Genomic DNA, 88,404 nt, shown 5'->3' on the forward strand with positions numbered 1-88,404 from the left:
GACTCCACGAAACTGGGTATCCATCAGAGCCTCCGAAAAACCCGGAACGGTTCACTCGCACGGTTCGCCGACCTATACGACACCGGCCAAATCCCCGAATACCACGACGTGGTGGACAAGATCATCGCCTGGGGCCAAGAAATCTTGGCCTACCACCCCAGCCGACGAGCGACCAACGGACCACTCGAGGGCATCAACAACCTCCTCCAGGTGCTACGACGCGTCGCTCACGGGTTCACCATGCGTGTTTAGATGCGGGTGGTAGGTCCCTGGTGGGGATGGCTCCGCTCACCTTGCCCTTGCCGTTTTGGCGGCTGGTGGCTTCTTAGTTGATTGCCTCCCCACCGGGACTTGCGGCTTGGTGTGTGTCGCTTTATAGGAGCCTGGAGAGGCCACCCATGGTTCTTCCCCAACGCATGGTTGCGCAGCACCGAGCCGACCTACTGGTCGATACCAGCTCTGTAGGAGAGGATAGAAGGATCATGGTGGTTGTAGGGATCGACTCGCATAAGGACACTCTGGCGGGTTGCGCCATCGACGAGGTAGGCCGCCCCCTGGATTACCGGAGCTTCGCCAACACGGCGGCCGGTCACGCCCAGGCGCTGGGTTGGGTTTGCCGACTCGGTGCCGGACGGGTAGCTGTGGAGGGTTCCGGTGGCTACGGGCGGCCGCTGGCTCTGGTACTGGTCGGCGCCGACATCGAGGTTGTGGACGTTCCACCCCAGATGACGGCCCGGGCCCGCAGGGGACAGCGCAGCCGTCACAAGTCCGACCCAGGGGATGCTGTGCTGATAGCGAGGGTCGGAGCGAGAGAGGATGACCTCCCCCGACCGAGACCTAATGGTGTGATCGAAGACCTGCGCAGCCTGGTCCTATACCGCCATGAACAGGTCTTGGCGCTCAACCGCGAAGCCAACCGCCTCCATGCTGACCTGACCCAGATCCGGCCCGGCTACAAACAGAAGATCCGAGGTCGTCTGACGCGGCCCAGCGCTCTCAGCCGGGTCGTGCGCCTGGTTTCGGCCGACCGCAGCGTACGGGCTGACATAGCACGGCGGCGGGTACGCACCACCCAGAGGCTGCTAAAACACATCGCCGAACTCGATGACCAGATTGGCCAGCTGCTCCACGCGGCGGGAGGCGCCGTCCTCACCGACATCTACGGGATAGGAACACAGAGCGCTGCTGAAATACTGGCCCAGGTCGGTGACCCCACACGATATCCGACCAAGGCCCGATTCGCCATGGCGAACGGCACCGCCCCCCTCCAAGCCTCGTCCGGGCGGGTAGTCCGCCACCGGCTCAACCGGGGAGGAAACCGCCGGCTGAACCGGACCATCCACATCGCGGCCATAACCCAGATACGGCGACCAGGAACCGAAGGCCGCCTCTACTACGAACGGCTCCAGGCCCGAGGCAAAACCAAAACAGAAGCCATCCGCATCCTCAAACGCCGCATCTCCGACCGGATATGGACCCACCTCCAACACTTATCCACACCTCCCACAGCCCCCAACTTGACATAGAGCTCAACTACGACAACTACGCCGCCCGCGGACTACTTGTAACATGACCCCGACACCGGCGCCAGAACACCCAAACCCACGAAACCGCGCAGCCTCGGTTTCTTCTCACCCACCAGGTGGGCCGGGGCCGGATACCTCAGGGGAAGCCCAGCGCCGGATAATCGACTAACGGGCTAGCCCGGGTACCCCGGCCCCGGATGGTAACCTGCCCCTCCCGCGTTCCCCACCAGGTTGGTGCCGACCAACTCCGTCTCCAACTCGGCGATCCGCCGACGTGCAGCCTCCGCAGTTCCTCCTTCTCCGAAGAACTCAGGCCAGGCTGCAAGGCCTCAGTCAACAGGCGTCCTAACGACACCAGTTATAGATCCGTCTGATCTGACACACCTAGATCAGCACACAGAGACGCCACCGACCTTCCAGCAGCCAACAAGTCCAGAATCCTTCGGCGGAACTCGGGCGGGTATCGATGTGGCACCAGACCTCCTTCACGGGTCGCCGCATCCGCGAGGCGATCGCCATCAACGCCGCAGGCCTCGTGCTGGACGGCACTGTGGAAGTGGACGAGACCTACATCGGCGGCAAGGAGCGCAACAAGCACGAGCCCAACAAGCTCAGGGCCGGACATGGCACGGTCGGTAAGGCCGCAGTGGTGGGCGCTCGGTCACGGGACGGTAAGGTGACCGCCCGAGTGGTGAACGTTACCGACAGGCCCACCCTCCACGGCTTCATCCACAACCACATAACCGCCGGATCGATCGTCTACACGGACGGAGCGGAAGCGTACCGGGGCCTCGGCCACGAGGCCGTCGAACACTCGGTCGGCGAATACGTGCGCGGCGAGGTTCACACCAACGGAATGGAGAGCTTCTGGTCGGCCCTGAAGCGCGGCTACTACGGCACTACCACAAGATGAGCTACAAGCACCTTCGCCGCTACGTCACCGAGCTCGCCGCCCGCCACTTCGACCCCCTCGACCAGATGACCGCACTCGCCAATGGCATGGAAGGCAAGTGGCTTCGCTACTAAGAACTGACCTCTGACCCCCAGGTCTGCGGGCCGAGACCGGCTACTCTGTAGCCCCGCACGCGTCAGAACCCGGCGGGAACGGGGCTCTCGTCTAATCCTCTGAGAAGGGAAGTGCACTCGTGGCTATCAGACCGCGGCGGCGTGCGCTCACCACCAACCGGCAATCTATCTACCGGCAACTTCGAGCCGACGTTCTCCTACGGGCCGAAGAGGAACACGGATCCGACGTTTACCTAACCGACGAAGCAGAACGGACGCTCCGCAGTATCGCCACTCGACTAGAACGGCTACAGCGCGGGCTTACGCTTCGCATCTAGGTTCTGTGTGGTTGATCGTCGGGCTATCCGTCGGTGTGCTTGGGCGAACATAGACCGAGCCAGATCCTTCGCCAATCTCGGCGGCGGAGGGGCCTTCTACGCTTGGTTCCTTCGATTGCGGGTCGATTACGGCCCTCCTTCCCGCGTCAGATCGCCGCGTGGCCTGTAGGGTTTCGTACTTGATCGGTGAGCCAAATAGTATTCTCTATAGGCAGCACGGCAGAGGTCACAACGGCACCCGTCCCCGTAGTATGCCGCAGTGGTGCCATGAGCAATAGGTCTACTAGCACCAGCAGCAACGCACGCTTCGCAACGACAACCGGCCCTGAAGGTTCGGTAATGACCGTGGCCCACCTCACCCACCCACCGAGCTAATCTACGGCGGCGCTTGTAGAGGGTTTGGGGGTATAGCGCGTCCTGAGGCGTGTAGGCTACTTGGATGGCGCTTTCGCAGACGACATCCAGGACGACTACTTTGCGGATTTCGACCGAGTTGAGGGACCAGATATCCCGTTTGGCCGAGCATCGGGGCACGACGATGGTCGATGTCGTGACCGACGCGGTGCAGCGGCTCGGCCGAGACGAATGGTGGCTGTCGGTTCGCGGCGCGCTCGACGGCCTCGCTGAAGCTGACGCGGTTTCGTACCGGGAAGAGAGCCGCAGGCTGGAGGCGGCGGCCGCGGACGGCCTTGATGGCCGGTGAGGTTCGCCCGCACCGCGGCGAGGTGTGGCTCGTCGATTTCGGCGGCGACCCTCGGGGTCCGGAACAGGCATTCCGTCGCCCGGCGCTTGTCGTGTCCGATGACCGCCTCCACCATCCGAACCTAAGGATGGTGATAGTGGTTCCCGGAACGTCCACGGTCCGCGGGATCCCGCTGCATGTGGTGGTCTCACCCGACCGCGGCAGCGGTCTGGTCACCGACACGGCGTTTCAGGTGGAGCAGGTGCGGGCAGTGTCAACCGGCCGGCTCGTAGACCGGCTCGGCCGGATCGACGCGCCGGCTCTCCATGCCCTTGGTGAGGGTGCTGCGCAGCACCCTCAGCCTCTAACCCCGGCTGTGAACCACCACCGGCCCGAGTATGAGCGATTCTCGATGATCGTCAACAACGGTGCTGACCATGAGTTGGTGTGTTCGCTTGAGGTCCTGCCAAAGACCGGGGGCTGCTGATGTGCGCATGCCTCATGCCGCATCGAAGTGTCCGCCCGAGTTCAGTCGCGAGGTTTATGGATTCGTTGGCTGCTGTCAGGTCGGTGGCGTCTCTGTCCTCTGATCTCGGTGCGTCGACCAGACCATCTATAGGTGCGGCGACGGCTGTCGACCAAGGTGTCGAGGCGGGTCTCACGTCTTGGTAGAAGGAGTGGCCGATAGCCGTTGGTCGCCGAATAGTCGAGTCGGGGAACCCAGCTGGCCGTGACCTGACGAGCCAACGGGCAGCCGGAGACCCCAGACGACGGCGAACCACACTGGTGGATACCCCCAGCGGACCAGCTAGAACACAACTTCGCCCACACAGCAACATCCGAGTACACGCAAAGTGATAACCAAAATACATAAGTAGCTATCTACCAGGTATAATACAACAATCTAGGCGGAGGGAGTGGGATTCGAACCCACGAGACCCGTCGCCGGGCCCATCGGTTTTCAAGACCGACGCCTTCGTCCGCTCGGCCATCCCTCCGTGCCATATCGTAGGTTCCTCGGCCCGCCTTCTGACGCATGGCTCGTTCTGCGCTGTCGACATCCGAGCGGCGATCACTAACCCCCGGCGGAAGGTAGTGTCGCGGGGCGTATGGACATCGACCAGGCACTTGAATTCGTCGCCGCGAACCACCGCGGCATCCTGCTCACCTATCGGTCGGACGGCGGACCGCAGATGTCACCGATCGTGGCCGGAGTCGACTCCGGCGGCCATGTGGCCGTATCGAGCCGGGAAACCGCCTACAAGGTGAAGAACCTGAGACGGGATCCGAGGGCTTCGGTGTGCATGTTCACCGATGGCTTCTACGGTGAGTGGGTTCAGGTCGACGGGATGGCCGAGATCGTCAGCCTGCCCGAGGCGATGGATGCCCTGATCGACTACTACCGGCGGCTCTCGGGCGAGCACCCCGACTGGGACGAATACCGCGCCGCCATGCGCGAGGAGCGCCGCGTCCTCATCCGGATATCCCCCGAGCGAGCCGGTCCGACCAGGTTCGGCTAGCCGACCGGGCCTGAATTCCCGCCCGCCCGGCCCGCGGGGTGTATAGCCTGGCAGTTCAACACTGCGCGCGGAGGTGACGGGTGTCGGGCCTCACGGTCGAGCAACTCGAGCAGTTCGACCAAGACGGGTACCTCGTGGTCGAGGGCGTCCTCGGCGAGGCGGACTTGGCGGCGATCGAGCAGGAGTACCGGGAGATACTCGACCGGGTGACCGCCGGCCTCGTGTCCCAGGGACGGATCCCGCCGCCGAGGGGAACGAACTTCTCCGAGCGCTACATCGAGGCGATTCGCCACATCGACGACATGTACACGCTCTACCAGCACCTCGACATCTGCCTACCGATGGTCAAGGATCTCGACCACAGCCACACCATGAACACCGGACCGGCGGTGTTCGGCCTCCTCACCAACCGGCACCTGCTCGACATCGCGGAGTCGGTCATCGGACCCGAGATCTACTCCAACCCGGTCCAGCACACCCGGATCAAACCGCCCGCCCGCTATTTGCCCGACGCCGTCACCGACTCCAACATCGCCGCCACGACGTGGCACCAGGACAACGGGGTGATCAACCCCGAGGCCGACGACACCGACATGCTCACCGTCTGGGTGGCCGTCACCGACGCCACCGTCGAGAACGGGTGCCTGATCGTGGAGCGCGGCAGCCACCGGGAGGAGCTGACCATGCACTGCCCCGGAACGGCCGCCTCCGCCACCACATACATTCCCGAGGCGATCATCGACCGGGACCGGGTGGTCCCCCTGGAGGTGGGAGCGGGAGGGGTGGTGCTGCTCCACAAGCTGACCGAGCACGCCTCGCTGGAGAACCACAGCGAGGACATTCGCTGGAGCTTCGACCTCCGCTACCAGCCGATCGGCCAACCCACCGGCCGGGCGGTCTTCCCCGGCTTCATCGCCCGTAGCCAAGCTCACCCCGAACAAGCCCTAACCGACCCCGGCGAGTGGGCGAACCTGTGGTGGCAGGCCCGGGACCGCATCGTCAGCGGGGAGGTCCCGTGGCAGTTCAACACCAGGTGGAACGCCAACGCCCGCCTGCCGATCTGCGCCTGAGTCGGATATCGCCCTGAGACTCGTTCTCTGGAGTTCCCGATTCCAAGCGCCCTTGGAACACCCGTGAATGCTCGACGCCCCTAGCCCTGAGGGCAAATGGAGCGCCCGCTATGCAGGTCGCTACGTAGCCCCGCCGGCGCCTGTGGCAATGCCTGATCTATCGCCAGCGTAGACATTATCTATCGCCAGCGTAGACATTATCTATCGCCAGCGTAGACATTCATCTACTCTAAAATCGTTAGAGTAGAGATGAGTAGGCCCTTGCACGACTTGTGCGAGCCGTCTTGGCTGTTTGGTATCGTGTGCAGCGAAAACCCCGGTCTGGTGGCTTCGGCCACCCCCGGGGTTAAGCAATTGGCGGTGGCGCCGTTAGGCGGAGGGGGTGGGATTCGAACCCACGAGGGGGAGTAACCCCCTACGGCATTTCGAGTGCCGCGCACTAGGCCAGACTATGCGACCCCTCCGGAGGGCCTCGGATTGTACCCGCCGACCGACGTTGCTCCCTAGCCCGGCCTGGCCTGATCCGGAGCCGGATGTTCGTCGTCTCCGCCCGCGGCATCCGGGGACCGCGACCGTAGCTGTTCGAAGAAGCCGGCCAGGATGGAGGCGCACTCCTCCTCCAGGACGCCTGCCACCAGATCCATCCGGTGGTTCAACCGCCGGTCCTGGGGGATGTTGTAGAGGCTCCAGGCCGCTCCCGCCTTGAGGTCGGCGGCTCCGTAGACGATCCGCTCCAGCCGGGCCGCGACTGCAGCCCCGGCACACATGGCGCAGGGCTCGAGCGTGACCACCAGCGTGTGCCCGTCCAGCCGCCACCTCCCGGCTCTGCGGGCCGCGGCCGAAAGCACCAGCACTTCGGCGTGGGCGGTGGGATCCTGAAGTTCCTCGCGACGGTTGTGGTCCGCTGCCGCCGGCTGCCCATCCGGGTCCACCAGCACCGCACCCACCGGTACGTCACCGTGGGCAGGGGCCCGAGCGGCCTCGGCCAGAGCCGCCTCCATCCAAGTAATCCAGGAAGACATACACCAACCCCGTCGAAGGCACGCGAAGGACAAAGAGCCGTGCAGCCCGCCGTCGAATGCGGATCCCGAGGCCCCGACCGGTCGCCGGCTCCAGCCCGGCACCCCCACGGCACCCGGAACCACCCGCTTAGGGCTGCTTCCTCCCGGACCTGACCCGGTTCACGAAGGTTCCGCTGCGTAGGACCCGACTTTCGACACCACGTGCCGACCGGCAGCCTCGCCATCTCAACACCCTTCGACGGGCATTCCGCCCCGCGTGTAGAGGGTTTCGGGCTACAGGACACCCCTAGCGTCCCGCGTAGCACGGCGTCCGGCGAGTCTAGCCCTGGCCGTCATGTCCTCGACACGCCGACCTCTAGAATCAGTCGGCCCGGGAGGGATCGCATAGTCTGGCCTAGTGCGCACGCCTGGAAAGCGTGTTGGCGCATACCGCGCCTCGTGGGTTCGAATCCCACTCCCTCCGCAACCTTCGGCGCATCATGGTGCGGCTGCAATGACGTCGGAGTCCCCTCTTCTTGATAGGTGCCAAGGCTCTCAGCCGTCGGCGCGAACGGCTGTCAACATATATTGACGACAAGGCGGTATCCGGATAGGATTGGCACCGTGGACATCGAAGCGAGCGCCCGCAAGCACGGTGTCCCGGATGAGGAAATGTTGCATGCACTACGAACATTCACTGGCGAGCATACGAAACCGACGACCCTGCGGTGACGATGTTCATAGGTCCTTCTACCACGGCAGAACCGTTGGAGGTCGGCGTCGTCGCGGATGACGCAGGGACAGCGATCATCCACGCCATGAGCGCTCGCAGAAAGTTCTTGAAGGGTTGGTGGATCGAATGAGCAGGACAAGGGCCGAACAGGCAAAGGCGCTGGAAAAGTGGGCTGATCGTGTTGACGCATCAGAACTCAGGCAGGCCGACACCGAGACGCTGCGGGAGATCGCCGCGCTTGCCAAGCGTCGCGCCGAGGTGAACGAAGATCTGACCGCAGCAATCCGCTCGGCCAGGCGTGCTCATCGCAGTTGGTCAGAGATCGGGGCGATGCTCGGTGTTTCCAAGCAAGCCGCTCACCGTAAGTACGCCCCGCGGATCTCGACATAGCGCCCGGAGTTAACGGCAACTGGCGATAGGCGGGCCGGTCGTGCCCGCAAGCGCATTGTGCGTGAGGCGGGGCTACTTGGTGAGGATTACGCCGTAGACGTTGCCGAGGGGGCCCATCCGCCACATCCGGTCGACCTGGAGCGGCGTGTCGGCGAAGAGTTGCTCGGGCGGGGGGAGCTTGTCCAGCGAGTGGTGGAGGTACCGGTACTCGTCGACGGCATCGATCAGGGCACCGGCCAGCGGGACCACGATGGCCGTGCCGGCCCGATGAATTGACGCGGCCATCTTTCCCTTGGGCCGGGTGAGGCCCACCACCCCGGCCGATCCGCCCGGACGGAGCACTCGGGCGATCTCGCCCAGGGTGGTCTCCACCGAGTCCAGGTTCCGGAAGACGAACGCCGAGAACACCGCATCGAAGGAGCCGTCCCGGAACGGCAGGCTTTCCCCCTTGCCCATCACCCGTGCCGCGGTGGGGTTGAGGTCCAGCATCTGCGATACCGGATCGAGCGCCACCACCTGCCGGCTGCCGAACAGGCGCACGGCCGCCCCGGTGCCGGCGCCGAGATCCAGCAGCCTTCCCCGGGGCAGGCGCTCGATCACCGACCGGCGCCAGGCCTGGTCCCGCCCTACGGCCAGCAGCCGGTTGATCAGGTCGTAGCGGCGGGCGATCCTGGCGAAGATCGCATCCGTCGGCCGCTCCACCGGCGCGCCCGGAGGCTCAGCCGATGCGGTCGAATCCGGCGTATGCACGTAGGGAGTCCGGCACCGTCACAGAGCCGTCCGCCTGCTGGTGGTTCTCCATCAGGGCGATCAGCAGCCGGCCCACGGCCACCGCCGTCCCGTTCAGCGTATGCACCAACCGGTTACCGCGATCGGTCCGGTACCGGATCCGCATCCTCCGGCTCTGGAAGTCGGTCGTGTTGGAGCAGGACGTGATCTCGCGGTAGCGCCCCTGGGAGGGGATCCAGGCCTCGATGTCGTACTTCTTGGCGGCCGATGAACCAAGGTCTCCAGCCGCCACGTTCACCACCCGGTAGGGGATCTCGAGGCTCTGGACGATCTCCTCCTCGATGCCCAGCAACATCTCGTGCTCGTCCCAGGAGCGCTCCGGATGGCAGAACGAGAACATCTCCACCTTGTCGAACTGGTGTACCCGGAAGATGCCCGCCGTGTCCTTGCCGTGCGCCCCCGCCTCCCGGCGGAAGCAGCTGGAGAAGCCGGCGTAACGGAGCGGCAGGGTGTCCTCGTCGAGCACCTCGCCGGCGTGATAGGCGGCCAGGGACACCTCGGAGGTACCGACCAGGTAGAGGTTGTCGGAGCGCAGTCCGTCGCCGGCATCCACACCCACTTCGTAGACCTGCTGGTCGTCATCCGGGAAGAACCCGGTACCGAAAAGCGCCTCCTCGCGGACCAGCACCGGCGGGACCACCGGGGTGAATCCCTTGCCGCCCAGCAACTCGAGCGCCATCCGCACCAGCGCGAACTCGAGTATCACCGCCGGCCCGGTCAGGTACCCGAAGCGGCTGCCGGACACCTTGGCGGCCCGCTCGATGTCGATCATCCCCAACGCTGCGCCAAGCTCCCGGTGGTCCCTGACAGGGAAGTCGAAGTTCGGAGCCGTCCCCCACCGCTTGATCTCGACCGCGTCCTCCTCGACCAACCCGTCCGCGGCCGACGGATGGGCGGGGTTGGGAACCCTGATCCAGAGCGCCCTGAATTGCTCGTCCAGGTCATCGGCCTCGGCCAGGGTGGCGCGGTACTTCGCCGCCAACTCACCGGCCTTGGCGATGGCCTCTTGCCTGGCCTCGCCCTCCAGTCGGGGGATGCCGCGGCTGAGGCGCTTCTGCTCGGCCCGCATCGACTCGGCCTTCGCTCGGGTCATCCGCCGGTCCTGGTCGATCTGCGCCATCAGGTCGACATCCAGATCCAGGCCGCGGCGGGCGAGAGATGCCTTGAGGGCGTCCGGCTGCTCGCGCAGCAGCGTTATGTCGATCATCCCGTGATGATATCCCGAACCTAGTTGGTAGTTGCTAGTTGCTAGTTGGTAGTTAGTAGTTTTAAATATATGTTGGACTATATGACCGCTGACCATTGACTACCGCCTGCCGACTGAGACCGGGGACGCGGCCCCGGCCCGAACCGGTCGACTATCCGAGCGGATTGATCCGGATGCGCGACTCCCACACGTTGTCCGCGGGGTTGAGATCGTCCTCGACCACAGTCAGTTTGAAGGTCAGCAGGTACTCGGCGCCCGGCTCCACCAACTCGGTCCCGAACAGCACCGACCCGACCTCTCCGGGCGCCAGGTCCAGCGCGTGGCTGTCGACGGTGGTCAGCGACTCCCCGGCCTCCGAGCGAATACTGGCGTTGACGATCAGCCCCTTCTGGTCCACGTTGCCCCTGTTGCCGATCACCGTGCTGAACTGCAGGCGTTCGGTGGCCGGGAACAGGATCTCCCCGTCCTCCCCCAATCCGCCGGCCGGTAGCGGCTCGAACACCACCTGGAGGATGGTCACGTCCCGGCGCACCCCCATGTCGGTGCTGCTCCGGATCGTCCGCGCCAGCCTCTCCCCGTTCAGCAGCGGCCTCTGATCGACGATGAAGGAGACGGCCGGGATCTCGTTGACCACGCCCAGCTCGTCCAGCATGCCGGCCGCCCGAGCCAGGAACCGGGCGTACACGAGATCTCCTACCCGGATCCGGCCTATGGCGCCGCCCAGCTGGTCCACCGGCACCGAACCGGTGGGGTCATCGGTGACCGCGGTGACGGCCACCCGGAACTCGACCAGGCCCGCCGCCCACGAGGCGAACGCCAGGTCGAGCATCTCCCGGGCCGCGAAGACCGACTCGGGCGCCTCCACCGTCTGGAACCTCTCCGCCTGGTTCGCCATCTCCCCGGAGAGCCGGTCCATCAGCACGTCGAAGTCGTCCCGGTTGATGGTCCGCAGCTCGGTGCTCACCAGGCGCCGGAAGCCAGCCGCTATCTGCTCCACCTCCTGGGTGGCGATCCGGGCACTGTCGAAGAAGGCGGTCTCTTGGCGGACTACCACGCCCCGGCTATTGACCAGGACCGCTCCCCCGATGAGGATCAGGAGTATCAGCGCCATCCACCACCAGATCCTGCGGCGCCGCCGGCCGAAGCGGTCCGGCAGCCGATACGGGCTGGTCACGATCCCGGCTTCGTCATCGGGTCAGGTGAGCGGGAACGGAGGTTGGAACCAGGCCGGAACATCGGAAACCGTCACCGAGTCCACCCATTTGACCCACCAGAAGCCGCGCCGGTCCGGGGCCACGATCCGGGCCGGGTAGCCGTGGCCCGCGCTCAGGGGTTGGCCGCCCACCTCGAACGCCAGCCAGATGCTGTCCGCGTCCCTGGCCGGAAAGCGGCGCTCGTATCCGGTGACCGAACGCACGCGGATGCTCACCCCGTCCACCTCTCCGAGAAGCCGATCCAGCCGGACGCCCGTCCACTGCTGGGTCGAATGCCATCCGCCGGTGCAGTCGAGGGTAGCTTCCACCGTCTCCATCGGTAGGGAACTCAGGTCGTCCGGTCCCAACACCCGGCCGCCCACGTCGGCCTGCAGCCGGTCGAGCCGCTGCACCTTGTCGGTGAACCACTGCGTCACGGGCATCCGGGCCGGGTTCCCGCTACCCCGCTCGTGCGACCCGGTGAACCTCCTCTCGGAACCCGGCAGGTCGAGAACGCCCAGGGTGCTCTCCCATCCGGCCAGCGCTATCCCGGCACCTGCGGCCAGGCCGCCGGTTCTCAGCAGGTTCCGCCGGCTCAGGTCCGTGGTGCGCGGCCGGACGGGATGCCGGACGTAGTGCCAACCCACCAGCAGCACCGAGAGAACGGCCGCTCCTATGTGGAGCTGCATGGTGGCGAGCGGGCCGATCCGCGAGGTCGTGCCCATCACCTGGAGCAGGCCGGAACCGATGGTGATCACCACCGTCACCACCAGGGCCACCGACCAGATCGCTCCCTTGCGACGCCTCCGGAACCCGGATCGAGCGATCCCCGACTTCCATGGCACCAGCAGCAGGAAGGACAACCCGAGCACGCCGTGGGCAATCGTCGCGACCCGGGACCACTCCGTGCCGAATCCCTGCGCAAAGAGCCCCGAGGCGATCGCTCCTATCAGGAGAGTGGCCAGGGCCAGATTGGTATAGCGCTTCAGCGTCGCCTCCGAGCCGGATCCGTGCACAGCCTATGAAGGTGCCCGCGGCAACGGGGTCCATCCGATGCCGGTCGCTCCCCGGCGTCTCCGGCGAGTTACGTACATCTGCCGGGGTAAACTGTCCGGCACGCCGGGCGAGTGGCGGAATTGGTAGACGCGCTGGGTTCAGGACCCAGTGGGCATTGCGCTCGTGGAGGTTCGAGTCCTCTCTCGCCCACCGGTGGAGCGGCTCCATGGACTCCCTCCCGTCGGTCCGAATCCCCGACACTCTCTCCGCCCTTCATAGAGGCGCCGAAGCGCTGGCGGCCCGGTAGCAGGCTCGCACTAATCTCAAACGTCCATGAGTCATCGTCCGCCCAGGACCACCCCTATCAAGAACGTCACCGTCGACGCGGCCGATCCCAACCGGCTGGCCGAGTTCTGGGCCTTTGCGCTGGGATACGTTCTCCAGCCCCCGCCAGAAGGCTTCGAGACTTGGGAGGCCTTCGCCGACGCCATGAACCTGTCCACCGAAGACCGGGAGCGATACTCAGCGGTCATCGACCCTCACGGGATCGGATCCCGCATCCTGTTCCAGAAGGTGCCGGAGGGAAAGGCCGGCAAGAACCGCTGGCACCTGGACATCGACGTTGTGGACCCATCCCTTCCCGAGGGCCGGCACGACGACGACCGGGAAGCCAAGATCGCGGCCCTGGTGGAGAGAGGCGCCACCGAGATAGAGCGTTTCGACGAGCCGGTGGGGAGGTGGGTGTTGATGACCGACCCCGAGGACAACGAGTTCTGCGTCCTGGGCCCCTGAGCAGACTTAGGCAAACCTAGGGGTTCTTCACCAGCCACAGGGCAACCGTGTCACCGGTGCTCCAGCCCATGTCTTGGTCGCCCCAGTGCCAGGATCCTCCGTTCGCTCAGGCCCACCGGCTATGCACCGGGAAGCCGAGGTTAGGAGCGTTCCGAGGCGGCCTCGGGCCGTTCTCCCGGGTCGGGTAGTCCCTGTTCGATGGCCCACCGTCTCACGTCACCGAAGGCCTCGGCCCGGTCGTAGGGACCGTGGTCGATCCGCTTCTCGAGCAGGACCTTCAGCACCGCTCCAACTGTCGGGCCGGGGCCGATGCCCAGGTACTCCATGACGTCGAATCCATCGAGGGGTGGCCGGAGGGCGTCCAGTTCCTCCTTGGCGCGAAGGGCCTCGATCCGCTCCTCCAGCTCGTCGATTTGCCGCTGGATCCGGCGGGCCCGGCGGTCGCTACGGGTGGTGACATCGCACCGTGCCAGCTGGTTGAGCCGGGGCAGCAGCTCGCCCGCGTCCCGCACGTAGCGGCGCACCGCCGAATCGGTCCAACCCATCTTGAAGGTATGGGCCCGCATGTGGAGGAACACGAGCTCGGCCACGTCGTTGACGATCTCGTTCGGGTAGCGCAGCTTCCGCAGGCGGCGGCGGGTCATCCGGGCGCCCACCACCTCGTGGTGGTGGAAGGTCACCCTGGGACCCTCGAAGCGGCGGGTGGAGGGCTTCCCTACGTCGTGGAACAGGGCGGCCAGCCGGAGGATGAGGTCGGGTTCCGTCTTGGCCATCACCGCCAGGGAATGGGCCAGCACGTCCTTGTGGCGGTGGTCCGGGTCCTCGGTCATCGCCAGCGCCGGAACCTCGGGAACGAACTCGGCCGCCAGCCCGGACTCGACCATCACCGACACGGCGGGCGCCGCGCCGTCGGCCACCACCAGCTTGGAGAACTCGTCCCGGATCCGCTCCGCACTGATCGTCTGGAGGCGCTCCCGGAGGCGCTCCACCGCCTCGAGCTCCGGCCGGTCGGGATAGAAGCCCAACTGCGCCATGAACCGGAACAGCCGGACCATCCGGAGCGGATCGTCCGAGAACGAGACGTCGGGACCGCTCGGCGTGCGCAATGTCCGGGTGGCCAGGTCGGCCACACCGTTGAACGGGTCCACGAGGGACGGGGTGTCGAGTCCGAGCTGCAGGGCGATGGCGTTGACCGTGAAATCCCTCCGCCCCAGGTCGCCCTCGATCGAGTCGCCGAAGATGACCTCCGGATGGCGGCTTTCAGGCCGGTAGGTCTCGGCGCGGAAGGTAGTTATCTCGCACCGCACCCCGCTGCGGATCAGGCCGATCGTCCCGAACCGCTCGCCCACGGTGAACAGCTGATCCGCCCAGTTCCTGAGGAGCGGCTTCATCTGGTGGGGCCGGGCGCTGGTGGCGAAGTCGAGATCGGTCGACTTCCGGCCCAGCAGGGCATCGCGCACCGAGCCGCCCACGAGGTGGATCTCGTGGCCGGCGGCGGTGAAGAGATCGGCCAGCTCGCGGCTGATGCCGCTGTTAAGCCAGTTCAGGCGCTCGGGAACCATGGTCGGATCAGCCGAGGTCCCACACCTTGGCAGCCTCCGCCCTCACCGCATCCAGGGTTGCGAAGGCGAGCTCGGAGGAGCGGAAGCGGTGCTCCTCGTCGGGGACGACCATGCCGGCCGCGCCCGCCAGGGTGGCGCTGACCGAGGCCGTGATGGCGTCCAGGTCGTACCCGCCCTCCAGGAAGCAGATGGTGCGGCCCGGAGGGGTCAGCGCGGCGAGGGAGCGGGACATGAAGGCATAGTCGGACGGGAGGAGCCGCAGGCTCGCCAGGGGATCGGCCGCGTGGGCGTCGTAGCCGGTGCTCACCAGCAGCCAGTCGGGGCCGAACTGCGAGATCACCGGCAGGATCAACTCCTCGAAGGCCCGGCGGTAGAGGTCGCCGGCGGTTCCGGGCGGCAGGGGCAGGTCCAGGATGGTGGCGGCGCCCCGGTGGGCGGTCATGTCGACGATGCCCCCGGTACCCGGATAGAACGGATACTGGTGCGTCGAGATGTACAGGACGTTCTCTTCGTGCTCGAACATCTCCTCGGTGCCGTTGCCGTGATGGACGTCCCAGTCCATGATCGCCACCCTGCAGCCCCGCTCCACCAGCATGGCGGCCGTGACCGCCGCGCTGTTGAACAGGCAGAACCCCATCGCCGTGGCCGAGCGGGCGTGGTGGCCCGGCGGCCGCACCGCCAGAAAGGCCAGGTCAGCCTCCTCCTCTTCCAGTCGCCGGACCGCCAAGGGGCCCGCTCCGGCAGCCCGGACGGCGGCTTCCCACGAGGCCGGAACCGCCGCCGTATCCGAATCGAACCGACCGCCTCCCGAGGCACAGACCTGTTCGATGTAGTCGACATAGCCGGGGGCATGCACCAGCTCCAGCAACCTCCGGTCGATCTCGGGGGCCAACTCCTCGACCAGCTCGACCGGCGCAGCCCGCACCCCGCGCAGGGCCGCGCCCAGGCGGGCCGGCCGCTCGGGATGGCCCCGCCCGGCATCGTGCTCCTCGAAAACCGGGTGGGAAACAGCCAGCACTCTCATAGTCAGCCAGGCTACCCCGGTACCGGGCGCCGTCGGCCCCAAGACCCGCGAGGTCGCCGCCCGCGACAATCTCAGGACAGGGCACCGTGGGTGACGCCCTGAACCTCAGGAACAGAACACCAAACATGACGCCCTCCGCCTCAAGAACCCCCACCACCACAAACCTCAGGAACAGAACACCATATATGACGCCCTGAACCTGAGGAACAGGGCACCATATCTGACGCCCTCTGCCCAAAGTACGCCCAGGCACCGGAAATCGCGAGAATCCGGTGCCCCGCACCGGGCCCCTCCCCCGCCACCACCCATCCTGTTGGAGCGTGGTCGGCCATGCCCGGCTGGATGCCGGGTGTCGGCTGTTCGCTCCATAAGCCTTGATGTTCCCTCGGACCGGCCGGGCCGATCGGACCAGTGCCATCGGCCGGTATAGGTGCTTGGCGATAGGCAACGTATATCGGATCTGTGACGTTTTCAACCCTTCTTTGGAAGAACGCGAAAAGTTCTTTCCACGTCCCGGTGCAGCGCCGGGCCGGCGGCCGGTCCTGGCGGACGGCCATCCCCGTCCTTTCGTGAACGGTCCGGTTGGTAGATTCGGGGCTGATCGCCCGCAGGCTGGAGGCGGCAGGATGAAAGGCTCACCCTTCCCGGGAAGCGGCAACGGGCGCTTCGCCTCGCCGAACCGATGCCCTACCGTCCTCCGTCCCGTTTACGGCCCTGATCGCTAGCCATGTCTCCGCCGATACCGCGCCGCTACCGGCTGGAGGTGCGCCTCGGGCGCGACGAGGACGTCGAGGAGTGGTTCGCCACCGATCTCGAGTTGGACCGCCCGGTACTGATTCGAGTGATCGGTCCCGAGGCGACCAGGGCGAGAGGCCGGTCGTTCCTGGCCGCCGTCCAGCGTGCCTCCCGCGCCAGCCATACGCATGTGGCCGCGGTGTTCGCGGCCGACAAGGTGCCTGGGTCCACCTATGCGGTCACCGAGTGGGTGGGCGGCACCACGCTGGCCGACCGGGCGGGCGCCGGCGACGGGCCGCCCCTCGCCGAGCTGCTCACCAACGCCTGCGGTCTAGCCGAAGGCCTCTCCGTGCTCCATGGCGCAGGCGTGACCCACGGAGCCATCGACGCCGGGGCGATCCTGTATTCACGAGGGCAGCCGGCCAAGCTGGGCGGCTTCGGTCGGCTACCGCGAGGCACCTCCCCCGAGGACGATGTCCGGGCGCTGGCCGGCACGCTGGAAACAGCCCTCACCGGCCAGCCCCCGGGGGCCATGGCGCCCTCGGAGCTCATCCACTCGCTGTCACCGAGCATCGACGACATCCTCCGCTCCGCCCGCGCCGACGAGATCGATGCCCGGCAACTGGCCGACCGGCTGCGGGCGGTCCCCTACTCCCCTCCCGTCTCGGCCTCCTTCCGGTGGTCCTGGCGCCGCCTGCTTCCGGCTGCCCTGCTCGCACTCGCCGCCGCGGTGCTGGTATGGGCCGGTAGCGCGGTGGACACCAGCCCGACGCCCCCCTTGCAGGTGGCCGCGCTCCCATTGCCCACCCTGGCTGTCCCGCCGGATGAGGAGAGCCCGCCCGCGCCGGCCTCGTCCCCCGGGGAGGAGGCGCCCGAGCAGGTGGTGCCCGCGAACGAGCCGGTGGTCCTGCTGCAGGTGCTCGACTTCGATCCGCTGGGGGACGGCGAGGAGCATCCCGGCCGGCTGACCTTGCTGACCGACGGGGATCCCAACACCGAGTGGCGCACCGAACGCTATTTCGACCCCTTACCTCTGCTGAAGGAGGGGGTGGGCGTAGCCTTCGAGGTGAGCGGTTCGCCGGCACTCCTCGAACTGACGGGGCTGTCCGAGGGCACCGCCTTCCGTCTCATGTGGGCCGAGTCCCTCCTCGGCGTAGACGACCCGGGCTGGGAGGTCATCGCCGAGCAACAGGCCGGCGCCGCCACCGTCCGGCTACCGCTGCCCGAACTTCGCAGCGGGGTCTGGCTGCTCTGGCTGACCGACCTGCCTCCCGAGGGAGACGGATACCGCACCCGGCTGGCCGAAGTGAGTTTTCACAGTTGAGCAGGCGCCACGACTCCGCTACCGCCGACGACTCCGTCCTGATCCGGCGGTATCTGGCCGGAGACGGCCGGGCGTTCGATCAGCTCATGGCCGCTCACGAGGGCCGGGTGTTCGCCATCAGCCTCCGTATCCTGCGGGATCGGGAGGAGGCTCTGGATGCAACTCAGGAGACCTTCATCACGGTGCTCCGCAAGGCCGGCTCCTTCGAGGGACGATCGGCCTTCTCGACCTGGCTGTACCGGGTGGCGGTGAACACCTGCTACACCATGCTCCGCAAGAAGGGCCGGCGACCCACCGCGCCGCTGCCCGACGCCCATGACCCTCCCGACCTGTCGGCAACCGACCGCTTCCGCTCCGCCGAGCTCCGGCCGATGCTCGAGGACGCCCTGGCTACCCTGCCCGAAGAGTTCGGACCGGCGGTGCTGCTCAGCGATCTGGAAGGCCTACCCCTGCAGAGCGTGGCCGAGATCCTCGAGATCCCGCTAGGTACCGTGAAGTCCCGCGTTTTCCGGGGCCGGAAGCTGCTGGCCGAACATCTCGGGAACCTTATGGCCGCCTCCGGGTATCCCAAAGAGGACGAGCAATGAGTGACGAGCGCATCCCCATCGACCAGCTGCTCGATCTGGTGGAAGGCAGGCTTCCCGAGGACGAGGCTGCCCGGCTCGAAGCCACCCTCGACGAGGCTGACCGCCGGGAACTGGCCGTCCAGGCCGCCGTCCGGACGGTGCTGGGAGAACTCCCGGGCCCGGAGCTCTCCGACGATGAGCGCCGGCGGCTACGGGCAGCCGTGCGAGCTGAACTCCGCGTCGAGGAGGCCCGGCCGGAGCCGTCCACGGGCCGGCAGGGGCGGCGGTCCTGGCTGGCTCGCGTCATCCCGTCCGCTGCCGCGGCCGCCACGGTGGTGGCCGTGATCGCGGTCGCCATCAACCTGGTCGGTGGCACCGATTCCTTCCAGGAGGCCTCCCTGACGGAGGCCGCCCCGTCCGCTACCGGCGAGGATGCCCCGTCCGCTACGGCCGCCCCAGCCACCACGGCCGCCGCGGCTCCGGCGGTGGCTGCGGAGGCTGCGGAGGACTCTGCAGATCCGGTCGCCATGGTCGAGCAGACGATGGTGGAGCGGGCTGTCGAAGCGGAGATGGCCGAGGCCGCCGCCGACGAAGCCGCCGAAGCCGAGCCGATGATGGAGGAGGCCATGGCCGAGGCTCCGGCAGCGGAGATGGATGCCGAGGCCCTCGCCGAAGCCGACGAGGCCGCCCTGGTGGCCGTCGAAGCCGCCGCCGCCGAGGCCGCCGAAGCCGCCGCCGAGGCGTCGGAGGCCGCACGCCTCGGGCCCGGCTACGTGGCGTTCGAGGTTGCGACCGACCGGCCCGAGGAGGCCCGCGCCATGCTGGAGATGGTGGAGGAGCTGATCGCGGTCAGCGAAGCGGCGCCCGTGCCCGTCGCGGAACTTGCCGACCGGGCCGGAGAGGAGGATCTGGTCTGCTGGCAGGGAGCGGCGGATCTGGCGGGGGCCGGCGGGGTGATCCTCTGGATGGCCCCCGGGCTCGTGGACGGCGTGGCGGGCGAGGCCTACCTGGTCGTACCTGGCCCGGAGGACCGGCCGGGGACCGGAGTGCTCGCGCTCTTCGTCTACCCGGACTGCCGCGCCGTGGCGCTCCGGGCGGTTTCTGGTCGATAGTTGTTAGTTGCCAGTTTCTAGTTGATAGTTGTCGGTGTCAGTGTAGGTATCTGGTCCACCGGCCTTGGCTTGGAATTGCCCGTCTAGCCCTGGCTACTCGTGGGGCTAACCTGCCCCGTGTGAAGGAGAGCTACGCCGCTCGCTTTGCCGACCTGCTGGAAGGGATCGCCGCCAGAGTCCGTTCGCTGACAGTGGACCGGCTCGACCGCGGGATCACCCTGACCGCCTTCGGCATGGCCGCCGCGGTGCTCGTCGTGGCAGCGCTCGTTCTGCTCGGCGTCGCCCTCTTCCGCCTGCTGGCGATCGCCACCGGCGCCACCGGCGCCTATGCCGCCTTCGGGGGATTATTTCTGGTCGCCGGATGGTTGTCATGGCGGAAGGGAAGGCAAGTACCCGAGGAACCGCCACCTGGAGAGAGTGAATGACCCAGAACCTGGTCATCATCGGATCGGGCCCCGCCGGCCTCACCGCAGCCCTCTACGCGGCGCGGGCGGACCTATCCCCGCTGGTCTTCGAAGGGAGCGCGGCGGGTGGGCAGCTGATGATCACCACCGACGTGGAGAACTACCCGGGATTCCCCGACGGAATCATGGGTCCCGAGCTCATGGAACGCTTCCGCAAGCAGGCCGCGCGCTTCGGCGCCACCCTGATCACCTCCGACGTCACATCGGTCGACTTCTCCCGGCAGCCGTTCGAGGTCGGGGTGGGATCGGACCGTCACCCGGCCCGGGCGGTGATCATCGCCACGGGCGCCACCGCCCGCTTTCTCGGGGTGCCCGGCGAGGAGGCGCTGATCGGCCGTGGCGTATCCGCCTGCGCCACCTGTGACGGCTTCTTCTTCCGGGACAAGGACCTGGTGGTGGTGGGCGGCGGTGACTCTGCGATGGAGGAAGCCCTCTTCCTGACCAAGTTCGCCTCGAGCGTGACCATCGTGCATCGCCGGGACCGGTTCCGGGCCTCCCGGATCATGGCCGGCCGTGCACTGGCCAACGAGAAGATCGACGTCCTGTGGAACACCACCGTGGAGGAGGTCCTGGGCGAGTCGACGGTGACCGGCGTGACGCTGCGGGACGTCATCAGCGGGGAGACCCGTAAGCACCCCATCGAGGGGGTGTTCATCGCCATCGGCCACGTTCCCAACACCGAGCTGTTCCGCGGCCAGATCGACCTGGACGACCAGGGCTACATCCTGCTGCCGGGTCGCAGCACCATGACGAACGTGGAGGGTGTGTTCGCCTCCGGCGACGTGGTGGATAAGGTGTACCGCCAAGCCGTGACCGCCGCCGGGACAGGCTGTGCTGCGGCGATCGACGCGGAGCGCTGGCTCGAGGCCGGGGAATGAGCCCACAGCAGCCAGGACCGTAACTGTGTTTAATGCTAGTAACGTCTGTAGCGCGGTAATCTACAGTAAGTTCAGGCGCCATATATCCGAAGGAGGATCCAGGACATGGCTGATGTCGTAACACTTACCGACGCCGAGTTCGCGCAGGCCGTCGCCGGCGACAAGCCGGTGCTGGTCGACTTCTGGGCGGAGTGGTGCGGTCCGTGCCGCCTGGTAGCACCCCTGCTGGCGGAGATCGCCGCCGACTACGGCGACCGCATCACCATCGCCAAGCTCAATATCGACGAGAACCAGCAGACCCCGTTCCAGTACCAGGTGATGAGCATTCCCACCATGGTGGTGTTCCAGAACGGCGTGGAGAAGAAGCGCATCGTGGGCGCCCGGCCCAAGGCTGCCATCCTCTCCGAACTCGGGGAGTGGGTTAATTAGTTGCTAGTTGCTAGTTGCTTATACTGATCGTTACCACTAGCGGCCGGCCGCTTGGTCAGGCGGGGAAGAACCGCCGGTAGATCTCCTCCAGTTGATCCAGGCCGCTGAATCTGAGAACCACCTGGCCGTCGACCGCGCCGCCCTTGCGTTCCTTGTAGCGGATGTCGACCGAGGTCCCCAGCTGTTCCGCCAAGCGGTTCTCCAGCTCGATGATCACCGCCGGACGGGGTTCGGCCGGGCGGCGCCGCTTCGGTTCCCGGGCCATTCCCTTGCCGAGCCGTACCGCCTCCTCGAGTTGGCGGACCGACCATCCGTCGGCGACCGCTCGATCGGCCAGGTGTCGGGCCAGGGCCTGATCCTCGAGTCCCAGCAGGGCCCGGGCGTGTCCCGCCGACAGATCACGGGAGGCGACCAGGGCCTGGATCGCAGGGGTGAGCTTGAGGAGGCGGAGGGCGTTGGTGACGGCGGCCCGGCTCCGGCCCACCCTCTCCCCGATTTCCGCATGGGTCATGCCGAACTCGTCCTCGAGTTGATGGAAGGCGGCCGCTTCCTCCAGCGGGTTGAGGTCCTCTCGCAGCAGGTTCTCGACCAGGGCCTCCGTGACGGTCCCCACCGCATCCGTGTCCCGGATCAGGGCGGGTAGCTCGGCGAGGCCGGCCTCCCGAGCGGCGCGCCAGCGGCGCTCGCCCGCGATCAGCACGTAGCCGGGACCCTCGGGCCGGACCACCACCGGCTGGAGAACCCCCACTTGGCGGATCGAATCGGCCAGCGTCTCCAGCGCGTCCGCATCGAAACCCCGCCGTGGCTGGTTCGGGTTGGCGCGGATCCGGCTGATGGCGATCTTTCGCAGGTTGCTCCGGCTGGGTGGCGGAATGAGAGCTTCCAGGCCTTTACCGAGGCCTGATCGGCGGGTGGTCATCGTGCTGGCTCCTGTTGTCGGTGTCTCTGGAGGTACTCCCTGGCGACATAGCGATAGGCAACCGCCCCCGGGCTCATCCGGTCGTAGAGCTCGATCGGCTCGCCGTACGAAGGTGCTTCCGACAACCGGATCGATCGCGGGATCACCGTACGAAAGACCCGCTCGCCGAAGTAGTCACGGATCTGGATAGCAACATCGGTGGAGAGTTTGGTACGAGCATCGAACATGGTCAACAACACACTACCTATGTGTAACGCTGGATTGAGGCTGTCCCGTACCAGATCGATGCTGTCCATGAGCTGGCCGAGGCCCTCCAACGCGTAGAACTCACACTGGACGGGAATGAGCAACTCGTGGGCCGCAGCCAATGCATTGATGGTCAACAGGCCCAGGCTCGGCGCGCAGTCGACCAGGATCGTGTCGTAATCACCTGCCACGGGGGCGATAGCGGCCGCGAGGCGGTTCTCCCGACTCATCATGGACACCAATTCCAGCTCGGCGCCCGCCAGGTCGATGCTTGACGGCGCCAGCGCCAGGTTGTCCACCGTGGTCGGCGCCACCACCTCGTCCAGCGCGCTATGCCCTATGAGGACGCTGTACATCGACCGCCCGCCATCGGCTATGCGGACGCCCAGCCCGGTGCTGGCGTTGCCCTGAGGATCCAGGTCCAGGAGAAGGACGCGGTGTCCTTCCAACGCCAGGGAGGCGCCCAGGTTGATGGCGGTGGTCGTCTTCCCGACACCGCCCTTCTGGTTGGCGATCGCCACGACGAGGCCCCGGCGGGCAGGTTCGGGTGGAGTCGCGGACCCTTTGAGCACGCCCTTATCTTAGAAGGCGCCTCCGCCACCCCTCATGGTTTCACGTGAAACATGAAGGTGGCGGGTTGAGGGTTTCTTCTGCCTCCCGGACCCCGTGCCGAACGATCAGTCGAGCGAAATGACCACCGAACGGCGCGGTTCCGTGCCCTCCGAGTAGGAACGGACACCATCGATCCCCGACACCGCGTCGTGCACCACCTTGCGGTCAACTGCGTTCATGGGTTCGAGCATGATCTCTCCCCCCTCGTCCAGCACCTGTTCGGCCAGCTGGCCCGCATAGATGCCGAGAGCCTGCCGACGCTTTTCCCCGTATCCGGCGATGTCGAGCCGTAGCCGGCAACCACGGGCGGTCTTGCGCTGCACGATCGTCCTCGTCAGTTCATGGACGGCGTGCATGATGGAAGCCTTCGGTCCGATGAGCGCCTGGGTCTGTTCGCCCGTTATGTCGGCACGCACCAGCTTCCCGTCGAATCCGGTCTCGACCTCCCCTTCCAGCCCGAACTCCTTCAGAAGGCCGTCCAAGAACTCCCGAACCACCTCGGCCTGCTCGGTGCCCAAGGTCTCGCCATCCTTACCATCACCCGCCACGGCTTTGACCTCTCCTTCTGCCCTTCGGCCTTTACGCGCCTGCTGTTTCCTACCGCGACCCGCCTTGGAGTCGCCCGGCTTGCCGCCTGGCTGCCGGCTCTTCGCTTTGGCGGCTCCCCTGGTCTTGCCACGATCCTTCGGCCGGGCGCCACCATCAGAACCCGGCTTACGTGGTGCCTTCCTCTTCCTCTGCCGGCTACGGCCTGACCGTCCCCGCCGTCCCTTGCTCTTCGGCTTGACCCGTACGATGGCATCCTGCCGCCCGATACCGAGGAATCCCGGCTTCGGTTCCTGCAGCACGTTGACCTCGGCCCGGTCGGCTTCGATCCCGAGCTCCTCGAGAGCGGCCTGGACAGCCAGTTCAACGGATGCGCCTTTGACCTCGACCCACTCGACCATCGATCTACCTTCTCCTCCGTCTGCGTTGTTTCTTAGCCGAGCCCTGCGGGCGGGGCGGCTTCTTACCGTCATCCGGTTCACCGTTATCGGGCTCCTTGGTAGCCGGCTTCCCCCCGTCGGGAGGAGGGCCGGGACGTCCGTCGATCTTGAAGATCAGCAGCTGCTGACCGGTCCGGAAGACGTTGCTGGTGGCGAAATAGAGGTTAAGTCCTGACGGCCAGATATACGAAATGACTCCGAACATCAACGGTAGTATCTTCGTCATACGCTGAACAGCTTCGGCCTGCGGATTGCTGGCACCAGACTGTTTCGGCGGGCTTAACAGCTTCTGTTGCATGTAGCCCGTAAGTATCACGAACCCGACCAGCAGCAGGTAGGGGATCGTCGCCACGGCGAACAGCCCTTCCGTGCCCACCACCTCGGACGGGGCCAGGTCGAGATCCATGGTCAGGAAACGCAGCGTGCCCTCAGATGCCGCCACCAGCAGGCTCGAGTCCGCCGGCAGGCTGTTGGCCGGATTCCGCAGCACCTGGAACAGCGCGAACCAGACCGGCATCTGCACCAGCAAGGGAAGAACGCAACCGAACGGGCTTACACCTCGCTCCCGGTAGAGCTCCATGACCTTCTGGTTCATGGTCTCCTGGTCGCCCTTGAACTCGCGGCGGATCCGCTCCATCTCCGGTTGGATCTCCTGCATCGCCCGGGTCGACCGGACCTGCTTGAGGGTGAGCGGGAACACCAACAGGTTGACAACGATGGTAAGGCATATGATGGCGAATCCATAGTTGGGAACAAGGTCGAAGAAGAAGGAAAGGATATTGCCGAGAATGGCCTGCAGGCCGTTCCAAATCTCGCTCACGGGCTGACCGCCCTTCTGTCAGGAACCGGGTCGTACCCTCCGGGCGACCACGGGTGGCATCGGCCGAGGCGCTTGAGCCCCATCCAGGCACCCCGCCGGAACCCGTGCTCGCCCAACGCCTCGTAGGTGTAGCGGGAGCAGGAGGGGAGGAACCGGCATGAACTCGGGATCATCGGCCCGATGGTGTGTTGCCACACGCGGATGAGGCCCTGACCGGCCATGGCCGGCAGCCTGAGCGCCGCGCCCGCCGGCCTCGACAGCCTCACCTTGCCCTCGCTCGGGGGAGGGTCGACGAGACTGCGTCTCGAATCCACTTGCGTAGCTCTTGGAAGGGGGCCGTGGCCACTGCGGGCGTGGCGATGAGCACGTAGTCGGTCGCCTCCGCGAGCGTTACCTCGCGCAACGCCGCCCGAAGGCGTCGCTTCGCCCGGTTGCGCACTACCGCGCCGCCCACCCGGCGGCCCACCACCAGACCGATCCTCGGCAGACCGCCGTCACGCCGCCGGGCAACCACGGTGATGCCACCCCGCCTGACGCGACGGCCATGCCGCAGCACCGCGTTGAACTCCACGGTGCCGCTCAGGCGCCGGATCCCGCCCCTGGATTCCGGAGAGGACGATCCGGCGGATGCGGCGGAAGCCGTACTCGGCGCGGTCGTCATCGTGCGTCTTCTCCTCTGCCTACAGGCCTTCGCGGTCGGTGTGCCACCCTTGCGGGCTGTACCCAAGGAATGCGTTGGACAGGGCGGCTCCCCCGGCTACCCACTCGTGTCGCGGCGGATCGTCTACCTGCTCAGGCCGAAAGCCGTTGGCGGCCCTTCTGGCGCCGTCTGTTCAGAATGGCGCGGCCCTGGCGCGTTCGGATGCGATGCCGGAACCCGTGCTTGCGCTTTCTGCGGCGATTGTTGGGTTGGTACGTGCGCTTCATTCGGGGTCCCTTGTCGGACAACCCGGGTACGGTGCCCGGTGCGGGGGATACGGCGTGCCCGGCCACGGCCGCGGCCTGCCGACACTTCCTTGAGGTCCCGCAAGATTACGGACATCCGGCCTGTTTTGCAAAGATCGCCCGGTTGCGAAGCGGAACCGGGCGCGGCAGGCGCCTTGCGCGTGGTCCATCCTGCCCACAAGAGAACGCGAAACTTTTTGCACAGAACGCCAAAATCTCTCCCGGTGGACCTCCTCACGCCTGTCAGCACTTCCCCTTACCGCCTGAAATGGTGTTATGGCGCGCGCCACCCTGTCTCCCCGCCTTCCGTGGTTGGATTTCCGCCCGTGCACCGGCGTTGGCACAGACGTAGGATGACCACCGGTCGGGCTCACTCGGTCCCACATCCCCAGGGGGCTTCCGCGTGCAGCGACTGGAGTCCGGCCGCCAGAGCAAGTGGAGTACTGCCGGGCGCGGGATGGAGTGGCGTGGCCAGCCCGTGCTTTGTTATCCACAACTGTGGACAGTGCTGTGGGTAACTGCACCCGCAGAGCCCGCCGGGAGGAGGAAATACTTGTCTAAGCCCGAACTCGCGCAGCATGATCCCGACTTCTCCTCCGCGTTGCGGACCCGGGTTGGGCCGGAGGGCTGGAAGAAGTGGTTCTCCTCCGTACGCCACGAAGTCGTCGAGGAGACCCTCTACCTGGTGGCGCCGTCCGACTTCCACATCCGGTGGCTCCGCAACAATTACCAGACCACGATCGACGAGGTAGCGGCATCCACGTACGGCCCGCAGACCGCGATCGAATACCTCGTCTCCGATCGGCCGGACCTCGGCGTAGAGCCGAACCCGGCGCCTGATCCGGCCGGCGAGCCGGTAGCCGAGGAAGCCCCGCTAACCCGCCCCGACCGGGCGCCGGTCCACGCTCCCAAGTTCCTCAGCAAATACGTCTTCGACACATTCGTCGCAGGCCAGTCCAACCAACTCGCCCTGGCGGCGGCCAAGCGGGTCTCCGAAGGCCCTGGCCAGAACTACAACCCGCTGTTCATCTACGGCGGGGCAGGCCTCGGCAAGACCCACCTCCTCCACGCCATCGGTCACTACATCCGGGCCAGCCGGCCCTCCGCGACCGTCCGCTACATGACCTCCGAGAACTTCTTCAACGAGTTCGTGGACGGCATCCGGACCAAGCGCATGGATTCCTTCAAGCATCGTTACCGGACCGTCGACGTGCTCCTACTCGACGACATCCAGTTCTTCGAGGGCAAGGAACAGGTCCTCGAGGAGGTGTTCCACACCTTCAACACCCTCCACGAGCTCGACCACCAGATGGTCCTGTCCTGCGACCGCCCTCCCAAGGACCTGGGTATCGAGGACCGGCTCCGCTCCCGCTTCCAGTGGGGCCTCCTCACCGATATCGGACCACCCGACCTCGAGACGCGCCTGGCCATCCTGCGCCGCAATGCCCGGGAGTACGCGTCCGCGACCGTGCCGGACGAGGTTCTCGACTTCATCGCCCGCCACGTCACCGACAACATCCGGGAGCTCGAGGGCGCCCTTACCCGGGTTACCGCCTCCGCCGCTCTCACCGAGCAGCAGATCTCGGTCGACCTGGCCCGCTCGGAACTGCGCGGTCTGATACCCGACCCGGCAACCACCCCGCCGACCGGCACCGAGATCCTCGAAGTCACGGCCGCCACATACGGCCACGCCCTCGCCGACCTCCAGGGGCCCAGCCGCGTCCAACCCCTCGCCACCCATCGCCAGGTGGCCATGTACCTCTGCCGGGAACTCACCGACCTGTCGCTTCCCAAGATCGGCAAGGTCCTCGGCGGCCGCGACCACACCACCGTCATGCACGGCATCAACAAGATCAAGAAGACACTCACCAAGGATCCGGAGCTGGCGCGCCAGGTCTCGCACCTGTCCGGAATCCTGTGGAAAAGATGAGGGTCTTCCCCAGCCGTTCGCTCCTGCCGATCCGGCCTGGGTATAACGTCGCGGACAATCCCCCGATCACCTGACCGGCCCGGCCCGATCATGAGCAGTCACCCATCAACGACGCCAGCGCTACGAGGTCGACCGGCTGACCTGGGGTATCAGCCGCCGCGGTCGGTCCGACGCGTGACTTCCCCGGCCGACGCAGCCAGGCCCGGACGGACATCTATCCACATTCCACAGGGCCTACTACCACGACTGGTAGAGAATTCAAGAAACTAGTAGTCGAGAGCGGGAAGGATCTAGCAGTGCATATCCGAGCTGATCGGGATGATCTGGCCGAGGCATTCGGTCGCGCGAACCGTGGCGCTGGAGTCAGGACGGCCCTGCCGGCCCTCCAGAGCGTTCGTTGCCAAGCCGAAGCCGGACAACTGGAAATCACCGGGAGCGATACGGAGGTCACGATCCGGACCTCCGTGAAGGTGGAGGTCATGGAGGCGGGCGCCGTTCTCGTCCCGGGCCGCACGATGACCGACGCCATCCGGAGAATGCCGGAGGGAGCGGTTTCCATCCGGTCCGAGGAGGGGGCGGTGGAGCTGTCCGGCAACGGGCCGACCTTCACAATCCGGGTGCTATCGCTGGAGGACTACCCGAAGCTGCCCGAGCCCGACCTGACCGGAGCTATCGAGATGGACGGGAACCAACTGGTGGAGGCGCTCTCTCAGGTGCTGGTGGCCGCCTCGAACGATGCGTCGCGGCCGATCCTGACCGGTCTCCTGATGGAGAACTACGAGGAGGGCCTGCGGCTGGTGGCGACCGACAGCTACCGCCTGGCGATCCGGAACCTTCCGGGGCTCGAGGTGCGGGAGGGGGCGCTGATACCCGCACGAGGCCTGAAGGAGTTGGCCCGCACCGTGGCCGCCGAGCAGGTCAAGGTCGCGGTCCGCGAGCGGGAGGCCGTGTTCGCCTCGGAACGGGGTTCGTTGAGCATCCGCCTGATCGAAGGCACTTTCCCGAACTACCGGCAGCTGCTCCCGGACGACTACCCGGCCGCGGTGGAGTTCGACAAGGATCGGCTGCTGGAGGCGGTGGGACGCGCCGCCGTGGTCGCGGATGAGCATGTGCCGGTGCGGTTGAAGATCACCCCTGACGCGGTCGAGATGTCCGTGAGCCGTAGCGACCTGGGTGGAGAGGTCGAGATGCTCGAAGCCACCGTGAGTGGCGAGTTGGACGAGCTGACTATCGCCTTCAATGCGCGGTATCTCCAGGACGGCATCACGGCGGTGCCGGGCCCTCGGATCCGTATGGAGGTGAAGGACAGCAACCGTCCCAGCATCATCCGGGCGGACGGGAGCCAGAGCTTCCGCTACCTGTTGATGCCCGTGCGCGTCTGACGGCGCCGTGGCTCGAGGAGGGTACTGAAAAGTGTCCCGGTAGCCCGATGGCCGGAGATGAAACCCCAGGTAGAGGTATCGTGGACCAACCAATCCCCGTCTTTTTCAGCACCCTCCCAGGAGGCGCCAGGGGGTGAGGCTTGCCTGGCTGGAGGTGTCCGACTTCCGTAGCTACCGGCGGATCCGATGGGCGCCGGATCCGAGGATCAACGTGGTGGTGGGCCGGAACGCGTCCGGCAAGACCAACCTCCTGGAAGCAGTGGGTTACCTGGCGTCCCTGCGGTCGTTCCGGGGGATTCCGGACGCCGCTCTGGTGCGAATGGGCGCGGAACGGTCGGTCCTCCGGGGAGAGGTGGTCACCCCGGATCGGACCACGCGGATCGAGGTGGAGCTGCCGAAGGCGGGGCGTCGCCGGGCCCAGGTCAACGGGACCCGGTTGGCGCGCCTGGCGGATCTGGTGGGGGAGGTACGCACGATCACGTTCCTGCCGGACGACCTGGACCTGATCAAGCGGGGGCCCTCCCGCCGGCGAGGGCTGCTCGACTCGGTGGCGGTCCAACTGTGGCCAGGCGCCTACCGAGACCAGCAGGAATACGAGCGAGCGCTCCGGCAGCGGAACATGCTCCTCAAGCAGATGGGTCGCCGGACCGATCCGATCACGCTGGAGGTCTGGGACGAGCGGCTGGGCCGGGCGGGCGCGCGGGTCATGGCTCGCCGGCGGGCCGTGGTGGAAGCCATCGAGGAGCGGGCCGGCGTCGCCTACCGGGCACTGGCGGGCGATGCCACCGGGGTGCGGATCGACTACCGGTCGAAGTGGGGAGCCGCGACCGCCTCGGATCGGTCCGGCTGGGAGGAGGCTCTCAGGAAGGCCCTCGGGGAGGCGCGGCCCGCCGATCTCGAGCGCCGGGTCTCGACGGTGGGGCTCCATCGGGACGATGTGCGGCTGCTCCTCGACGATCGGGACTCGCGGATCCAGGCCAGCCAGGGCGAGCAGCGCACCCTCACCCTTGCCCTTCGCCTGGCGTCCCACCGGGCGGTGGAGCAGTCGGTGGGCCAGCCCCCGTTGCTCCTGCTGGACGACATCTTCTCGGAGCTCGACGAGGAACGCTCGGCGGCGCTGGCCCGGTCCCTACCGGCCGCCCAGACGTTCATCTCGACGGCTCGGGACGAGGAGGTCCCGCTTCCTGCCGGCCGTCGGTGGCGCCTACGCGACGGAATCCTGGGATGACGGAACGCTGGTCGCCGGACCAGGTGGAGGAGGCGCTGGAAGCCTTCGACGGAACCGAGTCCCGGGCCCTGCGCGTCCTCTGGGAGATACAGGAACTCGAGCGGGGCCGTCGGAGGCGGAAGGAGCGCCTGGACGAGGACATGGTGTCCTTCGGAGACATGATCCAGTCCATCCTGGCCGGCCTCGGAGTGGCCGACCTGGATCGGATCCGGGAGCTCGACGAGCGTTGGGAGGAGGTGGCGGGCCCGCAATGGGGTTCCAATTCCGTCCCGGTCGTGGTACGTAACGGGGAACTGTTGGTAGAAGCCTCGGATCCGCGCCTGGTCCGCATGCTCCGGCACGACGCCGAGCGGCTCGTGGTCCGTATCGCGGAGCGCTTCGGTAGGTCATTCGTGACCTCGGTCCGGGTGGTCGGGCCACCGTGGCGCAGGGGGTGGTGAGGAGTGAGAGCGCGAATGGTAGTTGCTTTGTCTAAACCCGCAGGTCAGGACCTATTTCTGAGGGGCGTGAATGTTGGCTTTGCGGCCAGGGTCGGGTACAATCCGGTCACGGTGGAAGAGACCCACCGGCCGGCTTGCGCGGCCCTCCGCCCGACCAAGGACTGCATGTGACCCTGGACCGACCCTCGAGCTATGGCGCGAGCGATATCAAGGTACTGCCCGGTCTCGAGGCGGTACGCCGCCGGCCCGGCATGTACATCGGCACGACCGGCCCCCGGGGCCTTCACCACCTGGTCTGGGAGGTGGTGGACAACTCGGTCGACGAGGCCATGGCTGGCTGGGCCGACAACATCGACGTGGTGCTGGAGGCGGACGGAAGCTGCCGGGTGTCGGATGACGGTCGCGGGATTCCGGTGTTGCGGCATGCCCAGACCCGGAAGTCCGCCCTCACCACGGTCCTCACCACCCTCCACGCCGGAGGCAAGTTCGAGGAGGGCGCCTACACAGTGTCGGGTGGCCTCCACGGGGTGGGCATATCGGTGGTGAACGCGCTCGCCGCCCGGTTCGTGGCCGAAGTGGAGCGGGACGGGTTCCGGTGGTCGCAGTCATTCGAGCGCGGCAAGCCGAGTGGGCCGCTGGTGAAGGAGCGCCCGTCCCGCGAGACCGGTACCACCATCACGTTCTGGCCCGACCCCGAGGTGTTCACCGACACGGTGGACTTCAAGTACGCCACGGTGGCGCAACGGCTCCGGGAACTGGCCTTCCTCAACAAGGGGCTCCGCGTGCGCCTGACGGACAAACGGAACGGCAGCCGCGCGGAGACCTTCCGCTACAAGGGCGGCCTGCGGGACTTCATCCTCCACCTCAACAGCCGCCGCGAGGCCCTGCACGGGCGGATCCTCTACCTGGAGGACGAGGCGCCGGAGGCGGAGCTGCAGGTCGCTCTCCAGTGGACCAACTCGTTCAACGAGAACCTGATCAGCTTTGCCAACAACATCAACACGCACGAGGGCGGCACCCATGAGGAGGGCTTCCGCACCGCCCTCACGAAAGCCGTCAACGAGTTCGCCCGCTCCAAGAACCTCCTCAAGGACAAGGATCCCAACCTGACCGGCGAGGACGTGCGGGAAGGCCTGACCGCGGTGGTGTCCGTGAAGGTGCGCAACCCGCAGTTCGAGGGGCAGACCAAGACCAAGCTCGGCAACACCGAGATCCGTAGCTACGTGCAGAAGTCCCTCAACCGGATGCTGCCGGAGTGGTTGGAGCGCTACTCGCCGGACGCCCGGCGGATCGTGGACAAGGCTCGCCAGGCGCAGCACGCCCGCGAGGCGGCTCGCAAGGCCCGTGACGTGATACGGCGCAAGTCGTTGCTCGCCTCCTCCCGGCTGCCCGGCAAGCTGGTGGACTGTTCATCCGGCAATCCCGAGATCGCCGAGTTGTTCATCGTGGAGGGGGATTCGGCGGCCGGACCGGCGAAGAACGGGCGGGACTCCATGTTCCAGGCGGTGCTTCCCATCCGGGGCAAGATCCTGAACGTGGAGAAGGCCCGGCTGGCAAAGGCCCTCCACAACAAGGAGATACAGGCCCTGATCACCGCGATCGGCACCGGCATCGGGGAGGACTTCGAGATCGGCAAGGCGCGGTACCACAAGGTCATCCTTCTCACGGACGCCGACGTGGACGGCGCCCACATCCGGACCCTGCTGCTGACCTTCTTCTTCCGCCACATGCGGCCCCTGATCGAAGCCGGCTACGTGTACGTCGCCGTGCCGCCCCTCTACCGGGTCAAGGTCGGGCGGCGGGTCAGCTACCTGGCCGACGATGCCGAGCTGGCGGCCTTCAAGGAGTCGCATCCGAAGGCCCGGCCCACCCGGTTCAAGGGCCTAGGCGAGATGAACGACTCCGAGCTGGGAGACACCGCTCTCCATCCCGACACCCGGACCCTCGTCCAGGTGGACATGGCGGACGCGACAGAGGCCGACCACGTCTTCTCGACCCTGATGGGCGGTGACGTGGCCGCTCGCAAGGAGTTCATCCAGCAGAACGCCGGCGATGTCCGGTTCCTGGACATCTGAGCGGGAGGAACGCAGCGTGCCGGAGCTCGAGAGGGGAGGCGCCGCCGCCCGCCTGGCGGTCGACATAAACGACGAGATGTCCAAGTCCTTCGTGGACTACGCCATGTCCGTGATCGTGTCGCGGGCGCTGCCGGACGTGCGGGACGGGCTCAAGCCGGTGCAGAGGCGGATCATCTACGCCATGGACGACATGGGGGTGGGGCCGCGGAGTTCCCATCGCAAGTCGGCCACGGTGGTGGGTGAGGTGATCGGTAAGTACCACCCGCACTCCAACGACGCCATCTATGACGCCCTCGTCAGGATGGGCCAGTCCTTCTCCCTCCGGTACCCGCTCATCCACCCGCAGGGCAACTTCGGCACGACCGACGATCCGCCGGCGGCGATGCGCTACACGGAATGCAGGCTGGCTCAGCTGGCAGGGGTGCTGCTCGACGGCATCGACGAGGACACGGTGGACTTCGCCGACAACTTCGACGGTTCCGAGCAGGAGCCGGTCGTGCTGCCCGCCCGCTTCCCCAACCTGCTGGTCAACGGCTCGCAGGGCATCGCGGTGGGCATGGCCACCAACATCCCGCCCCACAACCTGGGGGAGGTCATCGACGCCTGCCTGTTCGGACTTGACAACCCGGACGCCGGTCCCGAGGAGTACCTGTCGATCGTCAAGGGTCCCGACTTCCCCACCGGCGGCTACGTGATCGGGACCAAGGGAGTGAAGGACGCGCTGGTGTCGGGGCGGGGCTCGGTCCGGATGCGGGCGGTGACCGATGTCGAGCCGATCCGCAAGAACCGCACCGCCATCGTGGTCACCGAGCTGCCCTACCAGGTGAGCCAGGATCGGGTCATGGCGCGGATCGCCACCCTCGTCCAGCAGAAGACGCTGGAGGGTATCTCCGACCTGCGCAACGAGTCCTCCGCCCGCGTGGGCGTGCGGCTGGTCATCGAGCTCAAGAAGGACGTCAACCCCAAGGTGGTGCTGAACAACCTGTTCAAGCACACCAACCTCGAGGAGAACTTCGGCGTCAACGCGGTGGCCCTGGTGGACGGGGTGCCGCGCACCCTCAACATCGCCGAGTTGGTCCAGTACTTCCTCGACCACCAGATGGAGGTCATCGAGCGACGCACCCGCTTCCGCCTGAAGCGGGCGCAGGCCCGCGCCCACATCCTCGAGGGGCTGATCGTGGCGGTGGACAACATCGACGAAGTGATCGCGGTGATCCGGGGGAGTGAGGACGTCGCCTCGGCCCGGGCCGCTCTCATGGACCGGTTCCCGCTGTCGGAGATACAGGCCCGAGCCATCCTCGACATGGCCTTGCGCCGCCTCACCTCGCTGGAGACCGCCAAGCTACGCGACGAACTCGCCGGGCTGGTGAAGTTGATCGCCGAGTTGAGCACCATCCTGGCCGATCCGGTCCGGCGCCGGGCGATCATCGCCGGCGAGCTCCAGGCCACCCGCGAGGCCCACGGAGGCGCTCGCCGCACCCAGGTCATGCCGGCCGAGTCCGAGCTGTCCCTGGAGGATCTCATCGCCGACGAGGAGATCATCGTCACGGTGTCGGCCAAGGGGTACGTCAAGTCGGTGGCGGCCAACGCCTACCGGGCCCAGGGCCGGGGCGGTAAGGGGGTGAAGGCGGCGGCGCTGCGCGGCGACGACTACCTGACCCACGTGATCCATACCACCGCTCACTCCTACCTCCTCTTCTTCACCAACCGGGGACGCGTTTACCGGGTCAGGGCGCACGAGATCCCCCGCAAGGCCCGTACCGCCCGGGGGGTCCTCGCCCACAGCGTGCTACCGCTGGATCCCCAGGAGCGCATTGAGGCGATCGTGGACACCCGCGACTACGAGTCATACCGCTACATGGTGATGGTGACCAGGAAGGGGAAGGTCAAGCGCACCGCCTTCCGGGAGTACGACAGCCGCTACGCCCGGCTGGTGGCGATCCGGCTGGCCGAAGACGACGAGGTGGTGACCGTTCACTCCACCGACGGCAAGAGCGACCTGCTCCTCTTCACCCGCCGGGGGATGGGGATTCGCTTCTCGGAGAACGACGTCCGCGCCCGGGGCAGGGCCACACAGGGCGTTATCGGGATCCGCCTCAATCCGGGGGACGAGGTGGTGGGAGCGGCCGCCACGCTGGAAGGCGACGACATCCTGCTGCTGACCTCCGGAGGTTTCGGGAAGCGCGTGCGGTCGGCGCTGTTCAAGCGCCAGGCCAGGGCCGGCAAGGGCGTCAAGGCCATGAAGCTCACGAAGGTACGAGGGGAGATGGTGGGCGCCCGGGCGGTTACTCCAGGGAGCCAGGTGATGATCGTCTCCACCGGCGGCGTCGCCATACGCACCGCCACCGACTCGATCAGCCGCCAGAGCCGTATCGCCAGCGGCGTGAAGGTGATGAACCTGCCTGACGGCGCCAGTGTCGCCAGCTTCGCTCCCGTTCCCATGGACACAGGCATCGCTACCGGGGCGAAGTGACGGAGGCGCGGTTGGGGGCCTGGTCCGCCCCGCCCACCACGCAACGCCGGGTTCGCCGGATTCTCCGCAAGTTCGATCCGTGGACGGTCATGAAGGTGTCCGCGGTCCTGTCCGCGCTGGCCGCGCTCGGGCTGGTGCTGCTGTCGGTGATGGTCTGGGCGGTGATCTCCCGGCTCGGCCTGGTGTCCGCATTCGACGAGGCCGCCGCCCGGGTGGCGCTGATCGAGCCCGGCGAGTCGCTCTTCAAGACGGGCGGCGAGTACCTGCGCGGCATGATCCTGCTGGCGGCCAGCTGGATGGCCGGGACCACCGCCACGCTGACCGTGGGGGCGGTGCTGTACAACCTGCTGGCGGACCTGGTCGGCGGGATCGAGTTCACGGTGCTGGAGGAGGTGCCGGTGGATACCGCCCGGCACGACCCCGGGGGACGATCACTCGTCGGGGGGATGTGATGGCGACCGTACGGCGGGTGAGGCGCGTGATCCGCAAGTTCGATCCGTGGACGGTGTTCAAGGTGTCGCTCCTCCTGCACGTGGTGTTCGCAGCCGCCACGTTGATCGGCCTGCTCCTCATGTGGTCCCTGGTGGAGAGGGCGGGCATCCCCGCCTCGCTCGACCGGTTCCTGATCACTATCAGCCTGGTTGACGAGGGCTCGGTCTTCTTCGACAACGGGAGCCGGTTCATCCGGGTGGCGATCTTCTTCTCGGTGGTGTTCGGGGCGGCGATGACCCTGCTGACCACGCTGGCGGCGGTGTTCTACAACCTGACGTCCGACGTGGTGGGCGGCGTGGAGGTGGTCATGCTGGAGGAGACATTGCAGGTGCCGGCGGCCCCGGTGCCCAGCCCCCCGGATCCGGACCCGGAGACCCCACCCGAGGGCTCCGCCGAGATGCCCACCCTGGCCGGCGACCGCTGGTGGAGTAGTTTCTAGCTGTACGTCTCTAGTTTCCGTCAACCACCAACCAGGGACTGATCACCTAGGCGGCGGCGAACCGGGCCACCTGCATGCCGGCGTCCTGGGCCAGGCGTACGAAGACCCCTTCCGGATCACCGGGACCGCCGGCGCCGCGCGGGTAGGCGCCGCGCGCGGCGGCCAGGATGGCCGCGCCGAAGCACACCGCGTCGAGGAATCTCGCCTCGTCCGAGACGCCGTGGACCACGGATGCGCTCCCCTCGGCGTCACGGAACTCGAGATCGACCCGGACCGCCTTCCACGCCGAGTCTGTGGGGGCCGGGCAGCATGCCACATCCGGCCAGGGAAGGGGGTTCTCCCCCCAGCCGGCCCACAGCGACCCGACCGGCTCGGGGAATGTGACCGCCCGGCCGGCCCGGAGCGGCCGGCCCGCCACGGTCCACGCCAGGCGGGCGTTGACCGGCTCGGCCGACCGGGGAAGCATCGACAGGGCCAGCGCGGCGGCCAGGCCCGCCCCGCTCCCGGCTCCGCTGACGATCGTGGCGCCGGGGGCTACGGCGAAGCGGGCCGGCAGGTCGGCGGAAACCACCACGGGCAGGCCCAGATCGCACGCCTCCTCGACGAGCGGGAGGCAGGCGGCGGTCACGGCGTCGACAGCGAGCACGTCCCAGCCGGCCACCGAGCCCGGTGGTGCTGCGGAATCCGGGCCGGTCTGCAACCGGCCGATCTCCACACCCGGGTCGGCCTGGAGCACCCGGATCACACGGTTGCTCCGATCGCCGCCCGTGTGGAGAGCGATTCGATGGGTCACCGATGGCCCACGGGATGCCAGGTGCCGGGTGTGGCGGGGGGCTCCGTGTAGGCCGAGGCCCGCAACCTCCACGAGGTCACCGCGGCAGCGGCCGTCGCCAGCAGGGCCAGTGCCAGGAGCGTTCGGAACTTCATGCCGGAGAGTCTACGAGTTTGCCGTTGCCTAGTTGGCGGCGCGGCAGCGCGGCCCTCTCCACCGGAGAGCGGCGGTCGGCTCACGAGATCGGCCAAGGGGGTTGAAAGCGTCACACCCTCACGATACGTTGCTGGTTGCCAAGCACCACTACCGGCCGAAGGCTCTTGCCGATCGGTTCGGCCGGCCTGGAGGGAACATACAGGGCTTCATGGAGCGAGCCGCCGAAACCCGGCATCCGGTCGGGCACGGCCGACCACGCTCCGAGCCACGGTGGCGGCGGCGGGGGAGGGCCCGGTGCGGGACGCGTTTGGGCGATTTTCGCGTTCTTGTCGGGCCGAGGAAACCAGGTCCATCATCCTGAGCGGCGACACCTCCACCCGCAACCCCTAACCCCCCGCCATGCCCCCATCCGCGGTTCCTCAGGATCAGGGCGTCATGGGTGGTGCGGTGTTCCTCAGGTTCGGGGGCTGCAATGTTCTTGAGGCGTGGGGCGTCATGGGTGGTGCGGTGTTCCTGAGGATCGAGGCGTGCCACAATCGCGCCGCATGGATGAATCACTGAGGGCCGATCTAGTGGCCCGCCTTGCCGCCGCCGGCGATCCCGACCGGGCGGAGGGCCAGCAGCGATACATGAAGTCAGAACTCCCCTTTCACGGGGTCCGGGTGCCCGAGGTGCGGCGCCTGGCCGGGGCGGTCGTCAGGGACCATCCGCTGACCGATCCCGATGCCTGGGAGGAGACCGTTGTCGGGATATGGCGGGCGGCCACACACCGGGAGCAGCGCTACGGGGCCATCGAGTTGGCCTACGCCCGGCCCTACCGAGGGTGGCTGCGGCCCGATCGGCTGGCGATGGTGGACGAGATGATCGTTACCGGCGCCTGGTGGGACTACGTGGATCAACTGGCGAGCAAGCACATGGGCCACCTGCTCGGTACGTACCCGGCGGACATCCGTCCGGTACTGCTCTCGTGGGCGGAGGACGACGACATATGGCGGCGCCGGACCGCGATACTGGCCCAACTCCGGTTCAAGGACCGTACCGATCCCGACCTCCTCTTCACCGTGATCGAACCTTCCATCGCCCGCAAGGAGTTCTTCCTGCGCAAGGCGATCGGATGGGCGCTGCGGGCGTACTCCAAGACCTGCCCCGACGCGGTGACCCGCTACGTGGAGGCCAACCGCCGCCGTCTCTCCCCCCTCAGCAGGCGCGAGGCCATGAAGGCGCTGGATTCCTAGTGGCCTGCGGCCACCGATCCGGCGGTAATCGGGGGTGGCGCATCCACCCACCACACGAGATCTCTTAATACCAACACTTGCAAGATGGACTCATAGCAACTTCAATTGAGAAGAAGGCAACGTGAGGACTCCCGGTGCACGAGCCAGCTGAAGAGGCATCGCAGGACCGCCACGACCACCATGACCACGGTCACGGCCATGGTCACGATCACGCGCCGGCTCCAGGACACCACGACGACCATGATCACGGTCACGACCATGACCACAGTCACGGCCATGGTCACGATCACGCGCCGGCTCAAGGAGTGCTCTCCAAGCTGAAACACCTTGTCGTGCCTCACTCCCACGACCACAGCGAGACGATCCAGTCGGCCGACGAGTCGAGCGAAGAGGGGATACGGGCCGCATGGATCGGGCTGGCCGGCATGATGGCGACCGCGGTGGCACAGGTAGTCATCGTTGCTCTGTCGGGTTCGATCGCGTTGCTGGCTGACACCATCCACAACCTTGGCCATGCCGCTACCACGATCCCGTTGATCGTGGCGTTTCGCATGGGCCGCTGGCGAGCTACCAAGCGATACACCTACGGCTTCCGGCGAGCCGAGGACCTTGTCGGGCTGTTCATCGGGTTGATCATCCTGGCAAGCGTGGCGATCATCATTTGGGAGTCCGTCGACGCCTTGATCAACCCGCGAGTGGTGACCAATCTCTGGTGGGTGTTCGCGGCGGGGATCGTGGGTTTTCTCGGAAACGAGATCGTGGCTGTCTATCGGATCCGCGCCGGTCGGCGGATTGGCTCTGCGGCACTCATTGCTGAAGGCCAGCATGCACGAGCGGATGGACTGACATCGATCGCGGTTGCGATCGGCATGGTCGGAGTCTGGCTCGGCTACCCCCGAGCCGACCCGATCGTGGGATTCCTGATCGCGATCGTGATTCTTGGAATCCTCGTATCGTCAATGCGTACCGTTGTGAGGCGGCTGATGGACGGTGTCGACGAGGGGCTGATTGACCACCTCACCGCGACAGTCAAAGAGACACCCGGTGTGGTGGCAGTCGACACGGTGCGCGCCAGGTGGTCGGGCCATCGGATGTCGGGGGAGGTCGCAATCCAGATCGACCCGGCGCAGACTGTGCTCCGAGGCCACCGAATCGCCGAAGAGGTAGAACACGCCGTACTTCATGCCGTGCCCAACACGGATAGCGTTGTCGTCCATTTGCATCCTGCGGTCCCGGCAGATGAGGCGTCGAGTCTGCATGAGCTCTCGGGCCACCACGCCAGTCGCGAGGCCAGGGAGGCGTACAGAGCCCGCCAGGCCTCTCACTAGTTGCTAGTTGCTAGTTTATGTTGGATTATACTGAGCACTGAGCACTGAGCACTGAGCACTAGACCGGGTCGAAGTCGACCGTGAGGCCCTGGTAGATAGGGTCGTAGTAGCCGCCACCGTCCAGATAGTCGGGATTCCATGACTTGGCTCCGGACCCCACCCTCCGGTAGACGAAGGGCGACTGGTGCAACCTCTCCCGGTGGAACCGGCCATCGGGACCGGAGGGGATGTCGGTGCCGTCCCCGTACAGCAGGAGACCCCCGTCGGCGTAGACCTCGTGTTGGGGGTCGATGTCCCGGTACTCGTGGCTGGCGTTGATCAGCTTGTGCCCGAGTTCATGGGCGACGGTCTTCCAGGAGTTGGCCCTCGACAGGTTGGTGAGGGTGATGACGCCCCGCAGATGGCGCGGGATCGTGTCCCGGTGCGAGTAGCCCGGGAAGGACAGGGCGTTGGTGGCAACGGTCTTCAACTGCCAGGTACGTTCGTCGATCCGGTCATGGAAGGACATGAAGACGTCCTCGAGGACCAGGAGATGGATCCGCCGGTCATGCTCCGGTCCCGTGCCGATCACGCTCTCGAACACGGCCAGAGCACCGGGCGACAGCCTGGACGGCCGCCTCTGGCGCTCCCTGTAGAGGTTGGCGTAGCGACCACCGGGCAGTTCCGAGCCCGGCGGCTCGGCATGGAGAACTAGCAGCTCCGGGTCGACCGGCCCGGTCCGGACCGAGACGACGGCCAACTGCACCCCGACCGCGCCGAAGATCCGGCGGGCCTCCGCCACGCCGTCGAGCACCATGTCGAGTTCCACTTTCCGCCGGTGGGCCGGTTCCAGGTTGGCCGGATAGAAGATGCCTATGTCAACGGTGGCTCCTCCGTCCTCCAGGTCGGCGTTGAAGGACTCCAGGTCGATCGGGACCGGGACCCCCCACTCGGTCCGGCCCCCCGTGCCGTTCCCGGTCTGTGTAAGTTGTCCGCCATGAACCGACATGGGTGTCCTGATCGCTGTAGACGAGCGCTTCGGGGCCATCCTACGTCGGGCCGGGCTCTCCGACCGCTGCGAGTGGGCCGGTTACGAGAACCCGTCCCCGAGGGGCGGGAGAGATGACTACGGCAACCGCCGTGGAACGCCACGGGCCGTCGCGGGACGCCACCGCCACCGGTGCGAACCTGCTCGACATCGAGAACCTGGCGGTCCGCTTCGAACTGCCCACCGAGACGATCCGTGCGGTCAGCGGCGTGAGCCTCAAGGTCGCTCCCAGCGAGACCTTCGCGCTGGTCGGGGAGTCCGGTTCCGGCAAGAGCGTTTCCATGCTGTCCGTCATGGGCCTGCTGCCCTCGCCGCCCGCGCTGGTGTCGGGGTCCATCCGGCTGGAGGGTCGCGAGATCGTCGGTATGCCGGCCAGGGAGTTGAAGCGCATCCGCGGCCGGGACGTGGCGATGGTCTTCCAGGAGCCGATGTCCTCGCTGAATCCTGTCCATCGGGTTGGCCGCCAGATCGGCGAGAGCCTCCGCATACATCGGGGCTTCACGAAGGCCGAGGCCCGGCGACGGGCTATCGAGCTTCTCGACCGGGTCGGCATACCGTCCGCCGCATCGCGGGTGGACGACTACCCGCACGAGTTCTCGGGAGGCATGCGCCAGCGCGCCATGATCGCCATGGCCCTGGCGTGCGAGCCCAAGCTGCTCATCGCCGACGAACCGACCACCGCTCTCGACGTGACCGTCCAGGCCCAGATCGTCGACCTGGTGCGCGAGGTCCAGGACGAGTACCGGCTGGCGGTCGTGTGGATCACCCATGACCTGGGCGTCGTGGCCGAGATAGCCGATCGGGTGGCGGTCATGTACGCAGGTCGCATAGCCGAGACCGGTCCCGCCCACGAGATCTACCGTTCGACCCGGCATCCCTACACGTCCGGATTGCTGCGCTCGATCCCGCGGCTGGACCGGCCCGTGACCACCCGCCTCGCCGAGATTCCGGGTTCGCCCCTGCGCGTGGCCGAGGAGTTGAGAGGCTGCCCATTCGACGCGAGGTGTCCCCTCGCTGGGGAGGGGTGCAGCGAGGCGCTTCCCGAATTGGAGGAAGTGGGCCCCGGCCGGCACGGCTCGGCTTGCATACACCATCACCAGATGGGTGATCCTTCCGACCTGTGGTCGGAGGGATCCGTACCCGGGGAGCAGGCGGTTCCAGGGCAGGGTGGGGACGTGGTCGCCTCCGTCCGGCGTCTTCGAGTGCACTTTCCGGTGGTCCGCGGACTCGGCCGATCCCGTTCCGGAGTGATACGGGCGGTGGATGGAGTGGACCTGGACGTGCGCCGCGGCCGGACCCTGGGCGTGGTCGGTGAGAGCGGCTGCGGCAAGACCACGCTGGGCCGGGCCCTCGTAGCCCTTGTCCGACCCACCGCGGGGACGATCGAGATCGACGGGAAGCCGATAGACCCCCGGAGCGGCAGGCACCGGAGAACCGTGCAGATGATCTTCCAGGATCCCTTCTCGGCGATGAACCCGGGTATGCGGGTGGGGGATGTGATTGCGGAGCCGCTGCGCATCCATAGGCTCGGGACACCGGAGGAGATCCGGGAACGAGTGTCCGAACTGCTCACCCAGGTAGGGCTTCCCACCGACGCCGGCCGGAGACACCCGCACGAGTTCAGCGGCGGGCAGAGGCAGCGGATCGCCGTCGCCCGCGCCCTGGCGGCCGATCCCGAGGTGATCGTCTGCGACGAGCCGGTCTCGTCCCTGGACGTCTCGGTCCAGGCCCAGGTCGTGAACCTGCTGGCCGACATACAGGCGGCTACAGGCATGGCGCTCGTCTTCATCGCCCATGACCTGGCGGTGGTGCGCCACGTTTCCCACGAGGTGGCCGTGATGTACCTCGGCGAGATCGTGGAGCGAGCCCCGCGCGACCAGCTCTACCGGGAGCCGCTCCACCCCTACACGAAGGCGCTCCTGGCCGCGGTGCCGGCGCCGGAGCCGGGCGTCTCCCACCCCGGCACACGCACCCGGCTCGTGGGGGACCTACCGAGCCCGGCCGACCCCCCGGCCGGCTGTCGCTTCCACACCCGGTGCCCGGTGGCGGTGGAAGGCCTGTGCTCGACGATCAAACCGGCTCTCACCGAGTCCGCCCCCGGTCGGTGGGTGTCCTGCCACTTGGTGAATCCACCCAGGCAGCAGCGGTCTTAGGCGCCAAGAGGGTTCCTGGCGTCAGGCGCGGACAAGGTGCTCTCCAGCCGACCCTACGGCCAACCGTTTGGGGTACGCTTGGCAGGCTGATGGAAGCCGGGCCGATGACCAGTTGTTCGTCCGGCGCGCTTCCCGCGTGGGGGAGAAAGGGATGACAACAATGCGAAGGTTTGCATCATCGAAGGCGCTGATTCTCGTCCTCGTGCTCGGTCTGATGGCAGCGGCGTGTGGCGGCGAGGACACGTCCGCGGACGAAGTGAGCGCCGCGCAGGCACAGGCGGCGGCCGCCCAGTCCGAAGCCGCGGCCGCCCAGTCCGATGCGGAGTCGGCTCAGGCGGAGGCGGAGTCGGCTCAGGCGGAGGCCGAAGCGGCGGCAGCGGCGCTGGCCCAGGCCCAGGCCGATCTGGAAGCAGCCGAGGCTGCGGCCTCAGAAGCCATGGAGGGGGACGAGGCCTCCCAGTCGGCGTTGGCCGACGCGCAGGCAGCCCTCGAGGAAGCCGAGGAAAGGGCTGCGGCGACGGCTGAAGCCTCCGAGGCGGCGGTGGCCGCCGCGGAGTCCGCCCTTGCTGAGGCCGAGCAGATGCTCGACGAGGCGATGATGGAGCAAGAGGCCGCCGCAGGACCGGTAACGGTACGGGCGGCTATCACCGGCGACGAGGCGACCCTCAACCCGTACACGTACATCAGCGGCTTCCCCGGATGGAACCTGCTGATGCTCCAGTACGACTCGCTCATGCAGCTCGACGCCGACGGCATACCCCAGCCGTGGCTGGCGGACACCGTTTCCGTCAACGCGGACCTGACCGAGTACTCCTTCACGATGGTCGAGGGCGTCACCTGGCACGATGGGCAGCCCTTGACGGCGCACGACGTGGACTTCAGCGTCGACTACTACATCAACAACGTGGAGGCCAGCCGGTTCGCCCGGGACCTCAGGGGGGTCGAGGACCTCGTGGTGACGGGCGACTACAGCGCGACCTTCGTGCTCGGCAGCCCGAAGGCCGGCTTCGAGCTGGCCGCCCTCGCTGACATTCCGATCATCCCGCGCCATGTGTGGGAAGGAGTCGAAGTGCCGTCCGAGCACGACTTCGGCGCTACCAACATCGGGACCGGTCCGTACAAGCTGGTCGAGTACGTCGAGGGCCAGAGCTACCGCTTCGAGGCCAACCCCGACTACTTCCGTGGCGCACCGGCGGTGGAGGAGCTGGTGGTGATCGTCTACGCCGACGACGCCGGCGCCCAGGCCGCCATCCGCACCGGTGAGGTCGATGTGATCTTCGAGCGCATACCTCCGGAGCAAATCCCTCTGCTGGACGCCCAAGATCCGCTGGACATCGCCCTCGGACCCGAGTTCACCACCCAGATGATCAACTACGACGCCTCGAAGCGCCCCTTCGACGACGTGGCTGTCCGCCAGGCCATCAACCTGGCAATGGACCGCCAGGACATCGTCGACACGGTCTTCCTCGGCGCGGCGACGGTGGGGAGCCCGGGCTGGATACATCCCGAGCATCGGTCCTTCAACCCGTCGATGATCCCGGTGCACGACGTGGCCGCGGCCAACGCTCTGCTCGACGAGGCCGGCTATCTCGACAGCGACGGCGACGGCGTGCGGGAGTTCGACGGGCAGCCCATGTCGTTCGAGATCATCACCAACGCCCCTGACTCGCTCCGGCTGCGGATAGCCGAGTTGACCGTGGAGATGCTGGCCGAGATCGGCATCGAGACCTCTGTGGCGGCAGTCGAAACCGGGACATGGGAGCAAGCCGTGTGGCCGGAGTTCAACGTCAACAACGGGCGCAACTACGACATCGCCATGTGGGGCTGGTCGGCGCCCGTGCAGGCGGATCCACTGCGCCTCCCGCAGCTGGTCGCCAGCATTCCGATGGGCGGGTTCCTGAACCTGACCGGTTACGCCAGCGCCGAGATGGATGCGCTCTCGGCGGCGCTACCCGTCGAGTCCACCGAGGCGGGGCGCATCGCCATCCTGCTTCGCATGCAGGAGATAATCGCCGAGGAGTTGCCGTTCGTGTTGCTGCTGTATCCCGACGGGGCATACGTGTACGACTCGAGCGTCTACTCGGACTGGGAGTTCATCGCCGGACAGGGCATCGTCAGCAAGCTGTCTCTGCTGCCGCCATCTGCGCGCCCGTAGCCACGCGCATCAGCGTGCGTGGGGGTGAGTTGACGGGTTGAGACGGCGTCTCGACGTCCGTCGGCTCACCCAGTACGGGGTGGTCGTGGTGGTGGCGGTCACCCTCAACTTCCTGCTGCCCAGGCTCATGCCGGGCAACCCGCTGGTCCTGATCGCCGGGGTGGATGTCGGCCTGCTGAGCCCTGATGAGCGGGCAGAGATCGTGGCGAGGGTGGGCCTGGACGCACCCTTGTGGAAGCAGTACCTCCGCTACTGGGGAGACATACTCACCGGGGACTTCGGGTACTCGTTCCGGTCGAGCCGGCCCATCGTCGACATGATCCTGGACCGGCTTCCGTGGACCTTGCTGATCACGGGGTTGTCGCTGATCGTGTCGGCGGTGGCGGGAGTGATCCTCGGGGCGATCTCGGCGTGGAGGAGGGGGACCAAGGCCGACCTGGGCATGCTCTCGGGGATGATCTCGATCGAGTCGCTGCCTTCCTTCTGGCTCGGCATGCTGCTCATCTCGATCTTCGCCGTCCAGTGGGGCGTGCTGCCGTCGTCCCATGCGGTGACCCCCGCTTCCGGTCTGGTCGGGTGGGCCCACACGTGGGACATCATCAGCCACGCCATCCTGCCGGTGGTCACCCTCTCCATCCTGGCGACGCCCGGTGTGTACATGACGATGCGCTATTCGATGCTGGAAACGCTGGGGGAGGACTACATCCGCACCGCACGGGCCAAGGGCGCCGGCGAGCGGCGGGTGCTGTTCGGGCACGTGGCCCGCAACACGATCGCACCGGTGGTGACCGTTCTCGCCCTCCGTCTCGGGTTCGCCTTCGGAGGCACCGTGATAGTCGAGACGGTGTTCACCTACCCAGGACTGGGACGTCTGGTGTTCGAAGCGGTCTCAGGGCGTGACTATCCGGTGATGCAGGCGGCCTTCCTGGTGTTCACGGCGGCGGTGCTGGCGTGCAACCTTCTGGCCGACCTGCTGTATCCGCTGATCGATCCGAGGACCAGGACCCCATGACGGGCGCCGGCAGCCGAGAGCGGGCGGCGCGGCGCACCGCCCGGCGGCGTTCCCGCATCCCCACCCTGTTCGGGCTGACCGGTGGACTGATCGTGGGGGTCCTCGTGTGCGGAGCGGTGTTCGCCCCCTGGCTAGCGCCCTACGACCCGACCGAGCGAGTGGCCAGACCCTTCCTGTTCCCCAGCTCGGAGCACCTGCTCGGCACGAACGACATCGGCCAGGACCTGCTCTCGGAGATGATCTTCGGGGCACGCGTGTCGTTGACGATTGGGATAGTCGCGGCCGCCGTGGCCCTCCTGATCGGAACCACGGTCGGGGTGGTGGCGGGCTACTACCCGAAACGTCTGGGCTCGGCCATGATGCGAGGCGTCGACGTGATCCTGATCCTGCCGTTCCTGCCCCTGCTGATCGTGCTGGCCGCCTATCTCGGACGGAGCCTTCTCAACACCATCGTGGTGATCGGGGTGCTCATCTGGGCGGAGCCGGCCCGGATCATCCGCTCGCAGGTCCTGTCGCTCAGATCGCGGGAGTACGTGCTGGCGGCCCGGTCGATGGGGGCGCCCGACCGCTGGACGATCCTGCGGCACATCGTTCCCCGGACGGGGCTACTCGCCACGGGATCGTTCGTGCGGGCGGTTTCGAGCGCGATCCTCCTGGAGGCCGCCCTCAGCTTCCTCGGCCTCGGGGATCCCATCCAGAAGAGCTGGGGTTCCACCCTGTTCTGGGCCCAGGCCAGAGGCGCCTTCCTGACCCCTGCCTGGAAATGGTGGGTGCTACCGCCCGGACTCCTGATCATGCTGGCCTCGCTCGGCTTCGCCCTGATCGCCTTCTCCCTAGAGGAACGGATCAACCCGCGGCTGTAGCGGCCGGTAGTTGGTGGATCGGTGGCCATCGGCTCCCTGGCTACCATCAACGCCCGGTATTCAAGGTGTTCGGGTGCCCGCAGCACCCATCTGACAGCTATCCGAAGCAAGGGGGTTCGAGATGGAACGAGTCCTGGCCGGCAGGCCTGGAGCGCACCGGTTGGGGCGGGCCTTCATCGCCCTCACCCTGGTGGCGAGCGTCCTCGCCCTGCCGGGGTCGGGAGCCGTGCTGGGGCAGGAGTCGGCGGACTGCGAGGTCACAGACCTCGGGACGTTGGGCGACAACAGGTTGGAGGCGGCCGGGCACTGGACGACCGAGGACTGCGATTCACGGTTCCGCGCCGGCAGCGACGCCCGCACCTACAGGTTCGAGGTCACTACGGCAGGACGGGTCAGGATCGAGCTGACATCCGCCGGGGCGGACCCCTACCTCTACCTGCTCGCCGAGGACGGTACCCGCATCGTCGGCAACGACGACGGCGGTGCCGGGCTGGACAGCCGCGTCGAGAGAGACCTGCTGCCCGGCGTGTACATGATCGAGGCCACGACGGTAGGGGGCCGGAGCCGGGGACCGGCGGACTTCGCCATCTCGGTCAGTTACGTATCCGGTTGCGAGCCGGTGCACCTCGGGACGCTGGGAGCGGGCGCCGACCTGACCGCATCCGGATCCTGGACTCTCGACACCTGCGGGTCCCGTTTCGTTGTCGAGCATCCGGCTCACGGCTACACGTTCAACCTCGAGCAGGCCGGTCGCGTTCGTATCGACCTGGCGTCGGAGGATGGCGATCCTGTCCTGTCCCTGGCGTCGCTGGCGGGCGGCATAATCGGAGCCAACGACGATGGCGGGGAGAGTCGCAACGCCCGCATCGTCCGATACTTGCAGGCCGGCGTCTACTTCATCGAGGCGACCACCTACCTGGAGCGCGACTACCAACCCCTGCGATCCGATTTCGACCTCACGGTCCACCTAGTGGACGAGCAGGCGGAGCAGGAACGAGCCCGGTTGAAGATCGAGGAGGTGCGGGTCCCGGCGGAGGTGGTGGCGGGCGATCCGTTCCTCGTCGAGTACCGGGCCGGGAACCTCGGCGGCGACCTCGCCCCCGGCGGCTACGCCGTGCTGTACGTGGTAGGCCCCCGCGTGTTCAAGCGCCACAGATCTGTTGCGGGGCATTGGCAAGCCGGAGTCTCGTATCACTCCGGGTCGGATGCGGCTAGCCCGGGCAGCACTTCGATTAGCGAGGTTGCTCCGTTCGAGGTCAGTTTCTTCCGGTCCGGCCCCACCTGGGTGTTCGTGGGGGTCGTCACCTACGACCGCGCGGGCAACGAGATCGGGTTCCACGGTCAGTGGCAGAACCTGTTCGTTCTGAGCGGTCCCACGTTCGAAGCCGTAGACGTGCGTGTAGACGGCGCCAGGTACACGGTGGCCGCGGAAGCCGACAGCGACGGGGAGGTTACGACCGAGGTGAAGTCCGCCACGGACCCGGCCGCAGAGGTTGATGCGGAGGTTCGGCTCAGGGCGATCTATGCGGCCGGGGTGCGAACCCAGTTGCTGGATGGCCTATTCGAGCGGCCGGAGATAGCGGCGCTGCCGGAGGAGGCACACCCGACCGCGGTCACGGTGGCGAACCTGTCGACCAACACGCTCCGTGAGGCGTTCGCGCAGCGATACGCCTCCGTAGTCGGGGCATCGGGGATGATCGACTCGCTGGAAGCCGGAGAAGCGCTCAACCCGATCACGATCGAGGAGTCGGTGCTGCAGGTAGCCGATGCGGCCTCTTCCGAGTTCGCGTGGATGGCGTCCTCGTGGCGCTCGCTCCTCAGGCGGATCGAGAACGGAGCGGCGCTGTCGTTCGAGGATGCGCTGGAGGCTCACTCCCAGGTCGCCTATGCCGAAAGCGTCGTGGCGGCGGCGGTGACGGCGGGAGGGATCGTCACCGCGGCCCGGACCGCCGAAGAGGGATGGAAGGATCCCGGCGTCCGGGAGATGATGGCGGAGGCGCGCTGCCACCCGGGCTCGAAGGCCCTGCGCGACGCGCTCGAAGCGGCTGACATCGCCGACCTCGAAGGGCTAGTAGCTCTCGACGCCGAGATGCGGGCCCTCCGGCCCATCCATGGACTGTCGGTCGACAGCGCGCTGTGCGGGGTGACGACGGCCGGTACAGCGAACCAACGGTTCCTGCGACGCCTGTCGATCTCTCACAGCCCCGAGCTTCGAACGATGCTCGGCCTTCACACGCCTTCCGCTCCGGCGTCGAGTCCGGCTCCCCATCGGCTGCGTATCATCGCCCGGCTGGGCGAGGACGGCAGCTTGGAGCACGGCGTCGAGCTTGCCGGCGGTCGCCAAGTCCTGCCGCCCGAGCGCTTCCTGCGCGAAGACGTACCGACCGGCCGATGGCAGGTCAGCGGTGACGTGGAGGTGCGGGGGGACTCGATCGGGAGGATCCGGGCCCGGCGCGTTGCCGGCGGCCGGACCGAGCTGGGATTCATCGGCACCGATGGGGAGACCATCATCCCCGACATTCGCTACCTGCCGACCGACCTGCCGGTGGGTGTCTGGTTCCGCAGCAGCGAGATCAAGGTACCCGTAGCGACGTCGATGGATCCGGCCCCCTCTACCGAGGAGTCGAAGGAGTAGGCGGTTCGCCGGTCGGTGGCCACGAGCTCCTGGCCACTGCTAGAAGTCGATGCCGCGTATGGCGCGGATTCCCTGGTCGTAGGCATGCTTGACCAGGGTCATCTCGGTGACGGTGTCGGCGATCTCGATCAGGCCGGCGGGAGCGTCGCGGCCCGTTACGACCACGTTGACGTCGGCGGGTCGGTTGGCGATCGTGGAGACCACCTCCTTTTCGTCGATCCAGCCCCAGTTGATGGGGTAGGTGATCTCGTCCAGGACCACGAGGCGGTGCTTGCCCTCCTCGATCCGCATTCTCGCCAGGCGCCAGACATCACGGTTCAGTTCGGCGGAGCGGTCTAGGTCCTCGCTGTCCCAGGAGAAGCCGTCGCCGCCCACGTCCCAGTCGACTCCGAGCCGATGGCCCATCTTCTCCTCGCCCACCTTCCACTTGCCGGACTTGATGAACTGCACCACGGCCACCTGCCAGTTGCGGGCCACCGATCGCATCACCATGCCCATGGCGGCCGTGCTCTTGCCCTTGCCGTCGCCGGTGTTGACGATGACCACCGATGGTGCTCGTCTGGTTTCTGGCCGGCGGGGATCTTCTGTTCGGGGAGCTTCGCTCATCTGGCACCGTTCCTGATCGGGAGGACGGCAACGCCACTGTTGACGCTGACCACCTCGACGTTGGCTTGGTAGAACTCTCTTATGTACTCGGCGGTGAGGACCTGGGCTGCAGGACCGTCAGCGACCACCCGGCCGCCGGCCATGAGCAGGAGGCGGTCGGCGAACTGCCCGGCGAGGGTCAGGTCGTGCATGGCGGTGATGATCGTCATGGGGCGCTCCTCGCGCAGGTAGCCGATCAACTCCAGGGCGTTCTGTCCCTGCCCGATGTCGAGAGCGCCGGTGGGTTCATCCAGCAGCAGGATGTCGGCCTGCTGGGCGATCGCCCTCGCCAGAACCACCCGGCGGCGCTCCCCTCCGCTGAGCGCGGACATGCTGCGGTTGGCGAACGGCTCGAGGTCGAGCAGGGCCAGGGCCGAAGCGGCCACCGTCAGGTCGCCGCGGCCCTCGGTACCGAGGTAGGGGAGGTGGGGCGTCCTGCCCAGCAGGACGTATTCGGTCACCGTCATGCCCGGAGGGATCACCGGCTCCTGGGGAACGAACGCCACGCAGCGGGCCCGGTCGCGGTGGCGGAGCGACCCGGCGTCTACTCCCCGCAGCAGGATGGATCCCGTGTGCTCCACGAGCCCGGCGATCGCCTTGAGCAATGTCGACTTGCCGGCGCCGTTCGGCCCCAGCAGCCCCAGCCACTCGCCTGCGTTCACGTCAAGGCTCAGCTCCCTGAGCACGGGCGCGCCGGGCCGGTAGGAGACCGATAGGCGGTCGATGACCACGCTCATGCCACGTACCGCCGGCTGGTGCGTAGCACGACCATGAAGAACGGAGCTCCGACGAAGGCGGTAATGACCCCGATCGGGAGCTCCGCCGGGCTGGCCACGGTACGGGCGGCCAGGTCGGCAAGGATTAAGAACGCCGCCCCGGCCACGGCCGATATGGGTATCAGGGATCGGTAACTGACGCCTACGAGCAGCCTGATGGTATGGGGGATCACGATGCCTACGAACCCGATCAGCCCGCTCACCGCCACGGCCGCGGCCGTGGCCAGCGTGGCGAGAACCACTACCGTGGTCCTCACCCGTAGGGCTGAGATGCCCAGGCTGTCCACCTCCTCGTCCCCCACGCTCATGACGTCCAGCAACCGCCTGTGCAACACCAGCCCGGCGCCGCAGACGACCGCATACGGGACCAGAACCAGCACCTCACGCCATCCGGTAGTCGCCAGCAGGCCGAGGATCCATGAGTAGACCTGGCGGATTGTGTCGGCGTTGCGCTGCAGGATGTAGGTCTGGACGGCTGTGAAGAAGGCGGCCACCGCCACTCCGGCCAGGATGAGCGAGACCGCGCTCCGCCCTCCCATCGAACGGCCCACCGCATAGGTCAGGGCAACGGCGACCGAGGCGCCGACGAAGGCGGCGAGCGGGAGCAGTGAAGAGCCGGCCCCCGGAACCAGGGCGATCACCACCGTAGCCCCGAGACCGCCGCCGGCGGCTACCCCGAGGAGGTAGGGATCGGCCAGAGGATTCCGGAAGACGCCCTGGTAGGAAGCTCCGGCCAGGGATAGAAGGCCTCCCACGAGGCCCCCGAGAGCCACCCTGGGAAGGCGGATCTCCCAGATGATGGCCTGCTGGATCGACGAGAGCGTCGAGGGCCTCCCGGCCAGGCCGGCGCCGAGCAGCTCGTTGATCACCTGCCCCGGGCCTATTCCGGCGGGTCCGACCGTGATCCCGGCCAGCACCGCGCCCAGGAGCACCGCCAGCATCGTGGCCAGCCACCCCCACCGGAGGCGGACAGGCTCGAGACCGGTAGCCGGTTCGCCCATCGATGCTCAACCCGCCTCGGACAGGGTTTGGAGGGTCTGTCCGATGAGCCTGACGAACTCGATCAACCTCGGTCCCCAACGGCTGGAGATGTCGTCGTCGACCTCGAACAGGTACCCGTTGCGGACTGCCTGCAGCTCGTCCCAGCCGGGCCGTTCGGAGATGGAGTCGGCGCTGGTCCCGCACCAGATCGCGCAGCCGTAGAAGATGATGTCGGGATCCGCCTCGAGGATGTACTCGGCGGACAGCTGCGGGTAGCCGTACCCGTCGGGATCGGCCGCATCCGCGATGTTCTCCAGCCCGAACAGGCCGTAGACGGTGCCGATGAAGGTACTGGAGGTGGCGGAGAAGAAGGTGTCCGAGATCTCGTGGTAGAAGGTGAGGCCGAGGCCGGGGTCGGCGTACCGGTCGACGAGACCGGCGATCTCGTCCTGTATGGAGGCCACGAGTTGCTCGGCCGCGCCGGAGTGTCCCGTGGCCGCCCCCGTCTGGCGCATCTGGCGGTAGGCGTCGTCCAGGCTTAGCGCAGCTTCGTGGATGAGTACCGGGATGCCCAGCGCCTCGAGGCCGGACGCTATCTCCTCGGGGTTCCCGGACATCACCACCAGGTCCGGTCCGTAGGCGGCGATCGCTTCGAGGTTGGGACGGAAACCGCTGAGTTCGGTGACCGGCGCCTCGGGCGGGTAGTTCGAGAACTCGTCCACCGCGATCACCTGGTCTCCGGCCCCGACCGCGAACAGCATCTCGGTCGCCGTGGGCGACAGCGAGACGATGGCTGCCGGCCGCTCCGGAATGACAACTCCTGCGACGGTGACCGGGAAGGCGGGCGCCTCGGTGGTCGATGTGGTCGGAGCCACGGTGGTCGTCGTGGTGGGTGCTTCCGTGGTGGTCGGGGCGGCTGTCGTTGTTGGTTCCGCAGCCGTCGTCGTGGGAGAAGCGGTCGTCGTTGTGGCAGCCGTGGTCGTCGTTGCCTGGGTCGTCGGACTCGTAGGAGCCGCCGTCGTCTCAGGCTGGGTGGTGGTGTCCTGGGTCTCACCGCCGCATGCGCCTGCGACCAGGAGCAGAGCGGCAAGGAGCAGTTGAAGTAGGTGTTTTCCTCGCAAAAAAACATCCTCCTTGAATCAGGGAGGATGAAGAGAGATCGTCGGGTTCCTGGGCGGGAACCTGCACGACCAACCCTTCCTCCGAGAGCTGATACGCGACCATGGGTCAGGCGTCCTGGCTCGTCCTCACCCGGAGGGGGAGGCTTGACAGTTGCGGGACAGCGCCGGACTCACACCGGACTTCGCTGGTCCCCATGGCACCCGGTTGTCTCTCCGGGCCGAGACGTACTATAGCGGTCGGCGGTCCGAGGTGATTCCCTGAAGAGGTTGTGCCCATGAACGACGCTATAGCCCTATCGGAGATCCTCGAGCGGATCGGCCCTGCCGATGCCAAGGCGATGCGAAGCGCCGAGGCGAGGCAGATGAACCTGACCAAGCCCCCCGGCAGCCTCGGCCGGCTGGAGCACGTCTCGGTACAGCTGGCCGGGATCTTCGCCGCGGAACGGCCGGCGATCCGGGGCAAGGCGGTGATAGTTGCGGCCGGCGACCACGGCGTGGTCGCCCAAGGAGTCACGGGTTACCCGCAGGCGGTGACCGTCCAGATGGTTCGGAACTTCCTGGCGGGCGGTGCGGCAATCAGCGTCATGGCGCGCTTGGGGGGCGTGCGCCAGGTAGTCGTGGATGCGGGGATCGCGGCGGCCCGGCTCCCCGACCAGCCCGGACTCCGGAACCTGCGGATCGGGCGTGGAACGGCCGACATGAGCCGGGGGCCGGCCATGTCCAGAGAGCAAGCGGTCCGCTGCCTCGAGGCCGGCGCGGCCCTGGCCAGGGAGGTTGCGGTGTCGGGCGCGGACCTGATAGCGGCCGGGGACATGGGCATCGGCAATACCACCGCTTCCAGCGCCATCACTGCCGCATTGACCGGTAGGCCCGCCTCCGAGACAACGGGGGTAGGCACCGGTCGCAGCCCCGAGGAGCTACGCCATAAGGCGTCCGTGGTCGCGCGGGCGTTGGAGGTCAACGCCCCGGACCCGGGCGACCCGGTCGGCGTGCTTGCCAAGGTGGGCGGGTTCGAGATCGGCGTGCTCGCCGGAGTGGTGCTGGGGGCGGCCTCCGAGCGGCGGGCGGTCGTGCTCGACGGGTTCATCTCGGGAGCGGCCGCTCTCATCGCCTACGGCCTGAGCCCGGCGGTCCGTGACTACCTGATCGCCTCCCACCGCTCCGCCGAGAAGGGCCACGGCGCCGTGCTGGCCCACATGCGACTCGATCCCCTCCTGGACCTGGGGATGCGACTTGGGGAGGGAACCGGCGCGGTCCTGGCCATGGGCATCATCGAAGCCGCCGCGGCCTGCCTAGGCGGGATGGCCACCTTCGGGGAGGCGGGCGTCTCGGACCGCACCGCCGATAATCCGGTGTTGGAAGAGGCAGGGGGATGAAGGGACTACGTGCCGCCATCGGCTTCCTGACCATCCTCCCCGCCGGGGCGCGGACTTCCACGGCCGGGCTGTCGAAGGCGCCGGCCTGGTTCCCGGTCGTGGGCCTCCTGCTGGGGGTGTCCGTCGCGGTGGTGGACGTGTTGTTCCGCCTGGCATATGTGATCCCCTGGTCCCCGACGGGTGTCCCCGAACTCGAGTCCATCCTGACCGGGCTCCGGGGTGCCCCGTTTTTCCTGGAGTTCGAGGCGGGCGGAGCGACGCCGGGTGTCCACGGGCTGGTGGGGTTCCAGGAGATTCCGGTCCTACTGGAGGGGGTGGTGCTCGTAGCCGTCCTGGCGCTACTGACGCGCTGTCTCCACCTGGACGGCTTGATGGACACCTGCGATGCCCTGGCGGGTGGGCACGACCGGGAGCGGCGGCTGGAGATTCTGAGGGATCCCCACGTTGGCGCCTTCGGGGTCGTCGCTGTCGTCCTCCTCCTGTTCGCCAAAGTCTCCGCGCTGGCCGCGCTACCCGGCGAGAGCCGGCTCTGGACGATCGTGCTGGTTCCCTGCCTGTCCCGTTGGGCCATCCTGGTCGTGATGGACCGGTTCCCCTACGTGCGGCAAGAGGGCCTCGGTGCGCCGTTCCTCCGCGGCGGCAGCCGGCGGAGCCTGGTGGTCGGTTCGGCCGTAGCCCTGTTGGCAACCGTGATCCTGACGGGTCCGGTTGGTTTACTGCTGGGGCTGGCGGCGGGCCTCGTCGCCTGGGCGGTCGGAGCGTGGGCGAAGCGACGCATCGGCGGCGTCACGGGTGACATCTACGGCGCAGCATGCGAAACGAGCGAAGCCGTGGTGCTCGCGCTGGCGGTGGTTCTCACCCAGCGAGATTCGGGGGCGCTCGTTTCACCGTTTCTCGCTCTCCTTGGCATGACTGTCTGAGGCCGGGCCGGATGTGGTGGGGCGATTGGCGTATTGAAGCGGTGACCCTGGTCGTCGCGATCCTGGTGGACCTGGTAGCCCGGGAGGCGCCGTCCGCCATCCACCCGGTGGTCTGGATGGGCAAGCTGATCGCGTGGCTCGAACGACTCTCGCCCGGTCCCGATCGCATGTGGCCCTCGCTGGTCGCCGGCGTCGGGATGGCCGTCCTCGTGCCCGCCGTTGCCGGCGGCGTTGCCTGGCTCGCCACCTCTGCCCTACGCCAGTTCGGACCGATCGCCTATGTGTTGGTGGGGTCCGTCCTGCTCAGCACCACGTTCGCGGTCAGGGAACTGGGGCGTGCGGCCAACAGGACCCGCTCGGCCATGGAGTCGGGGGATGGGGAGGGTGCCCGGCGGAGCCTGCGCAGCCTGGTCAGCCGCGATACGCGGGCGCTGGCGCCCCCTCTGGTGGCGATGGCGGCCATCGAGTCCGTGGCGGAGAACACCACGGACAGCTTCGTCGGGCCGTGGCTGGCCTTCGCCCTGTTCGGCCTTCCGGGCGCCTTCGCCTACCGGGCGATCAACACCCTGGACAGCATGATCGGCTACCGGGGCAGGTACGAGTACCTTGGCAAGGCCGCTGCCAGGCTCGACGATCTGGTCAACCTGATCCCGGCCCGGCTGAGCGCTCTGTTGATGCTGGTGGCGGGCAGATTGCTCTGCGGGCTTCCGGCCGCCCGTGGCCGGCAGGTCGCCGTCCGGGACCGTAGGTCGACGGCGAGCCCGAACGCGGGCTGGACGATCGGCGCGGCGGCCGGGCTGCTGGGGGTGGTGCTCGAGAAACCCGGTCACTACCGGATCGGGGATGGGCTGAGGGGTCCCGGTCACTCCGACATCGGCGCCGCTGTACGGCTCGGGTACGCGGTGTCGGCGGCGGCGTTGCCGGTGATGGTTGGCGTGCTCGCCCTCCGCGGATGGGTGTGGGGATAGCGGGTGCCGGACTCCCGCCCGGTCCATGGCGGTCTGGACATCGCCGAACTGGAGGCTCTCGGTCTGCGCCCCGACGAGGTGGTGGACTTCAGCGCCAGCATCAACCCCCTTGGCATCTCCCGGCGGGTGACCGAGGCTATCCGGAGGGTCGACCTGTCCGCCTACCCGGATCCCGAGTGCACCGAACTGCGTGACGCTCTGAGCGCGCATCTCGGAGTTCCACCGGACCGCATCCTGGTGGGAAACGGATCGACGGAACTGATCCACCTCGTCACGAGCGCCCGGCTCCGCCGGGGTGGCCCCGCCGCCGTCTTCGCCCCGACCTTCGGCGAGTACGAGGCGGCCTGCCGCCTCCACCTGGTCGAGCCCCTTCCCATCCGGGCCGCCCCCGGAAGGGAGTTCCGCTGGGACATAGCGGAAGTCACGCATCTCCTTGCTGAGCTGCAGCCCAAGCTGGTCTTCATCTGCAACCCCAACAACCCGACCGGAACGTATCTGGAACGGAACGAGGTCGAGGCCTGTGCCCGGGCGGTGGGTGACAGTGGGCTGCTGGTGCTGGACGAGGCCTACGCGTCCTTCGTGGACGAGCGCTGGGATACGGCGCCCCTGCTGGAGACCGGCAACGTGGCGTTGGTTCGCTCCATGACCAAGCAGCACGGGCTCCCCGGCCTGCGGCTGGGGTACATGGTGGCGCCGGCCCGGATGGTGCGGGAAGTGAGGCGTTTCCAGTACACGTGGAGCGTGAACGCGGTCGCCCAGGCGGCGGGCGTTGCCGCCCTGGACGACCCGGACCACGTGGAGAAGGGCCGATCGGTCGTAAGGGCCGCCCGCGAGTACCTGGTGCGAGAGGTTCGTGGCCTCGGCCTGGCGTGTACGCCCCCGAGTGCCAACTTCCTGCTGGTCGAGGTCGGAAACGCCACGGCCCTCCGCCTTGAGCTACTGAGACGCCACCGCGTCTGCGTCCGCGACTGCACGTCGTTCGGTATGCCCGGCCACATCCGGATAGGCGTGAGAGGGATACAGGACAGCCACCGCCTGATCGATGCCTTGACCGACGTCCTCGGTCGATCGTTGACCTCTGTCCACTGACCGCCGACAGATAACCTGTCCGTCCATGCGCGCCATCATGATCCAGGGGACCGCCTCGAGCGCCGGCAAGTCCCTGATCGTGGCAGGGCTCTGCCGTCTTGCCGTCCGGCGGGGCATGACCGTGTCCCCCTTCAAGCCCCAGAACATGTCCAACAACGCTGCGGCGTGTCCGGGCGGTGGCGAGATCGGCCGCGCCCAGGCCCTACAGGCCCGCGCCGCGGGGGTCCCGGCGCGCCCGGATCTGAACCCGGTCCTGATCAAGCCGCAGTCCGACCGTACGGCCCAGTTGATCGTCCGCGGGGAGCCATACGGTCTCCTCGAACCGGGTGACTACATCGGTGACCGCGGCGGGTTGCTCGACGTGGTCATCGACAGCTTCAACGGGCTGGTCGCCACCCACGACCTCGTGATCGTGGAGGGTGCAGGGAGCCCGGCCGAGACCAACCTCCGCAACCATGACATCGCCAACATGGGCTTCGCCCGCCGGGCCGGCGTGCCGGTCTGCATCGTCGGCGACATCGACCGGGGCGGGGTGATCGCCTCGCTCGTGGGCACCCACGCGGTGCTTGACCCGGCCGATGCGGCGATGGTGGCCGGGTTCGTGGTCAACAAGTTCCGGGGAGCCCGTCGCATTTTCGCACCCGGCGTGGAACTGATCGAGAGGCGCACCGGCTGGAAGTGCTTCGGCGTGGTCCCCTGGATAGCCGCGGCGGCCCGCCTGCCCTCGGAGGACGCGGTGGCCCTGCCCGAATCGGTTGCCTCGGCGACCCGGTCCTCGGGCGATCCGGACCCCCTCCGGGTGGCGGTTCCCCTGCTCGGCCGCATCGCCAACCACGACGACCTCGATCCCCTCCTCTCGGAGCCCGGCGTGGAGTGCCTGCTCATCCGGCCGGGCCGACCGATCCCGAGGGATGTCGACCTCATCCTGCTACCGGGCACCAAGTCGACGATCGGCGATCTGGACTTCTGCAGGGAGCAGGGGTGGGACCACGACATCATCGCCCATGCCCGCGGGGGCGGACGGGTATTCGGCATCTGCGGCGGGATGCAGATGCTGGGGCGGGCGGTCCACGACCCGAACGGTGTGGACGGACCCGCCCGCAGCGTGGCGGGTTTCGGACTGCTCGAAATCGAGACCACCATGGCGGACACCAAGATCGTCCGGGAGGCTGCGGGCCGGTGCGCTCTGTCCGGTGCGTCCGTCCACGGCTACGAGATCCACAACGGGCGGGTCACCGGTCCCGATCTGGACCGGCCGATGCTGCACATTACCCACGGCCCCGACGGCGCGCAGAGCCCGAACGGACGGGTCGGAGGGGTCCATCTCCACGGGCTGTTCAACAGCGACGGATACCGGCGGGCCTGGCTGGCTCGCCTCGGCGCATCCGCCGACCCCGACCTCGAGTTTGCGACGGTGGTGGAGGAAGCCCTCGACGAGGTGGCTTCGGCCCTGGAGGACGCAATCGACGTTGACGCGCTGTTCGGCGCGTCCCTGGTCCCGCGTTAGGCGGCGCCGGTCATTCTGGTCGTTCTGGGGAGAGGGCCGGCGACCTAGCCCGTAGAAAAGTCTGCTGTCTGGACGCGGTGTAGGAAGGTGGCCAATTGCCCGCGGGTGGTGTCGCGGCCGGGACAGAACATCCTGCCGTCGGCGTCGCATCCCTGCGTGATGCCGGACGCCGCGAGCTTGGCCACGTCAGCCGCGTACCAGGCGTCGTCCGCCACATCGGTGAAGCCGGGGGCGGGCCCGTCGGGCAGGCGGTAGGCGCGGGACAGGAACGCTGCTGCCTGCGCCCGGGACACGGTGCGGTCCGGGCAGAACCCGCTCCCGTCGCCGCATCCGGCGGTCACGCCCAGCTCCGCCAGCCGCTCGATGAACCGAGCGTGGAAAACGGGCGGGTCCACGTCGTCGAACCGCGACTGTGTGACCGGCTCGGGATCCTCTCCGTCGAGAACGCGGACCATCCACACCGCCAAGGTCTTGCGGGCTACCGGCGCCGAGGGGCACAACCCCTCCTCGCACAGCGTGCCGCTCAGGACCGCCCCCGCGTGAAGGTTGGCGACCGGTGTCGCGTAATAGGCATCGACCGGCACGTCGCAGAACCTCGCGTCCTGCGGATCGCCCGCTCCGCCGAAACCGCCCCGCAGACACTCCTGGGGCACGGGGCGCACCACGACCTCGCCGGCGCCACCGACAGGCCTCGATACCCGATCGGAGTCCTGGACCACCCCGCGGAGGGCATACTTTCCCGCGGTGTACGGCGCCCGCACCGTGTACCAGAAGGTGACCGACTCGGCCAGGTCGAGGTTCAGCAACAGGAACCTGATCGTTCGGTTCGCGACCGTGACCGCCGGCTCCGGCAGGTTCGAATCCACCAGGGTCCAGCCCTCGGGCAATACCTCGCTGACCCTTCCGTAGCGCCCGAACCCCCGCACCTCGACAGTCACTACCACCTCGCCGCCGGGATCCACCGACGCCACATCCAGGATCCGCACCGCGGTGTGTGCGTCCGCAGCCGCCGGCGCCGGTACCAGAGCCAGGGCGACGACCGCCAGGGCCAGCGCTGCCGGCCCTCTCCTAGCGATGGGCCTTCGCCATGTCCCCCCGGTCACGCGACGCCCGCTGACTCCTCGCCGGCCGGGTGCTCAACCCTCACAGACCATCACCCGGGGGGAGCGAGATCCGGGTTCGCCTCCCTCCAATGGGCCGGACGGCAGGCCCATTCTTGTGGCCATCCGCCCTGGGGACCCAGCGTCGGGTCGTTCAGATAATGCGGGTTGTTTCGCCACGCCGTCTTCCCGGAGCCATCCCTGTGGCGGCCTTCATGACGGGAGACGCAATAGTCACCGCTGGGCCAGTGGTACTCATCCGTCCAGTCACGATAAGTGGGTATCTGGACCAGGGCCCACGTGTTCGTCGCTGTATCGCAGAAGTACATCAGACGCGAGAAGATCATTTCAGGCGTGAGGGGCGGCTGGCGCCTCCCACCGCACGTCTCGAGTATGCCCCTCTGGTCGTACCGGCCCGGGCGAGTGTCATCGCCAAATGGTGACGGTGGCCCACCCCTCGGCTTATCGAGTTCCTCTTCGATTCTCCTGATCAGTTCGGCCGAACTTATCCTTCTGTTGAAGTAGCCGGCTAATGCGTCGTAGACAGCTTCCTCGTCATAGGCAGGCTCCTCCCCCTGGGCATGCGCGACGGTGGCCGGGGCGAGAGGCAGGAGCAGGACGAGCACAACATGGAACCCGATAATGCGTCTCATGACCAGACCTCCTGTCGCGCCGACGATGGACTGTAGCGTGAAGATCGAGTGCACATCGTGGCCCACAGGCTGTATTTCTCTATACAGACCCGTGTGCAGGACCTCGCAAGCTCGTATTCGCTCCGGGGGTGCGCCATGGGCAGGTCGCGACGTGCCCATTGGCGGCAAGGGGTTGGCTCAGAGGCAGTCCGGATGACGCACCGTGCATAGATGGTTCCTCGTGCGCCACGGTGAGACGGAGTGGAACCGGGTGGGGCGGGCACAGGGCCAAGCGGATCCACCCCTGAACCAGGCGGGCCGGGAACAGGCGGAGGCGGTGGCGGTCCGGTTGGCCCCGGTCACCTTCGAGGCGGCCTACTCGAGCGACCTGCGCCGGGCGGCGGATACGGCCCTGCCCGCCATGCGCGGCCGGGACACCCCGATCGTCTACCGGCAGGACCTGAGGGAGAAGAGCTTCGGCGAGTGGGAGGGGATGACTTACGAGGAGCTGCGACTCCGGTACCCCGCCATGCTGGAGGAGTTGTTCGACGAGCGGCCGGCGTTCGCTCCCCCGGGAGGGGAGAGCGACCTGGAGCTGTTCGCCCGGGCATCCGCCGCCGTGGCCCGGATCGCGGCACGGCACGCCGGAACCGATGGGAACATCCTGGTGGTTTCCCATGGAGGCACCCTGCGCGCCATGATTGTCTCGATGCTCGGGCTGCCGGTCGAATCGATGTGGAGACTCCGGCTGTCGAACGCCGGGCTGTCCGCAGTCACCGTGTTCGACGAGGGCGGAGCGACCATCGACCTGCTCAACGACACCAGCCATCTCGGGCCGGGCTTCGATGTCTGACAATTCGAACAGTACGGCCACCCGCCCGCATGAGCTCGTACTCGTCCTCGGCGGGGCTCGCTCCGGAAAGAGCACCATGGCGGAACGCATGGCGCGGGACGGGGAGCGGGTGCTTTTCATCGCCACCGCCGAAGCCCTCGACGAGGCGATGCAGCGGCGCATCGCCGCCCACCGTCGCCACCGGCCGGAGCGCTGGGACACCCTCGAGGAGCCCATCCACGTCACCAGGGCCGTCCAGCCGCTCGTCGATCGCTACGACACCTTCGTCCTCGACTGCCTGACCCTGTGGGTGAGCAACCTCCTCCTCCAGGACGAGCACGCCTCCGATACCGAGGGCGCGGTCCTCGAGGCGATGGGGCGCCTGCTCGACCTGATAGACGCGGCGGGCGGCAGGTGGATCCTGGTCAGCAACGAGGTCGGCCAGGGCATAGTGCCCGCATCACCGCTCGGAAGGAACTACCGGGATGTGCTGGGCCGCGTGAACCAGTTGGTCGCGTCAAGGGCGGACAAGGCCTACCTGTTGGTGGCCGGCCTGGGCTTGGAGCTCAAGTCCCTCGCGGATCAGTCACGGGGCGCAGGCTAGCGGCCCTCTTGGTCCTGGCCGTCCACCGCGCCCGAGGGGTTCCATACTCCCTTGAACCCGGCCCCGCTCAGCCGATTCGTAGAGATATCACCACAATCGGGTTCTACGAGTGGGTTTCTATTCACTCAGCGAAGTAACCTGGAGCGAACACGCCCGTTGCTCGTAGTGGGCGAGCACAAGGAGAGGCAACCGTGACCCGGCGACGTGGTGGGGGGCTGCGAACAGCGTCTGCGTTGCTCGCTCTTTGCCTCATTGCTGTCGCGTGCTCCGGAGGAGGATCCGACGACGAGACCGGTGCGGGCGCGGCCAGGACGCCAGGCACCGGTACGCCGCTACTAGACATCGGCAGCGACACCACTTGGAGGGACCTTGTCGAGGCCGTTGCGGGGGAGGACGAGGCCGGGTGCGCCGACAGCGCCTACGAGGACGACGGCCTTGACAGCTTTCTGGACACGCCGGTTCTCGGGCCAGGGGGCTTCGAAGGCTGGCCGCTTGTCGGCACCGAGTTGCTGGGCATCGGCATCGGCGGAGACCGCTGGCCGCACGAGTCCTGGCGATGCCTGTCGGATCGCAACGCGACTGCGGTGTATCTCAGCGCGTTGATCCAGGAGGAGGAGCTCGACGTCGCGGCTATGACCGGCTGGGATCGGGAATGCATCTCGCAGCTCCCGCACGACGCTCTCCTTTCCGGGACTGCAGCGAGAGTGCTCAAGAGCGAGCACGAGTTCGTGGCGCCCGACGTTTCGGAGTTCTTCGAGGAGTTCGACGAAGTGGTGGTGAGTCGCTTGTTCTGGTGCGTTTCCGACTTGGCCGGCACGGTGCTGGAGTACCTGGTCGATAGCTCCTACGGCGGGGAGCTCAACGACGCGGATCTCCGATGCATGACGCACGCCGCGCTCGATGCCGCACGCGAACCCGATGTCGACCGCGACGAGCTGTATGTCGCGCTCACGTCCGACGACTTCATCCGCGACGGCACAGAATTCGGCGCCTTGGTCGCCATCCTTTGGGCGGGCGCCGACGCCTGCCTGGGCGAAGACGACGGAGTTGACCTCGCCGATGAGGTCGACGAGGCCGGTCCGGCCGGAGAGGCCGACCACGAGGATGGAGCTGATCCTGCCGAGGAGGTCGGCGAACTGGCGGGTGTCACGGCCGTTGCCGTGTGGGAAGGAACCGTCGACTCCACCTGGGCCGACCTGTTCGACCGATTCTCGGACGCGGAATGGTCGTGTTTCCTCGAGGCGTTCGACTACGACGATGAACTCATCACCTGGCTCCTCGAGTTGCCGATCGCGTTGATCTTTGAATTGTCGGAGTGGATGGAGGGTGTCTTCGGGTGCCTCGGGCGCGAGTCGGCAGCGTACGCATCCGTCGCCATGCTCGCTGATGACCTGACCTTGACGCGGGGTTTGTCGCTTGATCCAGCCGCCGGCGAGTGCTTGCGCGCCGCGTTCGTCGAACTCGACATGGCAACCGTGTGGCGTTTGTATGCCAACCCGGAGGACTTGGAATCGGAACTGGCCGAGAGCTTCGACGCCGCGCTGTGGCGGTGCCTGCCGGACCAGGGGTCGGAAGGACTGTCGGGAGATACGGCCGACCCGCAGGCCCCCCGGCTCTGGGAGACGGTCGTCAACTCGACCGGATCACCCGTAGCGGTCGCGCCGACCGTCATCGACAACGTGGTGCTGGCGAGCGACTACTCCGGCGGCGTGTGGGCGCTCGACAGCGCCGGCGGCGAGCCTCTATGGGTGTTCGACCACGGCGGGCATATCAGCGTCCCACCAAGCGGCGCCGAGACAGTGGTGCTCATCAGCGGTGGGAGCACGCACTCCGCTCTCGACGCTCGGACGGGCTGGGTGCAGTGGCAGTGGCCGAGGAGCGGCTCGACGCGCGGCAGGCCGGCGTTCGCCGCCGGGGTCGTCTTCATCAACGAGACCGGTTCGTCGTTCAGTTCGACGGTCACCGCGATCGATCTGGCGACGGGCACGCCGGTATGGGCCTCCGAAGTGCGCACCAGCGAACTGCCGCTCCTGTTTCCCCTGGCCGTGGCCGGCGACCGGGTCCTCGTGTCCGACGACACGACGATGCACGCGCTCGACATCGAGACCGGAGCGGCCGTCTGGTCCGCCGGGGTGAGCCCCGGCGCGCAGGTGGCGTTCTCATCCGGCACGGTCGCCGTGATGGGAACCGTCGACCCCGCAGAGATCGATGACACATGGAGGTCTGAGCCGATCTCGTGCCTAAGCGGCAGTGCGACCGCGTATTGCGCAGTGGCGCGGGACGCAGCCTCGGGCACAATGCTGTGGGCCTTCGAATACGTAGAGGACGTGGTCGGTCATGCTGCTGTGCCCGGAACCGTAGATGGCGCATTCCTCGTAACCGGCGGCGGTCTCTTGCACGCCGGGGACGCACGTTCGGGCAGGGCGTTGTGGTCCGCACCCGTCAGCTTGCTGCTCGGCACGCCATTTGCCGCCGGCGAGTCGATCTTCGTCGTGGACTTGTTCGAGGGCCTGTTGGCGCTCGATGCGGTCACGGGCGCACAGAAATGGGCGCTGGCGGTCGAGGGCTCAGGCCCGATGGCGCTCGAGGACGGCGTGCTGTACCTGGGATCGTCGCAGCAGGAGGTCCACGCCATCGACGCCGAACTCGGGGAACTGCTGTGGACGTCCCGGGCCGTCTTCGCCGACGGTGATCAGCGCGCCTTCGCAATCCACGACGGCATGGTCTTCGTGGGATTCCAAGACAACGAAGCAGGCGGCGTCCGCGCCCTGGCAGCGCCCGCAACCGGGACCGATGAGCGAAGTCCCACGCCTTCGGACAGGCCCGAGGCGACTTCAGCTGTGGAAGCGAGAGGCAACTTCGAGACTCTCCTGGGCCTGATTCCTGCCACTCAGGAGGCATGTGAGTGGGCAATCCTCAACGATTATGCGCGGGCTCGAGACGCCCACGGCATAGCGTTGCCCGGCGGTCAGGCCACCATCGAGGATTTGGAGGAGTACATACGACATTTCTCCACTACCGCGTACTTTGCGTGGGGTCCTTGGTTGAGCGGATATAGCGACCTTTATCTTCATGCCCTAGAACTCCAACCATATTGGGGTTACGATGTGAGACACGTAGACCAAAGCATTGAGTCCGACCCCATATCTTGTCGACCGGGCCATTTTGAGGTAGTTGTAGGTCGCTTCAGCCCGGGGAAGGTTGAAGGTGCCGCGACCAGCTGTACCGAGTGCCCTGATATAGACAGAGAAAGATACAAAGGAATCGAGTTTTTGACGTGGGGCGAGGACTACGTACACAACTATGCGGAGGTATTGCGGCCCCCATTCTTCGATGTCCTTGGGCGGCTTGGCCGGGTCGCTGTGTTGGACTCCTACATCTTCCGCACGTTGGGGACGGAGGAAATGAGGGCTCTGATCCGTGCCCAGTCAGGCGAATCAGATACCCTGGCTGACGACTCGGATATGGCTTTGGTCGCCAGAACATTGGATGGCCTGGGAGCTTATTCCGCATTGCTTAGCGGGAACGCGGAAGTCCTTGATGCAAGAGATCTCTACGGATGCGATTTCACATGTAGTTACGAGGAAATTGAGGCGGCGCGGGCACACTTCAACACTGCACCTCTGGATGAGTACGATGCTCTGGGTTCTGGTATTGGCGTCGACAGCAGCGGACTGTTCATTAGCATCGTCTTCGTATACGGGGACCAAGACACGGCAGAGCGCAATGTGCAAGCCTTCAGGAAGAGGCTGGACACTTGGTCCGCTCGGTCCGGTCAGCGGTGGACCGACATATTCCCCGAAACAAACGTGTGGCATGAGGGTCGGACCTTGATCTCAAAGCTCCGCTCAGAGTTAGCACCGATCTGGCAGGAGATAGTGTTGACGTTAGATCCGCTGTTGCTCTATAGATAAACTGGCACGTGTTTCAGGCACACTTGGTTGCCATGTAGCTCTCCGTCGATCGCTACGACGCCTTCGTACTCGACTGCCTGACCCTGTGGATGAGCAACCTCCTCCTCGAGGACGAGCAAGCCTCCGATGCCGAGGGCGCGGTCCTCGAGGAGGTCGGGCGCCTGCTCGACCTGATAGACGCCGCGCGCGGCAGGTGGATCCTGGTCAGCAACGAGGTCGGCCAAGGCATCGTGCCCACATCTCCGCTTGGGAGGGAGTACCGGGACGTGCTGGGACGGGCCAATCTACTGGTCGCATCCCGGGCAGATAAGGCCTACCTGATGGTGGCGGGCCTGGCCTTGGAGCTCAAGTCGCTAGCGGGTTCGTCGCCGGGTCCAGATTGGCGCGAGCGTTCTCCTATACGTCCGGGCCATCTGGGTCGAGAGGTTTGGGTGGTACGTACTGTCCGTCGTGCACCGTCCGGTTGCCGAGTGGTCGGGATAGTTCGATGGTCACCGGGGTGGATGGGTTGCCTTGGCACGTGAACCCCTGTTCGTTGGGGCGGATGGCTGCGAAAGCGACGATCACCGCGGTGTCGGTTTCTACCACCTGGGGGCCTTGCAGAGCGTCGCCCATCTCGCGGCCGCTGGCGCACGCCGCCTCGGTGACCAAGAGGTCGAGGGTGGTGCTGTCGGGGCCGGGCAGGGAGTCGGGGTCTAGGCGTACCTCGACCCGGTTGAGGCCGTCGGGGAGCGCCACGATGGGTTCACAGGGACGGCCTGAGCCCATTCCGCCGAGTATCCACTTGTCGCCGCGGCGCTCGAAATCGGCGTAGCCGAAACCGTCCGGCGAGAGAGCCGCGAAAGCGGCCAGGTCGTCTTCAATGCTGATGACCACCCACCGTCCGTGAGGCATCGGCTCGCCGCCCTGCGACCCGAGTTCGGCGCGCAGGGCGTCGACCGCCGGATGATCGACCTCGTCGATGGAGGGCGGATCGACGAGTCGCGAGTAGCGCACCGGCGGAAGGCCCCGACAGGTGACCAGAGGATCCTCGGTGCGCAGGTCGGGGATCACGTCCAACGGCCCGCTGGGCGGCTCGGGGGCGTAGTAGACCGAAACGCAGACAGCCGTAGGGTCAGGGACGATCCGTGTGAGTTGGTCGAGGGTTCCCTCGGGCGGGTTGAACAAGTCGAGGCTCACCCGGTTCTGGGTGATTGAGAGACCTGATCCCACCGAGCGGTCAAAGTCCAGACCGGACACGGCGGCCATGATCTGGTGCTGTATGGCCTCCAGGTGGGCCTGGGTGAAGCGAACCTGCACCACGTCGATCGTCACGTCGTCACGCTCGCCAAGACGGCCCGTTTCACCGTTCGATGTCTCGTTGGAGGGTGGAGCCAGCGCCAGGATCGCCTCTCGGTGGGCCTCAGCATCGTCAGTGACCGCCACCACCACCGCCCGGCTGTACCGATCGATCCATAACCCCCCGTAGACGTCAGCATGCTCGTCGCTGTAAGTGCCGAGCACGTCCATCACCACCGGATCAGGGTTCGCGCGGGCTCCCAGGTTCCCCTCCAAGCGCGACGCTAGGGTCGGCACGTCCTCGCAGCGCTCAAGCCCAACCTGATCGTCGCCCCGTACCACGAGGACCGCTGCAACAACCCCCAACGTCAGCGCCGCTGCCAGGATGACAAGTAGCCTGGCCCGGCGCCTGCGGCCACCCACCTCAGATCACCCGCCTTTCCGTCAGTCGATTGGTCGACCAAACTCGAACGATCAGCAGGGAGTCCAACCTGCCGCATCGACCACCGTAGCCCTTTGTTCGTCGCAATGTTGGTCTACCACCATCGTGCCCGCGATCCTCTCGTGCCACCCGCGCCGGTCTGGAGACGGCCGGGCTCTGTGCGCTCCGGAAGTCCGTTGGGAGTCTGGCTGAGCGGACTCGGGGTAACACCTCCGCGATCTGGACGGGGCCATGCCGGCAGCCATACCGGGGGGTCTCGGATAGGGTGGGAAGACCGGCCGGTAAGCCGCGCTCCTGGGAGGGACATGGACATCACGACGTTTCGGACCGACGGCTTGGGGGACAGCACCTACCTGCTGACGCACGACGGGGGCGGCGTGGTCATCGATCCGCAGCGGGACGTGGAGCGGTTCGAGCGAGCCGCCCTCGATGCGGGCATACAGCTCACCCATGTCCTCGAGACGCATATCCACAACGACTACGTGTCGGGCGGGCGCGACCTCGCCCGCCGGACCGGCGCCCGGCTCGTGCTGCCTGCTGCGGCCGGCGTGGCCTTCGACCACCTCCCCGCCTTCCACAAGGAGGATCTCCGCGGCGGCCCGGTGGTGATCCGGCCCCTACATACGCCCGGCCACACGCCCGAGCACATGAGCTACGCGATTCTGGCGGAAGGGGAGATCCTGGCGGTCTTCTCCGGCGGGAGCCTCCTGGTGGGTTCTGCAGGGCGGTCCGACCTGCTGGGCGACGACCGCGCAGAGCAACTTGCCCGGCTCCAGTACATGTCGGTCCACCGGCTGGCGGAGCTTCCCGACGAGACCGGCCTCTATCCGACCCATGGCGAGGGATCCTTCTGCACCGCGTCGGGCGCCGGGCGGACCGTCTCGACCATCGGGATGGAGCGGCGGACCAATCCGGTGCTGGCGTACCCGGATGTGGACGCCTTCGTGGCCGGGCAGCTGGCCGGACTCCAACCCTTCCCCGCCTACTACGCCCACATGGGGCCGATCAACCTCATGGGACCCGAACCCCTGGCAGCTCCGGACCTCGACGTGCTGGACCCGTCCGGCCTGCCGGACAACGCCGGGCTGGTCGACATACGGCCCGGCGGCGCATACGCGGCCGGGCACATCCCGGGGTCCCTGGGGCTGGAGATGAGCGATCAGGTGGCGGTGTGGGCCGGTTGGCTCCTGCCCTTCGACAGCCCGGTGGTCCTGGTGGCCGAGCGAGGCCAGGACGTGGAGGAAGCGGCTCGCCAGTTCGGACGGATCGGCTTCGACAACGTTCTAGGCGTCGTCCACGGAGTCTCCGGCTGGGTGGAGGCCGGAGGCTCTCTGGCGTCGTTCGAGACCAGGACCACGGACGAGTTGGCCGCGGCCATAACAGCGGGCGACGACCTCCAGGTGCTGGACGTCCGTTCGCCGGGGGAGTGGGAGGAGTGCCACCTCGAGGGATCCCTCTACCGCTACCTGCCCCACCTCAAGGACGGCCTTCCCGAAGGATTGGATCGGTCGAGAGAGGTGTGGGTGACCTGCGGGAGCGGCTACCGGGCCTTCGCGGCCGGCGCCTTCCTGGAGGCAGCGGGCCTGCGGGTGGTCGTGGTGACTCCCGGAGGCGTGCCCGACGTGCTGGAACGGCTCTCCCGAAAGACCGCCTGAGGGACCTGAGTCGGGGAGGGCTCCGCGTAGGCCGGTGAGGAGGTTGCCGGGGCGAAGACCCGGACCCTCGCTACGCTGACGACGCCAACGCGTGGACCGCCCCGGCTACAGGAGGCCGGCCACGAGGTGGTGACCTTCCTTGCCACCGGAGAAGGCGGGCGGACGATGGAGAAGCTGATCGGGCCCATGGGGGTTAGCGCCATGCTCGACCTGACCCCCTCGGAGATAGCCGTCGATCGCGTAGCCCGGTTCCGGGCTGTGCGCGGGTGAGACTCCGTCATCGGGCGACCGGGTTGGCGCCGCGGGGCGCCGACCGGCGAACTCGTCGATGATCCGGCGACCCGGAGCTCGTGTCGGCGCAGGTGGGAGCGCATCGGGGCTGACGCCGAAGGTGCGAAGAACGTTTATCGCGTTGCTGCTGGCCATGGCCATCGCCGCGATGGACTACACGATCGTGTCCACCGCCTTGCCGACCATCGTGGGCGAGATGGGCGCGCTCACGCTGCTTCCCTGGGTGCTGACCGCCAACGTGCTCGCGTCTACGGTCACGGTTCCACTCTACGGCAAGCTGTCGGACATCTACGGTCGCCGGAGGCTGATGCAGGTCGCCATCCTCCTGTTCACCTTGGGTTCCTGTGCAGCAGGCCTCAGCCAGAGCATCGGTCAACTCATCGCTTGCCGGGCTGTCCAGGGAGCCGGATCGGCAGGCCTGATCTCCCTCAGCTACATGATCGTCGGCGACATGATCCCACCGCGGCAGCGAGGCCGGTACCAGGTGTACATAAGCGCCGTGTTCGCGGTCACCAGCGTCTGCGGACCCTTGCTGGGAGGATTGGCCGTCGATCACGTCTCGTGGCGTCTCGCGTTCTATCCCAGCGTTCTTCTGGCCATGATCACCTTGACCGTCATCCGCCGGAACCTGGTTGATCCGCCGGCGACCGGGGGGATCGTGGTGGACTGGTTCGGGGCGGCTCTTCTTGCGGTCGGGCTGGCAGCGGTCACGATGGTCGCGAGCTTGGGGGTTCAGGAGCAAGCGTGGGACTCGCCGGTGATCATCGCGACGACGGCCATCGGGGTGCTGGCTCTGGTGTGGTTCGTGAGGCAGGAGGGAAAAGCCCCTTCTCCCATCCTGCCCCTCTTCCTCTTCCGGAACCGCGAGTTCTCGGCTGTCAACGCGACCAGCTTCATCGCCGGCTTCGGCCTCTTCCTGCCGCTGGCCTACTTCCCCGTCTTCCTGCAGATCTCGCTGGCCTTGTCAGCGACGAATTCCGGGCTCCTTCTGGTTCCGATGCTCACCGCCTCCCTGGTGGCCAGCCTCGTGTCGGGACGGATGGTGGCGCGATGGGGTCGCTACCGATCGGTGGTCGTAGCAGGGTCGGTGCTCCTCGGGGTGGGACTGGCGCTGCTCAGCACCATGACCGTGTCGACCAGCCCGGTGGCCGCGGCCGCCTACCTCGTCGTCTTCGGCCTGAGCATGGGAATCCTGATCCCGGTGCTGATCCTGGTCATACAGAACTCGGTCCACCCGCGCGACCTGGGAGTGGCCACATCGTCGGTGCAGGTGTTCCGCCAGCTCGGCGGGAGTACAGGGGTTGCCGTGTTCGGGGCACTGTTCAACGCCCGTCTCGCAGGACTCCTCGCCGCCAGGCTGCCGCCGGATTCGCCCGCGTCGGACCTGGACGTCAGCGAACTGGTCGCGAGCCCGGCGGTCGTCGCCACGATGGAGGCAGCCGTGCGCGATGTCATCCGGGAGGCGGTGGCGCTCAGCTCCGCTCAGATGTTCCGGTTGGCGATTCCCGTGGCGGTCGCGGCGACCATCGCCGGGCTCATGCTGAGGGGGCTTCCCCTCCGCGACGTGCTGCCCGACCAGCAGCCAGGCGCAGCCCGATCCTCGGAAGCGACGTGGGTCGAGCCGACCCCACCCGCGCCCGGGGAGCCTTCCTGATCGGCGGACACCAGATGATGGGCCCGGTACCAGCAAGGGGACACCGAAAGCAGTGGCCGGCCCTATCCGGGTCACCCGGGCGGGTCGAGTCGCCGCCTTGCGAGCAGGTCGGATAGGTCGGGAGCCGGCCCCTACGGGTTGAGTAGTGCCCCGAGTCGCGGTCCGGCCACCATGAGTCCGCGGATCCGAGCGCGATCGGGTAGGCCATGTGGCCGAAGATCCCCAGGTCGAAGGAGCGGAGGGTGAAAGCCCGGATGAGCTCGACTCCGTGATACAGCGGGGAGAGCTGGGTTAGGGCCCGGAGGGCCGGCGGCTAGACGTCGAGCGGGTTGGATTGAAACTACTCGCCTGGATCGGCTCAACGCCCCGGAGTTCAGCGTTTACGCCGGGGCGCGCTCGGTCGGCCCTGTGGTCTCGTTCCAAGCCGCGATGTCGCCGACCGCCCGGCTGGATAGAGCATGAAGATTTCATGTATAGTCGGCCGGATGTCTCGGCCATTTATGAAGCAATCGATATGTCCAGGAGCACCTAATTCGGTGTCATCCGGGTCCTGCCGCGCTGTACAGGGTATCGGTTCACAGGGGAGACACTTCAGGGCGGGGGGGGGGCCCTCGCGGTGCACGCGCATGGAGCGAAGCGCGTAATGTCTCGCCGCTGGGAGCATGGGCGCAGGTAGCGGGCTGCGGGGAGGCCGGCCGGGTCCCGGTGGGGTCCGCGTCCTGCTGGCGGTGCTCCTGGTGTTCGCGCTGGTCGTTGGCGGTGCGGCGCCGCTGGCGGGGACGACCGGCCAGAGCACCGGCCAGAGCACCGGCAATCGCCGCCCCGCCTTCCCGGGATCCGAATGGCATCAACGCAGCGTGGCCGAGAATGTCGACGCGGGCACGGCGGTCGGTGACCCCGTGGTGGCCACCGACCCCGACGGCGACACGCTCACCTACACGATGGCGGGTCTCGACGCGGACAAGTTCACCGTCGATTCGGCGACGGGGCAGATCCGGACCAAGGCCGCGCTCGACTACGAGGTGAAGTTCGACTACAACGTGAATGTCAGCGCCACCGACCCCGACGGCCGCTGGGATCTGGTGGTCGTCGAGATCTCGGTCACCGACGTCAACGAACCGCCCGTGATCAGCGGCGACACGGCGGTCGAGTATGCGGAGAACGGGACGGGAGCGGTGGCGACCTACACGGCCACCGATCCGGAGGATGACGCGGTGTCCTGGTCATTGTCCGGCGACGACGGTGCCCTTTTCGGCATCGGCACCGACGGGGTGCTCGACTTCGCGGCCGCGCCGGATTTCGAGGATCCGGGGGATGCCGATGCGGACAATGCCTACGAGGTCACGGTCACCGCGTCGGCCGGTGGGCAGTCGGCCACGCTCGATGTGACCGTCACGGTCACGGATGCCGACGAGCCGCCTGCGAACGAGGCGCCGGTTGAGGAGCCGCCGGTTGAGGAGCCGCCGGTTGAGGAGCCGGCGGATGACGAGGTACCTGTCAACGAGCCGCCCACGATCAGCGGCGAGACGGCGGTCGAGTATGCGGAGAACGGGACGGGAGCGGTGGCGACCTACACGGCGACCGACCCGGAGGGCGCCACGATCACGTGGTCGCTGGGCGGCTCGGACTCCGACGCCTTCACGATCGACGCCGGAGGGGAACTCACCTTCAAGTCCCCGCTGAGCCTCGACGCCCCGGCGGACGCCGACCTCGACAACGTGTACCAAGTCACCGTGCAAGCCGGGGACGGCGTACACACCGTGACGCTCGAGGTCGCTGTCACCGTCACCGAGGCCGAGCCCCCGGCCGGTGATGACGAGAGCGACGAGAACGCCGACCCCGAGGGCGAGCCCCCGGCCGGCGACGACGAGTCCGCCGGGACCGTCACCGAGGACGAGCCCCCGGCCGGCGACGGACTCGCCTGGACCGACCCTCCGGCGGGTGTCGACGGGAGCGAGGGGCAGGTCGATCCCGACGCGGCGGTGGGCGGCCTGACCGCCGAGGACGGGATCACCGGGCAGGCCGGCTTGCCGCCGGTCATCACCGGGACGACCGAGGTGTCCGTGCCGGAAAACACCAGCAGACGGACCATCATCGCATTCCTCACTGTGACCGATCCGGATTCCAACGGCTTCGGCGGTGGGGAAGGAGGGCCGGACGCACACCTGTTCTCGTTCATCGGTGTTTCAAGGATTGTCACGGACTTCGTGCCGGACTACGAGAACCCGATAGACGCCGACCGGAACAACATATACAAGTACTCGGTCCGGGTAAGCGACGGCCACAACTACAGTGCCTGGCACCATCTCAACGTGAAGATCACCGACGTCGACGAACCCCCCGTGATCGGGGGACCCGCCACCGTCGAATACGCCGAGAACGGGACCGGCGCGGTGGCCACCTACACCGCCGTCGACCCCGAAGGCGCCGCAGTCACCTGGTCGCCGCTGGAGGGCGCCGACGCGAGCAGCTTCACGCTCACCAACGGGGTGCTCAGGTTCAAGTCGTCACCCGACTACGAGACCAAGTCGAGCTACGCCGTGACCCTGGTCGCCACCGACGAATCCGACTTGGAGCGCAAGCGCCCGGTGACGGTGACCGTTACCAACGTCGACGAACCCGGCGTGGTGACCCTGGCGCCGCTGCCGCCCCAGATAGGGACGGCCCTGGCGGCCACGCTGACCGACCCCGACGGCCCCACCGAGGACGTCGACTGGAGCTGGACCTACCTCTACGGGAACCGACAGCAGGTCCTCAGCGCCAGTGTGGCGGCCGGCCTCCCGTCGAGTTTCACGCCCGACGCCGACGACGAGTGCCGCTGGATCCGGGTCACGGCCTCCTACAGCGACGGGGAGGGCGATGACAAGACGGCGGAGGCGCAGACCTCGGCGGCCGTGCCCCAGGTGCAGACCGCCGAGCCCCGGGCGCACACCTGTCCGGCCAGCTTCGAGGAGCCGCCCAACCCCACCCGCACCGTGGCCGAGAACACCGCGGCGGGCACCCCCATCGGAGACCCGTTCACCGCCCACGACCCCGACGGCGACACGCTCACCTACCAGATCGGAGGCGTCGACTCGGCGTCGTTCGCCATCGATTCCGACACCGGCCAGGTGTCCACAAAGGCAAGCCCCCAATTCGACGGCCCCAATCGCAAGAGGAACTACCGCATCTGGGTCACGGCCACCGACCCTTCCGGCGCCACCAGCCCTCAACTCGAGGTCACCATCAAGGTCACCGACGTCAACGAACCGCCGGTGATCACCGGTCTCGAGACGCCCAGCTACGCCGAGGGTGCGACCGAGGCCGTGGCGACCTACACCGCCAACGACCCCGAGAACAACCCGATCACCTGGTCGCTCGGGGGCGCCGACGGGGGCGACTTCACGATCTCCCAGGGTGTGCTGCGCTTCGCCTCGCTGCCCAGCTACACCACCCCGGCGGACGCCGACCAGGACAACGTGTACCAGGTCAACGTGATGGCCTCGGACGGACCGAACAAGGTCGGGTTCCCGGTGACGGTGACCGTCACCGACCTGAACTATGCGCCCAGGATCTCCGGGCCTACCTCGGTCAGGTACGGCGAGAACGGGACCGGCGCCGTCGCCACCTATCTGGACAACGACCCCGACGCCGACCAGATCACCTGGACGCTGGCGGGCCGCGACCGCGACAGCTTCACCATCACCGACGGGGTGCTCACGTTCAACTCGCCGCCCGACTACGAGGCCAAGCCGAGCTACGCGGTGACGGTGGTAGCCACCGACCCCTCCGGTGAGACGAGCCGGCGCGGGGTGACGGTGACCGTGCTGAACGCCGATGATCCGGGGGTGGTGACCCTGTCGTCGCTGGAACCCGCCGTGGGGACGCAACTGAGGGCGACGCTGTGGGACCAAGACGGTGTGAACCACTTCATAACCTGGACTTGGACCTACGCCTATGGAAGCCGAAAGTTCCTCGGCCGCTCGACTCATTCTCTCAGCAACCCCGCCCGCTACACCCCCACCGCAGACGACCGGTGCGATTGGATCCGAGTCACCGCCTCGTACACAGACGCGCGGTCCAAACATAACGCCACCGCGTCGGCGGTCACCACCTCTGCCGTACCGGCCGGGTGGAACTGCCCGGCGAGGTTCGTCGATCGGCCCAACCCCACCCGGAGAGTGGCGGAGACCGCCCCGGCGGGCACGGCCATCGGAAAGCCGTTCACCGCCCTCGACCCCGAGGGCGAGACGCTCACCTACCAGATCGGAGGCGACGACGCGGAGTCGTTCGCCTTCGACACCGCCACCGGGCAGGTGTCCACCAAGGCGAGCCTCGACTTCGACGGGCCCTCGGCCAAGAAGACCTACAGCATCTGGGTCAAGGCCACCGATGTCTCGGGCGCAACCAGCCCTCAGCTGAACGTCACCATCGAGGTGACCTCCGTCAACGAGCCGCCCGCGATCGACGGCCCCCGGACGCCGAGCTTCGTAGAGAAGGAGACCACGGCGGTGGCCACCTACACGGCGACCGATCCGGAGGACGATGAGGTCACCTGGTCGCTGGGGGGGACGGACCGGGGCGACTTCGCGATCAACCAGGGGGTGCTGCGCTTCAAGTCTCCGCCCGACTACACCCATCCGGCGGACGCCGACCGCGACAACGTCTACGAGGTCACGGTGGTGGCGGCCGACGACGTGAACGAGGAGCAGGTCGAGTACGCGGTGACGGTGACCGTCACCGACGCCAACTTCGCGCCGGTCGTCAGAGGACCCGCCACGGTGGGGTTCGAGGAGAACGCCGACGGGGTGGTCGCCACCTACACCGCCGCCGACCCCGATCTCGACGAGGTCACCTGGACGCTGGAGGGCGCGGACGCTCAAAGCTTCACCATCACCGACGGCGACCTGGCCTTCGGGTCGCCGCCCGACTTCGAGACCGAGTCGAGCTACGAGGTGACGGTGGTGGCCACCGACCCTTCGGGGAGTACCGGCTCGAAGGAGGTGACGGTGACGGTGATCAACGTCGACGAGCCGGGGGTGGTGACCCTGTCGTCGGGCCAGCCCGAGAGGGGGACGGCGCTGACCGCCACGCTCACCTCCGACCCCGACGGCGCGTTCTCCGAGGTCACCTGGCAGTGGAGCTGGGCCTACGGAGTTGAGCGGGAGAGAAGCGGCGCCACCGCCTCGAGCTACACGCCGACCGCAAGCGACGAGTGCCATTGGCTCCGAGCCACCGCCTCCTACACCGACCCGCAGGGAGCGGGAAAGACCGCCTCGGCGATCACCTCCGGTGCGGTGCAGCGCGACAGGAACTGCAAGCCGACGTTCATAGAAGACGGGTTCAGCGTGACCCGAACCCTGCCCGAGGCCACCCCGGCGGGCACGCCGATCGGTGAACCCATCGAGGCCCTCGATCCCGAGGGAGGGGTCCTCACCTACAGCCTCACCCATACCGACGCCCATCGCTTCACCGTGAATGCCCAAACCGGGCAGGTGTCGACCAAGACGGTGTTCGATCTCGACCGCTCCTCTAGAGCGACGGCCCACTTACAGATTATTGCCGCCGACCCTGACGGAGGATCCGATTTCCTGGAGGTCACCATCGAGATAACCGCCGTGGACGAGCCGTTCGTGCTCGGCGGTCCCCAGGCCCGGAACTACGCCGAGAACCGGACCGCGGCGGTGGCCACCTACACCGCCGCCGACCCCGAGGGCGTCACCATCGCCTGGTCGCTGGGGGGCGACGACGCGGCCCTCTTCACCATCGGCGGGGGCGTGCTGCGGTTCAGGTCGCCGCCCGACTACGAGAACCCGGACGACGCCGATACCGACAACGTCTACCAGGTCACCGTCCGGGCGTCGGACGGGACCAACCCGGTGGAACGGGAAGTGACCGTCACCGTCACCAACGTCAACGAGGCGCTGAGCCTGAGCGGGCCGGACGAAGTCGACAAGCCCGAGGGCTCCGACACGTCGGTGGCCACCTACACGGCCAACGATCCTGAGGGACTGGCCATCACCTGGTCGCTGACCGGGACCGACGCCGCCGACTTCACCCTGACCGACGGAGTGCTCGCCTTCAAGTCGGCGCCGAACTACGACTCCCCCAAGGACGCCGACACCGACAACGTGTACAGCATCACGGTGGGGGTCGAGGCCGGCAGCGAATCCGCCACGCTCGACATAACCGTCACGGTGACCAACGTCAACTTCCCGCCGAAGATCACCGGCGGCGGGTTCGAGCTCCAATACACCGAGAACGGCGTCGACGCCATCGGCGGCACCTACTCCACCTACTCCATAACGGACCCGGAGGGGGACAGTTTCACCGTGAAGCTGACCGGCCCCGACGCCGCCGACTTCGCGATCGAAGACAACAGCTTCGGCTCGTTCAGCGCCTACACCTTCAGTTTCGTGAGCGTGCCCGACTGCGAGACCCCCCACGACGCCAACACCGACAACGTCTACGAGTTCACGCTCGAGATGAACGACGGCAACAGCACGGGCACCCAGGACTTCACGGTCACGGTGGTGGACGAGTCGGAGCCGCCCCGGCTCGCCGGCCCCACGGCGACCAGCTTCGCCGAGAACGGGACGGGCGACGTGGCCACCTACACGGCCAGCGACGACGAGGACGACCCGGTGACCATGTCGCTCTCCGGCGCCGACGCAGCCCTGTTCAGCCTCAGCGCCGCCGGGAAGCTGACGTTCAATGCTTCGCCCAACTACGACAACCCGGGCGACGCCGACACCGACAACGCCTACCAGGTGACGGTGGAGGCGTCGGACGACAACGGCAACACCCGAAAGTTGGAGGTGACCGTCACGGTGACCGACGTGGACGAGACGCCGACCGTCAGCGGCCTCACCACGCCGAGCTATGCCGAGAACGGGACCGGGGCGGTCGCCACCTACACGTCCTCGGCGCTCGACCCGAAGAGCGGGGGCATCACCTGGTCGGTGGAGGGGACCGACTCCGAGGACTTCAGTATCACCAGCGGCGGCGGGGTGCTGAGCTTCGCGGAGCCCCCCGATTTCGAATCGCCGGGATCCGCCCAACGCACCAACACCTACAAGGTGACCGTGGTGGCCTCGGACGGCGTCGGCAACCGTGGAACGCTGGAAGTGACGGTGACGGTGACCGACGTGAACGAACCGCCCTTGATACGTGGCCGGGCCACGATCACGGTCGAAGAGGGTACCGATCGCTGGGTGGACGGTTACAACGTGGAGGACCCGGAAAGCGTCGATGGCGCCTTGACGCTGGGCGGGACCGACGCCGAAGACTTTACCCTCTCCGGCAGTGGCACTCTGAAGAACCTCGACTTCGACCACGATCCCGACTTCGAGTCGCCGCGGGACGCCGACGGCGACAGTGTCTATGAGGTCACCCTGTCGACCACCGACGGGACCAACCCGGTCACCCTGGCGGTGACCATCACCGTCACCAACCTCGATGAGGCGGGCGCGGTGACGCTCTCGTCCACCGACCCGAAGGTGGGGGTGGCGCTCTCGGCCACGCTCACCGACCCCGACGGCGGCGTCTCGAACGTCACCTGGACTTGGGTCGCCAACGGCATTTTGGTACAGGAAGGCGCCTCCTCCAGCTACACCCCGACCGCCGACGACGTGGGCGGGGTTATCTTCGCCGAGGCGGGTTACACCGACGCTCAGGGCGCCGACAAGTATGCAAATGCGGAACCGACCAACGCCGTGCAGCGGGGGACCGCCAACTCGGCGCCGGCCTTCCCCTCGACCAGCGTCGCTCTCTCGGTGGATGAGAACACCGCGGCGGGCACCGACATCGGGGCCGCGGTCGCCGCCACCGACGCCGAGAAAGACTCGATCACCTACGCGCTGGGCGGGACGGACGCCGCCTCGTTCAACATCGCCTCGGGCACCGGGCAGTTGCAGACCAAGGCGGCGCTCGACTACGAGACCACGTCGAGCTACAGCGTGACGGTCACCGCCACCGACGCCCTGGCGTCCGCCGCTTCGGTGCCGGTGACGATTACGGTCACCAACGTCGACGAGGCGGGCACGGTGACCCTGTCGACCAACCAGCCCCAGGCGCCGAGGCAGATGAGCGCCACCCTGACCGACCCGGACGGCGCGATCTCGGGGGTGACGTGGCAGTGGAGTCGGGCGGGCGGCGGCGATATTACCGGCGCCACCTCGTCAAGCTACACGCCTGTGGCGGGCGACATCGGCTCCAAACTCCGCGCCACCGCCACCTACACCGACGGGCACGGCGCCGACAAGACCGCCTCGGCGACGACCAGCGACTGGGTGATTGCGCGGCAGAACAACGCCCCCACCTTCGGCGCCACCAGCGCCTCGCGTGAGGTGGCCGAGAACACCGCCGCCGACACGGCCATCGGCGCCGCGGTGACGGCCACCGACGCCGACGACGACCCGCTCACCTACACCCTGGAGGGGACGGACGCCGCTTCCTTCGATATCGACTCGGGCACCGGGCAGTTGCAGACCAAGGCGGCGCTCGACTACGAGACCACGTCGAGCTACAGCGTGACGGTGAAGGCCGCCGACGCCCTGGGCGCCTCCGCCACGATCACGGTCACCATCACGGTGACCAACGTCAACGAGGCGCCGTCCATCACCGCTGGGCCGACGGCTGTTGCGGATTATGCGGAGAGCGGCACCGGCGCGGTGGGGACCTACACGGCCACCGATCCGGAGGGTGTGACCATCGTCTGGTCGCTGTCGGGTACCGACGAGGGTGATTTCGCGATCAGCACCGCAGGGGTGTTGAGTTTCGGGTCGTCTCCTGATTTCGAAGCAGCGGCGGATGCTGACACGAACAATGTGTATTCGGTGACGGTGAATGCCTCGGACGGGAACACCACGGTGACCCGGGAGGTGACGGTGACGGTGACCAATGTTGACGAGCCGCCGTCTGTCACCGGTGGTCCGACCACTGTGAACTATGCGGAGAACGGGACGGGTGCGGTGGGGACGTATGTGGCGTCCGATCCGGAGGGTGCGACCGTGGCCTGGTCGTTGTCGGGGACGGATTCGGCTGATTTCAGTATCACCGGTTCCGGTGGGGTGTTGACCTTTGCGTCGTCTCCTGATTTTGAGGGTGCGGTGCTGACACGAACAATGTGTATCTGGTGACAGTGACCGCCGAGGCGGGCGGCAAGAGCGCGTCGGTGGATGTGACGGTGACGGTGACGGGGGTGAACGAGCCGCCGACCGTTACCGGTGAGCTCGCCAAGAACTACGCGGAGAACGGCACGGATGCGGTGGCGACCTATACGGCATCTGACCCGGAGAGCGACAGCATCACCTGGAGCGTTTCGGGGACCGATGAAGGCGACTTCGAGATCAGCACCGGTGGTGTGTTGAGTTTCGCGTCGTCGCCGAACTATGAGTCGCCCGCCGATTCCGACACGAACAATACGTACTCGGTGACGGTGGAGGCGTCGGACGGCAACAGCAACACCGGAACGTTGGATGTGATCGTGACGGTGACGAACGTGAACGAGAAGCCGGTGGTGTCGGGTTCGGCGTCGGTGAACAAGGCGGAGGGCGCCGACAAGACGGTCGGGACTTATACGGCTACCGATCCTGACGCCGGCGCGTCGGTTACCTGGACGTTGTCGGGGACCGATGCGGCTGATTTCGATATCAGCACCGGTGGGGTGTTGAGCTTCGCGCAGGCGCCGGATCTCGAGAACCCGCTGGACTCTGACACCGACAACGAGTACTCGGTGACGGTGAAGGCGTCGGACGGTTCGCTGGAGGACACGTTGGACGTGACGGTGACGGTGAGCGGTGTCAACGAGTCGCCGTCCATCACCGGTGGTCCGATGGCTCTGAATTATGCGGAGAACGACAGCGCACCGGTGGGGACGTATACGGCCACCGATCCGGAGGATGACAGTATCACCTGGTCGTTGTCGGGGACCGATTCGGCTGATTTCAGTATCAGCACCGGTGGGGTGTTGACGTTTGCGTCGTCTCCTGATTTCGAGGTGCCGGTGGATGCTGACACCAACAATGTGTATTCGGTGACTGTTCGGGCGTCGGACGGGAACACCACGGTGACCCGGGATGTGATCGTGACGGTGACGGGTGTGAACGAGGCGCCCGTGATCAGCGGTGACGCCACCAAGAACTATGCGGAGAACGGCAGCGGTGCGGTGGCGTCCTACACGGCCACTGATCCGGAGAGTGACAGCTTCACGTGGTCAGTGTCGGGTACGGATGCGGCTGATTTCAGTATTACCAGCGACGGTGGGGTGTTGACGTTTGCGTCGTCTCCTGATTTCGAGGCGGCCGCGGATTCTGACACCAACAACGTGTATTCGGTGACGGTGGAGGCGTCGGACGGGAACGGCAATACCGGGACGTTGGATGTGACGGTGACCGTCACGAATGTGAACGAGCCGCCTGTGGTGACCGGTGACGCCACCAAGGACTACGCGGAGAACGACACCGCTGGGGTGGCGACCTATACGGCCAGTGATCCGGAGAGCGACACGATCACCTGGAGCGTGTCGGGGACCGATGGGGGCGACTTCGAGATCAGCACCGGTGGTGCGTTGAGTTTCGCGTCGTCGCCTGACTACGAGGCAGCGGCGGATGCGGACGGCAACAATGTCTACCTGGTGACCGTGGAGGCGTCGGACGGGAACGGGAACACCGGGACGCTGGCTGTGACCGTGTCGGTGAGTGGGGTGAACGAGAAGCCGGTGGTGTCGGGTTCGGCGTCGGTGAACAAGGCGGAGGGCGCCGACAAGACGGTGGGGACGTATACGGCTACCGATCCTGACGCCGGCGCGTCGGTTACCTGGTCGTTGTCGGGGACCGATGAGGGCGATTTCGATATCAGCACCGGTGGGGTGTTGAGTTTCAAGCAGGCGCCGGATCACGAGAGCCCCCAGGACTCTGATGGGAACAATGTGTATTCGGTGACGGTGGAGGCGTCGGACGGCACGTTGGACGGCACGTTGGATGTGACGGTGACGGTGACGGGTGTGAACGAGACACCGACCATTACCGGTGGCCCGACGGCTGTTGCGAGTTATGCGGAGAACGGCACGGGTGCGGTGGGGACCTATACGGCCACGGATCCGGAGGGAACGACCATCGTCTGGTCGGTGTCGGGCACGGATGAGGGCGATTTCAGTATCAGCACCGCCGGTGTGTTGACCTTTGCGTCGTCTCCTGACTTCGAGGCGCCGGCCGATGCTGACACCAACAATGTGTACTCGGTGACCGTGGAAGCCTCGGACGGGAACACCAAGGCCACCCGGGCGGTGACGGTGACCGTGACGGGTGTGAACGAGCCGCCCGTGATCAGCGGTGACGCCACCAAGAACTACGCGGAGAACGGCAGCGGGGCGGTGGCGACCTATACGGCCGCGGACCCGGAGAGTGACAGTGTCACGTGGTCGTTGTCGGGGACGGACGCGGCCGATCTCGCTATCAGTACGGCTGGGGTGTTGACCTTTGCGTCGTCACCGAACTTCGAGTCTCCGGTGGATTCGAATACGAACAATGTGTATTCGGTGACGGTGGAGGCGAAGGACAGCAACGACAACACCGCAACGTTGGATGTGACGGTGACGGTGACGGCTGTGAACGAGGCGCCTGTGGTGACCGGTGTCGCCACCAAGAACTACGCGGAGAACGGCACCGACGCGGTGGCTACCTACACGGCCACGGACCCGGAGGGCGACAGCTTCACGTGGTCGGTGTCGGGCACGGATGCGGACGATTTCAGTATCACCGCTTCGGGTGGGGTGTTGACCTTCGCGTCGTCGCCTGATTTCGAGGGGGCGGCGGATTCGGATACGGACAATGTGTATTCGGTGACGGTGGAGGCGAAGGACAGCAATAGCAACACCGGAACGTTTGGCGTGACGGTGACAGTGACCGGCGTGGACGAGAAGCCGGTGGTGTCGGGTTCGGCGGCGGTGACCAAGGCGGAGGGCACCGATAGGACGGTCGGGACCTATACGGCGACCGATCCGGAGGACGCCACCATCTCCTGGTCGCTGACGGGCACGGACAATTTGGACTTCAGTATCACCAGTCCCGGTGGGGTGCTGAGTTTCAAGCAGGATCCGGACCGGGAGGACCCCCAGGACGCCAACACGGACAATGTGTATTCGGTGACTGTGTGGGCGTCGGACGGGAACCTGAGGGATTCGCTGGCGGTGACGGTGACGGTGAGCGCGGTGAACGAGACGCCGTCCATCACGGGTGGGCCGGTCACTGTTGCGGATTACGCGGAGAACGGTAAGGGGGCGGTGGGGAGGTATACGGCCACCGACCCCGAGAGCGACACGATCACGTGGTCGGTGTCGGGTACCGATTCGGCTGATTTCAGTATCAGCACCGCTGGTGTGTTGAGTTTCGCGTCTCCGCCCGACTTCGAGGATGCGGCCGATTCTGACACCAACAATGTGTATTCGGTGACGGTGGAGGCCTCGGACGGGAACACCAAGGCCACCCTGGATGTGACGGTGACCGTCACGAATGTGAACGAGGCGCCGGTGGTGACCGGTGACGCAACCAAGAACTACGCCGAGAACGGCACCGGCGCGGTGGCGACGTATACGGCGTCTGATCCGGAGGGTGACAGTTTCACGTGGTCTTTGTCGGGTACCGACGCGGCTGATTTCGCGATCAGCACCGGTGGGGAGTTGACGTTTGCGTCGTCTCCGGACTTCGAGGGTGCGGCGGATTCGGATACGAACAATGTGTATTCGGTGACGGTGGAAGCCTCGGACAGCAACGACAACACCGCAACGCTGGATGTGACGGTGACCGTCACGAATGTGAACGAGCCGCCGGTGGTGAGCGGTGACGCCACCAAGAACTATGAGGAGAACGGCAGCGGCGCGGTGGCGACCTATACGGCCACGGACCCGGAGAGCGACACGATCACCTGGTCGGTGTCGGGCACCGACGCGGCCGACTTCGAGATCAGCACCACCGGGGTGTTGACCTTCGCCTCCTCGCCGAACTTCGAGTCGCCCGCGGATGCTGACACCAACAATGTGTACTCGGTGACCGTGGAAGCCTCGGACAGCAACAGCAACACCGGAACCTTGGCTGTGACGGTGACCGTGACGAATGTGAACGAGCCACCTGTGATCAGCGGTGACGCCACCAAGAACTACGCCGAGAACGGCACGGGCGCGGTGGCGACCTACACGGCCACCGACCCGGAGAGCGACACGATCACTTGGTCGTTGTCGGGGACGGATGCGGCTGATCTCGCGATCAGCACCGGTGGGGTGTTGACGTTCGCGTCGTCACCGAACTTCGAGTCTCCGGTGGATTCGAATACCAACAATGTGTATTCGGTGACGGTGGAAGCGAAGGACAGCAACGACAACACCGCGACGTTGGATGTGACGGTGACCGTCACCAATGTGAACGAGCCGCCTGTGGTGAGCGGTGACGCCACCAAGAACTACGCGGAGAACGGCACCGACGCGGTGGCTACCTATACGGCGTCTGATCCTGAGGGTGACAGTTTCACGTGGTCGGTGTCGGGTACCGATGCGGCCGATTTCAGTATCACCAGCGACGGTGGGGTGTTGACCTTTGCGTCGTCGCCCGACTTCGAGTCTCCGGCCGATGCCGATACGGACAATGTGTACTCGGTGACGGTGGAAGCGAAGGACAGCAACAGCAATACCGGAACGTTGGATGTGACGGTGACCGTCACCGGGGTGAACGAGAAGCCAGTGGTGTCGGGTTCGGCGGCGGTGACCAAGGCCGAGGGCGCCGACAGGACGGTCGGGACGTATACGGCTACGGACCCGGATGCCGGGGCGACCCTCTCTTTGTGGCTGACCGGGACCGATTCGACTGATTTCGATATCACCAGTCCTGGTGGCGTGTTGAGTTTCAAGCAGGACCCGGACCGCGAGGACCCCCAAGACGCCAATGAGGACAACATGTATTCGGTGACGGTGTGGGCGTCGGACGGGACTCTCAGGGATTCGCTGGCGGTGACGGTGACGGTGAGCGCGGTGAACGAGACGCCGTCTATCACCGGTGGTCCCACGGCCGTTTCGGATTATGCGGAAAACGGTACGGGGCCGGTGGGGACGTACACGGCGACCGATCCGGAGGACGACACGATCACCTGGTCGGTGTCGGGCACGGATGAGGACGATTTCAGTATCAGCACCGCAGGGGTGTTGACCTTCGCGTCGTCTCCTGATTTCGAAGCAGCGGCGGATTCGGATACGAACAATGTGTATTCGGTGACGGTGGAGGCGTCGGACGGGAACACCAAGGCCACCCGGGATGTGACGGTGACCGTCACAAATGTGAACGAGCCGCCGGTGGTGAGCGGTGACGCCACCAAGAACTACGCCGAGAACGGCGCCGGCGCGGTCGCCACCTACACGGCGACTGATCCTGAGAGCGACAGTTTCACCTGGTCGCTGTCAGGGACGGACGCGGCCGATTTCGCGATCAGCACGAGTGGCGTCCTGACCTTCGCCTCCTCGCCCGATTTCGAGGGGGCCGCCGATGCTGACACCAACAACGTGTATTCGGTGACGGTGCAGGCGAAGGACAGCAACGACAACACCGGAACGTTGGATGTGACGGTGACCGTCACGAATGTGAACGAGCCGCCTGTGGTGAGCGGTGACGCCACCAAGAACTACGCCGAGAACGGCACGGATGCGGTGGCCACCTATACGGCCACCGACCCCGAGGACGACACGATCACCTGGTCGTTGTCGGGCACCGACGCGGCCGACTTCGATATCAGCACCACCGGGGTGTTGACCTTCGCGTCGTCGCCGAACTTCGAGTCGCCCGCCGATTCCGACACGAACAATGTGTACTCGGTGACGGTGGAAGCCTCGGACGGCAACAGCAATACGGGGACGTTGGATGTGACGGTGACGGTGACGAACGTGAACGAGAAGCCGGTGGTGTCGGGTTCGGCGTCGGTGACCAAGCAGGAGGGCGCCGATAGGACGGTCGGGACGTATACGGCTACCGATCCGGACGCGGGTGCGTCGGTTACCTGGACGTTGTCGGGGACCGATGCGGCTGATTTCGAGATCAGCACCGGTGGGGTGTTGAGTTTCGCGCAGGCGCCGGATCTCGAGGACCCGCAGGACTCTGACACCGACAACGAGTACTCGGTGACGGTGAAGGCGTCGGACGGTTCGCTGGAGGACACGTTGGATGTGACGGTGACGGTGAGCGGCGTGAACGACTCGCCGTCCATCACCGGTGGTCCCGCATCTGTCAGTTATGCGGAGAACGACAGCGCAGCGGTGGGGACCTACACGGCGACGGATCCGGAGGACGACAGCATCACCTGGTCGGTGTCGGGAACCGATGCGGCTGATTTCAGTATCACCAGTCCCGGTGGGGTGTTGACCTTCGCGTCGTCGCCTGACTATGAGTCTCCGGCCGATGCTGACACGGACAACGTGTATTCGGTGACGGTGGAGGCCTCGGACGGGAACACCTCGACGACCCGGGCGGTGACGGTGACCGTCACGGGCGTGAACGAGCCGCCGACGGTGAGCGGTGACGCCACCCAGAACTACGCCGAGAACGGCGCCGGCGCGGTGGCGACCTACACGGCCACCGACCCGGAGAGCGACACGATCACGTGGTCGTTGTCCGGGACGGACGCGGCTGATCTCGCGATCAGCACCGGTGGGGTGTTGACCTTCGCCTCCTCGCCGAACTTCGAGTCTCCGGTGGATTCGAATACGAACAACGTGTACTCGGTGACGGTGGAAGCCACGGACAGCAACGGCAACACGGGAACGTTGGACGTGACGGTGACCGTGACCGGGGTGAACGAGCCGCCGGTGGTGAGCGGAGACGCCGCCAAGAACTATGTGGAGAACGGGACGGATGCGGTGGCTAGCTATACGGCCACGGATCCGGAGGGTGACAGTTTCACGTGGTCGTTGTCGGGGACGGACGCGGCTGACTTCAGTATCACCAGCGACGGCGGCGTGTTGAGTTTCGCGTCGTCGCCCGACTACGAGTCGGCGGCGGATGCTGACACCAACAATGTGTATTCGGTGACCGTCGAAGCGAAGGACAGCAACAACAACACCGGAACGTTGGCTGTGACGGTGACCGTGACCGGCGTGGACGAGCCGCCCACGCTCACCGGTTCGGCGTCGGTGACCAGGACCGAGGGCGCCGACAGGACGGTCGCCACCTACACGGCGACCGATCCGGAGAACGCCTCCATCAACTGGTGGCTGACGGGTACGGACGGGAGTGACTTCGATATCACCAATGGGGTGCTCACCTTCAAGCAGGACCCGGACCGCGAGGACCCCCAGGACGCCAATGAGGACAACGAGTACGAGGTGACCGTGTGGGCGTCGGACGGGAATCTCAGAGACTCGCTGGCGGTGACGGTGACGGTGAGCGAGGTTAACGACCCGCCGGCGATCAGCGGGGGGCCGACCGACCCGAGTTATGCGGAGAACGGTACGGTTGCGGTGGCCACCTACTCGGCGACCGATCCCGAGAACGACACGATCACCTGGTCGCTGTCGGGGACCGACGCGGCCGATTTCAGTATCACCAGCGACGGCGGGGTGTTGACGTTCGTGTCGTCGCCCGATTACGAGGACCCTGCGGATGCCGATGGGAACAAGGCGTATTCGGTGACGGTGGAAGCGTCGGACGGGAACATCAAGGCCACCTTGGATGTGACGGTCACGGTCACGGACGTGGACGAGGCGCCGACGGTCACCGGGCCGGACGCAGTCGATTTCGCCGAGAACGGCACCGGCGATGTGGCCACCTACACAGCCGACGACCCCGAGAACGACGCCGTCACCTGGTCCCTGTCGGGTACGGACGAGGACGCTTTCACGATCGGCAGCTCCGGGGTCCTCCGATTCAACAGCCCGCCCGACCGGGAGACGAAGAGCTCCTAATGGGGGTCCACCACTTCTTCTGGTGTTTCTGGGAGGGTGTGGTGA

General features: G+C 66.8%; 69 protein-coding genes, 4 tRNA genes, 1 other RNA gene and 1 riboswitch. Of the genes, 45 read left to right on the forward strand and 29 right to left on the reverse strand.

The window, feature by feature from the left end; genetic code table 11:
• The 5 genes from OXM57_09155 to OXM57_09175 form a co-directional block, all read left to right on the forward strand.
• Window positions 1-252 (forward strand): transposase (locus OXM57_09155; GenBank protein ID MDE0352849.1); only part of this gene is annotated, 252 nt, incomplete at its 5' end.
• Window positions 253-482: 230 nt separating this feature from the next.
• Window positions 483-1,526 carry an IS110 family transposase gene (locus OXM57_09160; GenBank protein ID MDE0352850.1) on the forward strand — a complete coding sequence of 348 codons (1,044 nt, stop codon included), beginning with the start codon at window positions 483-485 and terminating at the stop codon, window positions 1,524-1,526.
• 466 nt (window positions 1,527-1,992) lie between these two features.
• Complete coding sequence (locus tag OXM57_09165; GenBank protein ID MDE0352851.1) at window positions 1,993-2,439, forward strand: IS1595 family transposase; 447 nt, start codon at window positions 1,993-1,995, stop codon at window positions 2,437-2,439.
• An 869-nt stretch (window positions 2,440-3,308) separates the two neighbouring features.
• The gene (locus tag OXM57_09170; GenBank protein MDE0352852.1) at window positions 3,309-3,572 is read left to right on the forward strand and encodes a hypothetical protein; all 264 of its coding nucleotides are present in this window, start codon (window positions 3,309-3,311) and stop codon (window positions 3,570-3,572) included.
• Window positions 3,562-4,038, forward strand: coding sequence for a type II toxin-antitoxin system PemK/MazF family toxin (locus OXM57_09175; GenBank protein MDE0352853.1), 477 nt, complete (start codon window positions 3,562-3,564; stop codon window positions 4,036-4,038). The genes OXM57_09170 and OXM57_09175 overlap by 11 nt, the downstream gene beginning before the upstream one ends.
• A 422-nt stretch (window positions 4,039-4,460) precedes the next feature.
• Here OXM57_09175 and OXM57_09180 read toward each other — a convergent pair.
• Window positions 4,461-4,549 (reverse strand) — tRNA-Ser (locus tag OXM57_09180).
• A gap of 111 nt (window positions 4,550-4,660) precedes the next feature.
• Between OXM57_09180 and OXM57_09185 the strand changes: the two genes are divergently transcribed.
• Both OXM57_09185 and OXM57_09190 read left to right on the forward strand, forming a co-directional pair.
• On the forward strand, window positions 4,661-5,071 hold the full coding sequence (locus OXM57_09185; protein MDE0352854.1) for a PPOX class F420-dependent oxidoreductase: 411 nt from the start codon (window positions 4,661-4,663) through the stop codon (window positions 5,069-5,071).
• Window positions 5,072-5,151: 80 nt separating this feature from the next.
• Window positions 5,152-6,141 carry a phytanoyl-CoA dioxygenase family protein gene (locus OXM57_09190; protein ID MDE0352855.1) on the forward strand — a complete coding sequence of 330 codons (990 nt, stop codon included), beginning with the start codon at window positions 5,152-5,154 and terminating at the stop codon, window positions 6,139-6,141.
• Window positions 6,142-6,515: 374 nt separating this feature from the next.
• Here the strand turns inward: OXM57_09190 and OXM57_09195 are convergent.
• From OXM57_09195 to ffs, 3 genes are all read right to left on the reverse strand, one after another.
• Window positions 6,516-6,605 (reverse strand) — tRNA-Ser (locus OXM57_09195).
• 39 nt (window positions 6,606-6,644) lie between these two features.
• Window positions 6,645-7,142 carry a nucleoside deaminase gene (locus tag OXM57_09200; GenBank protein ID MDE0352856.1) on the reverse strand — a complete coding sequence of 166 codons (498 nt, stop codon included), beginning with the start codon at window positions 7,140-7,142 and terminating at the stop codon, window positions 6,645-6,647.
• 58 nt (window positions 7,143-7,200) lie between these two features.
• Window positions 7,201-7,470, reverse strand: an RNA gene (ffs, locus tag OXM57_09205) — signal recognition particle sRNA large type.
• Between the two features lie 66 nt (window positions 7,471-7,536).
• Here ffs and OXM57_09210 point away from each other — a divergent pair.
• A tRNA-Ser gene (locus OXM57_09210) sits at window positions 7,537-7,626 on the forward strand.
• 375 nt (window positions 7,627-8,001) lie between these two features.
• Window positions 8,002-8,265, forward strand: coding sequence for a hypothetical protein (locus tag OXM57_09215; protein MDE0352857.1), 264 nt, complete (start codon window positions 8,002-8,004; stop codon window positions 8,263-8,265).
• 72 nt (window positions 8,266-8,337) lie between these two features.
• On the opposite strand, the gene OXM57_09220 is transcribed toward OXM57_09215, so the two are convergent.
• From OXM57_09220 to OXM57_09235, 4 genes are all read right to left on the reverse strand, one after another.
• Window positions 8,338-8,967, reverse strand: coding sequence for a class I SAM-dependent methyltransferase (locus OXM57_09220; GenBank protein MDE0352858.1), 630 nt, complete (start codon window positions 8,965-8,967; stop codon window positions 8,338-8,340).
• Window positions 8,968-8,983: 16 nt separating this feature from the next.
• Window positions 8,984-10,261, reverse strand: a complete 1,278-nt coding sequence (gene serS, locus OXM57_09225; GenBank protein ID MDE0352859.1) for a serine--tRNA ligase — start codon at window positions 10,259-10,261, stop codon at window positions 8,984-8,986.
• A gap of 151 nt (window positions 10,262-10,412) precedes the next feature.
• The gene (locus tag OXM57_09230) at window positions 10,413-11,435 is read right to left on the reverse strand and encodes a hypothetical protein (GenBank protein ID MDE0352860.1); all 1,023 of its coding nucleotides are present in this window, start codon (window positions 11,433-11,435) and stop codon (window positions 10,413-10,415) included.
• A 21-nt stretch (window positions 11,436-11,456) separates the two neighbouring features.
• Window positions 11,457-12,470, reverse strand: coding sequence for a molybdopterin-dependent oxidoreductase (locus tag OXM57_09235; protein MDE0352861.1), 1,014 nt, complete (start codon window positions 12,468-12,470; stop codon window positions 11,457-11,459).
• Window positions 12,471-12,575: 105 nt separating this feature from the next.
• Between OXM57_09235 and OXM57_09240 the strand changes: the two genes are divergently transcribed.
• Window positions 12,576-12,660: transfer RNA gene (locus tag OXM57_09240), tRNA-Leu, on the forward strand.
• Between the two features lie 123 nt (window positions 12,661-12,783).
• Complete coding sequence (locus OXM57_09245) at window positions 12,784-13,242, forward strand: VOC family protein (GenBank protein ID MDE0352862.1); 459 nt, start codon at window positions 12,784-12,786, stop codon at window positions 13,240-13,242.
• Window positions 13,243-13,382: 140 nt separating this feature from the next.
• Here OXM57_09245 and OXM57_09250 read toward each other — a convergent pair whose 3' ends face one another.
• Together OXM57_09250 and OXM57_09255 are read right to left on the reverse strand one after the other, a co-directional pair.
• The gene (locus tag OXM57_09250) at window positions 13,383-14,804 is read right to left on the reverse strand and encodes a CCA tRNA nucleotidyltransferase (protein MDE0352863.1); all 1,422 of its coding nucleotides are present in this window, start codon (window positions 14,802-14,804) and stop codon (window positions 13,383-13,385) included.
• Between the two features lie 7 nt (window positions 14,805-14,811).
• Window positions 14,812-15,828, reverse strand: a complete 1,017-nt coding sequence (locus OXM57_09255; GenBank protein MDE0352864.1) for a histone deacetylase — start codon at window positions 15,826-15,828, stop codon at window positions 14,812-14,814.
• Window positions 15,829-16,555: 727 nt separating this feature from the next.
• Between OXM57_09255 and OXM57_09260 the strand changes: the two genes are divergently transcribed.
• The 6 genes from OXM57_09260 (at window position 16,556) to trxA (ending at window position 21,336) form a co-directional block, all read left to right on the forward strand.
• Window positions 16,556-17,887: a protein kinase gene (locus OXM57_09260; GenBank protein ID MDE0352865.1), complete on the forward strand. Its 1,332-nt coding sequence runs from the start codon at window positions 16,556-16,558 to the stop codon at window positions 17,885-17,887.
• Window positions 17,884-18,474 carry a sigma-70 family RNA polymerase sigma factor gene (locus OXM57_09265; GenBank protein MDE0352866.1) on the forward strand — a complete coding sequence of 197 codons (591 nt, stop codon included), beginning with the start codon at window positions 17,884-17,886 and terminating at the stop codon, window positions 18,472-18,474. Before OXM57_09260 ends, OXM57_09265 begins: the two co-directional genes overlap by 4 nt.
• The gene (locus OXM57_09270) at window positions 18,471-19,565 is read left to right on the forward strand and encodes a hypothetical protein (GenBank protein MDE0352867.1); all 1,095 of its coding nucleotides are present in this window, start codon (window positions 18,471-18,473) and stop codon (window positions 19,563-19,565) included. The genes OXM57_09265 and OXM57_09270 overlap by 4 nt, the downstream gene beginning before the upstream one ends.
• Window positions 19,566-19,684: 119 nt before the next feature.
• Window positions 19,685-19,990, forward strand: a complete 306-nt coding sequence (locus tag OXM57_09275; protein MDE0352868.1) for a hypothetical protein — start codon at window positions 19,685-19,687, stop codon at window positions 19,988-19,990.
• Entirely contained in the window at window positions 19,987-20,907 is a 921-nt protein-coding gene (trxB, locus tag OXM57_09280; protein MDE0352869.1) for a thioredoxin-disulfide reductase, read from the forward strand. The genes OXM57_09275 and trxB overlap by 4 nt, the downstream gene beginning before the upstream one ends.
• 84 nt (window positions 20,908-20,991) lie before the next feature.
• Window positions 20,992-21,336, forward strand: a complete 345-nt coding sequence (gene trxA, locus OXM57_09285; protein ID MDE0352870.1) for a thioredoxin — start codon at window positions 20,992-20,994, stop codon at window positions 21,334-21,336.
• Between the two features lie 55 nt (window positions 21,337-21,391).
• Here the strand turns inward: trxA and OXM57_09290 are convergent, their stop codons facing one another.
• The 7 genes from OXM57_09290 to rpmH form a co-directional block, all read right to left on the reverse strand.
• Entirely contained in the window at window positions 21,392-22,255 is an 864-nt protein-coding gene (locus OXM57_09290) for a ParB/RepB/Spo0J family partition protein (GenBank protein MDE0352871.1), read from the reverse strand.
• Window positions 22,252-23,073 (reverse strand): ParA family protein, encoded by an 822-nt coding sequence (locus OXM57_09295; protein MDE0352872.1) that lies wholly within the window; start codon window positions 23,071-23,073, stop codon window positions 22,252-22,254. The genes OXM57_09290 and OXM57_09295 overlap by 4 nt, the downstream gene beginning before the upstream one ends.
• A gap of 105 nt (window positions 23,074-23,178) precedes the next feature.
• Complete coding sequence (locus OXM57_09300; GenBank protein ID MDE0352873.1) at window positions 23,179-24,060, reverse strand: Jag N-terminal domain-containing protein; 882 nt, start codon at window positions 24,058-24,060, stop codon at window positions 23,179-23,181.
• A 4-nt stretch (window positions 24,061-24,064) separates the two neighbouring features.
• Entirely contained in the window at window positions 24,065-24,919 is an 855-nt protein-coding gene (locus OXM57_09305) for a YidC/Oxa1 family membrane protein insertase (GenBank protein MDE0352874.1), read from the reverse strand.
• Window positions 24,916-25,140 (reverse strand): membrane protein insertion efficiency factor YidD, encoded by a 225-nt coding sequence (gene yidD, locus OXM57_09310; GenBank protein ID MDE0352875.1) that lies wholly within the window; start codon window positions 25,138-25,140, stop codon window positions 24,916-24,918. Before yidD ends, OXM57_09305 begins: the two co-directional genes overlap by 4 nt.
• Before the next feature lie 41 nt (window positions 25,141-25,181).
• Complete coding sequence (gene rnpA / locus OXM57_09315; GenBank protein ID MDE0352876.1) at window positions 25,182-25,580, reverse strand: ribonuclease P protein component; 399 nt, start codon at window positions 25,578-25,580, stop codon at window positions 25,182-25,184.
• 131 nt (window positions 25,581-25,711) lie between these two features.
• A complete protein-coding gene (rpmH, locus tag OXM57_09320; protein MDE0352877.1) occupies window positions 25,712-25,846 on the reverse strand; it encodes a 50S ribosomal protein L34 in 135 nt (44 codons plus the stop codon).
• Window positions 25,847-26,417: 571 nt separating this feature from the next.
• Here rpmH and dnaA point away from each other — a divergent pair.
• The 8 genes from dnaA to OXM57_09360 all read left to right on the forward strand — a co-directional run bounded on the left by dnaA (window position 26,418) and on the right by OXM57_09360 (window position 36,323).
• The gene (gene dnaA, locus OXM57_09325; protein MDE0352878.1) at window positions 26,418-27,794 is read left to right on the forward strand and encodes a chromosomal replication initiator protein DnaA; all 1,377 of its coding nucleotides are present in this window, start codon (window positions 26,418-26,420) and stop codon (window positions 27,792-27,794) included.
• A gap of 296 nt (window positions 27,795-28,090) precedes the next feature.
• On the forward strand, window positions 28,091-29,176 hold the full coding sequence (dnaN, locus tag OXM57_09330; protein MDE0352879.1) for a DNA polymerase III subunit beta: 1,086 nt from the start codon (window positions 28,091-28,093) through the stop codon (window positions 29,174-29,176).
• Window positions 29,177-29,309: 133 nt separating this feature from the next.
• Window positions 29,310-30,404 carry a DNA replication/repair protein RecF gene (locus OXM57_09335; protein MDE0352880.1) on the forward strand — a complete coding sequence of 365 codons (1,095 nt, stop codon included), beginning with the start codon at window positions 29,310-29,312 and terminating at the stop codon, window positions 30,402-30,404.
• Window positions 30,401-30,844: a DUF721 domain-containing protein gene (locus OXM57_09340; protein ID MDE0352881.1), complete on the forward strand. Its 444-nt coding sequence runs from the start codon at window positions 30,401-30,403 to the stop codon at window positions 30,842-30,844. Before OXM57_09335 ends, OXM57_09340 begins: the two co-directional genes overlap by 4 nt.
• A gap of 167 nt (window positions 30,845-31,011) precedes the next feature.
• Complete coding sequence (gene gyrB / locus OXM57_09345) at window positions 31,012-32,919, forward strand: DNA topoisomerase (ATP-hydrolyzing) subunit B (GenBank protein ID MDE0352882.1); 1,908 nt, start codon at window positions 31,012-31,014, stop codon at window positions 32,917-32,919.
• Between the two features lie 16 nt (window positions 32,920-32,935).
• The gene (gyrA, locus tag OXM57_09350; GenBank protein ID MDE0352883.1) at window positions 32,936-35,392 is read left to right on the forward strand and encodes a DNA gyrase subunit A; all 2,457 of its coding nucleotides are present in this window, start codon (window positions 32,936-32,938) and stop codon (window positions 35,390-35,392) included.
• 11 nt (window positions 35,393-35,403) lie between these two features.
• Window positions 35,404-35,844, forward strand: a complete 441-nt coding sequence (locus OXM57_09355; protein MDE0352884.1) for a DUF3566 domain-containing protein — start codon at window positions 35,404-35,406, stop codon at window positions 35,842-35,844.
• A complete protein-coding gene (locus OXM57_09360) occupies window positions 35,844-36,323 on the forward strand; it encodes a DUF3566 domain-containing protein (protein MDE0352885.1) in 480 nt (159 codons plus the stop codon). The genes OXM57_09355 and OXM57_09360 overlap by 1 nt, the downstream gene beginning before the upstream one ends.
• 46 nt (window positions 36,324-36,369) lie before the next feature.
• Here the strand turns inward: OXM57_09360 and OXM57_09365 are convergent, their stop codons facing one another.
• Together OXM57_09365 and OXM57_09370 are read right to left on the reverse strand one after the other, a co-directional pair.
• Window positions 36,370-37,068 carry a hypothetical protein gene (locus tag OXM57_09365; protein MDE0352886.1) on the reverse strand — a complete coding sequence of 233 codons (699 nt, stop codon included), beginning with the start codon at window positions 37,066-37,068 and terminating at the stop codon, window positions 36,370-36,372.
• A 44-nt stretch (window positions 37,069-37,112) separates the two neighbouring features.
• Window positions 37,113-37,250 carry a hypothetical protein gene (locus OXM57_09370; protein MDE0352887.1) on the reverse strand — a complete coding sequence of 46 codons (138 nt, stop codon included), beginning with the start codon at window positions 37,248-37,250 and terminating at the stop codon, window positions 37,113-37,115.
• 546 nt (window positions 37,251-37,796) lie between these two features.
• Here OXM57_09370 and OXM57_09375 point away from each other — a divergent pair.
• Window positions 37,797-38,486 (forward strand): DNA alkylation repair protein, encoded by a 690-nt coding sequence (locus OXM57_09375; GenBank protein MDE0352888.1) that lies wholly within the window; start codon window positions 37,797-37,799, stop codon window positions 38,484-38,486.
• Window positions 38,487-38,587: 101 nt separating this feature from the next.
• Here OXM57_09375 and OXM57_09380 read toward each other — a convergent pair whose 3' ends face one another.
• On the reverse strand, window positions 38,588-38,788 hold the full coding sequence (locus OXM57_09380; GenBank protein ID MDE0352889.1) for a hypothetical protein: 201 nt from the start codon (window positions 38,786-38,788) through the stop codon (window positions 38,588-38,590).
• 3 nt (window positions 38,789-38,791) lie between these two features.
• On the opposite strand from OXM57_09380, the gene OXM57_09385 reads away from it, so the two are divergent.
• A complete protein-coding gene (locus OXM57_09385; protein ID MDE0352890.1) occupies window positions 38,792-39,814 on the forward strand; it encodes a cation diffusion facilitator family transporter in 1,023 nt (340 codons plus the stop codon).
• Window positions 39,815-39,872: 58 nt separating this feature from the next.
• Here OXM57_09385 and OXM57_09390 read toward each other — a convergent pair whose 3' ends face one another.
• Window positions 39,873-40,802 (reverse strand): hypothetical protein, encoded by a 930-nt coding sequence (locus OXM57_09390; protein MDE0352891.1) that lies wholly within the window; start codon window positions 40,800-40,802, stop codon window positions 39,873-39,875.
• A 113-nt stretch (window positions 40,803-40,915) separates the two neighbouring features.
• Here OXM57_09390 and OXM57_09395 point away from each other — a divergent pair, with 113 nt between their 5' ends.
• From OXM57_09395 to OXM57_09415, 5 genes are all read left to right on the forward strand, one after another.
• On the forward strand, window positions 40,916-42,994 hold the full coding sequence (locus OXM57_09395; GenBank protein MDE0352892.1) for an ABC transporter ATP-binding protein: 2,079 nt from the start codon (window positions 40,916-40,918) through the stop codon (window positions 42,992-42,994).
• Between the two features lie 160 nt (window positions 42,995-43,154).
• Window positions 43,155-45,149 (forward strand): ABC transporter substrate-binding protein, encoded by a 1,995-nt coding sequence (locus OXM57_09400; GenBank protein ID MDE0352893.1) that lies wholly within the window; start codon window positions 43,155-43,157, stop codon window positions 45,147-45,149.
• 37 nt (window positions 45,150-45,186) lie between these two features.
• Window positions 45,187-46,161 carry an ABC transporter permease gene (locus OXM57_09405; protein MDE0352894.1) on the forward strand — a complete coding sequence of 325 codons (975 nt, stop codon included), beginning with the start codon at window positions 45,187-45,189 and terminating at the stop codon, window positions 46,159-46,161.
• The gene (locus tag OXM57_09410) at window positions 46,158-47,024 is read left to right on the forward strand and encodes an ABC transporter permease (protein ID MDE0352895.1); all 867 of its coding nucleotides are present in this window, start codon (window positions 46,158-46,160) and stop codon (window positions 47,022-47,024) included. Before OXM57_09405 ends, OXM57_09410 begins: the two co-directional genes overlap by 4 nt.
• A gap of 121 nt (window positions 47,025-47,145) precedes the next feature.
• The gene (locus OXM57_09415; GenBank protein MDE0352896.1) at window positions 47,146-49,659 is read left to right on the forward strand and encodes a PPC domain-containing protein; all 2,514 of its coding nucleotides are present in this window, start codon (window positions 47,146-47,148) and stop codon (window positions 49,657-49,659) included.
• 39 nt (window positions 49,660-49,698) lie between these two features.
• On the opposite strand, the gene cobO is transcribed toward OXM57_09415, so the two are convergent.
• The 4 genes from cobO to OXM57_09435 all read right to left on the reverse strand — a co-directional run bounded on the left by cobO (window position 49,699) and on the right by OXM57_09435 (window position 53,182).
• Window positions 49,699-50,265 (reverse strand): cob(I)yrinic acid a,c-diamide adenosyltransferase, encoded by a 567-nt coding sequence (cobO, locus tag OXM57_09420; GenBank protein ID MDE0352897.1) that lies wholly within the window; start codon window positions 50,263-50,265, stop codon window positions 49,699-49,701.
• On the reverse strand, window positions 50,262-51,041 hold the full coding sequence (locus OXM57_09425; GenBank protein MDE0352898.1) for an ABC transporter ATP-binding protein: 780 nt from the start codon (window positions 51,039-51,041) through the stop codon (window positions 50,262-50,264). The genes cobO and OXM57_09425 overlap by 4 nt, the downstream gene beginning before the upstream one ends.
• Window positions 51,038-52,021, reverse strand: a complete 984-nt coding sequence (locus OXM57_09430; GenBank protein MDE0352899.1) for an iron ABC transporter permease — start codon at window positions 52,019-52,021, stop codon at window positions 51,038-51,040. The genes OXM57_09425 and OXM57_09430 overlap by 4 nt, the downstream gene beginning before the upstream one ends.
• Window positions 52,022-52,087: 66 nt before the next feature.
• Window positions 52,088-53,182, reverse strand: a complete 1,095-nt coding sequence (locus OXM57_09435; GenBank protein MDE0352900.1) for an ABC transporter substrate-binding protein — start codon at window positions 53,180-53,182, stop codon at window positions 52,088-52,090.
• Window positions 53,183-53,269: 87 nt separating this feature from the next.
• Window positions 53,270-53,402: riboswitch (cobalamin riboswitch) on the reverse strand.
• Window positions 53,403-53,457: 55 nt separating this feature from the next.
• Here OXM57_09435 and cobT point away from each other — a divergent pair.
• The 5 genes from cobT to OXM57_09460 are packed head-to-tail and all read left to right on the forward strand — an operon-like array spanning window position 53,458 to window position 59,042.
• On the forward strand, window positions 53,458-54,558 hold the full coding sequence (gene cobT, locus OXM57_09440; protein ID MDE0352901.1) for a nicotinate-nucleotide--dimethylbenzimidazole phosphoribosyltransferase: 1,101 nt from the start codon (window positions 53,458-53,460) through the stop codon (window positions 54,556-54,558).
• Window positions 54,555-55,478: an adenosylcobinamide-GDP ribazoletransferase gene (gene cobS, locus OXM57_09445; protein MDE0352902.1), complete on the forward strand. Its 924-nt coding sequence runs from the start codon at window positions 54,555-54,557 to the stop codon at window positions 55,476-55,478. The genes cobT and cobS overlap by 4 nt, the downstream gene beginning before the upstream one ends.
• Window positions 55,479-55,519: 41 nt before the next feature.
• Window positions 55,520-56,446 (forward strand): adenosylcobinamide-phosphate synthase CbiB, encoded by a 927-nt coding sequence (cbiB, locus tag OXM57_09450; GenBank protein ID MDE0352903.1) that lies wholly within the window; start codon window positions 55,520-55,522, stop codon window positions 56,444-56,446.
• A gap of 3 nt (window positions 56,447-56,449) precedes the next feature.
• On the forward strand, window positions 56,450-57,535 hold the full coding sequence (locus tag OXM57_09455) for a histidinol-phosphate transaminase (protein MDE0352904.1): 1,086 nt from the start codon (window positions 56,450-56,452) through the stop codon (window positions 57,533-57,535).
• Window positions 57,536-57,560: 25 nt separating this feature from the next.
• Window positions 57,561-59,042 carry a cobyric acid synthase gene (locus tag OXM57_09460; GenBank protein MDE0352905.1) on the forward strand — a complete coding sequence of 494 codons (1,482 nt, stop codon included), beginning with the start codon at window positions 57,561-57,563 and terminating at the stop codon, window positions 59,040-59,042.
• 44 nt (window positions 59,043-59,086) lie between these two features.
• Here the strand turns inward: OXM57_09460 and OXM57_09465 are convergent, their stop codons facing one another.
• Both OXM57_09465 and OXM57_09470 read right to left on the reverse strand, forming a co-directional pair.
• Window positions 59,087-60,145, reverse strand: a complete 1,059-nt coding sequence (locus OXM57_09465) for an S-layer homology domain-containing protein (protein ID MDE0352906.1) — start codon at window positions 60,143-60,145, stop codon at window positions 59,087-59,089.
• Window positions 60,146-60,195: 50 nt separating this feature from the next.
• Window positions 60,196-60,795, reverse strand: a complete 600-nt coding sequence (locus OXM57_09470; protein MDE0352907.1) for a hypothetical protein — start codon at window positions 60,793-60,795, stop codon at window positions 60,196-60,198.
• A gap of 202 nt (window positions 60,796-60,997) precedes the next feature.
• Between OXM57_09470 and OXM57_09475 the strand changes: the two genes are divergently transcribed.
• The 3 genes from OXM57_09475 to OXM57_09485 all read left to right on the forward strand — a co-directional run bounded on the left by OXM57_09475 (window position 60,998) and on the right by OXM57_09485 (window position 66,124).
• Window positions 60,998-61,627 (forward strand): histidine phosphatase family protein, encoded by a 630-nt coding sequence (locus tag OXM57_09475; protein MDE0352908.1) that lies wholly within the window; start codon window positions 60,998-61,000, stop codon window positions 61,625-61,627.
• Window positions 61,620-62,210, forward strand: a complete 591-nt coding sequence (gene cobU, locus OXM57_09480) for a bifunctional adenosylcobinamide kinase/adenosylcobinamide-phosphate guanylyltransferase (protein MDE0352909.1) — start codon at window positions 61,620-61,622, stop codon at window positions 62,208-62,210. Before OXM57_09475 ends, cobU begins: the two co-directional genes overlap by 8 nt.
• A 191-nt stretch (window positions 62,211-62,401) precedes the next feature.
• Window positions 62,402-66,124 carry a PQQ-binding-like beta-propeller repeat protein gene (locus OXM57_09485; protein ID MDE0352910.1) on the forward strand — a complete coding sequence of 1,241 codons (3,723 nt, stop codon included), beginning with the start codon at window positions 62,402-62,404 and terminating at the stop codon, window positions 66,122-66,124.
• Here OXM57_09485 and OXM57_09490 read toward each other — a convergent pair.
• Both OXM57_09490 and OXM57_09495 read right to left on the reverse strand, forming a co-directional pair.
• Window positions 66,115-66,348 (reverse strand): hypothetical protein, encoded by a 234-nt coding sequence (locus OXM57_09490; GenBank protein MDE0352911.1) that lies wholly within the window; start codon window positions 66,346-66,348, stop codon window positions 66,115-66,117. The genes OXM57_09485 and OXM57_09490 overlap by 10 nt on opposite strands.
• Before the next feature lie 172 nt (window positions 66,349-66,520).
• Window positions 66,521-67,825: a hypothetical protein gene (locus OXM57_09495; GenBank protein ID MDE0352912.1), complete on the reverse strand. Its 1,305-nt coding sequence runs from the start codon at window positions 67,823-67,825 to the stop codon at window positions 66,521-66,523.
• A gap of 324 nt (window positions 67,826-68,149) precedes the next feature.
• On the opposite strand from OXM57_09495, the gene OXM57_09500 reads away from it, so the two are divergent.
• From OXM57_09500 to OXM57_09520, 5 genes are all read left to right on the forward strand, one after another.
• A complete protein-coding gene (locus tag OXM57_09500; GenBank protein ID MDE0352913.1) occupies window positions 68,150-69,499 on the forward strand; it encodes an MBL fold metallo-hydrolase in 1,350 nt (449 codons plus the stop codon).
• 75 nt (window positions 69,500-69,574) lie between these two features.
• Window positions 69,575-69,769 carry a Tm-1-like ATP-binding domain-containing protein gene (locus OXM57_09505; GenBank protein ID MDE0352914.1) on the forward strand — a complete coding sequence of 65 codons (195 nt, stop codon included), beginning with the start codon at window positions 69,575-69,577 and terminating at the stop codon, window positions 69,767-69,769.
• Between the two features lie 121 nt (window positions 69,770-69,890).
• Window positions 69,891-71,444 (forward strand): MDR family MFS transporter, encoded by a 1,554-nt coding sequence (locus tag OXM57_09510; protein MDE0352915.1) that lies wholly within the window; start codon window positions 69,891-69,893, stop codon window positions 71,442-71,444.
• A 662-nt stretch (window positions 71,445-72,106) separates the two neighbouring features.
• A complete protein-coding gene (locus OXM57_09515) occupies window positions 72,107-80,563 on the forward strand; it encodes a cadherin domain-containing protein (protein ID MDE0352916.1) in 8,457 nt (2,818 codons plus the stop codon).
• Window positions 80,560-88,359 carry an Ig-like domain-containing protein gene (locus tag OXM57_09520; protein ID MDE0352917.1) on the forward strand — a complete coding sequence of 2,600 codons (7,800 nt, stop codon included), beginning with the start codon at window positions 80,560-80,562 and terminating at the stop codon, window positions 88,357-88,359. Before OXM57_09515 ends, OXM57_09520 begins: the two co-directional genes overlap by 4 nt.
• Window positions 88,360-88,404: the final 45 nt, after the last annotated feature.

This window comes from bacterium, from assembly GCA_028820935.1.
In the GTDB taxonomy this organism is placed as follows: domain Bacteria; phylum Actinomycetota; class Acidimicrobiia; order Spongiisociales; family Spongiisociaceae; genus Spongiisocius.

What these genes read in the sequence shown, in the direction of transcription:
- OXM57_09255 (MDE0352864.1), bottom strand. Translation starts at nt 15,828, where the DNA reads ATGAGAGTGCTGGCTGTTTCCCACCCGGTTTTCGAGGAGCACGATGCC.
- OXM57_09200 (MDE0352856.1), bottom strand. Translation starts at nt 7,142, where the DNA reads ATGGAGGCGGCTCTGGCCGAGGCCGCTCGGGCCCCTGCCCACGGTGAC.
- rnpA (MDE0352876.1), bottom strand. Translation starts at nt 25,580, where the DNA reads ATGACGACCGCGCCGAGTACGGCTTCCGCCGCATCCGCCGGATCGTCC.
- cobO (MDE0352897.1), bottom strand. Translation starts at nt 50,265, where the DNA reads ATGAGCGAAGCTCCCCGAACAGAAGATCCCCGCCGGCCAGAAACCAGA.
- cobS (MDE0352902.1), top strand. Translation starts at nt 54,555, where the DNA reads ATGAAGGGACTACGTGCCGCCATCGGCTTCCTGACCATCCTCCCCGCC.
- OXM57_09470 (MDE0352907.1), bottom strand. Translation starts at nt 60,795, where the DNA reads ATGAGACGCATTATCGGGTTCCATGTTGTGCTCGTCCTGCTCCTGCCT.
- cobU (MDE0352909.1), top strand. Translation starts at nt 61,620, where the DNA reads ATGTCTGACAATTCGAACAGTACGGCCACCCGCCCGCATGAGCTCGTA.
- OXM57_09515 (MDE0352916.1), top strand. Translation starts at nt 72,107, where the DNA reads ATGGGCGCAGGTAGCGGGCTGCGGGGAGGCCGGCCGGGTCCCGGTGGG.
- OXM57_09160 (MDE0352850.1), top strand. Translation starts at nt 483, where the DNA reads ATGGTGGTTGTAGGGATCGACTCGCATAAGGACACTCTGGCGGGTTGC.
- OXM57_09395 (MDE0352892.1), top strand. Translation starts at nt 40,916, where the DNA reads ATGACTACGGCAACCGCCGTGGAACGCCACGGGCCGTCGCGGGACGCC.
- OXM57_09340 (MDE0352881.1), top strand. Translation starts at nt 30,401, where the DNA reads ATGACGGAACGCTGGTCGCCGGACCAGGTGGAGGAGGCGCTGGAAGCC.
- OXM57_09390 (MDE0352891.1), bottom strand. Translation starts at nt 40,802, where the DNA reads ATGTCGGTTCATGGCGGACAACTTACACAGACCGGGAACGGCACGGGG.
- OXM57_09425 (MDE0352898.1), bottom strand. Translation starts at nt 51,041, where the DNA reads ATGAGCGTGGTCATCGACCGCCTATCGGTCTCCTACCGGCCCGGCGCG.
- OXM57_09245 (MDE0352862.1), top strand. Translation starts at nt 12,784, where the DNA reads ATGAGTCATCGTCCGCCCAGGACCACCCCTATCAAGAACGTCACCGTC.
- yidD (MDE0352875.1), bottom strand. Translation starts at nt 25,140, where the DNA reads ATGGCCGGTCAGGGCCTCATCCGCGTGTGGCAACACACCATCGGGCCG.
- OXM57_09215 (MDE0352857.1), top strand. Translation starts at nt 8,002, where the DNA reads ATGAGCAGGACAAGGGCCGAACAGGCAAAGGCGCTGGAAAAGTGGGCT.
- serS (MDE0352859.1), bottom strand. Translation starts at nt 10,261, where the DNA reads ATGATCGACATAACGCTGCTGCGCGAGCAGCCGGACGCCCTCAAGGCA.
- OXM57_09415 (MDE0352896.1), top strand. Translation starts at nt 47,146, where the DNA reads ATGGAACGAGTCCTGGCCGGCAGGCCTGGAGCGCACCGGTTGGGGCGG.
- OXM57_09185 (MDE0352854.1), top strand. Translation starts at nt 4,661, where the DNA reads ATGGACATCGACCAGGCACTTGAATTCGTCGCCGCGAACCACCGCGGC.
- OXM57_09375 (MDE0352888.1), top strand. Translation starts at nt 37,797, where the DNA reads ATGGATGAATCACTGAGGGCCGATCTAGTGGCCCGCCTTGCCGCCGCC.
- OXM57_09260 (MDE0352865.1), top strand. Translation starts at nt 16,556, where the DNA reads ATGTCTCCGCCGATACCGCGCCGCTACCGGCTGGAGGTGCGCCTCGGG.
- cobT (MDE0352901.1), top strand. Translation starts at nt 53,458, where the DNA reads ATGAACGACGCTATAGCCCTATCGGAGATCCTCGAGCGGATCGGCCCT.
- OXM57_09460 (MDE0352905.1), top strand. Translation starts at nt 57,561, where the DNA reads ATGCGCGCCATCATGATCCAGGGGACCGCCTCGAGCGCCGGCAAGTCC.
- OXM57_09165 (MDE0352851.1), top strand. Translation starts at nt 1,993, where the DNA reads ATGTGGCACCAGACCTCCTTCACGGGTCGCCGCATCCGCGAGGCGATC.
- OXM57_09175 (MDE0352853.1), top strand. Translation starts at nt 3,562, where the DNA reads ATGGCCGGTGAGGTTCGCCCGCACCGCGGCGAGGTGTGGCTCGTCGAT.
- OXM57_09300 (MDE0352873.1), bottom strand. Translation starts at nt 24,060, where the DNA reads ATGGTCGAGTGGGTCGAGGTCAAAGGCGCATCCGTTGAACTGGCTGTC.
- OXM57_09400 (MDE0352893.1), top strand. Translation starts at nt 43,155, where the DNA reads ATGCGAAGGTTTGCATCATCGAAGGCGCTGATTCTCGTCCTCGTGCTC.
- OXM57_09370 (MDE0352887.1), bottom strand. Translation starts at nt 37,250, where the DNA reads ATGAAGTTCCGAACGCTCCTGGCACTGGCCCTGCTGGCGACGGCCGCT.
- OXM57_09430 (MDE0352899.1), bottom strand. Translation starts at nt 52,021, where the DNA reads ATGCTGGCGGTGCTCCTGGGCGCGGTGCTGGCCGGGATCACGGTCGGA.
- OXM57_09410 (MDE0352895.1), top strand. Translation starts at nt 46,158, where the DNA reads ATGACGGGCGCCGGCAGCCGAGAGCGGGCGGCGCGGCGCACCGCCCGG.
- OXM57_09500 (MDE0352913.1), top strand. Translation starts at nt 68,150, where the DNA reads ATGGACATCACGACGTTTCGGACCGACGGCTTGGGGGACAGCACCTAC.
- OXM57_09270 (MDE0352867.1), top strand. Translation starts at nt 18,471, where the DNA reads ATGAGTGACGAGCGCATCCCCATCGACCAGCTGCTCGATCTGGTGGAA.
- rpmH (MDE0352877.1), bottom strand. Translation starts at nt 25,846, where the DNA reads ATGAAGCGCACGTACCAACCCAACAATCGCCGCAGAAAGCGCAAGCAC.
- OXM57_09250 (MDE0352863.1), bottom strand. Translation starts at nt 14,804, where the DNA reads ATGGTTCCCGAGCGCCTGAACTGGCTTAACAGCGGCATCAGCCGCGAG.
- OXM57_09290 (MDE0352871.1), bottom strand. Translation starts at nt 22,255, where the DNA reads ATGACCACCCGCCGATCAGGCCTCGGTAAAGGCCTGGAAGCTCTCATT.
- OXM57_09170 (MDE0352852.1), top strand. Translation starts at nt 3,309, where the DNA reads ATGGCGCTTTCGCAGACGACATCCAGGACGACTACTTTGCGGATTTCG.
- OXM57_09360 (MDE0352885.1), top strand. Translation starts at nt 35,844, where the DNA reads ATGGCGACCGTACGGCGGGTGAGGCGCGTGATCCGCAAGTTCGATCCG.
- trxB (MDE0352869.1), top strand. Translation starts at nt 19,987, where the DNA reads ATGACCCAGAACCTGGTCATCATCGGATCGGGCCCCGCCGGCCTCACC.